A 113,550-nucleotide genomic window follows, 5' to 3' on the forward strand; every position below is an offset into this window, starting at 1 on the left:
CGCGATCCTGTCCTTCGGCGTGCGCGAGAGCCGGCACGGTTCACTTGGCCCCGTCCATGTCATTTCGGCCTATGTGGTCATCGTCGCGCCCCTGATCTGGTGGACGGCGCGCCATCACCGGGTTGCCACGCACCGCAGGCTGGTGGGCGGCATGGTGACGGGCGCCCTGCTCATCGCCGGTTTCTTCACCTTCCCTTTCGGACGCATGCTCGGCGCCTGGCTGTTCGGCTAACATCATGACCCTGACGCCTCAGACCGCCCCGGCCCGCGCGCCGCACAAGCTCGCGCTCGGCCTGTTCGTGCTGATATGGTTCTCGATCAGCTGGTTCGGCTCGTCGGAGTATAATCCCAACAACTCGACGCGCCTGTTCACCGCGGTTTCCCTTGTCGAACGGGGCGACGCGACGATCGACGAGTTCCGCACGCTGACGATCGACAAGGCCGAATTCGGCAAGCACACCTATCTCGACAAGGCGCCGGGCATGACGATCATGGCGATGCCGGCGGTGTGGATCGCCGATACGCTGACCGGCACCACCGTCGCGCCCTATGCCAAGACGATCGAGAGCGACGGGCTGTGGCGCTATATGCGGTTGCGGCAGCGGATCGCGGTGGCGATGACGGTCGCTGTCCTCACCGCCTTCGCCGCGGTGCTGCTGTTCGATCTCGCGACCGGCATCACCGGCAGCCCGCGCGCCGGTTTCGTCACCGCGCTCGCCTATGCGATGGCAACCCCGGTATGGGGCTGGTCGACCACGCTGTTCGGCCATGCGCCGGTCGGCGCGCTGCTGCTGATCGCGACCTGGGCGATCTGGCGCGGCACATCGGGCGAGCGCGAGGTCGGGCGATGGCGCTACCCGCTGCTGGCCGGGGCAGCGCTCGGCTGGGCGCTGGTCGTCGAATTTCCCGTGGTCATCCCCGCCTTGCCGATCGTCGTCTGGGTGGTCTGGCGGACACGCGACCTGGCCTGGCCGGTCCGCGCACGGCTGTTCGGGCTGGCCGCCGCGGCGGGGCTGGTCATGCTGGTGCCGCTGCTGATCTACAACAGCATCGCCTTCGGCACGCCGTTCAAGGTCGGCTATCAGGGCGTGGTCGGTTTCAACGGCATGCAGCAGGGGTTCTTCGGGCTTACCTATCCCAAGATCGAGGTGCTGGCGCAGATCATCTTCGGCACCGAACGGGGACTGATCTGGGTCGCGCCGGTGCTGGTGCTCGCGCCGTTCGGGCTGGCGCGGCTGATCCGGTCGCCGGCGACGCGCGACCTGGGCTGGCTCTGCACCGCGATCACCATTGCCGTGCTCCTCTACAATGCAGCCTATGTCTATTGGGATGGCGGGCATGCGACCGGCCCGCGCCATTCGGTGCCGATGATCGGCTTCCTGTGCCTGGGGCTGGCGCCGCTGTGGCAGGGCTGGCGCGCGACCGGGCGGGGCTGGATCGCCGGGCTGATCGGGTCGGGCATGGTCATCAATCTCGCCATCGCCTCGGCCGAGATCGCGGCCCCGCACGGCTACCGCTTTCCGCTGGTCGATCCGGTCATGCGGAAATTCCTGCGCGGCGATATCCACACGATCGCCGGCGACTATTGGGGCTGGTCGCAGGGGCTTGGTCTGGTCCCGTGGCTCGCGGTCGCCGGGCCGCTGCTGTGGTGGCTGATCCGCGAGGCGGCCTTGTCGGGCGCCGAACACAGGGATATCAAGACCACTCTCGCGTGACTGGCGAAGCGTGGAGCACCACGGGGAAGCGCGGGACATCGACGCCGCTCGCCTGGGCAGATCCTCGACCTTAAGGAACGTCCTTATGCCCGGGCTGTCGTCGATCCGCATTGCCTTCCTGCTCTTTCCCGACGTCACCCAGCTCGACCTGACCGGGCCCGCGCAGGTCCTGTCGCGGCTGGGGAACGCCACCATCGATCTCGTCGCGCGGGATGTCGCGCCGGTGGCGACCGACGCCGGCTTCGCGCTGCTGCCCACCGCGACCTTCGCCGATGCGCCGCCGCCCGATATCCTCTGCATCCCCGGCGGCTTCGGCGTGAACGACGCGATGGAGGATCCGGCGACGCTTGCCTGGGTCGGGCGGGCGGCGGCGGGCGCGACCTGGGTGACGAGCGTCTGCACCGGGGCGCTGCTGCTCGGCGCGGCCGGGCTGCTCAGGGGGTATCGCGCCACGACTCACTGGGCGTCGCACCATCATCTTGCCGCGTTCGGTGCGATTCCGGTCAGGGAGCGCGTGGTGTTCGACCGCAACCGTGTCACTGGCGGCGGGGTGACCGCCGGGATCGATTTCGGCCTCGCGCTCACGGCCGCGATCCGCGGGGAAGCGCATGCCCGGCTGGTCCAGCTGGGTCTCGAATATGATCCCCACCCGCCGTTCGATTCGGGATCGCCCGAACATGCCGACGACGCGACAATCGCACGCTACCAGGCGCTCGCCGCGAAATCCGCACCGGGTCGTGAGTCACGGACGCGGGCGGCGGCTGAGCGGATGATGTCCGGCGGCGACGGCGTGGCAGCGCCGCCGCGAGCATAGCGCCCTTGTTCTTCCCCGGCGGAGGCCGGGGTCCAGCTAGCGAAGATTGGTGAGAGGGCGCTGCGCTTCATTACCAGGGACATTCCAACTGGACCCCGGCCTTCGCCGGGGAAGAACCAAGTCTATAAGACGCCGCCGCCGCCTCACCGCGGATTCAACGGGAACACTACATAACCCCGGAAATGCGGGGTCGCCTCAAGTACGACGGGCATCCGCCATTCCCCGCCCTGAAGCAGCCCGATTCGGAACGGAATCTTCATCCGGTCGAGCCGTGCGAGATAGCCGGCATAGCCCGGGTTGACGCATTGGCCCTGATAGAGTTGCAGCGCCGCTTCGGCCCGGCGCTCGGCCTGAGTGGTGGGCTTGGGGTAGCCGTATTCGTCGAACGCGTTGATCTGTGCCCGGTTCACCTTGACCCGGCCGGCCGTGGGATCGCCGCGCCGGTCGAGAGGGATGCGACGGGAGAGCGTTCAGGGCGTCGCCATGTTCGCCCGTTCGCTGGCGAGGCGCGTATTCAGCGCGGTCTCATATTTGGCCGCGTAGGCGCGGCAGGCGCCGGGATCGACGAACGGGTTGGGCGTCTCGTGCCCGCGGAATTTCGCCAGTTTGACGTCGCCGCCCGACGCGTCCGGATGGGACGTGACGAGGATATCGCAGGGAAGCGCGGCAACCACCCCGAAGGTCTTGCGGAACGCGGCCACCCCTGTCGCGTGTTTCGGGTCCGAAAAGGCCCAGTCTTTGGTCGATACGGGGTTGAGGCTCGCGCCGAACACCATGTTCCGGCAGACGCGGCCGGCGCAGGAACGCCAGGTCCAGCTCATGCTGCCGGCTGTATGCCCCGGTGTGGCGCGCGCGGTGATGACCGTGTCGCCGAGCCGAAGCTTCTCGCCGTCATCCAGCGTGCGCACGCCGGCGACTGGCGGGTAACTTTCGAGCTGTCCGAATTGCGGGTCGTCGGCCACACTATGCCCGAGGCGGAGTATCTGTGCGCCCGCCCGGCTGGCGACGACGCGCGCGCCGCTATCGCGCGCCAGCGCGGCGATGCCGCCGGCATGGTCATAATGCGGCTCGGTGCTGAGGATGAACTTCACGTCCTTCACGCTGAAGCCGAGCTGGCGGATATGCGCCTCGATATCCTCGACCGCCTGCGGCACCGCGCCGTCGATCAGGATCAGCCCGGCGCTGGTGCGGATCAGCCCGACATTCAGCCCGCCGAACCCGACCAGATAGAAATTGCCGTGCACCTGCACCGGTGCCTGCGGCGTCAGCCAGCGCGCGGCATAATTGGGTGCGATCGGCCGGGTCAGCGGATCGTCCACCGGTGCCGCCGCCATCGCCGCCACCGAGGCCATCGCCGCGCCGATCACGCTGCCGAACATCATCCACTTCATCGACGCTCTCCCGATTGCTCGCGCGACGATGTCGCGGCGGCGTCAGCACGACAAAACATCTTATCTCGACGGAGACCCCAATTGGATTTGGGGCTCATGCCTGTTTGCGTGGCTGCCGGTGCGTGGGTCAGCGCGAACATAGGCTATGCGCGGTCAAGTTAAGGCGCGAATCGCGCGCACGATGCGCTTTTCAAAAATCTTGGCGGCGTAGGCAAAACGCCGCTGGCTTGCTAAGCGGCGGGTTCACATGGCAGTTTTGGGTGAATGTTGATGGCGAGTGATTCCAGTCTGAACAGTGGTTTCGCGGCATCTTCCCCGTACGCGCAACCTCGTACGATCCAGTCCCTAGACGAGTGCTATTTCTATCATACGATGGACGTTCCGGGTCACGGTACGATCAAAGGCGAATGGGACCTCAGAGGTTCGGTGGATGACTACCTTGGCAACTTCGATTTCAAGGGAAAGCGTGTCCTTGATGTCGGAGCCGCTTCCGGCATTTTAAGTTTTCATATCGAAAAACAGGGAGCAGAGGTCGTATCGTTTGACTTGTCGGAGAATTTTGATTGGGACATTGTCCCATTTGCTGAAAATAACAACGAGATAGCGCGAAGTGAGCGCCGCAGTCACTTGCGCAAAATAAATAATGGATACTGGCTTTGCCATCAAGCCTTTCAATCCAAGGCGCAGATGGTCAATGGCGTGGTCTATGATATTCCCCGCTCCATTGGCGCCGTCGACGTGGCCGTGTTTGGCAGTATTTTGCTACATCTCCGTGATCCATTTCTTGCCTTGGAGAATGCAGCGGCGCTTGCAAAAGAAGCCATCATTGTTTCGGACATCTCGCCCTATAGAAAATTCACCAGCAAGTTTAAAAGAAATCCCCGATTTATGCCACGCAGCATAAGTCCTGACGGAATAACTGACGGATGGTTCAGGCTTCCTCCACTGCTGGTCCAAGAATATCTTGGTATTCTAGGATTTAAGAAATCAACTATTGTGTGGAATAATTTCAAATATGGTGAACGCATTCGCCCGATTTACACGATCATAGCGCGAAGGTAGTTTGATGTATCCGTTTCGGATGCGCCTTATCTGTGATTGGTCGACTCCTTTGTTTAAGTGCCGCCGGAAAAGCTCTTGCGTCCGCAATCGTGGTGTCGGTCGACGTCGCCGCCGCGACTAGCTGCCCGTGCCTGTCAAGCGATCCCAATTCCCATGTGCGAGGCCTGTTCGTGCAACGTCGTCGAGCTGAACCTCTTCAAGGAAGCGTCGCGGCGCGCCGCCTTCCCGGTATTGGTAGGGAAAGTCGGTTGAGAACAGCAGGCGCTCGGGACCGACGATATCGAGGCAGCGAAGGAGATATGCTTCGCTCCACATGCCGCTGCCGGTCACGTATAGATTGTCGCGAGCGTAATCGGCCAGAGGGCGCCGAAGCTCAAGCGCGCGTTCGAAGACCGCCGATACGCGCTCCAGGTAAAACAGCACCACCTCGCCCCAATGGCCGAGGATGATTTGCAGATCAGGCAGTTCGTCGAACACGCCCGTCGCGGCCAAACGGATCCATTGCAGCCCCGCCTCATAGTGCCAGCCGAGGCCAAAGGCTGCGAGCGCAAGATCGGCCTTCTCGCTCACCCCGGAGTAATTGGCCTCGCGCACCGCGGCTAACGGGATCTGCGGATGGATGAAGAGCGGAACGCCGAGCTCTGCCGCCTTCGCCAGCATGGGGCGCATGTCAGGATGATCGAGATGGCGCTGGCGCGTCCGGCCGCAAAGCAGCGCGCCCTTCAGGCCCAGCTCTCGAACGGCGCGTTCCAACTCGCGCGGGGCTGCGTCGGCATCAGGGGTAGGCAGGGCGGCGAAACCCTGGAAGCGGTCGGGACGGCGTGCGCAGGTCTCCGCGATCAGGTCGTTCACTCGGTGCGCCATCTCCACAGCAGGTCCGGCTGCGAGATTGTGGAGACCGGGCGTGGTGAGCGAAAGCACCTGCACGTCCACGCCCTGCTCATCCATCAGCGCCAGGCGGCCTTCGCCCAGATCGGCGAGGCGGGTTCCGTTCTCACCACCATCGGCAATGGCAGATACCGGATCGTGCGGGGGCGGCGCCGCGCTCCACGCGTCGCGTACGGCATGAGGGAGGATATGCTCTTCGATCGCGATCAGGCGCATCTGCTATCTCACATGGGGCGGTAACCGGTAGGGCCAACCAGCCGTCGGCCAAAAAGGTCCGCTTTCAGGGGCATCACGTAACACGATGTTGGGTCGGCAACTGGGCGACAACGGCTAGTCCGGTGCTGATGGCCGGTTGAATCCCGCCGAACGGCTCGAGGCGGGTGGGATACTGGCTACGGCGAGATCTCCCAGATGACCATGTCCGCTGCGTAGCCGAGAAACGACCATCCGGTCGTTACGGCGAGAACCCACCAATAGAGACTTAGGCTGCCGTACTTTGCAACGACGGCCTTCCACCGAAACACGAGCGAACCCAGGCTGTAAAGCAGCCCAATCATGGCTCCAATCTGCGTGAACATAGGATCGCCCCCGTTTGCTCTACCTACTTGTTCTTCAATGTTGTGCCATCGGAAACGTGCGCAATCGCGAACTGGCAACCATATCGGGAGCGACCGATCTTGCGGCGAAAACGGTCGTCGTCGGTCAACCGATTCACGCGTTGACGTCATCACCCCAGTTTTGATGGCCAATGTCGATTCATTTTGCCGACCGGTGGCCGCATCATCGCGGGAAGGGCTATTGGCGGCAGCCGCGCCGCGTGCCCTGGCAGCTCAAGGCAAGATATCGAAATGATCTCGCACTACGATTCTCATAATTCGGCGAATAATATGTGTGTAGCGCCGAAGAAGCGTGTCCTCGTCATCGCAGCGCCACATCCTTCGACTCAAGTACCAAGCGCCGCACACGCCGAAAAACTGGCAACCCAAATGCAAGCGGATTCGAAAAATCGGGGTGGGCGTTGGGTGGCAAAAATCTGCGAAGACTTGCTGGGTGGCGGACCATCGGAGCCTTCGGTACTGGAAAACCCTTCTCCGATACTTGTCCGCTCAACCCCCGGCCTAGTCCTTCGGCTTCGCTTTCAGCCCACGTACCCGGTGCCAGATATAGAAGCCGGCCAGCCCGACCAGCACCACGCCGATCAGCGCGTCGGCGCTGTGGAACGCCGCCTTCATGCGCGGGTCGCTGTTCCATTTGTCGCCCAGCACCATGCCGACCCAGGCAAGGCCGAAGCACCAGGGCCAGGAGCCGATGAAGGTGTAGATGTGGAACGGCACCAGCTTCATCCGCGCGACGCCGGCGGGAAAGGCGATGAAGGAACGGATGACGGGCAGCAGGCGGCCGATCAGTACCGCCTGGTTACCCCAGCGATCGAAGAAGCGGTCGGCCATGTCGAGTTCGCCCGGGCCGATCAGCACATATTTGCCCCAGCGCTCGGCCAGCGGGCGTCCGCCGCGCTTGCCGACCTCATAGGCGAAGATCGATCCGATATTGCAGCCGATCGCCCCGGCGGTCGCCGCCAGATACAGGTCGAACCGTCCGACCGAGACGAGATAGCCGGCGAACGGCATGATGATCTCGGACGGCAGCGGGATGCAGGCCGATTCGATCGCCATCAGCAGGACGATGCCGAGATATCCCCCCTTGGAGATGACGGCGATGGTGAAGGTCGCGAGTATCGCGATGATTTTCTCGATCATCGCCGTCCCTTGCCGCGAACCGGGTGTCCGCCGCCAGTGGAAAATCTGTCGGGGCGCGTTGGAGGATGCTAGGATGCCCGCTCATCCCGACAGGGGCCGCCGATGACCGATGACGACAAGCGTGCCGCCGCCCTCGCCGCGGTGGAGGAAGTCCGGCCGGGCATGCTGGTCGGGCTCGGCACTGGCTCCACCGCTGCATTCGCGATCGGGCGGCTGGGGGAGCTGGTACGCGGCGGGCTCGATATCCGCGCGGTCGCCACGTCTCTGCGCAGTGAATCGATGGCGCGGATGGCGGGCATCACGCTGCTTGATTTCGCCGGTGTCGAGTCGGTCGATCTGACCATCGACGGTGCCGACGAGATCGACGGCCGGCTGTTCGCGATCAAGGGCGCGGGCGGCGCGATGCTCCGCGAGAAGATCGTTGCCGCCGCCTCGCGCCGGATGATCGTGATCGCCGATGCGTCGAAGCGGGTGGAGCGGATCGGTCGGGCAAAGCTGCCGGTCGAGGTGCTGCCCTTCGCGCGTGCGTTCGTCGCGACTCGGCTGGCGGGACTCGGCGCGAAGACGGCGGTGCGGGCCGAGCGGTCCGATCAGGGCAATATCATCATCGACTGTCTTTTCCCTGAAATACCCGATCCTTCCGCGCTGGCCGCCGCACTTTCGGGGCTTCCCGGCGTGCTTGGACACGGCCTTTTCCTTGACGAGGTGGATTGCGCCTATATCGGCGGGGGCGGCCGCGTGATCCGGCTCGAAAAATAAGGCAACCACCAGCGACGGCCAGCGTTCGACTGTCCGATAGAAAGCGAGTTTTTCCCATGTCCGATGCCGCCACGGCCAGCGTACCCGTCAAGGGCCTTCACGAGGACGGCTCGCCCGAGCGCCTGGCGATCGACACGATCCGCACGCTCTCCATGGATGCGGTGCAGAAGGCGAATTCGGGCCATCCCGGCACGCCGATGGCGCTCGCACCGGTCGGCCACACGCTCTGGTCGCAATTCCTGCGTACCGATCCGGACAAGCCCGACTGGCCCAATCGCGACCGTTTCGTGCTGTCCGTCGGCCACGCCTCGATGCTGCTCTATTCGCTGCTGCACCTGGCCGGCGTGAAGGAGATCGACCGCGACGGAAAGCCGACCGGCAATCTCGCGGTCAGCCTGAACGACATCGAGAATTTCCGCCAGCTCGGCTCCAAGACGCCGGGCCATCCCGAATATCGCCACACGACGGGCGTCGAGACGACGACCGGCCCGCTCGGTGCCGGCTGCGGCAATTCGGTCGGCATGGCGATCGCCGAGCGCTGGCTCGCCGCGCGCTACAACAAACCCGGCTTCGACCTGTTCGACCATGACGTCTATACGCTGTGCGGCGATGGCGACATGATGGAGGGCGTCTCGGCCGAGGCAGCCTCGCTTGCCGGCCACCTCAAGCTCTCCAACCTCTGCTGGATCTACGACAGCAACCATATCAGCATCGAGGGCGACACGAATCTCGCGTTCGACGAGGATGTCGGCATGCGCTTCCAGGCCTATGGCTGGAACGTCATCCATGTCGACGACGCCAATGATTGCGGCGCGCTGGCCGATGCCTTCGCCGCGTTCAAGGCGACGACCGATCGCCCCACCTTCATCGTCGTCCATTCGATCATCGGCTGGGGCAGCCCCCGCGCCGGCAGCGAGAAGGCGCATGGCGAGCCGCTCGGCGCGGAGAATATCAAGGCGACCAAGCTTGCCTATGGCTGGCCCGAGGACGCCCAGTTCCTGGTGCCGGACGGCGTGGCCGAAACGTTCGAAAAGTCGATCGCCGATCGCGGCCGGCCGCTGCGCGAGGCATGGGAGGCGATGTTCGCCGAGTATCGCAAGGACAATGGCGACCTCGCGGCTGAACTCGACCTGCTGCTCAAGGGCGACCTGCCCGAGGGCTGGGACGCCGATGTTCCCGTCTTCGAGGCGGACGAGAAGGGCATCGCCTCGCGCGATGCGGGCGGGAAGGTGCTCAACGCCATCGCCAACCGCGTGCCGTTCCTGATCGGCGGGTCGGCCGATCTCGCGCCCTCGACCAAGACCGACGTGAAGGGCAAGGCATCGTTCGAGGCCGACAATTATGGCGGCTCCAACTTCCATTTCGGCGTGCGCGAGCACGGTATGGGCGCGGTGGTCAACGGCATGGCGCTGTCGCACCTGCGGTCCTACGGCTCGACCTTCATGGTCTTCGCCGACTATATGCGCCCGCCGATCCGTCTCGCCGCGATCATGGAACTGCCGGCGATCTTCGTCTTCACGCATGATTCGATCGGCGTGGGCGAGGACGGCCCGACCCACCAGCCGATCGAGCATCTGGCGACCTTGCGGGCGATCCCCGGGCTCGACACGATCCGTCCCGGCGATGCGAACGAGACCGCCTGGGCCTGGCGCGCCGCGCTTGAGGACAAGAATCGTCCCACGAGCCTTGTCCTGTCGCGCCAGGCACTTCCGACACTCGACCGTAGCAAATATGCACCGGCCGAAGGGCTGATGAAGGGCGCCTATGTCCTGGCGGGCGACGAGAATCCGGAGCTGATCCTGATCGCCACCGGCAGCGAGGTCTCGCTCGCGGTCAAGGCGCATGAGGCACTGACGGCGCAGGGCGTGCGCTCGCGCGTGGTCTCGATGCCGAGCTGGTATCGCTACGAGCTGCAGGACGCCGCGTACAAGGAAAGCGTGCTGCCCAGGGGCGTCACGGCGCGCGTCGCGATCGAGATGGGCGGCGAGATCGGCTGGGATCGTTATGTCGGGCTTGAGGGCCGGACGGTGACCATGTCGACCTTCGGTGCCTCGGCCCCGATCGCGAAGCTGCAGGATAAATTCGGGTTCACCGTCGACAATGTCGTCAAGGTCGCCCGCGAAGTGCTCGGAAAGGATTGATCATGGGTCGTCTCAACGATCTCGCCGCTTTGGGCCAGGCTGTCTGGCTCGATTTCGTCGACCGCAAGTTCCTCGCCGAAGGGGGCCTTCAGAAGCTGGTCGACGAGGACGGGCTGACCGGCGTCACCTCCAACCCGTCGATCTTCGAAAAGGCGATGGGTCATGGCACCGCCTATGATTCGGCGCTGGCCGAGTTCGACCGCGCGCACCCCGGCGCGCCGGCGATGGAGCGTTACGAGCATCTCGCCATCCAGGACATCCAGGCCGCCGCCGATACGCTGCGCCCGGTCTATGACCGGCTCGGCGGCAAGGACGGCTATGTCAGCCTCGAGGTCTCGCCCTATCTCGCCAACGACACCGACGGCACCATCGCCGAGGCGAAGAAGCTGTGGGCGGCGGTCGACCGGCCCGACCTGATGATCAAGATCCCCGGCACGCCAGCCGGCGTTCCCGCCATCGCCGCGACCATCGCGGCCGGGATCAACGTCAACGTCACGCTGCTCTTCTCGATCGAGGCCTATAAGGCAGTCGCCCTGGCCTATGTCGAGGGGCTCGAGCAGCGCGCCGCGAAGGGCGAGGCGGTCGACAGGATCGCCAGCGTCGCCAGCTTCTTCGTCAGCCGGATAGATACGAAGATCGACGACGCGATCGACGCGCGGGTCAAGGACGGCGACGCAGAAGCCGACGCGCTCAAGGCAGTGCGCGGCAAGGTCGCCATCGCCAACGCGAAACTGGCCTATGCCTGGTATGAGGAATTCATCGCCTCGGATCGCTGGCAGGCGCTCGCCGCGAAGGGCGCGATGCCGCAGCGGCTGCTCTGGGCATCGACCGGCACCAAGAACCCCGACTATCCCGACACGCTCTATCTCGACACGCTGATCGGGCCCGACACGGTGAACACCGTGCCGCCCAAGACGCTCGATGCGTTCCGCGACCATGGCACCGCCGCTGAGACGCTGACCCGCGATGTCGACGGCGCGCGCCATACGCTCGCCGAGGCGGAACGGCTTGGCCTCGACCTGACCGGCGTGACGGATATTCTTGTCGAGGAAGGGGTCCATAGCTTCGCTCAGGCGTTCGATACCCTGCTGGGCGCGATCGCCGCGAAGCACCCCGAAACGGCGAACTGAACGACGACGACTCTCACCCCCATCCGGAGACTGCCATGCGTATCGGACTGATTGGCCTTGGCCGGATGGGCGGCAATATCGCCCGGCGCCTGATGCGCGCCGGGCATGAAACGGTCGCCTATGACCGCGATCCCAAGGCAATCGCGGAACTGGTCGCTGACGGCGCGGTCGGGGCTGACTCGCTTGAGGATATGCACGCCAGGCTCGCCAGCCCGGCGATCTTCTGGGTGATGCTCCCCGCCGGCGCGCCGACCGAAGATACCATCTCGACGATCGCCGGCTTCGCGAAGCCGGGCGACATCGTCATCGATGGCGGCAACAGTTTCTACAAGGACGACATTCGCCGGGCGAAGGCACTGGCCGAAAAGCAGATCCGCTATGTCGATGTCGGCACCTCGGGCGGCGTCTGGGGGCTTGAGCGGGGCTATTGCATGATGGTCGGCGGGGAGAAGGAAGCAGTCGACCTGCTCGACCCGATTCTCGCCGCGCTTGCGCCGGGCCTCGGCACCATCCCGCGCACGCCCAATCGCGGCGACAAGAGCGAGGACCCGCGCGCGGAGCAGGGCTATATCCATGCAGGCCCTCCCGGCTCGGGCCATTTCGTGAAGATGGTGCACAACGGCATCGAGTATGGCCTGATGCAGGCCTATGCCGAGGGCTTCGATATCCTCGCCGGCAAGTCGTCGGACAAGCTGCCCGAGGACGAGCGTTTCGACCTGAACCTGACTGACATCGCCGAGGTATGGCGGCGCGGCAGCGTGATCTCGTCCTGGCTGCTCGACCTGTCGGCGTCGGCCCTGGCGGATGACCAGCAGCTCGCCAAATATTCGGGCAAGGTCGCCGATTCGGGCGAGGGCCATTGGACGATCGAGGCGGCGATGGAGGAGGCGGTGCCGGTCAACGTGCTCTCCGCCGCCCTGTTCGCGCGCTATCGCAGCCGGGTCGACCATACGTTCGGGGACAAGCTGCTGTCGGCGATGCGCTTCGGTTTTGGCGGCCATGTCGAGATGCCTCAGTAAATGGGCAATGGCACGAAGGAGGCGATCGGGCTCGTCGTCTCCGATCTCGACGGCACGCTGGTCGACAAGAAGAAGCAGCTTACGCCGGGTACCATCGCGGCAGTGGGCCGGCTGCGCGAGGCCGGGATCGGCTTCACCATCATCAGCGCCCGGCCGCGATCGGGCATGATGCCGATCGCCGATGCGCTGGCGATCGACGATGTCATGGGCGCGTTCAACGGCGGGACGATCTTCCGCCGCGACGGGACAGTGGTCGAGCAGCACCGGATCGATCCGGCGGTGGTGCGCGGCGTGTTCGAGCTGGTCGGCGATGCCGCGGTCGACACCTGGGTGTTCGCCGACGACCTCTGGTACGCCAGCACCGACCAGGGGCATCATGTCGATTCCGAACGCGTCTCCTCCAACCAGGCGCCGGTGATCGTGTCCGACTTCACGGCGCTCTACGACCGTGCCGACAAGCTTACCTTCGTCAGCGACGATCCGGCGTTGCTCGGTGCGCTGACCGGGCGCGCTGCCGCCGCGTTCGGGGCACGGGCGACGGTGGTGCAGTCGCAGACCTATTATCTCGACGTGACCGCGCTTGCCGCCAACAAGGGCGACGGCGTCGCGTTGCTGGCGGAGGCGATGGGCACGCCGCTGGCACGGACCGCCGTGATCGGCGATCAGGGAAACGACGTGGCGATGTTCGTGCGGGCAGGCCTGTCGATCGCGATGGGGCAGGGGCCGGCCGAGGTGCGGGCAAAGGCCGATTTCACCACCGGCGCGAACGACGCTGATGGTGTCGCGCAGGCAATCGACGGGATCATCCTGCCCCGCGTCTGATTCAATCGACCGGGTCGTCCGCGTAATGGCGAGCGATGATGGCACAGGCGAAGAGCTGGAGCTGATGGAACAGCATCAGCGGCAGGATGACCAGGCCGACCTGCGCCGGCGGGAACAGCACGCCCGCCATCGGCACGCCGGAGACGAGGCTTTTCTTCGATCCGCAGAACAGCAGCACGATCGCGTCCTCGCGGCTGAGGCCCATCAGCCTGCCCAGGCCCCAGGTCGCGAGCAGCACCAGCGCCAGCAGCACCGTGCAGGCAGCGAGGATCAGCGCCAGTTCTTCCGCCGACAGCCGGTGCCAGATGCCGTCGACCACCGCCGCGCCGAACGCGGTATAGACGACCAGCAGGATCGATCCGCGATCGACCAGCGTCAGCAGCTTCTTCTGGCGCGCGACGAAGCCGCCGATCCATGGCCGCAGCAGATGGCCGGCGACGAACGGCAGCAGGAGCTGGACGACGATCGATTCGACCGAGGCGAGCGATACGCCCGCGCTGCCGCCCGATCTGATCAGGATCGCGGCCAGCGCCGGGGTCAGTACGATGCCGATCAGGTTGGAGAAGGATGCGCTGCATACCGCCGCCGCGACATTGCCCCGCGCGATCGCGGTGAAGGCGATCGAGGACTGGACGGTCGACGGCAACAGGGTCAGGAACAGCATGCCCATCGCGACGGGCGGCGCGAGGAAGGGCAGCGCCGCGACGCCGAGCCCAAGCACCGGGAACAGGATATAGGTGACGGCGAACACGGCGAGATGGAGGCGCCAGTTGTTCATGCCGGCGACGATCGCCTCGCGCGACAGCTTTGCCCCGTGGAGGAAAAACAGCAGGACGATCGCGATGTCGGCCGCGATGTCGAACAACGGCACCGCCGGTCCACGGGGCGGCAGCAGCGAGGCAAGCACCACCGTGCCGATCAGGGTCAGGATGAACGGCTCGAAGAGGACGAGGAAGCGCTTGAGCATGCCGCCACTTCGCGCGATCGGTTGCGCGCCGCAATGGCTTAAGCCGCCTGAAACCAATCTTGGCGCTCATTCTGCCCGGCTGGCAGTAGCGTGGCGGCGCGGAGCCGTTCATGATGCGGCGATGAAGTGCTTCAGAATACGGGCTTCCCATGCAGCATGAAGTGAGGAGCCTGCGCGGCATGGTCACCGCGCCGCATCATCTGGCGGCGCAGGCCGGGCTTGGGGTGCTGCAGGACGGGGGCAATGCAATCGAAGCGACGGTCGCGGTCGCTGCGTGCCTCGCGGTGGTCTATCCGCACATGACCGGGATCGGCGGCGACGGCTTCTGGCTGATCGCCGAGCCTGACGGGCGGACTCATGCGATCGACGCGTGCGGCGCGGCGGCGGCGACCGCCAGCCTCGCGCTCTACCGGGGGCACAAGGTAATCCCCTGGCGCGGACCGCTCGCGGCGAACACCGTGGCGGGCACGATCTCCGGCTGGGCGGCGGCGCTTCAGTCGAGCGGCGGCACGCTGCCGCTGGGGCGGTTGCTGCGCGACGCCATCCACCATGCCGAATCCGGCGTCGCGGTGACGCGGGGCTGGGCGGAACTCGCAACGCTGAGGCGGCGCGAGTTGCTCGACCAGCCCGGCGCCTGGGCGGAGACCTTCGAGCCCGCCGGGCGGCCGCTGGTCGAGGGCGAGGTGCTGCGCCAGCCCCGGCTGGCAGCGACGCTGGCGCTGCTCGCGCGCGATGGATTGCAGAGCTTCTACGAAGGCGCGCTTGCCCGCTCGATCGCCGCCGATCTCGCCCGGCTCGGCAGCCCGCTCAGCACGATCGACTTCGCGGCCCACCGCGCGACCCGGCCGGTGCCGCTCAGCGTCGGCATCGAGGGCACGCGCCTGTTCAACACCGCGCCGCCGACCCAGGGCCTCGCCTCGCTGCTGATCCTCGCCCTGTTCGACCGGGTCCATGCCCCCGAGGCCGAAGGGTTCGACTATGTCCATGGCCTGGTCGAGGCGACCAAGCAGGCGTTCCTGTTCCGCGACCGGCATGTCGGCGATCCCGACGATATGACCTTCGACCCGCAAGCCCTGCTCGACGATCCGCGCGAGCTTGACGAGATGGCGATGCGGATCGACCTCGATCGGGCGCTGCCCTGGCCGCAGCCTGCCTCGGCGGGCGACACCTGCTGGTTCGGCGCGGCCGATGCCGAGGGGCGTGTGGTGAGTTCGATCCAGAGTAGCTATTTCGAATTCGGCTCGGGCCTTGTCCTGCCCCAGACCGGCATCATTTGGCAGAACCGGGGCAGCAGCTTCCGCCTCGCCGAGGATGGCTGGAACGCGCTCCGGCCGGGACGCAAGCCTTTCCACACGCTCAACCCGGCGCTGGCCCGCTTCGATGACGGGCGCGTGATGGCCTATGGCACGATGGGCGGCGAGGGGCAGCCCCAGACCCAGGCAGCGATCTTCACCCGTTATGCCCGGTACGGCATCGGCCTGCAGGAGGCGATCAGCCGCCCGCGCTGGCTGCTCGGGCGGACCTGGGGCGAAAACAGCACCACACTGAAGATCGAGGATCGTTTCGCGCTCGATCTCTATGAGGATCTCCGCGCGGCCGGGCATCAGGTCGAGCTGATGCCGGCCTTCACCGCGACCATGGGCCATGCCGGTGCGATCGTTCGCCATGCCGACGGCTTGCTCGAAGGTGCTACCGATCCGCGCAGTGACGGCCAGGTGGCTGCGTGGTGACCGGACCGCACGCCTTCCGCGCCGAACTGCTGAGCGTCCCCGAGGACCCGGCACAGGGTGGCACGGTCCGCCACCATGCCGACGGGCTGATGGTGGTCGAACAGGGTGTGGTCGTCGCCTTTGGCGACCATGCCGACCTCGCCCCGCGTTTTCCGGGCGTGGCCGTCGAGCGCCTCCCGGGACTGGTGGTCCCCGGCTTCGTCGACACGCATATCCATTATCCGCAGACCGACCGGATCGCGGCCTATGGCGGGCAGTTGCTCGAATGGCTCGAACGGCACATCTTTCCGGCGGAGGCGGCCTTTGCGGATCGCGGCCATGCCGACGCGGTGGCGGGTTTCTTCCTCGACGAGCTCCTGAGGAACGGCACCACCAGCGCACTGGTCTTCGCCACCGTCCACGCCATATCGGTCGACGCTCTGTTCGAAGCGGCGCTGGTGCGGAACATGCGGATCGTGTCGGGCAAGGTGCTGATGGATCTCGGGCCGGAGTCGCTGCGCGATTCGGTCGAGAGCGGCCGCACCGAAAGCGAGGCGCTGATCGCACGGTGGCGCGGGCGCGGACGGCTCGGTTACGCGGTGACCCCGCGCTTCGCGCTCACCTCGTCGGATGAACAGCTTGCCGGCGCGGGCGATCTGGTCGCCGCGCATCCGGACGTGCTGATGCACACCCATCTCGCGGAGAATATGGGCGAGATCGCCGCGGTTGCCGATCGCTTCCCGACGGCGCTCGACTATCTCGACGTCTATGACCGCTTCGGCCTGGTTGGCCCGCGATCGGTCTTCGCGCACTGCGTTCACATGGAGGATCGAGCCCTGGCGCGGATGGGTTTGGCAGGGTCGAGCATCGCCTTCTGCCCGACCAGCAACCTGTTCCTCGGCTCGGGCCTGTTCGACCTGGCTCGCGCCGATGCGCACGGCGTGACGGTCGGCATCGGCACTGATGTCGGCGCCGGCACCAGCTTCTCGCTGCTCGCGACGCTGGGCGAGGCGTACAAGGTCGGGCAGATGCGCGGGACCGGCCTCGATCCTTTCCGTGCGCTCCATCTCGCGACGGCTGGTGGCGCGCGGGCGCTCGGGCTCGGCGGCCGGATCGGCGGCTTGTTGCCGGGGCAGGAGGCCGATTTCGTCCTGCTCGATCCCGCTGCCACGCCCCTGCTGGCGCGGCGCACCGCCGGGGCGGATCTTAGGGAGAAACTGTTCGCGCTGCAGATATTGGGCGACGACCGGGCGATCGCCCGCACCTATGTCGCCGGGCACTGCGCCTGGAGGCGGCCCGCCTGACTATTGGCCCCTGACTATTTTCTCGGGTCGAGCAATCCCTCGAACAGCCGCACGACCTTGCCGGTCCGGTTCTTCTCGAAATCGCGCGGATGGACGAACTGGTCGGCGAACCAGGGATAAAGCGCCGGGTCGAACGCCGCCTTCAGCCAGTCGACCGTCGTGCGCACCGCCGGCGAGTGCCGCGCCTCGGCATGGAAATAATACCACAGGTCGAACCTGAGCGGCAGCGGCACGTCGAGCGGGATGACGTGTTTCGACACCGCCCGGGCATAGGTCGGCAAGGCGGCGATGCCGGCGCCGTTCACCACCGCCCAATAGACCGACAGCGCCGAATTCGACCGGATCGGCATGAAGCCGTCCGGCCAGTCCGAGCCCACGAGGAATTTGACCAGGCTTGAATTATAGCCGGGCCCGCTCTGCTCGATGAACTTGTGCTCGCGGAACTGGTCGAGCGACGTCATCGCCCCGTGTTTACGGATATAGGCCTCGGAAGCGAACAGCATGTAGTGGACCGTCGCCAACTTGGCCCGGACCACGTCGCGATGGTGAGGCTCACTGAAGGCGACGCCGACATCGACCAAGTCGCTACGGTCGCGCGCCGAATCATAGTCGAGCTGAAGCGATATCGTCAGGTTCGACAGCGACGGCGACAGGTCGTTGAGGCGCGGCGTCAGCCACAAGCTGCCCAGCCCCTCGGTGCAGCCGATGGTCAGCTCGCCGGGATTGATCAGGACATTCGCCTCGCCGTCGCCATCCGCTTCGGCCGACAGGGCTGCGCCGGCCATCTCGCGCGCGGCGCGCGCCATCATCAGCCCTATATCGGTAGGGACGACCCCGCTTCTCGACCGCCCGAGCAGCTTGGTGCCGATGCGATCCTCGAGCCGCTCGATCCGGCGACGCAGCGTATTGAGGGACAGGCGTGAACTGTCAGCGGCGGCGCGAAAACTATGATGTTCGGTGACGAGAAGCAGCGCGCGAAGATCGTCCCAATCCAGATCCCGAACGAGCGTGCGCACATGGGTGGCGTTCCACCGGGGAACACCATGGTCTGGATTTTGGATCGCGGCCGGATGCTTGCTCGCCATTACACTCCTGTCGGGGCTTAACCTAACAGTCGGAGCGAGAAAATGCGAGCGGAGCTACAAACACCACATCGCGACAGCTTTGGCCGCCTGCGCTTCTCCGAAAAGGTCGAGCATACGCTGGCGCGCGCCAGCAGTCCGCCCGTTTCGCGGATTGCGACAGACGCGGAAATCGTCTCGGTTCTGGACGAGGCTTCGCGCCTCTTCCCGGTCGCGAGCCTGTCGGCCGTGCAGCGCATGCGCGAACGGAATGCCGGCGTCGTCCGGATGATCGAAGGTCTTGGGGCCCGGAACGACTCGGCCATGCTGGCGTATCTGCCACTGTCGGCTGAAGGTGCGAAGCTGCTGATCGAGGGCCGCTTCGACGGCAAAAACCCAAAGGCGGAATGGATCGTCGCTGAGGATGAGATCCCGACGGCGATCTATATCTGGATGGCATGGACGCCGGGAACGCTCGCACGGTCGCTGCCAGCGATGGCGCAGATCTTCTCGTCGCTGACGCCGGACGGTTGCCCGCTCTTCTCGCGCGCATCGACCGAGCATTCGATGCGGATCCACACCACGATGGGCTTCCAGCAGGCTGCGCAGATCTATCCCGGCGCGCCCGAATGGCTGCTGGTCGTCCTGCCCGAAGGCGAGATGGTGCCCGTGCGCAAGGAAATGACGGTCCGCCCGCCCGCCCCCAAGATCGAGGTGCGCCCGGTGCGCTCGTTCGAGGACATGGCGATGATCTTCGCCGTGCGATCTTCGACCTATATCAGCGAGCAGTTCTGCCTCTATTCGGAGGAGTTCGACGGCAATGATTTCTGCGCGACTCACCTGATCGGCTTCATCGACGGCGACCCGGCCGGCTGCATCCGGATGCGCTATTTCGGGGATTTCGTGAAGGTCGAGCGCCTTGCGGTACGGCGCGAATATCGCCGCAGTCGGCTGGCGTTCAAGCTGGTGCGGGAGGCGCTGGCGCTGGCCCGGGTGAAGGGCTTCAAGCGGTTCTACGGCCATGCCCGGCTCGATCTGGTGCCGTTCTGGGCGATGTTCGGCTTCCGGGAGATGGCCGAGCGCCCCTTGTTCAAATTCGCCGATGTCGAATATCGCGAGATGGAGCTCGACGGCGAGGCGAGCGAGAATCCGATCGGCATCGGCGACGATCCGATGGTGACGATCCGGCCGGAGGGTGCCTGGAACGTGCCCGGCCCGCTCGAACTGTCCAACCTGCGGCCAAGCCGGGCTGCCTTTTTCAGCGACATGAAGACGGTCAGCCGGGCGGCCCACTAGGTCGGATCGACGTCCCCGTCATCGATACGATTGCAGTGAAGAGGAGGTTCGCGCAGAGGGCGCAGAGAATGCGGGGTTCATCGCAAACCAGCCGAGCCGCTGGTCGAACCCTCTCGGCGTCCTCAGGGTCCCTGCGCGAAATCATCCTGTGCTGCCGACGGGCCGGTCCTGAATGTGGATCGGCCTGGCGGGCATAGCCGACCCGGGCGGGTACTGTCCGGTCGTTCACCGTTGAGAGACGCCGTTCACCGACGCGATCTTGGCGGCCGGGCGGAACTCGGCTTTGGAGGGCGCCTCATCCTTTTGGGGGCTCCATGTATCCGATCATCCGCGTTACCATTACGACACTGCCCTGGCTTCTTGTCGGGCTTGCGTCACCGGCCTTTCCCCAGGCACGAATCCCGGCAACCGCGCAATCCGCGATCGATCTCGATGCCGCCTTCCGGGCAATCGCGCCGGAAGGGCCGGGATGCGCGGCGGGCGTGTCGGTCGCTGGCGTTTCCAGCTCGATCAAGGGCTATGGCCAGGCCGATCTGGAGCATCGCGACCCGATCACCGCTGAGAGCATTTTCGAAACCGGTTCGCTGGCCAAGCAGTTCACCGCTGCCGCGATGCTGCTCCTGGTACAGGATGGCAGGCTGGCGCTGGACGACGATATCAGGCGCTATCTGCCCGAAATGCCTGATTATGGGACGCCGATCACGATCAGGCACCTGCTCAATCACACCAGCGGCCTGCGCGAGCAATGGAGCCTGCTCGCTTTGACGGGCAATCCTCCCGGAACCCAGGTACACAACCAGGCGACGATCCTCGATCTCGCCTCGCGCCAGAAGGGCCTGAACTTCAGGCCGGGCGCCGAATTCCTCTATACCAACACCAACTATGCCCTCGCCGCGATCATCGTCGAACGGGTCAGCGGCAAGAGCCTGCAGCAGTTCACCGACCAGCGCCTGTTCCGGCCGCTGGGCATGGACAGGACCCGGTGGCGGGAGGATTTCCGCACGGTCGTTCCCGGGCGCGCGACTGCCTATGCGCCGGCCGGCGAGGGTTTCATCGCCAACATGCCTTTCACTAACGTCTATGGAAATGGTGGTCTGCTCACCACGATCGGCGATCTGCTGCGCTGGAATGCGTTCCTGGACAAACCGTCGGCCTTGCCTGGCGGACAGGGCCTTGTCGCGGCCCTGCAAACCCCGGGGAGCCTGAGTGACGGCACGACACTCGACTATGCCCTAGGCCTCGAAATCAACCATGCGCACGGGCAGCGGCTGGTGTCGCACAGCGGTTCGACGGGAGGATACAAGGCGTGGCTGGGTCGCTATCCCGACCAGCGGATCTCAGTCGCGATCCTGTGCAACAATGGCGGCATCGATCCGGTCGCCGTCGGGGAAAAGCTCGCTGAGCAGGCCCTGCGCGCGACGGGGAATTCAAGGGACGTTGCCGTCGCGACGGCACCGTCGCCGGTCTCCGCTGTGCCGGCGGCATCTTCTTCTCCCGATCTGACACCGTATCGGGGCCTGTTCCGGAACCCGGTCACGGGCGAACTGGTCCAGACCGAGGTGGCGAAGGGTCGGCTGATGCTGAGGCAAGGGGCAACCGATGCGCTCGTGGCGCTTGGCGGCGGGCGTTTCCGGCGCACCGATGGCACTGTCCTGTCGTTCGTCCGGTCCGGTCCCGGGCCGGTCGAACTGATCGCCGGCACAGGCTCGGGGACTCAACGCTTCGTCGCGGTGCCGCCCGCGCAAAGCGGCGGCGCAGCGCTCGCCGAGTTCGTCGGAGACTATTACAGCGCCGAACTCGACACCCGGATCGCCGTGGTCAGGCAGGGCGACACGCTGGTGATGCGCCAGCGCTTCGGGATCGAATGGCCATTGTCGCCGAGCTTCGCCGACGGTTTCACCACTCGCCTGCGAGGCACCACCACCCTGGTCTTCGGCAGGGCGGCCGATGGACGGGTCAATGGTTTCGGCGCCTGGGCGAACGGCGCGCGCAACATATCGTTCGTGAAACAGTGATTCGCCGGCCCTGGCAGAGACGGGGGAGAGGCATGGTCTCGGCATGCCCCTATCCCGGCGGGCGACTCCGTTGCTGATGGCTTGCCGCAAATCGGATGGGGGAATCCGGATTCGCTGTATCGTTTCCACATTTTATCTCGAACTCCCCGAAGCCGACGGTCAGCCCGCTGGTTCCGACGGTGGGGCAGTTCACCGATGCGGGGGTGATGATCCAGGGTGAATAGATGGCCTGGACCTTCTCGCTGACGTTCGGGCCGACGATGGCTGCCTCATGCGGATCGGCTGGTTCGAACCGCCAGAGTATCTCGCGGGAGATGAGCGGGTTGGGCACCATGACGGTCATCAGGTCGCGGCCGACCGTTGCCGTCTCGGCCGCCCGCTGTCGGATGGTGTCCATCGCGGCCAGCCGAAGGGCCTCGATGTCGCGACGGCCGGTCGCTTCCGCATGGTCCGCGACGGCCCTGGCGGTCCGCGCGACCGGCCAGCCATCGCCGACCTGCGCAAAAAGGGTTCCTTGTTGACGGGTACGGGGCGGGCGCATCCAGCCGTTGATCGTGGGGGCGCCGCCTTTCCAGTCGATGTCGATGCAAAAGGGAATGCTGCGCCGCCGCCTGATCCGATATCCCGCGACCTGTAGCGTCAGCCCGTATTTTCCCAGGTTCCGGGGAAGGCCGGCCAGCGCGTTCCTCAGTCTCCAGATGATGGTGCGCAGCTTCACCCGGCCAAGGCCGCGTCCGCCAAAGGCGAATGTGCCGAGCGGCGGCGCATCGGCCGGCTGCGGGGCCAGGGTGTTCGCGATCCATTGGTCCGTCGGCTGCTTCCCGATGAACGCAATGCCGGTAAAGCCGATCGTGCCGACGGCGTCGGCCGCCAGAAAGATGATGGTCTTGTTCTCCAGCGGGCTGTGGACGACTGGCGAAACCCCCGAACCGGCCAGGGTTACCCTGCGATCACTGGCATGGACTGAGGCGTGCGGCGTGCTGATCGATAGAATCAACGTCATTGTCCGGAATCGCGCCCTTCGCAGTCGGTACGATAGCGGGTCGGTCGACTCGAATGCGTGCCCCTAGGCTCCATATAGTGCCCAGACGCTCGCCAGATCCTGCACCACATGCCCCAGGGACTTGTACGCCGTGATCTCCTCCGCCGATCGTCGCCCCTCGACCCGCCCGGCCAGCACCTCGCCGATTTCGGCGACGATATGCTCGTCGCCGATCAGGCCGGCCGCCTTCGCCTTCAGGAACTCCGCCCCCTGCGCCAGCACGCCTTCGCGGCTGTCGACGATGAAGCGGGATCGCACGACCAGGTCATGGTCGACCTCGACTGGCCCGGCATAGCTCGAGCCGACCAGGTTGAGGTGAGTGCCCGGCCGCACCCAGGCGCCATGCAGGATCGGCTCGATCGCGCCGGAGACGGTGCAGACGATATCGGCTTCGGCCACCGCCGCGCGCACCTCGTCAACCGCCGAAATTTCGATCCCCGTCTCCGTGGCCATCGACTGCGCGACATCCGCCGCCCGGCCCGCAGACCGGCCCCATACCAGCACGCGCTCGATCGGGCGCACCGTGGCGATCGCGCGGATATGAGTCGCCGCCTGTTCGCCGGTGCCCAGAATGGCGAGCGTCCGCGCGTCGGCACGGGCCAGCGCGTCGGTCGCCACCGCGCTCGCCGCCGCCGTGCGGATCGCGGTGACCTCGCCGGCATGTGCGATGCACACCGGCTCGCCCGAGTCCGGATCGAAGATGACGATCACGCCCTGGTGCGACTGGCGGCCCTTCGCCGCATTGCCCGCGAACACGCTGATCAGCTTGGCGCCGAACGGCCCGTCCCCGGCCAGCGCGCCGGGCATGATGCCGAACAGCCGCCCTTCGGCCAGCGGGATGATCGATCGCAGCAATTGTCGCGTCTCGCCGGTCGAGAAGGCGATCATCGCCTCGCGTACGATCGGGATGCAGACGGGATAGGTGAGGCGTTCGCGCACTTCCGCGCGGTCGATCAGGCGCATGCTTGGTGTTCCGGTGTCTTCGATGATGTCCGCATCCTGTCCGGCGGCGGTGCCGCGGGCAACCGGAGGCTGCGCCGTATCCGGGGCGATCGATGGAGCGAGGCGGCGCATGCCACCCGAATACGCGGCCTTCATCGTCGGGAAGACATTGCCCTACAGGAAGAAAACCCCCTCGATCACCGTCAGGCATGTCCCGCCCAGGATCACCCGGTCGCCATCCAGCCGGCAGGTCAGCCGGCCGCCGCGCGGGCTCGCCTGGAAGGCGGTGAAGCTCTCCCGGCCAAGCCGCTTTGCCCAATAGGGTGCCGACACCGCATGGGCGGAACCGGTCACCGGATCCTCGTCGATCCCGGCGCCCGGCGCGAACGCCCGGCTGACGATATCGGTCGAGTCGCCCGGCGCGGTAACGATGGTCAATATGTTGCCCTTGGCGGCGAGCGCGCGGAAATCGGGGGCCAGCGCGCGGACCAGCGCCTCGTTCTCCAGCACGATCAAGGCGTAGTGTCCGGGGTGCCACAAGGTCTCGACCACGCCCTGTGCGCCCAGAGCAGCGACGATCTCGGGCAGTTTCAGCGGAGAGGGTGCCCAGGCCGGCAGCGAGAGCTCATAGCCGTCGCCCGCGCGCCTCACCTCAAGCACGCCTGCCCTGCGGGTGCGGAAGCGCACAGCGTCGATCGAGGGATCGCCCGACAGCACGAAATGCCCGCTTGCCAGCGTCGCATGGCCGCACAGCGCCGCCTCGGTCGCGGGCGTGAACCAGCGCAGCTCGAATTCAGCTTCCCCGCTCGCGTCTGGCAGGAGGAAGGCGGTCTCGGCCAGGTTGTTCTCGGCGGCGATCGCCTGCAGCACCGCGTCGCCGGGCCATGCGGCCAGCGGCATCACCGCGGCGGGATTGCCCGTGAAGGGCGCGCTGGCGAACGCGTCGATTTGCGCGAACGGAATCCTCAAAGGCGCTTGCCGAACCAGTGCGGAGTCACATCCGCCTCGATCAGCGGGTTGTCGGTGTCGATATGCCCCTCCGGGTCGAGATGGATCAGCACTTCGACCTTGGGGAATTGCTTGCGGATCTTCGCCTCGACCGCGTCCATCACGACATGCGCATCGGCCACCGTCATCTGCGGCGCGACATACATGTGGAACTGCGCGAAATCATGGCTGCCCGACCGGCGGGTGCGGAAATCATGGATGCCGCGAAGCTCCGGATGCTGCGCTGCCGCCTCGATGAAGCGCTTGCGCTCCTCCTCCGGCCATTCCTTGTCCATCAGTTGGTCGATCGCGTTGCTCGACGCGCGAAACGCCCCGAAGGCGAGCCACGCGGCGATGACGATGCCGAACAGCGGGTCGGCATTGCTCCAGCCGACATATTGGTCGAGCACCAAAGCGAGGATCACCGACCCGTTCAGCAGCACGTCGGACTGGTAATGCATATTGTCCGCCATGATCGCGACCGATCCGGTGCGGCGGATGACGCTGCGCTGATAAACCAGCAGCACCAGCGTCGCGAGGATCGCGACGATCGATACGCCAATGCCGAAGTCAGCATCCCGCGTCGGGTTGCTCTCGCCGAACGCCAGGATCGCCCGCCACGCTATGGCGGCTGCCGACGCGGTGATCAGCATGACCTGGAACAGGGCCGCCAGCGCTTCCGCCTTGCCATGGCCGAAACGATGGTCGTGATCGGCCGGCGTCGCGGCGAGGCGGACGCCGTAGAGCGTGACCAGCGAGGCGAGCAGGTCTAGCCCGGTATCGGCCAGCGAGCCGAGCATCGCGACCGATCCGGTATGCCACGCGGCGTATCCCTTCAGCGCTAGCAGGAACAGCGCCATCGCCACGCTGGCGATGGCGGCGCGCACGGCATAGGGAATGGCGCGGCGCTGGTCCTCGGTCACGGGTATAGCAGCCCTTCGCTCCAGCCGTCTCCGGCGTGGACGAACAGGCGGCGCTCGTGAAGCCGGTGCGCGCAGTCCTGCCAGAATTCGATCCGGTCCGGGGTCAGCCGGTATCCGCCCCAATGCGGCGGCCGTGGCACGTCGCGGCCTGCGAAGCGTGCCTCGACCTCCGCGAACCGCGCCTCGAACGTGTCGCGTGCATCAAGTGGCCGCGACTGGTCGGACGCCCAGGCGCCAAGTTGCGAGTCCCGGCTGCGGCTCGCGAAATAGGCATCGGATTCGGCGTCGGTGGCGAAGGCCAGGCTGCCCTCGATCCGGATCTGCCGCCGAAGCGACTTCCAGTGGAACAGCAGGGCCGCGTGCGGATTGGCCGTCATCTCGCCGGCCTTGCGGCTCTCGCGGTTGGTGTAGAAGACGAAGCCGTCGGGCCCATGGCCCTTGAGCAGGACCATTCGTACGGAGGGGCGCCCGTCGCCGTCCGCCGTGGCCAGCGCCATCGCGTTCGAATCGTTCGGCTCGGTCTCGCGCGCCTCGGCGTACCAGGCATCGAACAGCTTGAAAGGGTCTTCCACCATGGCCTGAGCTTTACGGCCGGCTCGATCCACTGTCGAGGAACGGAACGACGCCGCGTCTCCGATTCTGGGGGCCGGCCGGCACGGGGGCGATGCGCAGCGGAACGAGTCCGCTGCTCATCGATTGAATCGGTTTCGCAACGAAGGAACCGGCACATGGCCGCACGCGCCTATTGGCAGGGACAGATCAGGCTGGCGCTCGTCTCGATCCCAGTCGAGATCTACACCGCGACCAAATCCGGCGCGCAGATCAGCTTCAAGCAGATCCACGAACCGACCGGCAAGCCGATCCATTACGAGAAGGTGGTGACCGGCGTCGGCCCGGTCGACACCGACGAGATCATGAAGGGCTTCGAATATGAGAAGGGCGAGTTCGTCCTGCTCGAACAGGACGAGATCGACGCGGTGAAGCTCGAGTCGAAGAAGACGCTCGAGCTCACCCAGTTCGTCGATGCCGCCGAGATCGACGTGCTCTATTACGAAAAACCCTATTTCGTCGTGCCGGCCGACGAACTCGCCGAGGAGGCGTTCATCGTACTGCGCGAGGCGCTTCGGCGGACGAAGAAGGTCGGGCTCGGCCAGCTTGCCATGCGCGGCCGCGAATATGTGGTGAGCCTCAAGCCGTGCGGCCGCGGCATGGTGCTCGAGACGCTGCGCTATGCCGACGAGGTCAACAAGGCGCAGGGCTATTTCCGCGATATCCCGGATGCGAAGCCCGACGAGGACCTGATGGAACTTGCCCAGGCGCTGATCGAGAAGAAGACCGGGGCTTTCCATCCGCAGGACTTCCACGATCGCTATGTCGACGCGCTGAAGGAACTGGTCGAGCGCAAGCGCAGGGCGAAGGGCCGCAAGATCATCGAGGATACGAGCGACGAGCCGGCCGGCCGGTCGGGATCGAACGTCGTCGACCTGATGGCGGCGCTCAAGAAATCGATGGAGAAGCCGGGCGCCGCGCCCGCGAAGGACACCGCCAGGGCAAAGAAGCCGGCTGCCGGAAAGGCACCCGCGGCCCCGGCGAAGAAACCGGCGGCGAAAAAGCGTGCCTGATCGCGACCCCCTCGCTCGCTACAACGCGAAGCGCGATTTCGCGAAGACCGCTGAACCGGCGGGCACGCTCGCGCCCGGCCATGGCAACAGCTTCATGGTGCAGAAGCATGATGCGTCGCGCCTGCACTGGGATTTCCGGCTCGAAATCGACGGTGTCCTGAAAAGCTGGGCTGTGACCCGCGGCCCGAGCCTCGACCCGAACGAGAAGCGCCTGGCGGTCCGTACCGAGGATCACCCGCTCTCCTACGCGACGTTCGAGGGCACGATCCCCAAAGGCCAATATGGCGGCGGCACGGTGATGCTGTGGGATCGCGGCACCTGGTCCCCGATCAAGGGCAAGAGCGCGAAGGATCTGGACAAGGGCCATCTGCACTTCGTGCTCGATGGCGAGCGGATGAAGGGCGAATGGTTGCTGATCCGCCTGAAACCGCGCGGCAAGGAGAAGGGCGAGAACTGGCTGCTGCGCAAGATCGACGATGCGGAGGCTGGTGGTACGGACACGCTGGTCGAGACTGCGCTGACCAGCGTCGCGACCGGTCGCACGATGATCGAGATTGCCGAAGGAAAAATCCTCCCCGGAACGGGGATGGGGGCCAGCGTCGCTGGTGGAGGGGTACCTGCCACGCGCACTACGCCCGCCGCAGCCCCCCTGCACCGTCTTCGGCGATCTCCCTCCCCTTCCCGGGGAGAATTGCCTGAACTCCGCGATTTCCAGCTCGCTACCCTGGTCGACAGTGTTCCCACCTGCAGCCGTTGGCTGCACGAGGTTAAATATGACGGCTACCGCGTGTTCATCGCTGTCGCCGGCACCAACGTAAAAATCTACAGCCGTTCGGGTCTCGATTGGACGGACAAATTCCCGGGCATCGCCGAGGCGGCGGCTACCCTGACGCCGGGCAGCGCGCTGATCGACGGCGAGGTCGTCGCCTTCCGCGACGGCAAGCCCAGCTTCTCGGCCCTGCAGGACGCGATCGCCATTGGCGGCGACATGACCCTGTTCGCCTTCGACCTGCTCGAACTCGACGGAGAGGACATCGCCGGCCTGCCCAATATCCAGCGCAAGGAACGGTTGCGGCCGCTGGTCGAGGGCGCCGATGCGCGGTTGCAGTTCGCCGAGCATATCATTGGCTCCGGCGAGCCTTTGTTCGAGACGATGTGCCGCGAAGGCTATGAGGGGGTGGTCTCGAAGCTCGCCGACGCGACCTATCGCGGGCAGCGCTCCAGGAACTGGCTCAAGGTCAAATGCACCAGGCGGCAGGAATTCGTGATCGTCGGCTGGACGCCGTCGGACAAGGCGCGCGGTTTTCGTTCGCTGCTGCTTGGGCTGAACGGGCCCGACGGTTTCACCTATGCCGGCAAGGTCGGCACCGGTTTCGATACCGGCATGATGATGGATATCAGGGCGAAACTCGCCCGGATCGAGCGCAAGACACCCACGGTCGAGGCCCCGCGCGCTGCGGTGCGCGGCGCGCATTGGGTGACGCCGAAGCTGGTCGCCGAGATCGCCTATACCGAAACCACGCCCGACGGCGTGCTGCGCCATCCGAGCTTCCTGGGATTGCGCGAGGACAAGACGGCAAAGGATGTCGTCGCCGAAAAGCCGGTCCCGATCGATCGCGCGCCGGTTGCCGAGGTACACGTGAAGGTCAGCAGCCGCGACCGGCTGATCTTCCCCGATTCGGACGTCACCAAGGGCGATCTTGCCGACTATTATGCGCTCATGGCGCCGGCCGTGCTTCCTTGGGCGGCCAACCGTCCGATCAGCCTGGTCCGCTGCCCGCAGGGCCGGGCGAAGCGCTGCTTCTTCCAGAAGCATGACGCCGGCACCTTCGGCGATCATGTCCATCAGGTGCCGATCCGGGAGAAGGACGGGTCGACCGAGAATTATCTCTATGTCGATGACGTCGATGGCCTGGTGGCGTGCGTGCAGATGGGCACGATCGAATTCCATGGCTGGGGATCGTCGGTGGCGACGCTCGAGCAGCCCGATCGCATGGTGTTCGATCTCGATCCCGACGAGGATCTTGGCTTCGACATCGTCAGGAAGGCGGCTGAGGATATCAGCAACCATCTCGCCGAGATCGGGCTCACCAGCTTCCCGATGCTGTCGGGGGGCAAGGGCGTGCATGTCGTGGTGCCGCTGACGCCCCGGGCCGAATGGCCGGCGGTGAAGGACTTCGCCGAACGCTTCGCCCGCGCGCTCGCTGCGGCCGAGCCTGACCGCTATATCGCGACCATGGCCAAGGCGAAGCGCAAGGGGCTGATCTTCATCGACTATCTGCGCAACCAGCGCGGCTCGACCGCCGTGCTGCCCTATGTCGCGCGGGCGCGATCCGGCGCACCGGTCGCGGCGCCGGTGAGCTGGACGGAGCTTCGCGATATCGACAATGCCCATCGCTGGGGCGTGCGCGACGGGGCCGAACTGCTCGAACGCGCCAGTTCGCGGGCGCTGGCCGGATGGGGATTCGCCGACCAGATCCTGCCCGACCTGTGATCTTTGTTGCACGCGCGAAGGGATTGTGGTCGAGTCGACGGGTTCGTAGGGGAACGCCCTCATCACCATGGCCACGCTCGCAGCCCCTTCTTTGCTCGATCCCAGCATCCATGCCGCGCGCTGGATTGCGGACTATTGCGCGCGGGAGAAACAGGGCGACGTGCTGTGCGCCGGCCATGCCGATCCGGCCTGGACCGCGATGTTCGAGGAACTGGCCGCCGTCGCCGGCGACGACCTTGCCCATGCCCGCGACCGGGTACAGCGCCACGCGGCCGATATCGGCACGGGTTTCCGCATCATCGGCGAAAGCGAGGAGCGCGCCTGGCCGCTGTCCCCCGTCCCGCTGTTGATCGAGGCCGACGAATGGGCCGGGATCGAGGCTGGCGTCGCTCAGCGCGCCGAATTGCTCGAGACGATCCTCGCCGATCTCTATGGCGATGCGAAACTGGTCGAGCGTGGCCTGATCCCCGCCACCCTGGTCGCGGGCAGTCCTTTCTTCCTCCGGCCGCTGGCGGGGCTGGTGCCGCCCGGCGGGCACCACCTCCATTTCATCGCGGTCGACCTGGGGCGTGGACCGACCGGCGAATGGCGCGTGCTGGCCGATCATCTGCGCGCGCCGGCCGGGGCCGGCTATGCGCTGGAGAACCGGCTGGCGATCTCGCGTACCCTGGGTGGGTTGCAGGGGCGGCTCAACGTCAAGCGGCATGCGCCGTTCTTCGCCGCCTATCGCGACGGGCTCGCCGCCGCGTGCCGCCGTGCCGATCCGCGCATCGGGCTGCTGACGCCCGGCCGCTACAATCCCAGCTATCCCGAACAGGCGCATCTCGCGCGCTATCTCGGGTTGCTGCTGGTCGAGGGTGCCGATCTCGCCGCGCTCGAGGACAAGCTCTATGTCCGCACGATCGGCGGGCTGAAGCGGGTCGATGCGATCTGGAACCGGCTCGATCCGCGCCTGCTCGATCCGCTCGCCTTCGATTCGCATTCCGGCATCGGCGTGCCCGGTCTGATCGACGCGATGGCGGCGGGCAATGTCGTCATCTCCAACGTGCCGGGCGCCGGCGTGCTCGAATCGCCCGCCTTCGCTGCCTTCCTGCCGATGCTCGCCACCCGCCTGACCGGCAACGACCTGCTGCTGCCCAACATCGCCACCTGGTGGTGTGGGCAGGACCAGGAGCGTGCTCGGGTGATCGAGGATCTCGACAAGCTGCTGATCGGTCCCGCCTTCGGTGTCCAGCCGCTTGGCCTCGACGGCGCGGCCCCGCGCCCCGGCGCCGAGATCACCGGTGCGGCGCGCGCGGTGCTGCTCGACGACATGGTCCGCCGGCCGCAGGACTATGTCGGGCAGGAGATCGTGCGGCTGTCGACCATGCCGGTCGTCACCGACGATGGCCTCGCGGCGCGGCCCTTCACGCTTCGCGTCTTCGCGGCGCGCGGTGCGGACGGCGGATGGGCGATCATGCCGGGCGGTTTCGCGCGGATCGGCGAGCACAAGGATCCCCGCGCCTCGGTGATGGGCGAGGGAAATTGGTCGGCCGATGTCGCCATTCACGGGGCCGAACCGGTCGCCCCGGTCTCGCTGCTGCCGCCGAGCGATTCGATCCATGTCCGCCGCAACCCGGGCACCCTGCCGAGCCGGGTGGCCGACAATTTCTTCTGGCTTGGCCGCTATCTCGAACGCGGCGAGGCGCTGCTCGGCATCATCCGCGTGATGCTGGGCAATTCCATCGATGCGGATGCCGGCGCCGCGCTGGGGCCGGATACGGTCGGGCGGCTGGTCGGCATGGCGGTCAATATCGGCGCCGCGCCGCATCCGGCGAGCCTGCGCCGTGCCGATCTTGCCTCCTTCGCGCGTACCGCGATGGAATCGGGGGAGGGCGGCTGGCACAGCGTCCGCGCGATCAACCGGCTCGCGCGCGGCATCGGGCGCGGCTCGCGCGACCGGCTCGCGGCCGATATGGTCAAGCTGCTCGACGCGCCGTTCCCGACCAAGGGCGGCATGCTCGACAAGGCCGGGTCGCTCCAGCGCCGCTATGCCGCGCTGTCCGGCCTTTCGGCCGAGCATATGGGGCGGACGGCCGCATGGCGTTTCCACGATCTCGGCCGCCGGCTCGAACGCGCGCTGACCGTGACGCGTGCCGTGCGGGTGTTCGGCATGGCCAACGGGACAGTCGACGACCTGTCGACCTTGCTCGACCTGGCCGACAGCCAAATCAGCTATCGCCAGCGCTATCTGACCGGTATCGCGCGGGTGCCGGTGGTCGATCTGGTCGCGCTCGATCCGGGCAATCCGCGCTCGCTCGCCTTCCAGGTCGATCGCATCTGCGAGCATATGCGCGCGCTGCCCGTGCTCGGCGACGACGGGATGGACGAACCGCAACAGGCGGTGGCGACCCTGCTTGTGTCGATCGTCTCGACCGCGACCGCCGCGACGCTCGACGAAAACGTGCTGGGCGATCTTGAGCGGCGTCTCTTCTCGCTGTCGGACGCGGTTGCGCGGCGCTACTTCCTCCAGGGCGCCGAGCCGCTGCGCGCCGGCGGGCTGACCCTGGCGTGATCTACGATATCCGCCACATAACGCGCTTCGACTATGGCGCCTCGGTCAAGTTCGCGCGGTGCAACCTGCGACTGAAGCCGATCCACTGGTCGGGCCAGGCATTGCGCGACTATCGCCTGACGATCAGCCCCTCGGGCCGCACCGCGCCGGCGCGCGCCGAGGCCGGGCTCGCCAATGTCATGCGGCTGGTGGTCGAGGAACCGGTCCGCCATCTGGTGATCGAAAGCATGTCGCGGATCCTGGTCGACCGGCCGGTGCCGATACCGTCGGACAGTGACCCGACTCTGGCGGAGGTGGCGATCGCCGCGCGGGCGAGTCGCGACGCCTCGCCCGCCGGACCCGCCAATTATCTCTTTCCCTCGCCGCTGATCCCGCTCGACCGCGATATCGCCGAATGGTGTGCGCAGGATCTCCAGCCTGATCGCCCGTCGCTCGAGGCGGCGATCGCGCTTGCCCGGCGCATCCAGAACGACTTCGCCTTCGATCCGGAGGCGACGCTGGTCGATACCGTGCCGCACGAGGCGTTCCGGAAGCGCGGCGGCGTCTGCCAGGATTTCGCGCAGATCATGATCACCGGGCTGCGCGCCGCCGGGCTGCCCGCCGCCTATGCCTCGGGCTATATCCGCACGATCCCGCCGCCCGGCCAGCCGCGCCTGGTCGGCGCCGACGCCACTCATGCCTGGGTGCTGCTGTGGTGCGGGCCCGGTCTCGGCTGGGTCGGGGTCGATCCGACCAACGGCATCTGGATGGCGGGCGACCATATCATCATGGCGATCGGCCGGGACTATGGCGAGATCGCGCCGATCGACGGGGTGGTGCTGGGGTCGGGCGCGCAGAAGATGGCCGTGTCGGTCGATGTCGCGCCGGTGCTTGAGGCGGTTGCCTGACGACCGGGGGGTTTGCGCTTCCGACCGCGATCCCCCAAATAGGCACCAGAATAGAAACAGAGGGCAAAAGTGGCCGATCCATATGCTACGCTGGGCGTGCAGCGCACCGCCAGCGAGGCCGACATCAAGAAGGCGTATCGGAAGCTCGCAAAGGAGCTTCATCCCGATCGCAACAAGGACAACAAGCAGGCGACCGAGCGGTTCAGCCAGGTCACCAATGCGTATGACCTGCTGACGGACAAGGACAAGCGCGCCAGGTTCGATCGCGGCGAGATCGACGGCGACGGCAACCCCGCATCGCCGTTCGGCTTCGGCGGCGGCGGGCAGGGCGGCTTCCGACCCGGCCCGGGCGGCGGCGGGTCGTCGTTCGAGGCGGACGGGCCCGATATCAGCGACATCTTCGAGGGCATGTTCGGCGGGCGGGGCGGCGGCGGCTTCGCCAGCGGTTTCGGCGGTTTCGGGCGCAAGCCCCAGCCCAAGGGCGCCAATGTCGCCTACAAGCTCAACGTTTCCTTCACTGATGCAGCGACGCTCAGCCCGCAGCGCATCACGCTGGCCGACGGCAAGACGATCGACCTCAAGCTGCCTGCCGGCCTTGAAAGCGGCGCGCAGATGCGCCTCGCCGGCAAGGGCCAGCCCGGGCCGGGCGGTGCCGGCGACGGGATGGTTACGATCACCGTCCAGCCGCACCGCTTCTTCGCGCGCGAGGGTGACGATGTCAGGCTCGACCTGCCGGTCACGTTGTCCGAGGCAGTGCTTGGCGCATCGGTGCGCGTGCCGACGGTAGAGGGCGCGGTGATGCTGACCATCCCGGCCGGCTCGACCTCGGGCAAGGTGCTCCGCCTGCGCGGGCGCGGCTTCCACAAGAAGGGTGGCGCGCGGGGCGACCAGCTCGTCACCCTGATGATCGACGTGCCGGCCGACGACGCCGCGCTGACCGAGTTCGTCCAGGGATGGAAGGACCGGGACAAGGGCAACCCGCGCGGGCATATGGGCGTTTAATCGCCCGATGCAGGAAGTTTCGCCCCAATCGCCCGAGGAGCGCCGCAAAAGGCCGGGTGAGGGGCAGACAAAGCTGAACCGGCGCATGGCGTTCGTACGGCCGGGCAGCTACGCGCGCGAGGTGCTGAAGCGCGTCGTGGTCGGTGTCTATACCGACGGTTTCGTCCATGCCGGCAACCTTGCCTATCTCTCGCTGCTGACGCTGTTTCCCTTCTTCATCGTCGCGGCGGCGGTCGCGCGACTGTTCGGCCAGACCGGCGAGGGCTTGCACGCGGTCGAGGCGTTCCTGCGCACCGTGCCGCCGGGCGTCGCGCAGGTGCTTCAGACGCCGATCACCGACGTGCTGACCGCGCGCTCGGGCTCGCTCCTCTGGTTCGGTGCGATCGTCGGCCTGTGGACCACGGCAAGCTTCATCGAGACGATTCGCGACATCCTGCGCCGCGCTTATGGGGTGAAGTCGATCCGACCCTTCTGGCAATATCGCCTCTGGTCGATCGGGCTGATCCTGACCGCGATGATCCTGATCCTCGTTGCCTTCAGCTTCCAGATCATGCTGCTCGCGGTCGAGCAGTTCATCGTGCGCGTGCTGCCCTTCGCGGCGGACGCGGCGACGGTCGTGTCGTTCAGCCGGCTCGCGCCGGGCCTTGCGTTGTTCGCGGCGCTCTACATGGTGTTCTATTCGCTCACCCCGCGGCAGTATCGCGAGAGCAAATGTCCCAAATGGCCCGGCGCGCTGTTCACTGCGGCCTGGTGGCTGCTGGTGACGGCGTTGCTTCCCGTCATTCTTGGCAGGCTAGGGAGCTACGACCTGACCTATGGCAGTCTGGCCGGCGTGATGATCGCGCTGATCTTCTTCTTCTTCGTCGGGCTCGGGCTGGTCGTTGGCGCCGAATTGAACGCAGCACTGGCGGAATCCGATGATGAGGGAGTAGAGGACCTCAGCGGCAGCAACAAAGAGGAGGCGGCAGCAGCGTGACGGGATTGATGCAGGGCAAGCGCGGATTGATCATGGGTCTGGCCAATGATCGGTCGCTCGCCTGGGGAATCGCCAAGAAGCTCAGCGAAGCAGGCGCTGAGCTCGCGTTTTCGTATCAGGGTGAAGCGCTCGAGAAGCGCGTCAGGCCGCTCGCCGAGCAGCTCGGCTCGACGCGTCTGATCGATTGCGACGTCTCCGACATGACAGCGCTCGACAATGCCTTTGCCGATCTGGCGAAGGACTGGCCGACGATCGACTTCGTCGTCCATGCGATCGGCTTTTCGGACAAGAACGAGCTGCGCGGCCGCTTTATGGACACCAGCCTCGACAATTTCCTGACGACCATGAACATCTCGGTCTACAGCTTCGTCGCGGTGGCGCAGCGGGCGGCGGCGATGATGACGAATGGCGGATCGCTGCTGACGCTCAGCTATTATGGCGCGGAAAAGGTGATCCCGCATTATAACGTCATGGGCGTGGCCAAGGCAGCGCTCGAGACCAGCGTGCAGTATCTCGCGGTCGATCTCGGGCGCGACAATATCCGGGTGAACGCGATCTCGGCCGGGCCGATCAAGACGCTCGCCGCCTCGGGCATCGGCGATTTCCGCCTGATCCTGAAGTGGAACGAGCTGAACTCGCCGTTGAAGCGCAACGTGACGATCGAGGATGTCGGCGGCGCCGGCCTCTATCTGCTCAGCGACCTGGCGAGCGGCGTGACGGGCGAGGTGCACCATGTCGATGCCGGCTATCACGCGATCGGCATGAAGGCGGAAGACGCGCCGGATATTGCATTGGTATAATTTTTCTTCCCTCTCCCAGCGGGAGAGGGAAGGGACCCGCCGCGTAGCGGTGGGAGGGTGAGGGCGACAAGCCATGATCGAACGAGTTGGGTTGAGAGGTTTACCCTCACCCTCCCACCGCTACGCGGCGGGTCCCTCCCTCTCCCCTTCAGGGAGAGGGTAAGTGAGTCTCAACAGTTTCGGTCATGTCTTCCGGTTCACTACCTGGGGAGAATCGCACGGCCCCGCCATCGGCGCGGTGGTCGACGGGTGTCCGCCGGGGCTGGCCCTGGCCGAGGGCGATATCCAGCCCTTCCTCGACAAGCGCCGCCCCGGCACCTCGCGCTTCACCACGCAGCGGCAGGAGCCGGACCAGGTCCGCATCCTCTCCGGCGTGTTCGAGGGCAGGACGACCGGCACGCCGATCAGCCTGATGATCGACAATGTCGACCAGCGCTCCAAGGACTATTCGGAGGTCGCGCTGGCCTATCGCCCGGGCCATGCCGATTATGCCTATGACGCCAAATACGGCTTTCGCGACTATCGCGGCGGTGGGCGCTCCTCGGCGCGCGAGACCGCGTCACGGGTCGCGGCGGGCGCGGTGGCGCGGCTGGTGATCCCCGAGGTGCGGATTCGCGCCTGGGTCGAGGCGATCGGCGGCGACCGGGTCGATCCGACCAAGTTCGATCCCGACCAGATCGACGCGAATCCCTTTTTCTGCCCCGATGCCGACGCGGCAATGCGCTGGGAGGCATTGGTCGACGGCGCGCGCAAGGCCGGCTCGTCGCTCGGCGCGGTGATTGCCTGCGAGGCGACCGGCGTGCCGGCCGGCTGGGGAGCCCCGCTCTATGCCAAGCTCGACGCCGAGCTCGCCTCGGCCTGCATGAGCATCAATGCGGTGAAGGGCGTCGAGATCGGCGACGGGTTCGACGCAGCGGCGCTGCGCGGCGAGGACAATGCCGATGCGATGCGTCCCGGCGCGGACGGGCCTGAATTCCTCGCCAACCATGCCGGCGGCATCGCGGGCGGCATCGCGACCGGTCAGCCGGTTCGAGTCCGTGTCGCGTTCAAGCCGACCAGTTCGATCCTGACGCCGGTGGAGACGATCACGCGCACCGGCGAGGCGACCGAGATCATGACCAGGGGGCGCCACGATCCCTGTGTCGGCATTCGCGGCGTGCCGGTGGTCGAGGCGATGGTCGCGCTCGTGCTGGCCGACCAGAAGCTGCTCCACCGGGCCCAGACCGGGCGCTGATCGGGAGTCGATTTCTCGACCCGACTACACCGTCATGCCGGACTTGTTCCGGCATCCGCTGTTCCGCAAATTCACCGGCGCTTTGGTCGGCGGCACGGTGGACCCCGGAACAAGTCCGGGGTGACGGGCAAACCCGCTGACCGATAGTCCGCGCCTTCGACTCAATCAGCGAAGGGATCGCGGACCAGGATGGTGTCCTCGCGCTCGGGGCTGGTCGACACCAGCGCCACCGGGCAGCGGATCAGCTCCTCGATGCGGCGGATATATTTGATCGCCTGCGCGGGCAGGTCAGCCCAGCTCCGTGCGCCGGCGGTCGATTCCTGCCAGCCCGGCATCGTCTCATAGACCGGCTCGACCGCAGCCTGATCGGCGGCATGCGAGGGGAAATAGTCGAGCGTCTCGCCGCGCAGCCTGTAGCCGGTACAGATCTTCACCTCGTCGAACCCGTCGAGCACGTCGATCTTGGTCAGCGCGATGCCGGTGATCCCGCCGACCGCGGCGGATTGCCGCACCAGCACCGAATCGAACCAGCCGCAGCGGCGCTTGCGCCCGGTCACGGTGCCGAACTCATGCCCGCGTTCGCCCAGCCGTTCGCCGGTTTCGTTCTCGAGCTCGGTCGGGAAAGGGCCTGAGCCGACACGCGTCGTATAGGCCTTGGCGATGCCGAGCACGAAGCCGACCGCGCTCGGGCCAAGCCCCGATCCGCCCGCCGCCGTGCCGGCGATCGTGTTGGACGAGGTGACGAAGGGATAGGTGCCGTGGTCGACATCGAGCAGCACGCCCTGCGCGCCCTCGAACAGGATGCGCCGTCCGCGGGCGCGCGCTTCATTCAGGTCGCGCCAGGCTGGCCTGGCGAAGGACAGCACGAAATCGGCGATCGCGCGCAGTTCCTCGACCAGCGCGGCGCGGTCGATCGGCGGCTCGCCGAAGCCCGCGCGCAGCGCATCGTGATGCGCGGTCAGACGGTCGAGCTGCGAATCGAGCGCGTCGAGATGGGCGAGGTCGCACACCCGGATCGCGCGGCGCCCGACCTTGTCCTCATAGGCCGGGCCGATGCCGCGCCGAGTCGTGCCGATCTTGCCCGCGCCGCTTGCGTCCTCGCGCAAAGAATCGAGATCGCGGTGGAACGGCAGGATCAGCGCGCAATTGTCGGCGATCATCAGCGTCTCGGGGCTGATCGACACGCCTTGGCCCGCGAGTTTCTCTACTTCGGCCTTGAGCGCCCAGGGATCGAGCACGACGCCGTTGCCGATCACCGACGGCGTGCCGCGCACGATGCCCGAGGGCAGCAGCGACAGCTTGTAGACCTTCTCGCCGACGACCAGCGTATGGCCGGCATTGTGCCCGCCCTGGAACCGCACGACCATGTCGGCGCGCTCGGCGAGCCAGTCGACGATCTTGCCCTTGCCCTCATCGCCCCATTGGGCGCCGATAACCGCAACGTTTGCCAAAACTCTTCCTTATCTTCCGTTCGTCCTGAGTAGGGGCTGAGCGAAGTCGAAGACCCGTATCGAAGGACAGTTGGAGCATGCGACGCTTGTCCTTCGATCCGCCATGTCGACAAGCTCAATGGCACTCAGGACGAACGGGTGGGTGTTAGAGCGGCCGGGCCGTCCCCTCCACCAAAATATGCGTGCAGAGCTGCGCTTCGGGCGTATCGCCCGCCTCGAGCGCCGCGACGGTGACCCAGCCCTGCGCGCGCATCGCGACGGCGTGGGCCGGGTCGGTATCCATTGGCACGAACAGGCGCCGGCGATCCACATCGGCCAGGCCGGCCGCGACGATCGCGTCGACATAGAGCGAGAAGCCGGTCGCGGCTTCCTCGCTGCCATCCTCATGGACGATGGTGTAGCTGCCGCCCCGGCCGATTTCGCCACGCACGCCGTCGGCGAAAATCGAGAAGCCGAGCCAGGTCTGATATTCGAAGCCGTGGCGCTCGGTCGGATCGAGCGTCAGCGCGGTGCGCCCTTTCAGGCCCGACGCGATCTGCCACAGCCCGTCGAGCCGCGAGCGCAGGGCGCCGCCGACATCGAAGGCGCACAGCCGGTCATGTGCCGCGTCGAACGGGCCGGCTGACTCGATCAGCGGGAGATAGGCGGGGGCGATTTCCGCCACGCCGCCGGCATCCTTGGCGTCGAGCCGGTCGCGGAGCGGCTCGATCAAGGCAGGATCGAGGGGCAGCGGGCCTGCGGCAAGGATCGAGACCAGGTCCGGCAACGTGAAATCGATCGAAACGCCACGCACCCCGGCAGCCTCCAGCGCCTCGACCGCGACTCCGACGATCTCCTTCGCCGCGGCGACCGTATCAAGTCCGATCAGCTCGCAGCCGATCTGGCGCAGTTCGCGTTCGGGGCTGAGCTGCGACGCGCGGAGCTTCAGCACCGGGCCGGCATAGGACAGGCGCACGGGGCGCGGATGGTGCCCCATGCGGGTGGCGGCGATCCGGCCGATCTGCGCGGTCATGTCGGGCCGGATGGCGAGCGTCGCCTGCGACACGGGATCGACGAAGCGCACCGCATCCTGCGCGCGCGCCGCCTTCAGCCGGCCGGCCAGCCCCGCCTCGAATTCGGCGAGCGCCGGGTCGGCGCGCTCATATCCATGCGCATAGGCGGCCCCGAGCACCGCCGCCTCAAGACGTGCGGCGGCATCGCCGAACGGCGGTAGCCGGTCGCGGAAACCTTCGGGGAGTAGGCTGCTCACTTCTCCCTCTCCCCGCTTGCGGGGAGAGGGCCGGGGAGAGGGGCAGTATGAAGCGCAGCGAGAATGGCTGAAAGCACAGCCTCCTCGTTTCCCATCACTTCTGCGTTCGCGAATCGGATCACTCGATAGCCTTGTTGTTCCAGCCACGCAGTCCGCCGCGTGTCGTGCTCCCCGTCGTCTCCATGCGTGTCCCCGTCAACCTCTACGATCAGCTTGTGCGATCGCGCGACGAAGTAGGCAATATAGGATCCTATGACCACCTGCCGGGTAAACTTGATGTCGTTCAAGCGCTTGGCGCGGAGATGGTATCAGAGACGCGTTTCGGACGCGTCTGCTCGCTGCGCATTTGTTTTGCGCGGTTCCGCATCGCCTCACTTGTTCACGTCACAGCCCCTCTCCCCGGAGGGGAGAGGGCTTAAGTGGCTCAGAATGACAACCCCATCACGGTCTTCACGCCGGCCAGCGCGCGGACCTTGGCGATGAGTTCCTGCGTCACCGCCTCGTCGACCGAGAGCAGCAGCACGGCCTCGCCGCCGGCCGAACGGCGGCCGAGATGGAAGGTGCCGATGTTCACGCCTTCCTCGCCGAGCAGCGAGCCGAGCCGGCCGATGAAGCCGGGCGCGTCCTCGTTGACCACGTACAGCATGTGCCCGACCAGATCGGCCTCGACCTTGATGCCGAACAGCTCGACCAGGCGCGGGGCGGCGTCGCCGAACAGCGTGCCCGCGACCGAGCGGTCGCCGGCATCCGTCTTCACCGTCACGCGGAGCAGCGTGTGATAATCGCCCTCGCGGTCATGGCGCACCTCGCGTACGTCGATGCCGCGTTCCTTAGCCAGATAGGGGGCGTTGACCATGTTCACCGTGTCGGTGTGGACGCGCATCAGCCCCGCGAGCACCGCGCTGGTGATCGGCTTCTGGTTAAGCGACGCGGCCGCGCCCTCGACCTCGATCGCGATGCCGGAAAGGGCACCGTGCGCGAGCTGGCCGATCAGGCTGCCGAGTTTCTCCGCCAGCGCCATGTACGGCTTCAGCTTCGGCGCTTCCTCGGCTGACAGGCTCGGCACGTTGAGCGCGTTGGTCACCCCGCCGGAGACGAGATAATCGGCCATCTGCTCGGCGACCTGGATCGCGACGTTGACCTGCGCTTCCGAGGTGGAGGCGCCGAGATGCGGGGTCGAGACGAAGTTGGGCGTGCCGAACAGTGGCGAATCCTTCGCCGGCTCCTCGACGAACACATCGAGCGCCGCGCCCGCGATATGACCTGAATCGAGCCCGGCCTTCAGCGCCGCCTCGTCGATCAGCCCGCCGCGCGCGCAGTTGATGATGCGCACGCCCTTCTTGGTCTTCGCCAGATTCTCGGCCGACAGGATGTTGCGCGTCTGGTCGGTCAGCGGCGTGTGCAGCGTGATGAAGTCGGCGCGGGCCAGCAGGTCCTCAAGCGTGGCCTTCTCAACGCCCATTTCGACCGCGCGCTCGGGGGTGAGGAACGGATCGAACGCGACCACCTTCATCTTGAGGCCGCGGGCGCGGTCGGCGACGATCGATCCGATATTGCCGGCGCCGATCAGGCCGAGCGTCTTGCTGGTCAGCTCGACGCCCATGAAGCGATTCTTCTCCCACTTGCCGGCCTGGGTCGAGGCGTCGGCCTCGGGCAGCTGGCGGGCGAGCGCGAACATCAGCGCGATGGCATGTTCGGCGGTGGTGATCGAATTGCCGAACGGGGTGTTCATGACGACCACGCCCTGTGCGGAAGCAGCGGGGATATCAACATTGTCGACGCCGATGCCGGCGCGGCCGACCACCTTCAGGTTGGTGGCGTGCGCCAGGATGTCCCTGGTCACCTTGGTCGAGCTGCGGATGGCGAGGCCGTCATACTGGCCGATGATCGCCTTCAGCTCGTCGGGGGTCTTGCCGGTGATCTCGTCGACCTCGACGCCGCGCTCGCGGAAGATCTGGGCGGCCTTGGGATCCATCTTATCGGAAATGAGGACTTTGGGCATGGTGATGCCTTTCATGATCGTGGGATGTTGTGCTCCCGCGAAGGCGGGAGCACAGACTGGGTTCCCGCCTTCGCGGGAACCCAAGGATGTCAGGCGGCGGCGGTGACCGAGGCGTAGGCCCAGTCGAGCCAGGGACCGAGCGCCTCGATATCGGCGGTGTCGACGGTCGCGCCGCACCAGATGCGGAGGCCCGCCGGGGCATCGCGATAGCCCGCGATGTCATAGGCGGCGTGCTCGGCTTCGAGCAGGCCCGCGAGCTTCTTGATCAGCGCTTCGTCGGCGCCCTCGACCGTCAGGCACACGCTGGTCTTCGACCGCGAGGCCTCGTCGAGCGCGAGATGTCCGAGCCAGGGGCGGTCGGCGACGATCCGGTCGAGCGCCGCCGCATTGGCGTCGCTGCGCGCGATCAGGGCCTTCAGTCCGCCAAGATCCTTCGCCCATTCGAGCGCGAAGATGGCATCCTCGACGGCGAGCATCGACGGGGTGTTGATCGTCTCGCCCTTGAACACGCCCTCGGTGAGCTTGCCCTTCGAAACAAGGCGGAACACCTTGGGCAACGGCCATGTCGGCGTGTAGCTTTCCAGCCGCTCGACCGCGCGCGGGCCGAGGATCAGGACGCCGTGGCCGCCTTCGCCGCCAAGCACCTTCTGCCAGGAGAAGGTGGCGACATCGATCTTGTCCCAGGGCAGGTCATAGGCGAACACCGCGCTGGTCGAATCGGCGAAACTCAGGCCCTCGCGATCGTCCGGGATCCAGTCGCCATTCGGCACGCGCACGCCGGAGGTGGTGCCGTTCCAGGTGAACAGCACGTCGTTCGACCAGTCGACCTGGTTCAGGTCGGGAAGCTGGCCATAATCGGCGCGAAGGATGGTCGGATCGAGCCCGAGTTGCTTGACGGCGTCGGTGACCCAACCCTCACCGAAGCTCTCCCAGGCAAGTGCCGTCACCGGCTTCGCGCCAAGCATGGTCCACATCGCCATCTCGAACGCGCCGGTGTCGGAGCCGGGGACGATGCCGATGCGATGGGTGTCTGGCAGCTGCAGCATCTCGCGCATCAGGTCGATCGCGTATTGCAGGCGCGTCTTGCCGAGCTTCGAGCGGTGCGACCGGCCGAGCACGTGAGTCTGGAGCTTTTCGGGGGTCCAGCCCGGCGGCTTGGCGCAGGGACCGGACGAAAAATAAGGACGCGTCGGCTTCGTCGCCGGAGGCGCAGGTAACTCAGTCATATAGTCTCTCCTTACAGAGAGCACGCGCGGCGTTGGGACCGCGTGGCCCGTCGACGGCCCTAGCGATCTGCGCCGTCGCGTCAATGTGATTTCTGCTGCGACGCGGCGAAAAAGGGCGACGTGCTTTGCCGCGACACATATCGGCATCGTCCTGCCGTATCCCGGCACGGGTCACATTGCCTTCGGCAGCCGGGGCGATAAGCGTCGTCGCGGCGATGCTGGGGTTGTTGATATGGTGCTTCCGATATTCCGCCGACTCCTCCGGGATCGCGACACGGCCCGTAGCGCCGGTTGCCCCGCCCGGCCGCGGTTCGTCGTCGCGACAATGGCGCTGACCCTGCTGCTCGCGGCGTGCGGGCGTGGTGATGATCGTCCGCCGCCCCGGCCGGTCGGGGCGAAGCCGGTGACGCTCAACCTGCCCACCTCACGCGATACCCAGGCCTGTTTCGCCGATCTGTCGCGCGAGCAGGTGCGCTACAGCCCGCTGCCCGACCGCGACTATGGCGGCGGGTGCCAGGTGACCGGATCGGTCCAGCTCATCGACATCGGTGTGCCGGTGACCAATCTGAAGGGCATGCGCTGCGGGCTGGCCAGGACGTTCGTCGCCTGGACGCGCCACGCGGTCGCGCCGGCTGCGCGCCAGATTCTCGGCAGCGATCTCGTCAGGGTCGAAAGCTTCGGTACCTATGCCTGCCGCAACGTGATCGGCTCGGCGACGGCGGGCAACCGGCTGTCGGGGCACGCCATCGCCAACGCCGTCGACATCTCCGGCTTCGTGCTGGCGGACGGCAGGCGGATCACCGTGCTCGATGGCTGGCGATCGGGCGATGCCGATGTGCGCGAATTCCTGCAGACGATCCATGCTTCTGCCTGCAAGCGCTTCGGCACGGTGCTGAGCCCGGACTATAATGCGGCGCACGCCAACCACCTGCATCTTGAGGACGATCACGCGCGTTTCTGCCGCTGAGCGCCTTCGAGCCGGCCGAACCGTGGCCGGACGGCAAAAAGGCGACAGCCGGGGCAGCCTTCATATTGACGGGTTTTTCCGCTAGAGGCTGGTCCAATGACAGAGACACACGTACCGTCGCGGGTCTTCCCGCGCGCCCGCCAGGATGCCGAGACCGCCAATGCAGGGCTCAGCACTCCCCAGACCGAAAACCCGGCCTATCGCCTCGCCTTCCAGGACATGGATTTCCTGTTGCGCGAGGATCTTCGCCCGGTCCGATTCCAGCTGGAATTGCTGAAGCCGCAATTGCTGCTCGACGAGGCGAATATCGCCTCGACCTTCGTGATGTACGGCTCGGCGCGCATTCCGGAGCCGGCCAAGGCGCAGGCGCTGCTCGAGCTCGCCCAGGGCGAGGAGGCGATCCGTATCGCCAAAAGCCTGGTTGCCAAGTCGAAATATTACGATGTGGCCTATGAACTGGCCCAGCTTGCCAGCGCCTTCCCGCGCGACGAGGCTGGCAAGCGGCACTTCGTGGTATGCTCGGGCGGTGGCCCCTCGATCATGGAGGCGGCCAATCGCGGCGCGGCAGAGGCGGGTTACGAGACGATCGGCCTCAACATCGTCCTGCCGCACGAGCAGGCGCCGAACCCCTATGTCACGCCCTCGCTCAGCTTCCAGTTTCATTATTTCGCGCTGCGGAAGATGCACTTCCTGCTCCACGCGCGCGCGCTCGCTGCTTTCCCGGGCGGCTTCGGCACGTTCGACGAGCTGTTCGAGCTGCTGACGCTGATCCAGACCGGCAAGATCAAGCCGATCCCCGTACTGCTGTTCGGCCGCGATTTCTGGAACCGGGTGGTCAATTTCGAGGCGCTGGTCGAGGAAGGCGTCGTCTCCGCACGCGACCTCAATATCTTCACCTTCGTCGAGACGGCTGAAGAAGCCTGGCAGGTCGTGCAGGATTTCTATCGCGACGATCCGGACCGGCTCGCCGAGTGACATGAAAAAAGGGCCGCGCCGGAAGGCGCGGCCCTTTTTTGTGCCCGGACCCGGCGTTCGCCGGGGCTTGCGATTACTTCTTCTTTTCTGCCTGTGCCGCGGCGGCCGGATCGACCGACGGCGCACCGGCTGCGGGTGCCGCGCCTTCCGACGCATTCGCTGCCGGTGCGGCCGCGTTGGCCGCGCCCTCGGCTGCTGCCGGGGCCGCGCCCGCGGCGGGTGCTGCCGGAAGCGGCAGGTTCGAACCCTGCTGATTCAGATAGGCGATCACGTTGGCGCGATCCTGGGGATTGCCCAAGCCGGCAAAGGTCATCTTCGTGCCGCTGGCAAAGGCGCGCGGGCTGGTCAACCAGTGGTTCATCGCGTCGAAGTCCCACTTGCCGCCCTTCGCCTTGAGCGCATCGGAGAAGGCGAAGCCGCCCTTGCCCTCGGCGATGCCCTCGCCAAGCGTGGCGTAGAGATTCGGGCCGATGCCGTTCGGGCCGCCCTGGTTGATCGTGTGGCAGGCAGCGCACTTCTTGAACACGTCGGCGCCCTTGGCGGGATCGGCCGTCGCCATCAGCGTCGCGATCGGCACGTCGGCCGCACCGCCGCCAGCGCCCTCTTCAGCGACACCCTCGATCGGATATCCCATCTTCTCGGAATGATGGGGCTGGAACACCATTCCGCCCACGATCGAAAGCCCCAGCGCCACGCCGCATGCGCCGAGCACCCAGCCCGCGATCGTGTTCGTCCGATTGTCCATTGCCCAGTTGCCCCTGTCGGAAAGTCGGCTCCCTTTAGATTCGGTGGAGCGCCACCGCAAGCCACGCTTGTGCGGGAACAAACGCCCCGGTAAGCGCGCCGCTCCATGGAAAATTTCGCAGCCCCAGCACGACCGATCGTCGCACGCATGATCGAGGAAGCCGCCGCCCACCCGGAACGCGCCGTCGCCTTCCAGGGCGCGCCCGGCGCCAATTCGCATATCGCGGCGCTCCAGGCTTTCCCCGATTGCCTGCCCTTGCCCTGTTTCGACTTCGCCGACGCGATCGACGCGGTACGGGAAGGGCGTGCCGATTGCGCGATCATCCCGATCGAGAATTCGCTGCACGGCCGTGTCGCCGACATGCATTTCCTGCTGCCCGAATCAGGGCTGGTGATCACCGGCGAGCATTTCCTGCCGATCCATTATGCGCTGATGGGATCGGGCCCGATCGAGGGCGTGCGCGAGGCGACGAGCCATCCCCAGGCACTCGGCCAGTGCCGCCACTGGCTGCGCGAGCGCAATATCCTGCCGGTCGCCTATCCCGACACGGCGGGCGCTGCCGCGCTGGTCGCCGAGATCGGCGATCCGAAGGTCGCCGCCCTGGCCCCGCCGATGGCAGCGCCGATCTACGGGCTGGATATCCTGTGCGACGGCATCGCCGATGCCGACCACAATACCACGCGTTTCCTGGTGCTGGCGCGCGCCGGCCTTTCGCCGGTCGGCGACGGTCCGTTCATGACGACGCTGATCTTCGAGGTGAAGAACGTGCCCGCAGCGCTGTACAAGGCGATGGGCGGCTTCGCGACCAACGGCGTCAACATGACGAAGCTGGAAAGCTATCAGCGCGGCGGCACCTTCGCCGCGACCGAATTCTACGCCGATGTCGAGGGCAAGCCCGGCGACCCCCGTCTCGACAACGCGATCGCCGAACTCGGCTTCCATTCGAAATGGGTACGCGTGCTGGGGACCTACCGCCAGGCCCGTACGCGGGGCTAGGCTTCGTCCGGCTTATTGCCGGCGATAATGTGTCGGAGACGGGAAGTGACCGATTCCCGTCGGCCCGCTTTGCCCGCACGATCGTTGTCGGAAACGTTCGGGACCAAGCGAGCCCCGGATCTGCTAGATCAGGCGTAGGGCGTGCCCGCCAGCGCGGCCGAGGTGCCGGCGATTCCCCGGTCGATCAGCCCGAGGAAGCTGCGCCGTGCTTCGCTCTCGTCCCGGGTGCGATCGAATATCTTCTGCGCTTCCGTAAAGGCCATGCTCCAGGTTGATGCGATAAGACCGGCGGCGAGGTGGGCATGCGGGTCGTCCGTTGGCGAGCCAACGGTTTCAGCAAGAACCGCCGCCAGCGCGTTGGTGAAGTCGTCCCGCATTTGTCGCGCCCGCGCTTTCAGCGCTTCGCTCGCCAGCACGGTTTCGACGAACCTGTACGCTCCCTCGAACAGCGGGATGAGCGAATCTTCCTGCTCGATGAGGCGATGCGCGAGAAACCCCAAGGCATCGATCGGTGTGACGCCGGTGTCCCGCATCCGCACGGCCGTGAAAGCGACATCCTGTATCTCCTGCTCCCGGTCGAAGAACATATCCTCCTTGCGCGGGAAGTGATTGAAGACGGTCATCCGTCCGACGTCGGCGGCCTCGGCGATCTCATCGACCGTCACCCGGTCGAAGCCTCGCTCGAGAAACAGGCGGGTCGCCGTATCCGATATGCTCTGGCGGGTGGCCATCCTCTTGCGGGTCCGTCGGTCGGGCGTCGTGTCCATCAAGCCTTATTGAATCCTATACTCAGTATATAAATACTGCGTCTATCGATGATGCACCAGCGCACCAAGGACCTTATGACTGAGCAACCATATCCCGTCGAGCAACCCGTCCACCGGGCTGGCGCCGCGGTGCTGGTGAGCGGAGCAAGCTTTGCCGGCCTCGCCACCGCCTATTGGATGAACAGGCTCGGGTACCGGGTGACTGTCGTGGAGGTCGCGAGCGGCCTTCGCAAAGGCGGAACGCCCGTCGACATCGAAGGCGAGACGATCGACATGCTCACCCGCATGGGGATGATCGATGCGGTCCGCGCCAAGGCGCTTCCCCCGCGCGGGCTCGAGTTCAAGGACGCCGGCGACGCCACGGTTGGGACATTTGACGGCTATCCCGACGCGGCTGCTGCCGTGGACGAGCGATACGAGATCCACCGCGACGATCTGCTGGCGATTCTGTTTGCTTCAGTCGAGGGCGCGATCGAAATCCTGTTCGAACAATCGATCGCTCAGCTTGAGGAGATGCCGGACGGCGTGGCGGTGACGTTCCGTGACGGGTCGCGAGCCGACTATGCGCTGGTGTTCGGGTGCGATGGCATGCGGTCGAACACCAGGCGACTGGCCTTTGGCCCGGGCGAGGATTTCTCCTATTTCATGGGAGGCTATTTCTACATCAAGGTCGTGCCGACCACGGATTTGCTGCCCGCCAACCTGACGCAGATCTTCAGCGTGCCCGGCCGGACGGCGATGTTGAACGGTTATGAGGACCAGACCGACATTGCCTTCGCCTTCCGTGCCGATGGCGAGGTCGACTATGGCCATCGCGATCGGGCGCAGCAGCGTCGGATGATTCATGATCATTTCGACGGCCTCGGCTGGAAGGTCCCAGCCATGCTCGAGCATGTGGACGCCGATGACGACTTCTATTTCGACAAGGTGAACCAGATCAGGATGCCGGCATGGTCGAACGGTCGGGTCGCGCTGGTGGGGGATGCGGGATATTGCGTATCGCCGGTCGCCGGCATGGGTGGCTCGATGGCGATCATCGGTGCCGGGCGGGTAGCGGATGCCCTGCAGCGCCATGGCGTCGATCACGCCACCGCCTTCCGGGAGTATCACGACAAGCTGCGCCCGTTCGTCGAGGCGGTACAGGAGAAAGCTGCCAGCGACGGCATGGCGTTGCTGTTCCCATCCAGCGACGCCGAGCTTGCGGAGCGCGATCACCAGTTGCGCGAGGGCACGCTAGCCTTGTAGGCCGCTCGACGCTCAAATGGGCCTGTCCCGATCAACGGTCTTTTCTGCGGGACGGTTCTTTCTCCGACGCGCGGGCTCGCTCGTCGCCCCTACCGCCATGCCCGTTTTGAATGGCATGGGCCGGTCTGCGGCCGCGTGGCTCAAAGCCCGGAGAGGAGCCGGGCGCCGAGAGCGGATCGACATTCAGCTTATTGGCACGGTTACAGCCAAGAGGAGGATTCGCGCGGAGGGCGCAGAGACCGCGGAGTTCATTTCCGGACTGAGCATCGTTCGCCGGTAAACCGCCTGTTTTTGGACATGCTCGTCATCGCAAACTGCCGGAGCCGCTGGCCCAACCTTCTTGGCGTCCTCTGCGTCTCCGCGCGAACCATCTTGCACCGCCGACGGGCTGGTTCTGAATGTCTATCCGACCTGAGAGTTCGCCCATTCCGTCAGGAGGGTGAAGGCGATGGCATAGGGCGGGGGCGGGAGGAATTGGCCCGGCTCGCCGCGCAGCACGGCGCGCACCTCCTCGCGCGACACCCAGATCGCGTCCTCAAGCTCATGCTTGTCGATCGTCAGCGTGTCGTCTTTCGCCATGCCGATACAGGCGATCATCAGCGAGGACGGGAAGGGCCAGGGCTGGCTTGCGATGTAGCGGACATCGGTGACTTCGACGCCCGCCTCTTCCTTGATCTCGCGCGCGACCGCTTCCTCGATCGATTCGCCAAGCTCCAGAAACCCAGCCAGCGCCGAATAGCGTCCCGGCGGCCAGGCCGGCTGGCGGCCCAGCAGTGCGCGGCCGTCATGTTCGGCGATCATGATCACCACCGGTTCGACGCGCGGGAAATGCTCGGCATGGCACCGGGGGCATTTCCTGCCCCAGCCGGCGCGATTGATTTCGCTCCCCGCACCGCAATTGGCGCAGAAACGGTGCCGCGTATGCCAGTCGAGCAGGCTGCGCGCGCCGGCATAGGTCGCCGCCTCGCCCGGCGCGAAGCGGTCGAGCAGGCCGAACATCCGCATGGGCCGGCCTTCCGGCGGCTGCATCCCGGGCGTGAGCGCGGCGAAGCAGGGCTTGCCGTTGTCGAGCCCAAGCAACAACAGGTCCGATCCCTCCGGCGCGTCGGCGAGGGTGGTCCAGACGAGCCTGCCCTCGCCATCCAGCTCGGGTTCGAAATTGTCCAGCACGAGCAGTCGGGCGCGCCAGTCGCCCATCGCCGCAGCGAGCGCTTCCGGGTCCTGGCGAAGCGGATCGGCCCGGTCGAGCATGCCGCCGGTGAAGCCTGGTGCAATCATAAGGGGGAACTCACTTGTAGTGGGCGATATCGCTCATCAGCGCGGCCACGGTTTCTTCGCGGATCGGCCATTTGTCGCCCGGGAAATAATTGACCATGATCGCCCCGCGCCTGCGCCGCGCGGGATCGACCCAAGCGGCCGTCCCCGCCGCACCGCCCCAGCCATAGGTGCCCTTGGACGGTCCGCCCGGCTTGTCTTCGAGAAAGACCGATCCACCGGCGCCGAAGCCGGTCTTGGGGCCGGGACCGGCGCCGACCTGCGTCTGGGTGTAGGTGACGCCCGGCGGCAGGAGGTTGGACATCATCAGCGCGGCTGTCTCCGGCTTCATCACGCGGACGCCGTCGAGCGTCCCGCCATCCTGCAACGCATGGAGGAACCGGTCATAGTCGCGCGCGGACATCACCAGCCCGGCGCCGCCATAGGGAAAGCTGGGGGGCGACAGCCAGACCGAGCTCGCGGCGGGGTCGATCGGCGTGCGGGCCTTCTCGTCGATGGTCGACACATCGACCGGCCGCCCCGCGGCGAGCTGGACCGTTGCCTCGCGCTGGAAGGCATAGTTGGTGGCGAACTGCCCGATCTCGCTGCGCGGCACCGTCCAGTAGCTCGACGTCATCTTGAGCGGGTCGAAGATCCGTTTCTGCACGAATGTGTCGAAGGGCATGCCGCTTGCCACCTCGATCACCCGGCCCATCACGTCGAGGCCGATCGAATAGCTCCATTTCGTCCCCGGGTCGGCGATCAGCGGCGCTTCGGCGACCCGGTTGGCGAATGCCTCGAGCGTCGGCGGCCTGGTCATGCGCGCCAGAATCTCAAGCTGAGCGTTGATGGCGCCGGGGGTGAGCCCGAGCCGGTTATATTCGGCGAGCAGCGGCCCCTTGGTGACGATGCTGTAACCGAGCCCGGCTGTATGGGTCAGCAGGTTGCGGACCGTGATCGGCCGTGCCGCCGCCCGCGTTTCAAGCGAATCCGGGTTGATCTGGACTCGCATGTTCTTGAAGGCGGGGATGAAATCGCTGATCGGCTGGTCGAGCTTGATCTTGCCTTCCTCGACCAGGATCATCGCTGCCATGCCGGTGACCGGCTTGGTCATCGAATAGACGCGCCACAGGCTGTCCGGTCCCGCCGCGGCAGCGGTCGGCTCGTCGGCGATGCGTCCCGCGCTGACGAATATTGTGGGCAGATCGCCACTGCCGAATGCGCCGACGATGCCGGGCATCTTGTTGGTCGCGACATAGGAATCGAACAATGCCTGAGTGGCGGGCAGGGCTGGCCGGCTGGCCGGAGCGGCGAGCTGAGCCTGCGGTGCCGTTCCATAGGCAAGCGCGCCGCCGGCCAGCAATGCAATGAGTGCGCTTCCCGATGCCAATGCCCGAAATCTCATTCCGCTCTCCTGATCGCAGCCGCCGCCTTGGCGAAGACCGTCGGCAGCCCCGCCGACTCGATATCGGCTGCCGGCCACCATTCGCCGGCATTCGAATGCGCCTCGGCCCGCCCGACCGCAAGCGCGAGTTCGAGCCGGAAATGCGTGAAGACATGGACGACCGTCTCGTCGAGCATCGTCCAGTCGGCGGCCAGCGGCTGTTCGTCGAGGCCGGGCGGGGCCGCGACCCATGGCCCGGTCGGCAGCGCGCGCATCCCGCCGAGCAGGCCCTTTGGTGGTCGCCGGACCAGCAGCACCCGACCCTCCCGCTCGGCCCAGAAGATCGTGCCGTAGCGCTGCGGCTTGGCTGCCTTGGCCTTCTTGTCCGGAAAGCGTTCCGGATCGCCCGACGCGAAGGCGCGGCATGCGGTGGCGAGCGGGCAGAGCAGGCAGCTCGGATTGCGCGGCGTGCAGATCGCTGAGCCGAGATCCATCATCGCCTGGGCGAAATCGCCGGCACGGGCGTCGGGGGTGACCGATTCGGTCGCGGCGCGGATGGCGGGCATCGCCGCCGGAAGCGGCTCGGGAATCGCGAACAGCCGGGCGACGACTCGCGCGACATTGGCGTCCACCACCACCGCGCGTTCCCCGAAGGCGATCGCAGCGATCGCGGCGGCGGTATAGGCGCCGACGCCGGGCAGGCGGCGCAAGCCTTCCTCGGTCCCGGGAAAGCGCCCGCCATCGGCGGTGACGGCCCGTGCGCAGGCGATCAGGTTCCGCGCCCGGGCATAATAGCCGAGCCCGGCCCAGGCGGCCATCAGATCGGCGTCGCTTGCCCGTGCGAGCGACTCGACATCGGGCCAGCGCGCGACGAATTCCTCGAAGCGCGGCCGTACCGTCGCGACCGTCGTCTGCTGAAGCATGATCTCCGACAGCCATACCCGATACGGCTCGGCCCGCGGTGCGCCGGGCGGGCTGCGCCACGGCAGATCGCGGGCATGGCGGTCATACCAGTCGAGCAGCGAGCCGGCGATGTCGGAAGGGAGCTTGGCGGGCACGGCATCGCTATGGCATGGACGTGACAATGAGCAAGCGTGGCGTACCCGCTCCCAGGCCGGAGCCCAAGGCGGAAAAACCGCGCGGCGGCCGCGCGCGCGCCGTTTCGGAGCTCCTGCCCGATATCGGCCGCGCCGCTTTTCGCAAATTCGGTTTCGTGCAGAGTGCGATCGTCAGCCGCTGGCCCGAGATCGTCGGCACTCGCTATGCCGGGGTATCTGCGCCCGAATCGATCAAGTTTCCGCAGGGCGAGCGCACCGGCGGCACGCTCAACCTGGTGGTGCGCGGCGCCCATGCGACGATGATGCAGCATATCGCGCCTGAGATCGTCGAGCGGGTCAACCGCTTCTTCGGCTATGGCGCCATCGCCCGGGTGAACATCCGCCAGGGGGACGTCGCGCCGCCGCGCCCGCGCGCAGCGCCGCCTTCGCTCCGACCGGTGCCGGTCGAGCTCGGCGCAAGCCTGCGCACCATCGCAGACCCTGAATTGAAGGCGGTGCTCGAGGCGCTGGCGGCGGGCGTCGCGGCGACGCGCGGCCCGCCGGTGATCGGGCAGGCGGAAGAATGAACGGAAGGATCGATGGGGGAATGATGCGCTATCTATTGCCTGCCCTGCTTGCGCTCGTCGGGTTCGGCTCGATCGCCACGGCCCAGGGCCACGACTGGAGCACGACCGTGAGCAAGGCGCCGAACGGCAGCTATGTCATCGGCAATCCCAGGGCGAAGGTGAAGCTGGTCGAATATATCAGCTACACCTGCCCGCATTGCGGCCACTTCCTGTCGGAATCGCGGGACGTGCTGCGCGGGCAGATGGTGCGTTCCGGCTCGACCAGCGTCGAACTGCGCAATGCTATCCGCGACAAGCTCGATCTCACGGCCGCCCTGCTCGCGCGGTGCACCGGCCCGAAGGGGTTTTTCGCCACCACCGATGCGATCTTCGCGGTCCAGGAGGACTGGGTGACGCGCGGTGGCCGCTTCGAATCGGTCAATGGCGCGCGAATCGCTGCCTATCCCCAGCCGGCGCAGCTTCGCGCCATGGCCGACGGATCGGGCCTGAGCGACATCATGCGCGGCCGGGGAATGAACGATGCGGCGATCGAGGCCTGCCTTAACGATCCAGCCGAACTGGCGGTGGTGGTGAAGAATGCCGATGGCGCCTGGGCGAAGATCAAGGGTACGCCGGCATTCGAGCTCAATGGCAAGACGATCGAGACCACTGAATGGGCCGTGCTGGAAAAGAGCCTCCGCGCGGCCGGTGCCAAGTGATTCAAGCAATTTCAACACGGAGAGACCAATGAGATTCAGCATCGCCTATGCCGCTCTGCCGGCCCTGATCCTCGCTGGCTGCGGCTCGGGCGGCACCGGCGGCAACAGCACCGTGCCTGCGGCCGCTCCGGCCGCGACCGTCGCGGCGCCCGCGGGTAAGAGCTGGGTCGACACCGTCTCCAAGACGCCCGAGGGCGGCTATCGCATGGGCAATCCTAATGCGGCGGTGAAGCTGATCGAATATGGCTCGCGCACCTGCCCGCATTGCGCTGCCTTCGATGCGGAGGGTTTCCCCGCGCTGAAGAGCGGCCCGATCGCCTCGGGCAAGCTCTCCTATGAATTCCGCGACTATCCGATCCACGCCGAGGCCGATATCGGCCCGATGCTGCTCGGCCACTGCGTCGAGCCGGCGCAATTCTTCCCGATGCTCGAGCAGATGATGCTCTCGCAGCAACAGCTGATCGGCAAGACGGAGAAGATTCCCGAGTCGGACCAGGCCCGGCTGCAGAACGCGCCGCCGGCCCAGATCGTGACCTATCTCGCGCAATTCTACGGCTATATCGATTTCGTGAAGCAGCGCGGCGTGCCCGACGCCAAGGCACGTCAGTGCCTCGCCGACCCGAAGATGCTTGAGGAGATCGCGAAGAACACCGACGCGGCGAACCAGCAATTCAAGATCCAGGGCACGCCGACCTTTATCGTCAATGGCGATGTGGTGCCGAATGTGGCCGACTGGAAATCGCTCCAGCCCGCGCTAAAGACAGCGGGCGCGCTGTAACGGCGGGGCGGGGCAGGGGGTAACCGCCGGGTGCAGATCAAACGGCTCAGGCTCACGGGCTTCAAGAGCTTCGTCGACCCGGCGGATCTGCGCATCGAACCGGGGCTGACCGGCATCGTCGGCCCCAATGGCTGCGGCAAGTCCAACCTTCTGGAGGCGCTGCGCTGGACGATGGGCGAAACCTCGGCCCGGTCGCTGCGTGGCGCCGGCATGGACGACGTCATCTTCGCCGGCACCTCGACTCGCCCTGCGCGCGATTTCGCCGAGGTCTCGATCCTGACCGAGATCACCGGGGAGGAGACCGAGGTCGTCCGCCGGATCGAGCGCGGGGCCGGCTCGGCCTACCGGATCGACGGACGCGACGTGCGCGCCAAGGATGTCGCCCTGCTGTTCGCCGATGCGGCGACCGGCGCGCACAGTCCGGCCCTGGTCAGCCAGGGCCGGATCAGCGCGGTGATCGCCGCCAAGCCGGCCGAGCGCCGCGCGATGCTCGAGGAAGCGGCGGGGATCGCCGGCCTTCATGTCCGCCGCAAGGATGCCGAGCAGAAGCTCCGCGCGACCGAGGCGAACCTGACCCGCCTCGACGAGGTGATCGCCGACCAGGACGCGCGCGCCGCCGCGCTGAAGCGTCAGGCGCGTCAGGCCGAGCGCTATCGCCTGTTGTCAGACCAGATCCGGGTGGCGGAGGCGCGCATGATCTTCGCCCGCTGGCGCGAGGCGTCGACCGCCGCCGACACCGCGAAGGCCGAGGCGGCGGCGGCCGAGACCCGCGTCGCCGAGGCTGCCGAGGCGCAGCGCGGCGCCGCAGCCTATCAGAACGAAGCGACTGAAAAGCTGGCTTCCGCCCGCGCCGCAGCGCAGGCAGCGCGGGACCGGGCCAGCGAGGCCGGGCATCGGCTTGCGACACTCCGTACCGAGCTTGCCGCGACCGAACGGCGTTTGTCCGATCTCGCCGATAGCCGCGCGCGCCTGACCGAGGATCGGGTGCGCGAGGGCTCGCTCGCCAGCGACGCGGCAGAGGCGATCGCCCGGTTTGCCGATGAGGCGAAGGAGCTTGAGGGGCGCATCGCCGGCGCCGCGGTGCGGTCGCCGCAGCTCGATGCCGCGCTTGCCGAGGCCGAGCGCGCTGCGCGGGATGCGGAGGTCGCCCTGGCCCAGGCGCTCGCGGCCCAGGCAAGCGAGGCGGCCGATGCGCGCGTGGCCGAGGCGGCGCTGGCTGCCGCGCGCACCCGCGCCGACCGAAGCGAGCGCGATCTGGCGCGGGTGACGGCGGAGGCGAAAGCCCTTGGCGATCCGGCGCCGCTTGTCGCGGAGAAGAACAAGGCGGCCGAGGCGCGCGCGCAGGCGCTGCGCCATGCCGAATCGGCGCGTACCGGGCTCGCCCGTGCCGACGCGAGCGAGCGTGAGGCGATCGGATCGCGCGACCGGGCGCAGTCGGCGCGGGCCGGCGCTCACGCCGAATTGAGTGCGCTTGACAGCGAGGCGGCGGCTCTGGCCAAGGCGACGCGGCGCGATGGCAAGGATCGCCTGCTCGACCAGCTTCGCGCCGATCCGGGGTATGAACGCGCGCTGGCGGCCGCGCTGGGAGACGATCTCGAAGCAGGGCTCGATGCCACTGCCGAGCGTTTCTGGGCCGGCGCCGCGCCCGCGCCGGGCGATCCTTCCGGTCCGACGGGCACGGTCGCGCTGGCGGCGCATGTCACGGCGCCGGCGGCGCTTGCGCGTCGGTTGGCGCAGATCTTCGTTGCCGACAGCGATGCTGGCCAGCCCCTCGCCGTCGGCCAGCGTCTGGTCACCACCGCTGGCCTGCTTCGCCGCTGGGACGGCTATGTCGCGAAATCGGGCGGCGCGGAGGCGGCTGCACGGCTCGAACGGATGAACCGGTTGCGCGCGATCGAGGCGGCGCGGCCGGCGGCGGTTCGCGCGGTTGATGCGTGCGATGCCGAGCTTACGCGGATCGACGAAGCGATCGCCGAGGCGCGCCGCGCCGCGGTCGATGCCCGCCGCCTGCTCGAAGGTGCCGAGACCAATGCGCGTGACTCGGCACGCGCCGAGGATCGCGCCGCTGCCCAGATCGAGCGGATCGAGGCGCAGCGCGCCGATCTCGATACCCGTCGGCATCGTATCGTTGCCGAGCATGAGGAGGCGCAGGGCGAGGTCGCGCGCGCGGTCGAGGTCAAGGCAGCGCTCCCTGACGGCAGCGCCACGCGCGAACGGGTTGCGGTGCTGTCGTCCGAGGCTGAGGCCAGGCGTATCACCGTCGCCACCGCCCGCGCCGAGCGGACAGCGCTCGATCGCGCGATCGGGCAGGATCGGGAGCGGCTCGCCGCTGGTACCGCCGAGAGCAAGGGCTGGAAGAACCGCGCGGGCGAGGCGGCGCGGCGAATCGCCGAGATGGACAAGCGCGAGGCCGATCTGGCGCAGGAAGCGGCTGACCTTGCCGGGAAGCCGGCCGTGCTCGCCGCCGAGATCGCGGCGCTAGAGGCCGCCCATGGCACCGCCCGCGCCGAGGCGGAGACAGCGATGGTGGCCGAGCGCGAGGCCGAGGTCGCGCTGCGCCTGACGGAGGAAGCTGCCCGGGCGGCGAGCGAGACCCTGGCCGAAGCGCGCGAGGCACGAGCGGGCGCCGCGGCGCGTGCGGAGAATCAGGAGACTCGTCGGCTCGAGATGAACCGTTTGTCGGGCGAGCGCTTCCAGTGCCCCTCGGTCCTGCTGCCTGAGCGGGTCGGTTTCGAGGCCGACAAGGTTGGTCCGCCGCAGGAGGAATCCACGACGCACGACAAGTTGCTGGTCGATCGCGAGCGTATCGGACCGGTCAATCTCGTCGCCGAGACCGAACTGGCCGAACTCGAAGCGGCGAGCGTCGGTAACGCTACTGAGCGGGAGGAACTGGGTCTCGCGGTCAACCGGCTGCGCGGGTCGATCGGCACGCTGAACCGCGAGGGGCGCCAGCGCCTGCTCGCCGCGTTCGAGGCGGTCGACGGGCATTTCCGCCGGCTGTTCACGACCCTGTTCAACGGCGGCCAGGCGCATCTCGAACTGATCGATTCGGACGATCCGCTTGAGGCGGGGCTTGAGATCATGGCGCAGCCGCCGGGCAAGAAGCTCCAGTCGCTAACCCTGTTGTCGGGCGGAGAGCAGGCGCTGACCGCCGTCGCGCTGATCTTCGGCCTGTTCCTCACCAATCCGGCGCCGATCTGCGTGCTCGACGAAGTCGACGCGCCGCTCGACGACGCCAATATCGAGCGTTTCTGCGACCTGCTCGACGCGATGACGCGGGAAACCGCGACCCGCTATCTCATCGTCACCCACAATGCGGTGACGATGAGCCGGATGCACCGGCTGTTCGGCGTGACGATGATTGAGCAGGGCGTGAGCCGCCTGGTCTCGGTCGATCTCGGCGGTGCGGAAAACCTGCTGGCGGCGGCGTGACACAAAATCCTCCCCCTCCCCGAAACTAAGCGCTTCACACATCGCAAGGCTCTCTTTCTCCCTCTCCCCCTGTGGGAGAGGGAAGGGCCCCATCGCTCTCGCGATGGGAAGGGTGAGGGGGACACTCGTTGACCAGTGTCCCGAACCTCACTCTCCCTCATCCGACCTCGCTGCGCTCGGCCACCAGTTTTGCCGATCGTCGGGTAAAACATGCCCCCGGCATGTTTTAGAAATGCCCGGGGGCATTTCGACCCGTCGCTTGGCAAAACTCCCATAGGGGGAGAAGGATTTAAGGCACTCACGCGAGATGTGTGTATCTCCTGACAGTTGCGCGAGGGAGGAATTGTGAGGCCATTGGGTTTGCGTGTATCTCAAACCCATGGCCGAGATCATCAACCTCCGTATCGCCCGCAAGGCCCGGGCCCGTGCGACGAAGGATGCGGCGGCCTCGGCCAATCGCGTTCAGTTCGGCCGCTCCGGCCAGGACAAGCGGGCGGCCCGGGACGAGCAGGCGCGGCTCGACCGCACGCTCGACGGCGCCCGGCGCGACCCCGATCCCAAGCTTGACTAACCCCAAGCGCGCGCCTAGTGCGCCACCCGCCCCAATGTCGGGGTGCAGGAAGGCTGACATGTTCGCCACGGCAATCATATTCGGGCTTGAGCCCGCCGCCGTCCGGACCTCGCCGAAGCGCTAGTCGCGCCCGGCCGGGTCGTCGGACCCGGCATGTTCAATCCCAAAAACCATAGAGTCCGCAACCCGACGCCATAGCTGCGTCCGCGCGCGGCAAGACGGATGAGACAATGGGCACGACGGTGACGTCGCGGCGACTGGCAACGATGCTGCGCGCGACTTTGACGAAGGATGGGCGCGCCGGCCAGGCGCTGCTCGAATGGGTGGAAGAGAACAGGGCGGTCTTCTGGCCGGGGCCGAAGGGCCGCGCGAAGACGGGGGCGCCCAGGGGAGAGGCGCGCAAGATCAGCTGGGCGAAGCTGGCGACGATGCTCGCCGACATGGCGGAGGACCCGCTGCCGGCCGAGCTGGCCGGGGCGGCGGAGAACATCGCCACGGTGCTGAGCCTGGGCGATCAGGACCGGGCGGTGCTTGAGGCGGGGCTCGCTGTGTCCTTCCATCCCCGGATCGCGCGGCTGCGCTGGGCGCTCGAGATGGCGCATGAGGATCTCGCGCGGGTCGCGGGCATGCTGGCGGGCGCCGACGCGGTCCATGCCGGCACGGTGGCGCGCACCAGCATGGCGGTGCAGCTCGGCTTGTTCGAGGTCGACATGGCGCATGGCGGCGGGGTGTCGTTCGATGCGAGCTGGTGGTTCGAAAGCCTGCTCGCCCGCGGGGGGCACGATCCCGAACGGCTGATCGAGGCACTGGCCGGCAAAAGGCAGCGGGCGGCGCTGGCGCTCGCCGATTTCCCGGCGATGCGGGGTGACGTCGATTTCGTCGCGCGGCTGCTCGCCGGGGCGGTAGAGTCGCGCGCCTGCGGCATCAACGTGCTGCTCCACGGGCCGCCTGGCGTCGGCAAGACCGAGCTTGCCCGTGCGCTCGCCGCGCATGTCGGCGCTGCATTGTACGCGGTCGGCGAGGCCGACAGCGACGGCACCGAGCCGCGCCGGCACGAGCGCGTGGCTGCGTTGCTCCGTGCGCAGCGGGCGCTCCAGCGCGACGATCGCGCGCTGCTGCTGTTCGACGAGCTCGAGGATTTGATAGGCGACGCGAACAAGGTCGATGGCGGCAAGCGCTTCGCCAACCGCGCCGGGTCGAAGATCTTCGTCAACCGCATGCTGGAGACGAACGGCGTGCCGGTCATCTGGACGAGCAATGCGATCGACAATGTCGATTCGGCCTATCTTCGCCGGATGAGCTTCGTGCTGAAGCTCGATCATCCGCGCGGGCGCGAGCGCGACCGGGTGCTGGCGCGCATGGCCTCGATGGAGGACAGCGCGATCGGCGACGACCTGTCGGCGCTCGCGCGGCAGGCGCCGGAAACGCCCAGCGTCGCGCGCGTCGCCCTGCGCGCCGCGCGGATCGCCGGTGCCGCTTCCGGCGACGACGAGCGTGTGGCGCGGGCACTGGTCGGGTCGCTCCGGGGGCAGGCGGTCACCGTGGCGGACGCGCCGGCGCGCATCGACCTGTCGCTGTTCGAATGCGACACGCCCATTGCGGGACTGGTCGAGCGGTTGACCCGCCCGGGCGCGCCGCTCGCCTTCTCGGTGCTGCTGGCGGGCCCGCCGGGCACCGGCAAGACGCAACTCGCGGGCGAGGTGGCTGAACGGCTCGGCCGGCCGCTCGCGACGCGGCGCGCGTCCGACCTTCTGTCGAAATGGATCGGCGAGACCGAGGCGAACATCGCGGCAGCGTTTCGCGATGCCGCGGCGGAGGGCAGCGTGCTGTTCTTCGACGAGGCTGATTCGCTGCTGTTCGACCGGCAGACCGCGCGGACAAGCTGGGAGGTGACTCAGGTGAACGAGCTGCTGACCTGGCTCGACCGTCACCCGTTGCCGGTGTTCGCCGCGACCAACGACCAGCGGCGGCTCGATCCGGCGGCGCTCCGGCGCTTCACCTTCAAGCTGGCGCTGAATCCGCTGTCGGCCGAGTCGGCGGCGCATGCGTTCGAGCGCTTCTTCGGCTGCGCGGCGCCCGCCGGTCTCGCCCGGCTCGGCGCGCTGACACCCGGCGACTTCGCGGTCGTCGCGCGGCAGGTGAAGGTGGCCGGGCCGTTCTCCACCGGGGATCTGCTCGCCCGGCTCGAGGCTGAACTGGCGGCGAAGCCGGGCGGCATGGCGACGATCGGCTTCTGATGGAGCCGGTCGTCTGGAGTCGTTTTCAGCGTCGCTGAATCGGTGCCAGCCCGCTCCCCCACCCGGCCACCCATGGAATACTGCCGTTGGGTGGCCGGGTGGGGGAGCGGGCTGGCACCGCCACCGTTTCAGCATCGCTGAAACAGACTCTATGCCCTGGTTTCCGGCGGCAGCGGCCAGAGCGCGTCGACCGGGCGTTCCAGCACGCGCGCGGCGACGGGATGGAATGTCGCGGGCGCCAGCCTGCCCCCGGCCGCCGCGTCGGCGAGCCATTGCTCGATCGATCCGCCGGTCTGGACCCAGCGGTCCTGCCGGAGCATCCCGTAGAGACCGGCCGCCAGGACGTGCATGCCGTCGTCCGATTTGCGCCAGCGGTCGGCCGGGTTGCGCGCGACGCCAAGTGCCTCGCTGATCAGCTGGTCGAGCGCCTGGGCAAGGTCTTCGTTTAGCATGCCTTCCAGCGTGGTGTAGCCCCAGCGCGGATCATGCTCGCGCACGATCTTCACGATCAGCGGGTCGCGGGCGAAGATCGCAAGCGCGGCGGTGGCCGCCGGACCGTCCATCTTCACGGGTGGGTGGAGCATTTCGTGCGCGGCGATTCGCACCGTGGTGGCGGTATCGTATTCAGCCGACTGGAGGAACATCTGCCCCTGCACCTTGATGCCGTGCGGCTTGCAGAAATGCAGCAGGACGATCTGGATCTCGGGATCGAAGGTCCGTCCGGTGAGCTTTTCCTGAAGCGAGATCACGTCGAAACCCTTCAGGGCGCGGGCCATGTCGGCGATCCGCGTGTCAAGATCGGCGCCGATGCGGTCGGCGCGGAATGCCGCGAAGCCCGCGTCGTGCATCGCGCTGAAGATCGAGTCGAGCCGCGGCGCGGCGGCGTCGAACCACGCCCAGTTCCCGGCGTCCCAATAGGGGCTTGCCTTGTAGCTCGGCAGGATCAGATCGGTGCGCGATCGCAGCGCGGTCAGCAGCGTCCCGATCGTCGCGTCATTGCCGTTGGCGGAGAACAGCACTGAAAGGGTCGGGCCGAGCAAGCCGAAACCTTCCTTGCCCGCTGCAGCCCATAATTTGGGAATGTCGTTTCGTACCGCGTCGGGCAGCTTCGGCGCGAAGGCGGCGACATCCTGTCCGTAGATATCGGTGTAGAGTTTCGTGCCCGACAGCGGCCCGAGAAAGGCGATGGCGTCGAGTCCTTCGGACGAGCGCACCTTCCATTGCGTTCGGTTGACCCTGCCCTGGCCGAACGCGGGCGGGGTAATGGTGGAGACGAGAAGCGCGGTCAGCGCGCTGGCGATGAAGGATCGGCGATGCATGCCCCGTGACTAGCGGCGCAGGCGCGCCGCCTCTTGTACGGACTTGATCTTCAGGCGGTTCGGCGTGCTTCCGGTAAGCGAGACGATGGCATGGGTCAGGTGCGACTGGTCGGCGAAGCCTGTCTCGGCGGCGAGCGCGGCGATCGATCCGTGCCAGCCGGGCAGCAATCGTGCGGCGCGCAGCGTGCGTTGTTCGAGGCGATAGCGTTTCGGGCTCGTCCCATAGGCGCGGCGGAATCCCCGGCTGAGCGTTTCGGGCGCGATGCCCATGCTGTCGGCCCAGTCGGCGAGATGGCGGTCGGGCCCGGTCGCAAGCGCCGCCGCGAGCAGGTCCGGCCAGTCGGACAGGCGCGCGGAGGAAGGCCTGAACAGGGCGTGCAGCAATTCGGCGGCGGCGCGCGGGTCTCGTTCGGCAAGCTGGGCGACCGCATCGGGATCGTCGACCAGGCCCAGCGTCGCCTCGGTCCCGGTTGCCGGCAGCGGCAGGTTGAGCACGGTGGCGCCGGCGTTGGAGAATGCGTCCTGATGCGATTCATGCGCCCCGTGGATCACCGCATGACCAGCCTCGACCTGCATCCGTCCCCGGTCCCCTGCCTCGATATAACCCCCGGCGAGCACCAGCGCGACATAGCCCCCGGCATGGCGATGCCGTGCCATGCGCTCCAGCGCGCCATGATGGGAAACACCGGTCATCGAATCGCACGGGTCCTTCGCTCGTCCGGTGACACCCTAGCAGCGGGCTCGATCACGAGAAATCCGTGATCCGGCGGGCGTGGTTCACGACGCACGAGCGACTCGATTGAACTTTGTCGCCGCTGCATCATTATTTCCCGTAATGAAGCATCAGAATGGAATCAGGGCCGCCCTGCGTATGGCGACGGCGGAGCACCACCAGCGGGTCGACGCGATCTTCTCGACGATGAACCTGGCCGAGGAGCGGGACTATGGCCGCTTCCTTCGCGCGCAGGCTGCCGCCCATATCCCGGTGGAGCGGGCGCTCGATGGCGGCGGTGTGGCGTCGGTCCTGGCCGACTGGCCGGAGCGGCGGCGCGTGCATCTTCTGCTCGACGATCTCGCGGCAATGGGGCTGGCTGAACCCGCTGCTGAAGAAAGGCCCGAATTCGTCGGCGAAGCCGCGATCCTCGGCGCGGTGTACGTGCTCGAAGGCTCCCGTCTGGGCGGTGCGTTGCTGAAAAGGTCGGTGTCGCCGTCTTTGCCCGCCACCTTTCTCGGCGCGGGCAATTCGCTCGCGTGGCGACGGCTGCTCGACCTGCTGGCCGTGCGTCTCCGCAGCGACGGGGAAATCCAGATCGCGATCAAGGCAGCCTGCGAGGTGTTCATGCTATTCGAGCGCAGTGGGCGACGCTGTCTGGGGATGAACTGATCTTGGCGGACGGTATCGGGCGTGTCGATCTCACCAATTGTGATCGTGAGCCAATCCATATCCTGGGCTCGATCCAGCCGATCGGGTTCCTGCTCGCGCTGACCGCTGACTGGATCGTCGCGCGGGCGTCAGCGAACACGGCCGACTTCATCGGTCGCACACCCCAGGAGGTGATCGGCCAGCCGCTGCGTGATCTCTTCCCGGCCAGGACCGTCCACGAACTGCGCAACCGTACCGCAATGCTGCGCGGCCCGGATGCGGTCGAACGGCTGTTCGATTGTCCTGTCGTGGAGGGCGCACCGACCTTCGACATCGCGGTTCATTTCTCCGGCAGCCAGATCGTGATCGAGGCCGAACCGGCCTCGGGCGAGCATGGCGATGCCACCGGGATGGTCCGCTCGATGATCAGCCGGCTCGACCAGGCTCCGGATTCGATGAGCTTCTTCCGTGAAGGGGCCCGCCAGGTCCGCGCGCTGATCGGCTTCGACCGGGTCATGGTCTATCGTTTCGCGCCCGACGATTCGGGCGAGGTGGTCGCGGAGGCATGCAAGCCCGGCATCGGCAAGTTCCTTGGCCTGCGGTATCCGGCGAGCGACATCCCGGTCCAGGCGCGCGCGCTGTACAAGCGCAACCTGTTGCGCGTCATCACTGACGTCAATGCCGTGCCGGTCCCGATCGTGCCGGCGCTCGACGAAGTCGGGAAGCCGCTCGACCTGTCGCTGTCGGTGCTGCGTTCGGTGTCGCCGATCCATATCGAATATCTTCGGAACATGGGCGTGGGCGCGTCCATGTCGATCTCGATCATCGTCGACGGCCGCCTCTGGGGACTTTTCGCCTGCCATCATTATTCCGCCCACTGCCCCAGTTTCGAGCGCCGCTCGGTCAGCGAGCTGTTTGCCCAGATGTTCTCGATGCGCCTCGAAAGCCGCGAGCGGCAGGAGACGGTCGAGTTCGAGCGGCGCGCGCGCGACATCTCGGATCAACTGCTCGGCGCGGTTGCCTCGGACGAGACGCTGCTCAAGGATCCGGACTGGCTCGGCGACATCCTGACTAACGCGATTCCGGCTGACGGCGTCGGCGTCTGGATTTCCGGCAATTACGCCTTTTCCGGCACCACCCCGCCGGCCGAGGCGTTCCGCAAGATCATTCGCGCCCTGAACGGCACCGCCGCCGGCAAGGTTTTCGCGACCGATCGCATCGCCTCGATCATGCCGGGCGCCGAGGCATTCGCATCGGCCGCGGCGGGCATGCTCGCGATCCCGATCTCGCGCGCGCCGCGCGACTATGTCGTCCTGTTCCGGTCCGAGCTGATCCGGTCGGTGCGCTGGGCCGGCGATCCGCACAAGCCGGTCGACTATGGACCGAACGGCCCGCGGCTCACCCCGCGTGAAAGCTTCGCCGAATGGAAGGAACTGGTCGAGGGCCGCTCGCAACCCTTCACCGGGTCGGAACTTCGTGTCGCCGAGACCCTGCGCGCGACCCTGATCGAGGTCGTGCTGCGGCTCGCCGACGAGGCATCGGCCGAGCGCCAGCAGGCGGGTGCACGGCAGGAATTGCTGATCGCAGAGCTCAATCACCGCGTGCGCAACATATTGGGGGTCATTCGCGGGCTGATCCGCCAGTCGCAGCCGACCGACGACGCGGTGAAGGATTTCGTCCGCGTGGTCGATGGGCGAATCCACGCACTTGCCCGTGCGCACAACCAGATCACCGACGATCATTGGGGCCCGGCCCCGATGCAGGCGCTGATCGATGCCGAGGCCGCCGCCTTTGTCGACGAACGCGAACGGGTGATCTCGCAGGGCGATCCGGTCCTGCTCAATCCCCAGGCCTATTCGACCATGGCGCTGGTGGTGCACGAACTCGTCACCAACTCGACCAAATATGGCAGCCTGTCGGTGCGGGGCGGCGAGGTGCGGATCACCTGGCATCGCAACGAGACGGGCGATCTCGTGCTCCTGTGGAGCGAGTCCGGTGGACCACCGGTCCAGCCGCCCGCCCGCAAGGGCTTCGGCACGACGATCATCGACCGGTCGGTACCTTACGACCTCGGCGGCGCGGCTGGCATCGAATACAAGCCAGGCGGTGTCGAGGCCCGTTTTCGTATTCCGGCGCGCCACGTATCGGAACCCAAGACCTTTGCCGGCCCTGCGATTCGTTTCCCGCGTCCGGCCATCGGCCATCCGCAGCAGCCGCCGCATCGGGTGCTCGAGGGGCAGGATCTGTTGCTGGTCGAGGACAGCCTGATCATCGCGCTCGATGCCGAGGATATCGCCGGCCGGCTCGGCGCTGGCAGCGTATCGACCGCCGCGACGGTGGAGGCAGCGCTCGACAGCATCGATGCGGCCCGCCCGACTGTCGCCATGCTCGACATCAACCTGGGGGACCGTACCAGCTTCGCCATCGCCGACAGGCTGATGGGCCTCGGCGTGCCTTTCCTGTTCGCGACGGGCTATGGCGAGCAGGCCCAGCTTCCCGAGGACCATCGTGGCCGCACCGTGGTGCAGAAGCCCTATACCCTGGAAAATGTCGCCCGCGCGATGGACGAACTGCTTGGCATGCACCGGGGCGTGGACGATCGCGCAGGCTAAACGACACCCCATTGGAAATCAGCTATTTACGACCCGGCTTTGTGAACATATGAAGAACACATGGCACAGCTCGACGTACAGCAGAAACTCGAGATCCTGGCAGATGCAGCGAAATATGATGCGTCCTGCGCCTCGTCGGGCAGCGTCAGGCGCAACTCGCGCGACGGCAAGGGGCTGGGCTCGACCGATGGCGGCATGGGTATCTGCCATGCCTATGCGCCGGACGGCCGCTGCATCAGCCTGCTCAAGATATTGCTGACGAACAGTTGCATCTTCGACTGCCATTATTGCATCAACCGCAAGAGCTCGAACGTCCGCCGCGCCCGGTTCACCGCGCAGGAGGTGGTGAAGCTGACGCTCGCCTTCTACCGCCGCAACTATATCGAGGGGTTGTTCCTCTCCTCGGGTATCATCCGTTCCTCCAACTATACGATGGAGCAGATCGTTGAGGTCGCGCGCTCCTTGCGCGAGGATCATCAATTTCGCGGCTATATTCACCTGAAGAGCATCCCCGATGCCGATCCGGAGCTCATCCACCAGGCCGGCCTCCACGCGGATCGTCTCTCGATCAATGTCGAGCTGCCTACTTCCGCGGGCCTGAAGCGCCTCGCGCCCGAAAAGTCGGAAGGCCGGATCGAAGGCGCGATGAAGAGCATGAAGGCCGCGATCCTCGATACCGGAGACGCGGTGAAACGGTACAAATCGGCTCCCAGATTCGCCCCCGCCGGCCAGTCGACCCAGATGATCGTCGGTGCCGATTCAGCGACCGATGGCGACATCGTGCGCAGGGCCTCGGCTCTTTACGGTCGCTTCGGCCTGCGCCGTGTCTATTACTCGGCCTTCAGCCCGATTCCGGACGCAAGCGCGGTACTGCCCCTGCAACGCCCGCCGCTGATGCGCGAGCACAGGCTCTATCAGTCCGACTGGCTGATGCGTTTCTATGATTATGCGCCGGTTGAGGTGGTCGCCGCGGCGGATGACGCCACTGGCATGCTCCCGCTCGACATCGATCCGAAGCTTGCCTGGGCGCTCAAGTTCCGCGATCGCTTTCCCGTGGACGTCAACCGGTCGCCACGCGAAATGCTCCTTCGCGTGCCGGGGCTTGGCCTGAAGGCGGTCGATGCGATCCTTGCCGCGCGGCGCTGGCGCCGGTTGCACCTCGCCGATGTGGGGCGCCTGACGGCTTCGATCGCGAAGGTTCGGCCCTTCCTGATCGCCGAGGACTGGCGCCCCGTCGCGCTCGCCGATCGCGCCGACCTCCGCCCGCTGGCCGCGCCGAAGCGCGAGCAGCTCGAACTGTTTCGCTAGCGGATGCCCTCGATGCGCGACGTGATCGCTGCCTCCAGTGTCTTGCCGGTACCGGCGGTCTCCGGAATGTCGAACAGGCCGAGCAGGTGCAGCAGCCGGTCTTCGGCAGCCGTCCCGCCGCCGCGCCGGTTGCTCGGATGCGCCCCCTGCACCGCGCCCGAATCGACGAAGCGGCTGCCCCAGTTGTCGGCCAGGGCGAGGACCTGCTCGATCATCGACGAAGGGTCGCTCGCGACGAGGGAAGGGAAGGGCAATTTAGTCGCCGGGCTCACCCGCGCCTTGGCCGCGATCGCCGCTTGGCCGAAGCCGATGCTCAGCGGCGAGAGGAACACGGCACCGCGAATATGCTCGAGATAACTGCGCGGCGAGAGCTGCGCCCACCACGCCACCGCCAGGCATGCCACGCCCTGGGCAAGCAGGACGACTGGCTCGCGCGACCTGGTCATCGCCGTGTCGAGCTGCTGGGCCCAGCGGCCGCTATGGAATTTCGTAAGGTCCAGCTCGACCCTTTGCAGGGGCAGGGCAATGGCTGGATCGCCGCGCGCCACGATCAGGACAGGAAGCGGACGGTCGGCAGACGAATCGAGGTCCATGACAGCTCTCCCGTGAACGGGCGTAGCCGTGGCCGCCTTTTGAGCGTGCCGACTCGACTGCGCACCCGGCCACGAAGCTATTCCTACTCATCGACTAGGCAATGGGCTTTGCGCCAGAATGAAATCGGGTCGAGCCGAGCCGCGTGGAGTCCGATGGCGAACGATGCGGAGGGCGAGTCGCAAGAGAAACAAAGGCCGTTCTGGCTGGTTCGGCGGGCGAATCGCGGGAGTGAGCCTATAGCGGCCGAGACCCGAATCCCGACTGGTCTCGATACAGTCTTCGCCGAGGGAACTGGAGCGCGCCGAAGCCACCCGGCAGGCGGCGAGGGCGCGTGAGCGCGCGGGTCGTCCGCCTGGCTGCGCAGGACGATCTCGATGGCTGGCGCAATGCCGCGCGCGCGCTGATGGCCGTGGGCGCGGCCCCGGGGGACGTGGTGTGGCAGGTCGGCGATGGGGCGACCGACCTGTTCGCGCGGGAGGACGCATCGCCCCCGGCTCCGTCGCCCCTGCCATCGTCGGATTTCGCCGTTCCTCGTGCCTTTCTCGGCCTCGTTCGCCACGCGATCCTGCACCGCGACCCCGAACGCTTCGCGCTGCTCTACAGGATGCTCGCCCGTCTGCGTGCCGAGCCGAAGCTGATGGATGACGCCGCCGATCCGCTGGTTCGCCGGGTCGAGAAGCTGGCGACGGAGGTCCGCCGCGACATCCACAAGATGCGGGCCTTCCTGCGCTTTCGCGAGGTCGATGACGGGGCGGGGCCGCGCTTCGTTGCCTGGTTCGAGCCAGACCATCATATCGTGCGTGCCAATGCCGGTTTCTTCCTCGACCGCTTCGCCAGCATGCGCTGGTCGATCCTCACGCCGGCGCTTTCGCTGCATTGGGACGGCACCACGCTCAGCGAAGGACCCGGCGCGGCGAAGGGTGATGCTCCTTCGGGCGACCCCATCGAGGATGTTTGGAAGACCTATTATGCCTCGATCTTCAATCCGGCGCGGATGAAGGTGGGGGCGATGTTGAAGGAGATGCCGCGCAAATATTGGAAAAACATGCCCGAAACCGCGTTGGTGCCCGGATTGATCGCAAGCGCGCAGGCGCGGGAGAGCGGCATGATCGCAACGGCACGGGAACGGGTTGGCGGCAACAGCCGGGCGGCGTGGGAAGCCCTGCGTGACGAGGCGGCGGGCTGCACGCGCTGTCACCTCCACAAGCATGCGACCCGGACGGTGTTCGGCGAAGGGCCGGTCGATGCGGCGCTGATGTTCGTCGGCGAACAGCCGGGCGACCAGGAGGATTTGGCGGGCAAGCCGTTCGTCGGTCCGGCGGGTCAGGTGTTCGACCGGGCGATCGCGGCCGCAGGGATCGACCGCCCGGATGTCTACGTCACCAACGCGGTGAAGCATTTCAAGTTCGAAAAGCGCGGCAAGCGCCGCATCCACCAGAAGCCCGACGCGGGAGAGATAACCGCCTGTCGCTGGTGGATCGAGCAGGAGTTGCTGCTGCTGAAGCCGAAGGTGACGGTGGCGCTTGGCGCAACGGCGGCGCGTGCGTTGTTCGGCAAGGTCATGACCATCGGCAAGGAACGCGGCCGGCCGCATATCCTGCCGGGCGGTGGCGAGGCTTGGATCACGGTGCACCCGAGCTTCCTGCTGCGCCTGCCGGACCGGGATGCGGCCGAATTGGAGTTCGGGCGATTCGTGGAGGATCTGAAGGCGGTAAGGCGGCAGTTGAAATAATCGGCACCAAGGCGCGCCGAAATGTGGTCGGGGTCGAGGCGCGCTTGCAGGCCGGCATGGGCCGCATTTCGGTATGGCTTGAAGTGGGGAGCTTCTGTTGCTCGGTGCCCCCCGGACCGCCGGTGTCCGCTTCTGTTGCCCGGTGCGGCCCGGACCGCGCTTTCGTCCTTAGTAAACTAGACCGTTAGGTCCGGTTTACGCGGCAATCGCGAGTGCTTCGTTGTCGTTAGCACTTGTGGTTTTGAGCCTTTTGCAGGTTACTCAGCCCGGGCAAAAACAGCGCTTTTCAATACACGTCGATCCTGGTTCGACCCCGTCATGACCGGTCCCGAAGGGCAGGTTGTGGTGGAGTCGCCGGGTACTGCCCCCGGGTCCGCTGCATCTATTGCACGCCGCAATTTATCACCATAGCCGACGGCGAACCGGCGGCAGGGCCAATATAGGCGCTGTAAACATAATGAAAAGCCCGCCTTTCACTCGCCACAATATGAGTCCATATCGGGCATGCTATGTTGACTCAGCGTTCCCGTTACGCGCTTCGCGCGATGATATTTCTGGCTGAGGCGCCTGCGGGCGGCCCCCCCATCCCGATGAACCGGATCGCTGCCGAGGCGAATGTCCCGCGCAAGTTCCTGGAACTCATCCTGGCTGACCTGCGCGAGGCGGGCTTTCTTCACAGCCATCGCGGCAAGATGGGCGGCTATTGCCTGTCGCGCCCGACTCACCTGATCTCGCTCGGCGAGATCATCCGGGTGATCGAGGGGCCGTTGGCGCTGGTACCCTGCGTCAGCCGAACCGCCTATCGCCCCTGCCGCGATTGCAAGGACGAGGCGACCTGCGCCATCCGCCATGCGATGATGCGGGTGCGCGACGAGACGGCGCGAATCCTCGACGGCACCAGCCTGGCCGATGCCCGCGCCGAGGATCTGGCGGCGGCGTAGTCTTCCTTCTCCCGCCGGGAGAAGGATTCAGTATCCGAGCGACCTACATCGAATCGTCACCCCGGACGGGTTCCGGGGTCCACGGTGCCGCGTACCAGCAAGTTTCGACTCTTGCGGCCCGGTGGATGCCGGAACAAGTCCGGCATGACGGATTTGTTCGATCGGCGTCGGCCTTGATCGAAAGCCAGGCTCACCGCTTCCGCAGTTCGTCCCGGATTTCGCGCAGCAGCGAGACATCGGCCGGTTCGGCCGCGGGCTCTGCTGCCGGCCGGGCGATCAGCTTGTTGGCGGCGCGCACGATCAGGAAGATGATGAAGGCGAGGATCAGGAAATTGACCGCCTGGGTGATGAACGCGCCATAGCCGAACACCGAAACGCCAGCCTTCTTCAGCGCGGCATAGTCAGTCGATCCGGCCAGCGCCGGCGGCACCTTGCCCAGCACGACGAAATAGCTGGAAAAGTCCAGTCCGCCGAAGATCCGGCCGATCACCGGCATCAGAAGGTCGTCGGTCATCGAGGTGACGATCTTGCCGAAGGCGGCGCCGATGATCACCGCGACCGCGAGATCCAGCACATTGCCCCGGGCGATGAATGTCTTGAACTCCTTGAACATGCAAAGCCTCCATCCGATTTTACTTCCGCGTCCCTACGCTAGTCGCGTATCACGGGCACGCAAGGGTTGGAGGGATCGTTCATGAAATACCGTGCCGTCTTCGCGCTGATGTCCGCCGTCGCGCTCTCCGCCTGTGGACTCAACAGCGTCCCCACCGCGGAGGAGAATGCCAAGGCGCGCTGGGCCGATGTGCAGAACAATTATCAGCGCCGCGCCGATCTCATCCCCAACCTCGTCGCCACGGTGAAGGCCGCGGGCGCACAGGAAAAGGACATCCTGGTCCAGGTGACCCAGGCGCGCGCCTCGGCATCGCAGGTGAAGGTTTCGGGCGACGATCTGACCGATCCGACCAAGGTGGCCGCCTATGAGCGCGCGCAGGCCGGCGTGACCCTGAACCTCCAGCGTCTGCAGGAGGCCTATCCCGAGCTCAAGAGCCAGGGCAATTACACCACGCTGATGAGCCAGCTCGAAGGCACCGAGAACCGGATCACGATCGCACGCAAGGATTATAACGACGCGGTGCAGGCCTATAATACCCGCATCCGCACCTTCCCCGACGCGATCGGCGCCAAGGTATTCTACGGCGCGAAGCCGATGACCCCGTTCGCGGCGACGACGCCCGGCGCGGAAGCGGCGCCGGCGGCCAATTTCGGCAACACCAACTGATCAGACCGTTCGCCTTGTTGCTGGTCCTGGCCGGGAGCGGAACCGCCGCCCCGGTCAAGCCGGCCGCGCCGGCGGGATATGATTTTCCCGCCCTGACGGATCGCGTCGTCGATGCGGCGAAGCTGTTGCCGTCACCCGTGCGATCGTCGATGTCGACCAGATTGGCGGCGCTCGAGAAGGATGCCGGCCATCAATTCGTGGTCGTCACCGTGCCGAGCCTCACCGGGCACACGATCGAGAATTATGGCGTTACCCTGCTGCGGATCTGGGGGATCGGTCGCAAGGACATCAACGACGGCGTGTTGCTGATCGTGGCGCCCCGGGAGCGAAAGGTGCGCATCGAGGTCGGCTACGGACTGGAAGGTGCGCTTCGTGACGAAGAAGCGAAGGCCGTTATCGATACAGCGATCCTGCCCGCATTTCGCAAGGGCGATTATCCCGGCGGCATCGCCGCCGGCGTCGATGGCGTGATGCGGGAAATCACGCCTGCAAAAAGGCTTGCCGCATGAATTTCCTCCGCATGATCCTCCTGGCGACGCTGATGCTCGCCGGTGTCCCGGCCGCCGGCCAGACCCTGCCCAAGCTCACCGGCCGGGTGGTCGACGCGGCGAACCTGCTGTCGCCGGAACAGCAGGCGCAACTGACCCAATTGTCGGACGACATCGAAAAGGCATCGTCGCGGCAGCTCGTCGTTGCCACCATCCCCGATCTCCAGGACTATCCGATCGAGGAATATGGCAACAAGCTGATCCGCGACTGGGCGATCGGACAGAAGGGGGCCAATAACGGCATCATCCTCATCGTTGCCCCGAAGGAGCGCAAGGTCAGGATCGAGGTCGGCTACGGGCTCGAACCGATCATGACCGATGCGCTGTCGAGCGTGATCATCAACGACACGATCCTGCCGCGCTTCAAGGCGGGCGACATGGCCGGCGGCATCGTCGCCGGCGCTGATGCGATCGGCCAGCAGATGAAGCTGCCGCTGGAAGCCGCCGAGGCGCGCGCGCTGCAGCAGACCAGCAAGCCCGTCGCGCGCCCGCAGTCGAGGAACAATGGCGGCGGCATCCCCTTTGTCGTGGTGTTCTGGATCGTCGTGGTCGCCTTCGTCGTCCTGTCCCGGTTCCGTCGCGGCACCAGCGGCCAGCGCTATCGCGGCGGCATCGCGCCGGTGGTCCTGTGGGGGCCCGGGCTAGGCGGCGGGTCCGGCGGCGGCTGGAGCAGCGGCTGGGGTGGTGACAGTGGCGGCGGCGGTTCCGACTGGGGCGGTGGTGGTGGCTTTTCCGGCGGCGGTGGGTCCGGCGGCGGCGGCGGCGCATCGGGGAGCTGGTGATGGCGCGTACCGCTCATCTCAATGCCGAGGGTCGCGAGCTGGTCGCCACTGCGGTCACGCGCGCCGAGCAGGGCACTGACGGCGAGATCGTGACGATCGTCAGCCAGCGTTCGGACCAGTATCATGATGCGGCGCTTCACTACGCCTTTGCCGCGGCGCTCGCGGTGATCGCGCTGGCGGCGATGAGCCCGGCCACGTTCGAAGCGAAGTTCGGCTGGTTCTCGAACGGCTGGGGCGAAGCGTCTTCCCGCACGATCCTTTTCTCCGTGCTGATCGCCGAGACGATCATCTTCCTGATCGTGCGCTACACGCTCGCCTGGGCGCCGCTGCGCATGGCGCTCACCCCGCGCGGCACGCGGTCGCGGCGGGTGCGGCGGCGCGCGATCCAGTATTTCAAGGTCGGGGCTGAGCGCCGGACCGAAGCGCGGGTCGGCATCCTGCTCTATCTCTCGCTGGACGAGCGAATTGCCGAGATCGTCGCCGACGAGGCAATCCACAAGGCAGTGCCGGCCGAGCGCTGGGGCGAGGCGATGACCGCGCTGGTCGACGAGGTCCGCGCCGGCCGCCCGGCCGAAGGGATGGCCGCCGCGGTGACTCGGATCGGCGCGATCCTGTCGGAGCATTTCCCCAAGACCGAAAACGACCGCAACGAACTTCCGGACAGGCTGATCCAACTATGAATTCACCCGCCGACACGGTCTGGGAAGGCAAGTACATCCTCGTGAAGAAACAGGGCACCTGGGAATATGTTTCCCGGGCGCGCAACATCCAGGCGGCGGTGATCCTGGCGATCGACAAGGGCGAGGTGATCCTGGTCGAGCAATATCGCGTGCCGCTGGGCAAGCGGTGCCTCGAACTGCCTGCCGGCCTGGTCGGCGACGAGGAGGAGGGCGAGGCCCCCGAGGCCTCGGCCGCGCGCGAGCTGGAGGAGGAGACGGGCTATCGCCCGGCAGCGATCGAGACGATCGGCTATTTCCAGTCGTCGCCCGGCATGGTGTCGGAAGGGTTCACGCTGGTCCGCGCGACGGGCCTGACCCGGGTGAGCGATGGCGGCGGGCATGGCGACGAGGACATCACCGTCCACCGCGTGCCGCTTGACGGGATCGCCGACTTCGTCGCGGCCAGGCGCGCCGAGGGCGTCGCGATCGACGTCAGGATGCTGCTGTTGCTGAGCCAGTCGATCCTGAGCTGACACTGGTCCGGTTCGAGCCGGGACAGCCCCTGCTCACTCCGGCTTGTGCGCCGCCTCGAAGCTGAGCCGGTCCCAATAGCCCCGTTGCAGCGCGATCTGGCCATCGATCACGTGGAAGAAGCCGCATCCGCGAAGCCCCCTGGGATCGCGCCATTCGAGGATTGCCCATTCGCCATCCTCGAACAGATTCTCGGGGATACACTCCATCTGCGCGGCGGCGAATTCATGCTCGAACATCGCACGAATCGCCTCGCGGCCGTGCACCGGTTCGAGCGCGACCTGGTGGTTGGTCGCGTCAGGCCGGTAGAGCGCGGCAAGCGCATCGACATCGGCATTGTTGAACGCGGCGATCCAGCGCCGCACCACCAGCTTAGCGCTCATCTGAAATTATCGGCATAGGCCTGAAGCTTGAGCTTGCGCTCCGGCGCCGCGATGATGGTGAAGGCCAGGCCCTCGCGCTCGGCATAGGCGATCGCCGCTTCCTGCGTCGGGAAGCCAAGCCGCACCTGCTCGCGCGTGTCGCCGGAGCCTGCCCAGCCGGTCAGCGGGTCGGGGCGCTTCGCCTCGGCGGGCTCGAATTCGAGCAGCCATGCGTCGGTGCGCGCGCGGCCTGATTGCATCGCGTTCTTGGGGCGCTGGAAGATGCGGGCGGTGGCCATGACTTCAGATCCGTTCGTGTCGAGTAGGCGTCGAGCCTGCCGAGACCCTGTATCGAGACACATTTGCCCCCCGATATGCGCGCTCGGCAAGCGCGATCGCTACTCGGGGCGGACGGAGAAAGGAAGGGGTCAGCGTGGTTGCGCGCGGCGCGCATCCGCATTTTTCGTCCGTGTGGTCGGCACAGCGGCGGCCGGATCGTCAGGCCAGGGGTGGCGGGGATATCGCCCGCGCATTTCCTTAGCGACCGCTACCCAGCTTCCCGCCCAGAATCCCGGAAGGTCGCGGGTCGTCTGGATCGGCCGTCCGGCGGGCGAGGTGAGACTCAGCACCAGCGGCACGCGCCCACCCGCGATGGCGGGATGGGTGGCGAGCCCGAACAATTGCTGGGGGCGGAGCTCGACGCGCGGGCCCCCTTCGGCGGCATAGTCGATCGGGTGGCTTGTCCCGGCGGGAGAATGGAAATGAGTCGGCGCCTGCGTGTCGAGCGTTCTGAGGGTGTCCCAGCCGATCACGGCGCGCAGCGATTCGGCCAGCGCGCCGGTGTCGAGCGCGTCGAGCCGCCGTTTGCCGGCGAGCAGCGGGGTGAGCCATTCGTCGGCACGGGCGAGCAGATGCGCTTCGTCGATCTCATCCACCGAACCGCCGGCCTCGTGGACGAAGGCGATTCGGTCGAGCAGCGCGCGGGCGGCGTCGCTCCAGGGCAGCAGGGAGAAACCGCCGGCCTGAACGCCTGCCAGCAGGGCGGCGGCGATCTCCTCCGGATTCGCGTTGGAGTCGGGCCCGCTCGACAGCCGGATAGCGCCGAGTCGCCGTTCGCGCAGCGCCTCTACCCCGCCGGTCGCCGGATCGAATTTGACGCTGCGTCGCGTCTCGATCCGGTCGCCGAAGAGGGATTCGACAGTGGCCAGATCGATCGGCGCGGCGGACAGGATACGCGCGCCGGAGGCCATACCCTGCGTTTCGGCGACCGCGAGCCATTCGTTCCGGGCGAGCGAAGAAGCGGGATCGAGCTTGAACCCGCGACCTCCGGCCGACGCCCAGCTCTCGCCGCTTGAGTCGCGCCGCTTGGCGATCCGGTCGGGGAAAGCGAGTGCGATGGCGATGGCCACCCCTTCTTGCCCTCTCCCCTCTGAGGAGAGGGCGGGCGAGCGAAGCGAAGTCGGGAGAGGGGCAGTGGGGCGCCGTTCGTCGGACACACTGCCCCTCTCCCCTGGGGGGAGAGGGCGAAGAAGGCTTGCCCATCTCTTTGCCAGCTTTCGCCCGCCTTCGGCCCTCGGCCCGCGCTCAGTCCGCCAGCGCCGCACCCGGCTCTCCAAGTCGACATCGTTCCCGCCAAGCCCGCGCTCGCCGAGCAGCACCGCCACCTCGGCCGCCGTCCCGGCCAGCCCGATCTCGCCCGCGCGCACCAGCATGTGCCCGAGCCGAGGCGGCAACGGCAGCCGCGCGATCGCCTTGCCGTGCGGGGTCGGTCGGCCGTCGGCATCGATCGCCTCCAGCACGCTCAGCCGATTGCGGGCCTCGTCGATCGCGGCGGCCGGCGGTGGATCGAGCCAGGCGAGTGCGCGCGGATCGGCCACGCCCCATAGGGCGCAGTCAAGCGTCAGCGCTGACAGATCGGCCTCCAATATCTCCGGCGGATCGAAGCGCGGCAGCCCGGCGGTCGCCGCTTCCTCCCACAGCCGGTACGCAACGCCCGGCATCTGCCGCGCGGCGCGGCCGGCGCGCTGGGTCACGGCGGCCTGGCTCGCCCGCTCGGTGACGAGCCGGGTCATCCCTGCCGCCCGGTCGTAGCGCGGCCGCCGCGCCAGCCCCGAATCGACCACCACCGAAATCCCGTCGAGCGTCAGGCTGGTCTCGGCGATCGAGGTGGCGAGCACGATCTTGCGCCGGCCCTGCGGATCGGGCGTGATCGCCGCGCGCTGGGCGCCGGGATCGAGGCTACCGTGCAGCCGGTGCAGGACGATGGTGTCGCCAAGGCCATCGATCCGTTCGGCGGTCCGCTCGATCTCGGCCACGCCGGGCAGGAAGGCGAGCACGCCCCCCGTTTCCTCGCGCAACGCAAGCCTGATCGCCCCCGCGACCGAATCCTCTATCCGCGCCTCCGCCGCGCGGCCGATATGGCGCAGGGTGAGCGGATGGCTCCGACCTTCGCTCTCGATCACCGGCGCACCGGCCATCAGGGTGGAGAAACGTGCGCCGTCCAGCGTTGCCGACATCGCCACGATGCGCAGGTCCGGGCGCAGTGCCCCTTGCGCATCGAGTGCCAGTGCTAGTCCGAAATCGCTGTCTAGGCTGCGCTCATGCACCTCGTCGAACAGCACCGCCGAGACGCCGGCCAGTTCGGGATCGGCCTGGATTCGGTTGACGAAGATACCCTCGGTCACGACCGTGACTCGAGTCTCGGCCGATCGCTTCGAATCCATCCGCGTGGCGTAGCCGAAGGTCCTGCCGACCGGCTCGCCCGCCAGCGCCGCCATTCGCTCGCCCGCCGCCCGCGCGGCGAGCCGCCGTGGCGACAGCAGCAGGATCTCGCCGTCGCACCAAGCCTCGCCTAGCAGGGCAGGCGCCACCGCCGTCGTCTTGCCCGCGCCCGGCGGCGCGACCAGCACGGCGTTCGACCCCGCCCGCAACGCGGCGAGCAGGTCCGGCAGCACGGCATGGATCGGGAGGGGAGTCAGCGGAATTCCTGCGTCACGACGATCTTGCCGATGATCGCCGCGTTGAAGGCGGGCAGGTCCTCGGCGGGGATCCAATATTCCAGATGCGCGCGACCGCCAGCTTCCTGAACGGCATGGCCGTCGAGATAGTCCTTCCGCACCTCGAAGCGGGTGACGTAGCCCGAGCCGCTCGCTTTCACGTTCCAGTCGCGTGCGATCTTCACGGCATAATCCTCGGTCAGCACCGGATAGAAGATCGGCTGCTCGGGCAGGCGCGGCGGAAAGGCCCGGAAGCCCGCCTGCTCGATCAGCGCAAGTTCCGTCGGCCCGACAGGGCGCCAAAGAGTGATGGTCTCGATCTCGGCTGTCATTTGGCGATTCTAGGCGGATCCATAAGGTAATGGCCACAAGGCGAGGGTGTTCGCCCATGTCCTAGCATATCCCGGGCAAGCGATGGTACGCCTGCGCCAGCTAACGGAGAATCGCGTGGCCGGACATACTCATCATCACGGCCATTCGCATGGTCATGGGCATTCCCACGGTCACGGCCATTCCCATGCGCCGGCGTCAGGGCATGACCGCGCCTTCGCGATCGGGATCGCGCTCAACCTGGGTTTTGTCGCCGCCGAGGCGGGGTTCGGCTTCATCGCGCATTCGGTCGCGCTGCTGGCGGATGCCGGGCACAATCTGTCCGACGTGCTTGGGCTGGCGGTGGCCTGGGGCGCCGTCGCGCTTGGCCGGCGTGCGGCGTCGAAGCGCTTCACTTATGGCCTGAAGGGGACGACAATCCTCGCGGCGCTCACCAATGCGCTGCTGCTGCTCGTCGCGCTCGGCGCGATCGTGCTGGCGGCGGCGCAGCGCATGGCCGTGCCGGCGCCGGTGGAGGGCGAAACCGTCTCGATCGTCGCCGCGATCGGCATCGTCGTGAACGTCGCCACCGCCCTGCTGTTCCTGCGCGGGCGGGACAAGGACATCAACATCCGCGGCGCCTTTCTCCACATGGTCGCCGACGCGGCGGTCTCGGCGGGCGTGGTGGTCGCCGGGCTCGCGATCCTGTGGACTGGCGAATATTGGATCGACCCGATCGTCAGCATCGCCATCGCCGCACTGATCTTCTGGCAGACCTGGGGCCTGCTGCGCGAATCGGTCGAGATGTCGCTCGGCGCGGTGCCGCGCCAGATCGATTACGACAAGGTGCGCATGGCGCTGCGCACATTGCCCGGCGTCGCGCGTGTCCACCATGTCCATATCTGGCCGATGAGCACGACCGAGACGGTGCTGACCGCGCATCTGGTGATGCCCGAGGGGCATCCCGGCGACGATTTCCTGGGCGAAGCGCAGACGATGCTGAAACAGCGTTTCGATATCGGCCATGCCACGCTTCAGGTGGAGATCATCGGCAGCGAAGGCGATCAGCTACCCTGCGCCCCGGCGTTGGAAACGCACCAGCACTAGGGCGAATCGACATCAGACCAGTCCGTCGGCGGCGCAATATGGTTCGCGCTCAGGCGCTGAGGGCGCTGAGAAGGTCCGGCCAGCGGCTCGGGCGGGTTGCAACGACGAACATTTTCACAAGCAGGCGGCTTACCGGCGCAGGATGATCAAGTCCGGCAATGAACTCCGCGTTCTCTGCGCCCTCTACGCGAACCCGCCTCTGCAACGGTGCCAACGAGGTGAACGTCGATCCGACCTGGCTGGTGATCCACCTCCCCGGTTCGCCCGGCGGGAGCGGGAGGCACCCAGGCGGGCCGCTCGCGGGTAGGTTCGAAGAAATGCACGCGAAGGCGCGAAGGCGCAAAGATGTCTTGTCCGACGCTGATCGTGTGACAGTAATCTCTGGGAACTAAGCTTCGCGTCTTCGCGTGAATTCATGTGCGGCTGTCACGGCGCCGGGGATTTCGAGGACGGGCACACCCGTCCGCCGATTTCAGTAAGCCCGCGCCACCGCGAACTCGACCGCCTCGACCATCGAGTCCTTGGCCTGGCTCGGCGCGAAGCCGCCGATCGCGTCGATCGCGCGCTGGCCGTAATGCCGCGCCCGGGCCAGCGTGTCGTCCACCGCCCGGGTCGAACGGATCAGCGAGATGGCGTGGGCGAAATCCTCGTCGCTTGAGCGATGGCCCTCGATCGCGGCTTTCCAGAAGACCCGGTCTTCAGCGCTGCCGCGCGCATGCGCGAGGATGACGGGGAGCGTCGCCTTGCCCTCGCGGAAATCGTCGCCCGCGTCCTTGCCCATCGTGCCCGCGTCCGAGACATAGTCGATCGCGTCGTCGACCAGCTGGAAGGCGATGCCGAGATTGCGGCCATAGGCGTCGAGCGCCATTTCCTCGGCCTCGGGGCGTTCGGCGACGACGGCGGCGATGCGGCAGGCGGCGGCGAACAGCGCGGCCGTCTTCGCGCCGATGATGTCGAGATAGCGTTCCTCGCCGATATCGATCCGGCGCGCGGCGGTAAGCTGGTTGACCTCGCCCTCGGCGATGATCGCGCTGGCGCCCGACAGGATCTTGAGCACCTTCAGGCTGCCGTCCTCGACCATCAGCTCGAACGAGCGGCTGAACAGGAAATCGCCGACCAGCACGCTCGCCGGGTTGCCCCAGATGAGGTTGGCGGTGCGCTTGCCCCGGCGCAGGTCCGACCCGTCGACAACATCGTCATGGAGCAGGGTGGCGGTATGGATGAACTCGACCGCGGCGGCCAGCCGATGGTGCCGCGCGCCGGTATAACCGAGCAGCCGCGCGCTCGCGAGCGTCAGCATCGGGCGCATCCGCTTGCCGCCACCGGCGATGAGATGGCCGGCGAGTTCCGGGATCAGCGGGATATCGGACTGCATCCGCGACAGGATCACCGCGTTGACGAGATTGAGGTCCCCGGCGACCAGTTGCACCATTGGTTCGAGCGACGGCTGGCGCTGGGTGTCGAGGCGATGGATCGTTGCGCTCATGTCCCGTGCGATGTGGCCGCACGCTTCGCTAAAGGCAAGCCTTAGCGCGCCTGAAACGCTGCCTTTCGGGGTTGCGCGTGGCGCGCCGCATCCGCAAAAGGCGCAGCGAACTGGTGGGGACGGCAAGGTGACCGACGAAACGCTCAGCGGCTATCGCCAGAGCATCGACAATATCGACGCGGCGCTCGTTTTCCTGCTGGCCGAGCGCTTCAAGGTGACCCAGGCGGTCGGCCGCTACAAGGCGACGGCCGGGCTGCCCCCGGCCGATCCCGGCCGCGAGGATGCGCAGATCGTGCGGCTGCGCGGGCTGGCCAAACAGGCCGATCTCGATCCGGATTTTTCCGAGAAATTCCTGCGCTTCATCATCGACGAGGTGATCCGCCACCATGAGCGAGTCCGCGACGGGGAATAGCGGACGGTTTCCGGCACGCGGTTTTCGCGACTGATCCGGCGTCGGGGCGCAATGGCCAGCGGTCGGTGAGACCGTTATCGTCCGGGCAGGCGAGGACTCCAATGCTCGATCGCAGCATCGCCACCTTGTCCGATCGCCAGGCCGGGAAGATCGCGGCGGGATCGCCGGCCGAATATTGAACCGAATCGGCATCGTCCTTTCTCGACGGATTCGCCCAGGACGCGCACAATCGAACCGATAGCGGGGTGCAGTTCAAAAAGGGGTGGAATCATGACAGGTTTCCGGACGATCGGGCGCGTTCGCGCCTGTCTATTCGCCACGATCAGCCTCACGGCCTTCGTCGCCGCACCGCTCGCGGCGCAGACGGCGGAGCGCGCGCTGGGCAATCCGCGCGTGCTGGCGCCCGAGACGCCGGGCCTGCCCGCCGCGGAGAAGCTGGTGATGGCGGCGGTGCCGACGCCCGGCGCGGCGCCGCACGAAAGCATCCTCGATCTCGACGTGGTCTATACCGACGGCCAGATCTTCAATCCGGCGACCGGGGTCTATGACAAGGTCAATCTGCGCAGCTACAACGGCACCGATGTCGATCCGACCACGCCCTATGTGTCGCCGACGATCGAGGTTAAGCCGGGCGACACGATACGGGTCAATCTCAACAACAAGCTGCCGGGCGATCCGAGCTGCGCGCCGATGACCGGCCATGCGGCGATGGATCACAACCCGGACAAGCCGCATTGCTTCAACGGCACCAATCTCCACACCCATGGCCTGTGGGTGAATCCGTCGGGCAATGGCGACAATGTGCTGCTGTCGATCAACCCCGGCGTCAGCTTCCAGTATGAATATAACATCCCGGGCGATCATCCGTCAGGCACCTTCTGGTACCATACCCATCGCCACGGTTCGACCGCGCTCCAGGTATCGAGCGGCATGGCCGGCGCGCTGATCGTGCGCGGCAACCGCCTGCCGAGCACGGCGGCGCATGGCGACATCGATACGCTGGTGAAGGACATGACGGAGCGCGTGCTGGTGATGCAGCAGATCCAATATGCCTGCCGCGAGCCCGGCAAGGACGGCAAGCCTGGACCGATCAAGGTCAACAAGGACGGCACTTACCGGTGCGATCCCGGCGATGTCGGCAAGATCGACGATTACGACCTGTTCGCGCCGGGCCAATGGGGCAAGTCGGGTCGCTACACCACGCTGAACGGCGTGGTCCTGCCGACCTTCCACACGAAGCAGGGCGATGTCGAGCGCTGGCGGATGATCCATGCCGGGGTGCGCGACACGATCAGCATGACGCTGGTGAAGATGAAACCCAACGCCCGGATCGGCGCGAAGCTGACCGAGGCGGCCGAAGAGAAATTCATCAGGCAGAGCTGCACCGGCGAGGCGATCCCCTACAACCTGATCGCGGCGGACGGGCTCACCATGGGCGCGGCGCAGGCGACCAGGGTCGCGACCTTCCAGCCAGGCTATCGCTTCGACGCGCTCGTCGTTTTCCCCGAGGCAGGCCGCTATTGCCTGATCGACACGTCCTCGCCGGGGGCAGGATCAGTCAATGGCGATACGCCCGGCCCGCGGCTGATGGGAACGGTGACGGTCGACCCCGGCACGTCGGTGCCCGATATCACGACCTATCTGACCAACGCGCTGGTCGCGCGCGCGGACCAGGCGATGCCGCCCGTGGTGAAGCCGGCGATCATCGCCGATCTCAAGAACGGGCTGAAATTCACCCAGTTCACGCCGCATCCCGATATCGCGCCGAGCGAGGTGACGGGCACGCAGGAACTGACCTTCTTCATCGACACCACCACCGACGACACCAAGTTCGAGGTCGGCAACACGCTGAAGACCGCCGATACGCGGCCATATGATCCGAACCGGATCGATCGCCAGCTCATCCTGGGCGGGGTCGACGAATGGACCATGCAGTCGCACTATGTCGGCCATCCGTTCCACATCCACGTCAATCCGTTCCAGATCGTCTCGATCACCGATCCGAGCGGCAAGGATGTCAGCGCGCCGGGGGCGATCGACAATGCGGATGGCACGGTCGACCCGCAATATGCCGGGCTGAAGGGCGTGTGGAAGGACACGCTGTGGATCAAGAGCCTCGCGCCGAAGGTGCCGGGCGCCTATTACACGGTGAAGGTGCGGACCCGATACCAGCGCTATATCGGCGAGTTCGTGCTCCACTGCCACATCCTCGACCATGAGGATAACGGCATGATGCAGAATGTCGCGGTGGTGCTGGCGCAGGGCGACACCAGCCTAAGGGCGGCCGAGGGTGCCAAGCCGATGGCCATGGACGACATGAAGCATCCCTGAGCTTCGGGCCGTCATGCCGGGCTTGTTCCGGCATCCGCCCCGTGGCTGGGCGCGGGTGACAAAAGTCCGGCTGGATTCGGCATATTTGTCGGGGTTCCACGAAGGGAAACCGTCGGAATCCGCATGCTTCCTGTTGGAGACTTTTGTCATGCCTGTCCGGGGGTGTTTTCCGGCAGGCATGATATAAAGACATAAAGAATTCTTTATATGAGTCTTGACGAAACACGTGTGATGGCTATCCTTGGTCATGTCGAGGTTCTTCGTCCGGGATTCTCCGGTCGGAGCTAAGACGGGAAGCCGGTGTGATTCCGGCGCTGCCCCCGCAACTGTGAGCGGTGAGCGGCGATCCATTTCGTGTCACTGGTCCAGGCAAGGGACCGGGAAGGCGGGATCGTCGCATCGACCCGCGAGCCAGGAGACCTGCCTCGTCAGATAACGTCCTCCGGCGGGGTGCCCGGTCAGGCCGCGTGCAACACCGCGCCCGGGCTTGCCAGAGGGGCGTCGGCCCGTTGCCGTGCGTCCGGCCATCACCTTGCCCAACGCAAGGCAAGACGATGACCATTTCCGTGGCTACCCTCGGTTTCCCCCGCATCGGCCCGCGCCGCGAGCTGAAGTTCGCCCTTGAAAGCTTCTGGTCCGGCAAGTCGGACGCCGATGCGCTGTCGCTCGCGGCTCAGGGCCTGCGCGCCGCCGCCTGGGCGCGGCAAAAGGCGCTTGGCGCCGATATCATCCCAAGCGGCGACTTCTCGCTCTACGATCATGTGCTGGACACTTCGGCGATGCTCGGCGCGGTGCCGGCGCGCTATGGCTGGGACGGCGGCAAGGTCCGCCTCGACACTTATTTCGCGATGGCGCGCGGCGCTCAGGGGGGCCGCGGCGCTCAGGACGCGAAGGGCCATGAGGGCTGCGCGCACGGGTTGGACAGCACCGCGCAGGAAATGACCAAATGGTTCGACACCAACTATCATTACATGGTGCCTGAACTGGTCGCGGGGCAGGAATTCGCCCTGTCGTCGGGCAAGGCGGTCGATGAATTCCTCGAGGCGAAGGCGCTCGGCTATCACACGCGGCCGGTGCTGCTCGGCCCGGTGACCTGGCTGACGCTGGCCAAGGGCAAGGATGTCGCTCCGCTGTCGCTGCTCGATTCGGTTCTGCCGGTTTACGAGGAAGTGCTGGCACAACTCGCCCGGGCGGGCGCCGACTGGGTGCAGATCGACGAGCCCTGCCTGGTGCTCGATCTCGACGACGACCAGCGCGAGGCGCTGAAGCTGGCGTACCGGCGGCTGTCGGTGAATGGGCCGAAGGTGATGCTGGCGACCTATTTCGGCGCGCTCGGCGACAATGTCGAACTGGCGACCGACCTGCCGGTGCATGGCCTGCACATCGACCTGGTCCGTGCGCCGGAGCAGCTTGACGCGGTGTGGCGGCGCGCCCGGCCTGACCTGCTGCTATCGCTCGGCGTGATCGATGGCCGCAATGTCTGGCGGGCCGATCTCGATGCGCTGATCGATCGCATCGCGCCGGTCGCGGCGGAACGCGACCTGGTCCTCGCGCCGTCCTGCTCGCTGCTGCATGTTCCGGTCGATCTCGCGATCGAGGCGGCGCTCGATCCGGAGGTCGGGCAATGGCTTGCCTTCGCGGTGCAGAAGATCGGCGAACTGGCGGTGCTGGCCCAGGCGCTGGATCAGGGCGCCGGCTCGGTCGCCGAACCGCTGGCGGCGGCGCGCGCGGCGGTGGCAGCGCGCAGGACCTCGCCGCTGATCCACAATCCCGCTGTCGCGGCGCGGCTGGCGGCGGTCGATGCCGGCATGACTCACCGTGCCTCGCCCTTCGCCGATCGCCGCGCGGCGCAACAGGCGCGGCTCGGCCTGCCGAGCTTTCCGACCACGACGATCGGCTCCTTCCCGCAGACGCCCGAGGTACGCAAGGCGCGCGCGGCCCACATCAAGGGCGAGATCGACGACCTGGCCTATGAACAGTTCCTGCGCGTCGAGACCGCCGCGACGGTTGAGTGGCAGGAGAAGATCGGCCTCGACGTGCTGGTTCATGGCGAGTTCGAGCGCAACGACATGGTGCAATATTTCGGCGAGCAGCTCTCCGGTTTCGCCTTCACCCGCAGCGCCTGGGTGCAGAGCTATGGCTCGCGCTGCGTTCGGCCGCCGATCCTCTATGGCGATGTCGCACGGCCGAAACCGATGACGGTGGATTGGTGGCGCTATGCCCAGTCGCTGACGGGCAGGCCGATGAAGGGCATGCTGACCGGCCCGGTCACGATCCTGAACTGGTCGTTCGTGCGCGACGACCAACCCCGGAGCGCGAGCTGCCGCGAGATCGCGCTGGCGATCCGCGACGAGGTGATCGACCTCGAGGCGGCCGGTGCCGCGGTGATCCAGATCGACGAGGCGGCTCTTCGCGAGGGCCTGCCGCTGCGCCGCGCCGACTGGCAGGCCTATCTCGACTGGGCGGTCGACTGCTTCAGGCTCACGTCATCGGGCGTGCGCGACGACACCCAGATCCACACCCATATGTGCTATTCGGAATTCAACGACATCCTGCCCTCGATCGGCGCGATGGACGCCGACGTCATCTCGATCGAGACCGCCCGGTCGCAGATGGAATTGCTCGATGCCTTTGCCGATTATGCCTATCCCAACGAGATCGGGCCGGGCGTGTACGACATCCATGCGCCGCGCATTCCGGCGGAGGCGGAGATGACCGAGCTGTTGACGCTCGCGGGCAAGCGCCTGCCGGCGGAACAGCTCTGGGTGAACCCCGATTGCGGGCTTAAGACGCGCAAATGGGAAGAGGTGCGGCCGGCGCTGATCGCGATGGTCGCCGCGGCGCAGCGCATGCGCGTGCGGGGCGCCTATGACGCAGCCTGAGGCGATGCCTGACGAGCAGCCCGCCGTCCGTGTGACGGCGGTGCCGGCCGACGCCAATGTCTATGGCGATATCTTCGGCGGCTGGCTGATGAGCCAGATGGACCTCGCCGCCTCCTCGGTCGCCTCGCGTCACGCGGGCGGCCGGGCGGTGACGATCGCGGTGGAGGGCATGGCCTTCCACCGCCCGGTCTTTGTCGGCGACGAGGTGTCGGTGTTCGCCCGGCTGATCAAGGTCGGGCGCACCTCGATGCGGGTCAAGGTCGAGGCCTGGGCACGCGACCGGCATTCGGAGGAAGCGAACAAGGTGACCGAGGCTGAGTTCGCGTTCGTCGCGGTCGGGCAGGACCGGCGGCCGAGGCCGGTGCGGGGGTTGGAGTCGGTCTGATCTTCTCTTCCCCGGCGAAGGCCGGGGCCCAGTCGGGAAGGTGGTGGTAACGAAGCGCGGGGCTCACCATTTTCGTCCCCCAACTGGGCCCCGGCCTTCATAAGCGTCGGCCGAGATCGTCGTGCTCATTGCCTGACAGCGGCTCAGTCGGGCAGTCCTGAGTCATAGATATCAAACTCAAGCGACAGCCCGCGAGCGCCTAAGTCCAGCATCGATTTTGCGGACAGGCTCAGGCCTTCATTGCTCTCTTTCATGAAAAGGCCGCAGAAAACGTCCGCCTTGAACCGCGTGACCAAATCTTCCCATACGGCCAAGTCATCGCTCAATCCTTCGAGAATTTGGGCAATGTGACTATCGAAGTCCCTCGGCTGACGGTCGTTGGTTTTCAGACGCCATGACCCGGTGCGTGCAACTTTTTCTGCCCCCAATTCCGTAACCCAAGTTCCTCCCTTCCTCATTCCGACAGAAGGAGGACGACCAAGGCATGCAGTGATTTCGTCGGGATCGAGTTCATCACCGAAAAACCTGAGGCACATTGTCGTTTCGTATATGGCAGCCATGCCTATGCTATACCGGTCAGCGTGTCGGTGATCTACCTCAAGTCTGTCCGGCCTTCGCCGGGGAAGCGGAGGCCAACGAAAAAGGGGCCCGGTTTCCCGGGCCCCTCTTCTTTGTCCCTGAGGACGCGGATCGCTTAGTCGCGATCGCCGGTCAGGAAGGCAGGCGCGAACTCGGGCGCGGGGCCGTCGTCCTTGTTGCCCGAACGCTCGCCGCGAGGCGCGCGATCACCGCCGCCATCGCGACGGGGGCCACGGCCGCCGTCACCGTCGCGGCGCGGACCGCGGTCGCCACGACCGCCGCCATCGCCACGCGGGCCACGGCCGCCATCACCATCACGGCGCGGGCCGCGCGGACCACGATCGCCACGGTCACCGCCTTCGCGGGGCTCGCGGGCGGGACGGGTGTCCTCCAGCTCGGCACCGGTCTCCTGGTCGACGACGCGCATCGACAGGCGAACCTTGCCGCGCGGATCGATCTCGAGGACCTTGACCTTGACTTCCTGGCCTTCGCTCAGGACGTCAGCCACCTTCTCGACGCGCTCGTTCTTGATCTCGGAGACGTGGACGAGGCCGTCCTTGCCGCCCATGAAGTTCACGAACGCACCGAAATCGACCAGGTTGACGACCTTGCCGTCATAGATCTTGCCGACTTCAGCTTCCTCGACCAGGCCCTTGATCCACTTGATCGCCGCCTCGATCTGCGCCGCGTCGGAGGAGCTGACCTTGATCACGCCCTCGTCGTCGATGTCGACCTTGGCGCCGGTGGTGGCGACGATCTCGCGGATCACCTTGCCGCCGGTGCCGATGACTTCACGGATCTTCGACTTGTCGATCGTGATCGTCTCGATGCGCGGTGCGTGCGCCGAGAGCTCCTCACGGGTGTGGTCGAGCGCCCTGGCCATCTCGCCCAGGATGTGCGCCCGGCCTTCCTTGGCCTGGTTCAGCGCGACGCGCATGATCTCTTCGGTGATGCCGGCGATCTTGATGTCCATCTGCATCGTCGTGATGCCCTCGGACGTGCCAGCCACCTTGAAATCCATGTCGCCGAGGTGATCCTCGTCGCCCAGGATGTCGGACAGGACGGCGAAGTCCTTGCCCTCGAGGATCAGGCCCATCGCGATGCCGGATACCGGGCGCTTCAGCGGCACGCCGGCGTCCATCATCGACAGCGAGCCGCCGCACACCGTCGCCATCGACGAGGAGCCGTTCGACTCGGTGATGTCGGAGAGGACGCGGATCGTGTACGGGAATTCCTCCTTCGACGGCAGCACCGGGTGCAGCGCGCGCCAGGCGAGCTTGCCATGGCCGACTTCGCGACGGCCCGGCGCACCGAAGCGGCCGACTTCGCCGACCGAATAGGGCGGGAAGTTATAGTGAAGCATGAAATGCTCGTAGGACAGGCCGGTCAGGCCGTCGATCATCTGCTCCGCGTCGCGCGTGCCGAGCGTGGTGGTGCAGATCGACTGGGTCTCGCCGCGCGTGAACAGCGCCGAGCCGTGCGTGCGTGGCAGGAAGTGGACCATCGCCTCGATCGGACGGATCTGGGTGGTGGTGCGGCCGTCGATGCGCTTGCCGTCCTTGAGGATGGCGCCGCGAACGATCTCGGCCTCGAGCTTCTTCATCAGCTTGCCGGCGGCCATCTGGTCCTGCGGGGTCGCTTCGGCGAATGCCGTCTTGCCCTTGGCGCGCGCCGCGTTCAGCAGGTCCGAACGCTTCGACTTGTCAGTCACCTTGTAGGCGGCGGCGATATCCTTGCCGATCAGCTTCTTCAGCTTGTCCTTGGCGGCCGACAGGTCGGCCTGCTCGGCCATTTCCCAAGGCTCCTTGGCGGCCTGCTCGGCGAGATCGATGATCGCGCCGACGGCCTCGCGGCATGCCTTGTGGGCAAACTGCACCGCGCCGAGCATCACGTCTTCCGACAGTTCCCTGGCTTCGGATTCGACCATCATCACGGCACCGCCGGTGGCGGCGACGACGAGATCGAGATCGCCTTCCTTGGTCTGCTCGAGCGTCGGGTTCAGGATATACTCGCCATCGACATAACCGACGCGCGCTGCGCCGATCGGGCCCATGAAGGGCACGCCGGAGATGGTGAGGGCGGCGGAGGCGGCGACCATCGCGAGGATGTCCGGCTCGTTCTCGCCGTCATAGCTCAGCACCTGGGCGATGACGTTGATCTCGTTGTAGAAGCCTTCCGGGAACAGCGGGCGGATCGGGCGGTCGATCAGGCGGCTGGTCAGCGTCTCCTTTTCGGTGGCGCCGCGCTCACGCTTGAAGAAGCCGCCGGGGATGCGGCCCGAAGCCGAGAATTTTTCCTGGTAGTGGACGGTGAGCGGGAAGAAATCCTGCCCTTCCTTGACGGAGCGTGCGGCGGTGACCGCGCACAACACCACGGTTTCGCCAAGCGTCGCAATGACGGCGCCATTGGCCTGGCGGGCAACGCGGCCCGTTTCCAGCGTGAGGGTCTTGCCGCCCCACTGGATGCTTACGGTTTTCGTATCGAACATTTTATTTCCTTCAACTCCGGCCGCCAGATGCGGGCCGGGGCCTATGTGCGGGCTAGGCCGGCCCGCGCGGTTTGGAGCGAGTTGTCGCTCCGGAGACGATCCGCCGAATTGCTTCTCGTCCTTGTATCCCCGTGACCGGGGTCCAGTCTCGATCGAGCTGGCGGCCCCGCTTGCGCGGGGTTATTTTGCTGGTTCCGGCTTGCGCCGGAATATGAAAACGGCGCCCGAGGGCGCCGGTTTCTTACTTGCGAAGACCGAGCTTCGCGATGAGATCGGTATAACGCTGGCCGTCCTTGTGACGGAGATAGTCGAGCAGCGACCGGCGCTTGTTGACCATCATCAGCAGCCCGCGGCGCGAATGATTGTCCTTCTTGTGGCCCTTGAAGTGCTCGGTCAGGTTGCGGATGCGCTCGGTGAGGATCGCGACCTGGACTTCGGGGGAACCCGTATCGCCTTCGGCGCGGGCATGATCCTTGACGAGCGCTTCCTTGCGCTCCTGAGTGATCGACATCGGCTTCCTTTCGAATCAGAGGTTGAAACCGCGAACGACACGGACCTCGCGGTCCTGAACTTCCACCAAGGCGACCGGAACATCGTCCGATATCGCGAAGTGGAGGCCATCGTCTGCGGCGATCCCGATCAACACCCGCCCCTGTCGGAGCAGCCCTGCCTGATCGGGAGTGAGGGATAGAGCCGGGATGTCGTCCAGCCCCGCCCTCAGGGGCAGGAGTTTCTCTTCAAGGGCGCGCCCATGGCCGAGTTCGTCCAGTTTGTCCAGCGATATCGCGTCCGCCAGGGCGAACGGGCCGGCCTTCACCCGGCGCAGCATGGTGACATGGCCGACGGTCCCAAGCGCCAGCGCAATGTCGCGCGCGAGGCTGCGGATATAGGTGCCCTTCGAGACATGGGCGGTGAGGGTGATCTCTTCAACTACGCCGTCATGCCGGACTTGTTCCGGCATCCATTCATCCACGAGCGCTGGCGCTTGGGGCGTGATGGACCCCGGAACAAGTCCGGGGTGACGTTGGGAAAGGGCGTGAATCGTTACCGAACGGCTCGCCAGCACCACCTCTTCGCCAGCGCGCGCCAGATCATAAGCGCGCTGTCCGTCGACCTTGAGCGCCGAATAGGCAGGCGGGACCTGCTCGATCGGGCCGGTGAAGCGCGGCAGCACCGCTTCGATATCGGCAAGGGTCGGCCGCACATCCGACCGCGCGATCTCCACGCCCTCCAGGTCGAGCGTATCCGTCTGCACCCCGAAGCTGATGGTGAAATCATACACCTTGTCGCTGTCGAGCATGCGCCCGGCGAGCTTGGTCGCCTCGCCGATCGCGATCGGGAGCACGCCGGTGGCGAGCGGGTCGAGCGTGCCGCCATGCCCCACCTTGAGCTTGCCGTACCCGCCCGTCCGGAGCGCGCGCTTGACCGCCGAGACGCCCTGGGTGGAGCCGAGACCGAGCGGCTTGTCGAGGATGATCCAGCCGTGCATCGTTCAGGTCGCGAGGCCGGCCGAGCCGAGCAGCAGGTCGATCAGCGCGTTGGCGGGCGGGCCGATCACACGCGCCACCACATTCGCGTTCGGCGCGATCATCGGCAGGACCACCAGCAGGAAGAGCAGCAGCAGGAAGCCATAGCGGCCGATCCGCGCATAGCGCGCGGCGAGCGGGCGCGGCAGCAGACCCTGCACGACATGGCCGCCGTCGAACGGCGGGATCGGCAGCAGGTTGAAGATCGCCAGGAAGATGTTGATCATCACGAAGTTGATCAGATTGTCGAACAGGAAGGCGGTCGCGCCCGTCGGCGTGCCACCCGTCCAGAAGGCGACGAAGACGGCGAGGGTGATCGTGCCGAGAAGGGCGAGCGCGAGGTTCATCGCCGGGCCGGCCAGCGCGACGAGCATCATGTGCACCCGTGGATTGCGCAGCCGGCTGGCGACGACGGGCACCGGCTTCGCCCAGCCGAACACCGGAAGATGGGCGATGGCGAGCGACAGCGGCAACAGGATGGTGCCGACCGGATCGACATGGGTGACCGGATTGACCGACAGGCGCCCGAGCCGCTTCGCGGTCGGATCGCCGAAAGCGTAGGCGACCCAGCCATGCGCGATCTCATGCAGCACGATGGCGATGGTCAGCGGGATGATCCACACTGCGGCCGAATAAACGATGGAGGCGATGTTCATCGTCCGCATCTAGCGATGGGGCCGCGGCTTCGCCAGCGCGGGGGCGGCGTTTCTCCGGAAATTCGCTCTCTCGCGAATTTTCAAACGGACTCTCAGCGCTTCGGTTTCTTCGCCCTTTTCGGCGGCGGTCCGCTCGTCACCAGCTGGTCGATCTGGCATTCCTGCCCGTCGACCAGCAGCGATCCGAAGCGGTCGAGCGACTCCGTCCCGCGCGTCTTCACGCCGATGCGGTTGGCGAAGGTCAGGCCGATACAGGGACCCAGGATGGTCGCATGATACCATTTGCGGCTATTGTCCTGCAGATAGACGGCCCGGTCGCCATCGGCCTGGAAGTCGTAGATCCCGCCGAGCCGAACGAACGGGATCGTGGCTGGCTTGCCGGGTGTCGCCGTGGGGGCGGCAGGAAGCGTCTGGGCGGTCGCAGCAGCGGCGTAAAACGCGGCCAGGGGCAAAACGAGCAGGATAGGGTTGCGCATCGCGGCGTTCCTCGACTCGGCCGCCCGAAACGGCCGGGCGGACAACCGCTCCGATACTACAGCCCGGCTGTACGCTCCATGAAGTGCCGCCGGCACATCGCGACATAGCGGTCGTTGCCGCCGATCTCGGTCTGGGCGCCCTCGCGGATCGGATTGCCCTGAGCGTCCACCCGCATGTTCATCGTCGCCTTCCGCCCGCAGGCGCAGACCGATTTGATCTCGATCAGCGAATCAGCGATCGCCAGCAGCCGCGCCGATCCCTCGAACAACTGGCCCTGGAAATCGGTGCGCAGGCCATAAGCGAGCACCGGCACGTTGTGGAAATCGGCAAGCGAAGCAAGCTGGTCGACCTGTGCCGCGGTCAGGAACTGCGCTTCATCGACCAGCACGCACGCCGGCGGCTCCTCGCCGTCGCGCACCACGATCGCGGCGAGATCGGTATCGCGCTCGAACGCGACGGCATCGGCGCCAAGCCCGATCCGCGAGGTGACGGTCCCCGCGGCGAAGCGGTCGTCGATCGCCGCGGTGAACAACAGGGTTCGCATGCCGCGCTCGCGATAGTTGAAGTCGGCCTGGAGCAGCGTGGTCGATTTCCCCGCATTCATCGAGGCATAGTAGAAATAGAGCTTGGCCATCAGGCGAGTGTCTCGATTGATATGGGGGAGGACGCGCCCGTCTTCGTCGCGATGCCGTGATCGAAGGTGGTGAAGCGTGTGGCGCCGGCGGCAGAGGCGATATGCATCATGTCGGCAAAATCCGCGCCCGCTTCCAGCCGGTCGATCGCCCAGACGGCGTGGTCCGGAACGCTGATCGCATGCGGCAGGTCGATTACCATGCGCAGGCCCTGCACCAGCATCGCGCGGGTCCAGCCATAGCGCGAACGAAGCACCCATGCCGTTTCGACCAGCACCGTCGCGGTGACGATGAAATCCTCGTCGACGATCGACTCCGCGACGCGTGCCTGCCCGGCATGGTCGCCGGTCATCAGCCTCAGCAGAATATTGGTGTCGACGGCGCGAATCAGGAATCGCCCTGATTCATATCGACGTTCCCGGCCGCGAACATGGCATCGACCGCCGTGTTCATTTCCGCGATCGTCACGGGCGGGCCTTCATGCTGATAGAGCGCCCGGATCTCGGCCACGATCTGCCCGGTCGTCCTGCCGCTCTTTCGCGCCAGAGGACGTAACAGGATGCCGCCATCCGTCCTGACCACGTCGAAGGCCTGGCCCGGTTTGTAACCGAGAGCATCGCGGACATCTTTCGGGATGACGACCTGGCCCTTCGCCGAGAGAGATGTCCGTGCGGGCATCGCGGTAAGATGCGTCTTACCGGGACTCATGTCAATCGATGTGGAACGGCTGCATGCCTCCTGGTAAACGGGCGATCGCAACGAAAGGCGGCCTATGCGCGGCGGTATCTGGGTTCTCAACATCTTCGCTGCCATCTGGTTCATGGTGGGCGCGGTCGGTTCCGGGTTGCCATTGCCGGTGCTGGCTGTCGCGGCGGTCATTTCGGGGGCGCTGATCGGCTGGGGCCTTCGCACGACCGGCGCCGAACCATCGCGCAACCCGAATGTCGGCCGGCTGGTCGGTATCTGGAGCGCGGTCGAAGGCGTGGCGATCTTCGTCGCGGCCAATGTCTGCATGAATATCGGGGCACAGGATGCGGTCGCGCCAGTGATCGCGATCGTCGTCGGGCTGCATTTCCTGCCGCTCGCGCGCGGTATCCCGTTGCCGCTCTACTATGCGACCGGCGCTGCGCTGGTCGTGCTCGGCCTCGCCGCGTTGCTGTTGCCGGGGGCGGAGCGCGTGGGCGTCACCGGTCTCGGCGCCGCGGCGATCCTGTGGGCCAGCTGTGTCCTGTTGATCCGGCAGGCACAGGCGTGGCGCGCTGGCTGATCAGCCCTCGTCGTCCTGCTCCAGGTCGCGCGCGACATGCGGATCGCGCAGCAGCCTGTCGATATGGCTGCCCTCGTCGAAGCTCTCGTCGGCGATGAACTTCAGCTTGGCGGCGTAGCGCGTGTTCACCCGCGCGGCGACCTCCCGCTGAAGATAGGCGGTGTTGGTGCGCAGCGCCTTCAGCACCGCTTCCTCGTCCTTGCCGAGCAGCGGCTTGATGAAGACGGTGGCGTGGCGCAGGTCCGGGGACATGCGCACCTCGGTAACGGTGACGACATGCTTCGCCAGCGTCTCGTCATGCACGTCGCCGCGCGCGAGAATCTCGGCGAGCGTGTGGCGCACCTGCTCGCCGACGCGGAGGATGCGAACTGAGCGGGTCTCGGGGGTTTCTGCGGGTCTCATCGGTTCACCATACATTCGGGGGGGAGCGTCAGCCCGACCATGTTGAAGTCGCGATAGGTGATCGTGACCGGCTCGCCACCCCAGAGCGGTTTCCATTCAGTCTCGCGCTTCGTCGGCACCGCGGAAAGATGGCTGATCGTCAGCGCGCGCGGGCCGGTCCAGCGCAATATGACGCAATCGCGCATATGGCTTCGATACACTGCCGAACGGGTGAAGAGCCAGCCCGACTGAAGAAAGACATAGGTGTCCTTCCTGTCGAGCACCGGCGCATCATATTCGGCGGTCGCGATATACTGGCCGTCGCGCGATGCCGCCCGCTGCCACTCGATCGTCGGTTCGCCGCAGCCGGCCAGCACCAGGCCAAGGCCCAGTGCCGCGCCGGTCCGCAACCGAATCATCCTACAGCGTCCGTTCGCGCAACTCGACTTCATAGGTTTCGAGGAAGTCGCCCGGCTTGATGTCGGTGTGGCTGGCGAAGGTCACGCCGCACTCGAGCCCGGCGCGAACCTCGGCCACATCGTCCTTGAAGCGCCGCAGCGACGCGATTTCGCCATTGTAGATGATGACGTCGTCGCGCGTGATGCGGGCCTTCAATGCCTTGCGGATATAGCCATCGACCACCAGCAGGCCGGCGGCGCGGCCATGCTTGCCGGCCGAGAAGACCTCGCGGATTTCGGCACGGCCGACGACCGTCTCGAACGCCTCGGGGCCAAGCTCGCCCGCCATGCCGGCGCGGATCTCGTCGATCAGGTCGTAGATCACGTCATAATATTTGAGCGCGACCTTCTGCCGCTCGGCGATCTCGCGTGCCTTGGCGTTGGCGCGGACGTTGAAGCCGATGATCGGCGCGCCCGACGCGCCCGCCAGGGTGACGTCGCTCTCGGTGATGCCGCCGACGCCCGAATGCAGCACGCGGGCCTTGATGTCGTCGGTCGAGATCTTGTTGATCGAATTGACGATCGCCTCGACCGAGCCCTGCGTATCGGCCTTGACGACGAGCGGATATTCGATCGCCTGCTTGTCCTTGAGCGCCGAGAACATGCTCTCGAGGCTGGCCGGAGCCGATGTGGTGCGCTTGCTGGTGATCACGCTCTGGCGATATTCAGCGACCTCGCGGGCACGAGCCTCGTTCTCGACCACCGACAGCGGATCGCCCGCGCGCGGTACGCCCGACAGGCCAAGCACCTCGACCGGCATCGACGGACCGGCTTCCTTGATCTGCTGGCCCTTGTCGTTGGTCATCGCGCGGACCTTGCCGCTCTCGGCACCGACGACGAACACGTCGCCGACCTTCAGGGTGCCGCGATTGACCAGGATCGTCGCCACGGGGCCACGCCCCTTGTCGAGCTTCGCCTCGATCACGGTGCCTTCCGCGGCGCGATCCGGGTTGGCGCGGAGCTCGAGCAGTTCGGCCTGGAGCTGGATCTTCTCGATCAGTTCGTCGAGCCCGGTCTTCTTGAGCGCGGATACCTCGACGTCCTGGACGTCGCCCGACATCTCCTCGACGACGACTTCATACTGAAGCAGCGCCTCGCGGACCTTTTGCGGATTGGCCTCGGGCTTGTCGACCTTGTTGATCGCCACGATCATCGGCACGCCGGCCGCCTTGGTGTGGCTGATCGCCTCGATCGTCTGGGGCTTCAGGCCGTCATCGGCCGCCACGACCAGCACCACGATATCCGTGACGTTGGCGCCGCGCGCGCGCATTTCGGTGAAGGCCTCATGGCCGGGCGTGTCGAGGAAGGTGATCTTCGACTTGTCCTTCAGCGTGACCTGATAGGCGCCGATATGCTGGGTGATGCCGCCAGCCTCGCCCTTAACCACGTCGGTGCCGCGAAGGGCATCGAGCAGCGAGGTCTTGCCGTGGTCGACATGGCCCATGATCGTCACGACCGGCGGGCGCGGCTGCAGCGTCTCCTCGGCATCGGCATCGGTCTCGATCGCGAGATCGATGTCCGAATCGCTGACGCGGGTGATGTTGTGGCCGAACTCGGTCACCAGCAGCTCGGCGGTGTCCTGGTCGATCGTCGCGTTGATCGTGACGGGCATGCCCATCTTGAACAGCGCCTTGACCAGGTCGGCGCCCTTTTCCGCCATGCGGTTGGCGAGTTCCTGGACGGTGATCGCCTCGGGCACGACGACGTCGCGGATCTGCTTGGCCTGCGCCTCGCGCGGGCCGCCCATCCGGCGATGCTCCTTCTCGCGGGCGCGCTTCAGCGCCGCGAGGCTGCGGGCACGGGCACCGTCACCCTCGCCCAGGGCGCGGTTGACGGTCAGCTTGCCGGCGGTGCGGCGGTCGTCGCCCTTGCGGTCGCGCTGCTGCGGACGGTTGGGGCTGTCGTTGACGGGCGCGCCCGGGCCGGGGCGCTTGGGTGCGGCCGAGCCCGACGGCGCCGGAGCCGGTGTGGCGGCTGCTGCCGGAGCGGGCGGCGGGGGCGGCGGACGCGGGCGCTCGGGGCGGGCGACCGGTGTGAAGAGGCGCGGCGCCGGCATGCGCGGATCAAGCGTCACGCTGATCGGTGTTGGCGGCGGCGGCGGCGGCGGTGCCGGCGGCGCAACCGGCGTCGGGGCGGGGGCTGCGACCGGCGCGGGTGCCGCCGTGGCGACGGGTGCCGGTTCGGCACTGACAGGTGCCGGAGCAGATACCGGAGCCGCTGCGGGGGCGGGCTCCGGGGCCGGCACGGGATCGGGGGCGGCGGCCGAATCCGGGGCGTCGCCGGCACGGCGATTCTCCTCGGCCCGGCGGCGCTCTTCCTCGACTGCCTCAAGGCGCTCGCGCTCTTCGCGGCGGCGCGTTTCCTCGAGCGCGTTCATGCGCGATTCGTCGGCCTCGCGCAGCAGCTTGGCCTGAAGCTCCTGGCGCGACAGCAGGGAATTGGCGGGCGAGACGGGCGCGGGGCGCGGCGGCTCAGGCGCGCGCACCGGGGCAGCGGCGGCGGGCTCGGGGACCTGCACTTCTTCGACCGCGGGGGCCTCGGCCTCACCGGGGCGGCCCAGGATGCGCTTGCGCTTCACTTCCACGACCACCGTGTTCGAGCGGCCATGGCTGAAGCTCTGCTTCACCTTGCCGGTCTCGACCGTGCGCTTCACCGACAGCGGTGCGCGCATGCCCAGTTTCGGCTTTTCGTTGTCGATATCGCTCACTCAAATTCCTCGTAGGTCAATCTTCGGCCGTATCGGGCGTGCCACTGCCCGTCGGTTCGGTTTCAAACGGCGTTGCGCCCTGCGATATCGTTTCGCAAGGCGCTGTACTTGGGTCAGGGCCGATAAAATGCAGCCAGCGATGGAGCGCTTCGCCCACCCGCTTCGCCGCATCGGGATCAGTCAGGCCTATGTGTACCACATTCTGGCGGCCTAGTGCCACGGCCAATATGGTGCGCGATACCGGCAGCGCCAAGCCCCTCAGGCCGCTGCCTTCCTCGTCGTTGCCGACGCGCCAGGCCTGGTCGAGCTTGCGGTTGCCGTCCTCGCCCGCATCGGCGGCGTGAAGCAGCAGGCGCAGCTTGCCGGAACGGGCGGCGGTCTCGATCCGGTCCGAACCGATCAGCAGCCCGCCTGAACGGGATTCGAGGCCGAGCCGGTCGAGCGCGGCGCGTTCCAGCGCCGCTTCGACCAGCGCGGGCAGGTCGTCCGGAATCAGCACCGGCCCGGTCTTGAACGCACGGGCGAGCGCGCCCTTGAGCCTGCCCTTGGCCATCGCGGTTTCCAGCTCGGCACGCGTCACGCCGACCCACGCGCCGCGGCCGGGGGCCTTGGCGCGGACATCGGGCAGGACATGGCCGTCGGGCGACAGCGCGAGGCGCACAAGCGCCTGACGCGGCGCGCGCTCGCCGAGCAGGATGCAGCGGCGGATCGGGTCTGCGGCGGTCATTGGGCGAGCTCTTTCGCCACAATCGCCATGCCGGGCTTGTTCCGGGGTGACGGAACGAGTCGAGCATGCGCGCGCGTCCCTGACCCGAAACCGGGTCCAGGACGACGAAGCGATGTCTGAAGCCCTAGCGCCTCATTGTGAGGGAACCGCATGTGCGTCCTCCCTCTTCGGTGCGTCGCGGTCAGCGATCAGCTGCCCGCCCGCGCCGTAATTCTCCGTGGCGACTTCCTCGATCACGATCTGCACCGCAGCCGGGTTCTTGCCGAGGCGCTCGACCAGCGAACGGGTCACGTCGGCGACGATCCCCGCCTTCTGGTCGTGCGTCGCGATGCCCGCGATCCGGATGCTGACGAATGGCATCTGAGCTTATGCTTCCTCGTCCGTGGTCTCGGCGTCGGCGGCGGGTGCCTCCTCGTCCTCGAACCAGTGGGCACGCGCTGCCATGATGATCTCGTTGCCCTGCTCCTCGCTCAGGCCGTATTCGCCAAGCACGCCGCCCTTGTCCTCGGGGCGCTTGGGGGCGTCCTCGTTGCGGCGGCGCGGTTCCTGGCGCTTCTTCTGCACCAGCTCGTCGGTCGCGAGATCGGCCAGGTCGTCAAGCGTCTTGATGCCCGCCTTGCCGAGCGTGACCAGCATCGCCTCGGTGATGTACGGCATCGCGGCGAGATCGTCGGACACGCCCAGATCGCGGCGCAGCGTGCGGTTGGCTTCCTCGCGGCGCTCGAGCGCCTCGGTCGCGCGGCTCTGCAACTCGGCGGCGAGATCCTCGTCGAAGCCCTCGATCGAGGCGATTTCGTCGGCCTCGACATAGGCGACTTCTTCAAGCGCGCCGAAGCCCTCGGCGACCAGAAGCTGGGCCAGCGTCTCGTCGACGTCGAGCTCGGTCTGGAACATCTCGGTGCGCTCCAGGAATTCCTTCTGGCGCTTCTCGGACGCGTCGGCCTCGGTCAGGATGTCGATCGCCTTGCCGGTGAGCTGGCTGGCGAGGCGGACATTCTGGCCGCGGCGGCCGATGGCGAGCGACAGCTGATCGTCGGGGACGACCACCTCGATGCGGTCCTCTTCCTCGTCGATCACGACGCGCGACACCGATGCCGGTTGAAGCGCGTTGACGACGAAGGTCGCGGTGTCGGGCGACCAGGGGATGATGTCGATCTTCTCGCCCTGCATTTCCTGCACGACAGCCTGGACCCGGCTGCCCTTCATGCCGACGCACGCGCCGACCGGATCGATCGAGCTGTCATGCGAGATGACGCCGATCTTGGCGCGGCTGCCCGGGTCGCGGGCGGCTGCCTTGATCTCGATGATGCCGTCGTAGATTTCCGGCACTTCCTGCGCGAACAGCTTCTTCATGAAATCGGGGTGCGCGCGGCTGAGGAAGATCTGCGGGCCGCGATTTTCGCGGCGCACGTTCAGGATTAGCGCGCGGATTCGGTCGTTGACGCGCACGATCTCGCGCGGGATCTGCGCGTCGCGGCGGATGACGCCTTCGGCGCGGCCCAAGTCGACCACGACATGGCCGAACTCGACGCGCTTCACCACGCCGGTGATGATCTCGCCCATGCGGTCCTTGAATTCTTCGAACTGGCGCTCGCGCTCGGCATCGCGGACCTTCTGGAAGATCACCTGCTTGGCGGCCTGCGCCGCGATGCGGCCGAACTCGATCGGGGGCAGCGGATCGACGATATAATCGCCGACGACCGCGCCCGCCTGGAGCTTCTGCGCTTCCTTCAGGTTCACCTGCTTGAAATAATCGTCGACCGCCTCGACCACTTCGACGACGCGCCACAGGCGCAGGTCGCCGGAGTTCGGATCGAGCTTGGCGCGAATGTCGTTCTCGGCACCGTAGCGGGCACGGGCGGCGCGCTGGATCGCGTCCTCCATCGCCTCGATCACGATGCCCTTGTCGATCATCTTCTCGGCGGCGACGGCATTCGCGATCGCGATCAGCTCTGCCTTGTTGGCGGAAACGGCGGTGGCCATCAGTCTTGCCCTTCGTTCATGATATCGTCCGGGTTGCGTTCGGCGCCTTCCGGCGCCTCTTCTTCGAATTCTTCTTCCTCGACGCCTTCGGTCGAGAGCGGCCGGGTGGAGGCGATCAGCGCGTCGGTCAGCAGCAGCTTCGCGTTCGCGACCTGGTCGAAGCCGATCGTCATCGGCTCGTGCTTGTTGACGTCGATGGTGATGCGCCCGTCCTCGACACCCTTCAAGATGCCGGTGAGCTGTTTGCGGCCATCGACGGGCGCGGCGAGATGGACGCGCGCCTCATGCCCTGCCCAGTCCTGGAAATCCTTGAGCCGGGTCAGCGGACGGTCGATGCCCGGCGAGCTGACCTCGAGGCGATAGGCCTCCTCGATCGGATCCTTCTCGTCGAACAGGTCGGAGATGCGGCGCGACAGTTCGGCGCAATCGTCGATGGTGAGCTGGCGGGTATCGGGTCGCTCGGCCATCACCTGCAAGGTCAGGTCGTCACGATTGCCGAACATCTTCACGCGCACGAGGTCGAAGCCCAGGGCGTTCGCCTCGGGCTCGATCAGGTGGGTAAGCTTCGCGATGTCCGTCATCAGATTTGAAACATGCCTTTTCGTCGCCGGGACCGTGTGGCCTCGACCTCTTCACCCATAACGATGTAGAGAATATGAGGGCGATATACGGCGGGTTGGCCCGCGCGGCAAGGCCCCATGGTCAGGCGCGGGCAAATGGGAGGTCGCCTGCCTTGATCCTGCGAGTCGATCCTATAGGTTCCGCCTAACTCCGCGCCCCCGGGGATTTAGGCGAATCGCCCCACGCGACGGATTCATTCGAACGAGAGGCTGCCGGCATGACCCGATTCTCTTCCTACGCCCTGTTGCCGCTGTGCACGATCGTCGCTGCCGCCTGCTCCGCCTCGACCGCCCCGGCACAGGACGCGGCCAGCACCGTGGCCAAGCCCTTTACCGAAACAGTGATGGCTGATTTCGATTCGCCCTGGGCGATGACCTTCCTGCCCGATGGCCGGCTGCTGGTGACCGAAAAGGCCGGCAAGATTCAGATCGCCTCCGCCGACATGAAAACGATCGGGACGTTGGCGACGATCCCCGGCGTCGACAGCGCGGGGCAGGGCGGGCTGATGGACGTTGTGCTGTCGCCGGGCTTCACGAAGGATCGCCTCGTCTATTTCAGCTTCTCGGAACAGCGCGAGGGCGGCAAGGCAGTGGCGCTGGCGCGCGGACGGTTCGACGAGACGGGCGCGGCGCCTTCGCTGGCCGATATCTCGGTGATCTTCCGCGCCAGCCCCGCGGTCGAGGGCAATGGGCATTATTCGGGCCGGATCGCCTTCTCGCCCGACGGCCGGCATCTGTTCTTCACCAATGGCGAGCGCCAGAAATTCGACCCGGCGCAGGACCTGACGATGACGCTCGGCAAGGTGCTTCGCCTTACGCCGGACGGGAAGCCGGCACCGGGCAACCCCTTTGCCGGGCAGACCGGCGCACGGCCGGAAATCTGGTCCTATGGGCATCGGAACCTGCTTGGCATCGCGTTCGACGCGCAGGGCAATCTGTGGGAGCAGGAGATGGGGCCGAAGGGCGGCGACGAGATCAACCTGATCCTGCCCGGCCGGAACTATGGCTATCCCAAGGTCTCGAACGGCAGCCATTATGACGACCGGGACATTCCCGATCATGCGCCCGGCGACGGGTTCGAGGCGCCCAAGGTGTGGTGGAACCCGTCAATCTCGCCGGGCGGGCTGATGATCTACTCGGGCGACATGTTCCCGGCGTGGAAGGGCGACGCGTTCGTCGGCGGGCTTTCCAGCGAGTCGCTGCTGCGCATCGACCTGGACGGGACCAGCGCGAAGAAGGGCGATCAATGGCCGATGGGCGCGCGCATCCGCGAGGCGGAGCAGGGGCCCGACGGCGCGATCTGGCTGATCGAGGACGGTCAGCGTGGCGCGAACGGCCGGCTGATCAAGCTTACGCCGGCCAAGGCCTGACGCTACACTGCGGGGGTTCCCGTCGAAACCTCCCCATGAAAGACCCGTTCGGCATGACCAGATTCCTTTTTCGCGCGCTGCCCCTGTTTGTCCTGGCCGGCGCTGCTTCCGCCGGCGTCGCGCAGGATGCCGCCCACACGGTCGCGTTCAAGGTGCCGGGCGGCCTGCCCTTCGCGGTGAGCGACCAGGGCAGCTTCGACACGCCCTTCGCGCTGGCCTTCCTGCCCGATGGTCGAATCCTCGTCACGGAGAAGCCGGGCAAGCTTAAGCTGCGCGCGACCAATGGGGCTGTGAAGGACGTGGCCGGTGTGCCCAGAGTGGCGCCGGGCGGGCAGGGCGGCCTGCTCGACGTCGCGCTCGCGCCCGATTTCGCGAAGAGTCACACAATCTATCTGTCCTATTCGGAGCCGCGCCCGAACGGCCGGAGCCTCGCGCTCGCCCGCGCGACGCTGAAGGACGGCGCCGCGCCGAGCCTTCAGGGCCTTCGGGTGATCTTCCGTGCCGGGTCGGACGGGACGGGCGAGCAGTTCGGCGGCAACATCGCCTTCTCGCCCGATCGCACCTTGCTCTATCTCTCGTCGGGCGAGCGCCAGCGTTTCACTCCGGCCCAGGACCCGGACCAGGCGCTCGGCAAGGTCCTGCGCCTGACGCTCGACGGCAAGCCCGCGCCGGGCAATCCTCAATATGCGGCGGGCGGGGTGCGGGCCGAGACTTGGTCGCTCGGCCACCGCAATCCCTATGGCCTTGCCTTCGACAAGGGCGGTCGGCTCTGGGAAATCGAGATGGGGCCGAAGGGCGGCGACGAGGTCAACCTCATCCTGCCCGGCAGGAATTATGGCTGGCCCAAGGTGTCGAACGGCGACAATTACGATGGCACGCCGATCCCCCGCCATGCCCCGGGCGACGGGTTCGAAGCCCCCAAGGTCTGGTGGAATCCCTCGATCTCGCCGGGCGGGCTGATCATCTATTCGGGCAGGCTGTTCCCGGCCTGGCAGGGCTCGGCCTTCATCGCCGCGCTGTCCGGCCAGGCGCTGATCAGGGTCACGCTGAACGGCGACAACGCGGCCAAGGCCGACCAGTGGAACATGGGCATGCGCATCCGCGACGTGGCCCAGGCGCCGGACGGTGCGATCTGGCTGCTGCAGGATGGCCCGGGCGGGCATCTGATGCGGCTGACGCCTCGGTGAGCCGTCGCAGGCGGGGCTGAGTTTTAAATTCCCCGTTCGTGTCGAATAGGGGGCGAGCCTCTCGAGAATCCGTATCGAGACACATGTGTCCCTCGATATGCCCTCTCGACAAGCTCGATGGCTACTCGGGACGAACGGTTGGGGAGAAGACCCGTTCCACCCTATCCGCGCAGCCTCTTCAGGTGCGCGTCGGCCTCCGCGACGCCCGGATTCCCTGGCGCTCCGGGCATCCCGGCAAGTTCCCCGTATCGCGCCCGCGCCTGGATCCAGAAGATCCAGGCCGTGTCGCTGTCGTTGATCGCTTCGGCCTGCAGCGCCGCGCTGCGCAGCGCATCGGCGATATCGAGCGGCGCGGCATCGGGTATTTCGCGATAGAGGCCCAGCATCTCGGTGATCGCCGTGCCGGCTTCGTCGGCGCGGCCCGCCTCGACCAGCATGTCGGCGAGGTGGCGCACGGCATGGGCAAGCGCCGCGATATCCCCCAGATCGCGCAGCAGCGCCACCGCGCGGCGCTGGCGGGTCATCGCCTCGTAAAGGTCGCCGGTATCCCGCAGGCGTTGCGCGTCGCGGGCATAGGTCTCCGCCTGTGCCCGCGCGTCGCTCATCGCCGGGCGATCAGATAGTTCAGGCGCGCCGCCGCGATCGGCTTGCCGCGGTCATCCTGCCAGGCGGTCGCCTCGACATTGGCGACTCGCGTGCCGAGCCGGGTGACCACCCCCTGCGCCCGGGTCGGCTTGTCGCGCCCGCCGCGCATGAAATCGACCGTGACGTTGATCGGCTTGATCCGGCCGCCGCCCTCCTCGGCCAGCGCCTGGCGGACGGCGACGATCGCCGCCATTTCCATCAGCCCGCTGATCGCGCCGCCGTGAAGGAAACCCGGCCGGCCGAGCACGCCTTTCTCGAACGGCATGATCAGCACGCTCTCATCATCGGGATCGACGCTCAGCCCGAGCAGGTCGGCATAAGGCGGCAGCGTCACAGATAGCCCTCCGGCGCCATGAAGGTGCCCGTGACATGGGCGAGCGGATCGGCCGGGTCGCCGTCATGCGCCTGGCCGCGCACGAACGCGATCGAGCGGGTGATGCGATAGCATTCGCCGCGCCCGATCACCGTCTTTCCCGGCGTCGCCGGCCGGAGATAGTCGACGCGCAGGTCGAGCGTCGCGTGCGGCCTGAAGGCGTTGAGCTTCAGCCACACCGCCATGCTCGTCGCCATGTCCATCATCGACAGGATCGGGCCGGAGGCGATCACGCCGGTTTCGGATTCGCCGATCTGGTCCTTGCTGTAGGGAAGGGCCAGCTCGACCCAGTCGAGGCCGTGAGCGTGATAGCCGAGGCCAAGCAGGCCGCCATGGCCGCCGGCGCCGTTGCGCAGGAAGCGTTCGGGATCGAAACGAAAGGCGTCAGTCGTCATCATCCCGCGCTCCCTATCGCAGCGCAGCGTGATCCGCAAAGCCGCCGGATGATCATCGGATTGGGCATCCGACTGGGGCATCCGATTGGGCGATTGCAGGGCCGCCCGGTGCCGTATAGCTTCGGTTGCAAAGAACAACGAATAGGAGGGGCGGGTGCACCCGAGCATCCATGGCGCGGAGACGCCCGACAAGCCGGCGCTGATCGTCGCAGAGACAGGCGAGACGGTGAGCTTTGCCGAGCTCGACCGGCGCTCCAACCGTGCGGCGCGACTGTTCCGCTCGGCCGGGCTGGCGATCGGCGACACGATTGCCATGTTCCTGGAGAATGTGCCCGAATTCTACGATGTCGCCTGGGGTGCGCAGCGCAGCGGCCTTTTCTATGTCTGCATCTCGACCAAGCTGACCGCGCCCGAGGTGGCCTATATCGTGCGCGACAGCGGGGCGAAGCTGGTCGTGGCGTCGGCCGGGCTGGAGGTTGCCTCGGCGCTCGCAGGAGACCTGGCTGATATCGCGCGCTACACGATCGGCGGCACTGTGCCGGGCTGGTCAGCCTGGGAAGAGGCGGTGGCGGGCATGCCTGATACCCCGATCGGCGACGAGCGCGCTGGAATCGACATGCTCTATTCCTCCGGCACCACCGGCCGGCCCAAGGGCGTGCGTGTCGCGCTGCCCGAGGACCCCGATATCGCTGCACCGAATGTGCTGATGATGCTCGCGCGCGGGCTCTACGGGCTCGGGCCGGATACCATCTATCTCAGCCCCGCGCCGCTCTATCACGCAGCACCGCTTCGCTGGTCGATGACGGTGCTCCGGCTCGGCGGCACGGTCGTGATGATGCAGCATTTCTCGCCGCTGGCCGCGCTGGCGGCGATCGAGACCTATGGCGCGACGGCGAGCCAGTGGGTGCCGACTCATTTCGTGCGCATGCTCAAGCTGGACGAGAGGGAGCGAAGCCGTTTCGACCTGTCGACGCTGAAGGTCGCGATCCACGCCGCCGCGCCCTGCCCGATCCCGGTCAAGGAAGCGATGATCGCCTGGTGGGGCCCGGTGTTGTACGAATATTATGCGGGATCGGAAGGCAATGGGCTGACCACGATCACTTCGGAACAATGGCTGGCGCACAAGGGGTCGGTCGGCACGGCGGCCTATGGCGTGCTGCACATCTGCGACGAGGCGGGCCAGGAGCTCGGCCCGGACGAGGAGGGGCTGGTCTATTTCGAGGGCGGCGGCCAGTTCGAATATCACAACGATCCCGCCAAGACGGCCGAGGCGCGCAATGCGAAAGGCTGGACGACGCTTGGCGATATCGGGCGGATCGATGCCGAGGGCTATCTCTACCTGACCGATCGCAAGAGCTTCATGATCATTTCGGGCGGGGTGAACATCTACCCGCAGGAGATCGAGAACCGGCTGATCACGCATCGGCGCGTGGCCGATGTCGCGGTAATCGGCGGGCCCTGCCCTGAAATGGGCGAGCGGGTCGTCGCGGTGGTGCAGCCGGTCGACATGGCGGAAGCCGGCCCCGCGCTGGCGGAGGAACTGACCGCCTGGTGCCGCGTGGAGCTGTCAGGGGTGAAGACGCCCCGCCAGATCGATTTCACCGAGGAACTGCCCCGGCATGCGACGGGCAAGCTCTACAAGCGTTTGCTGCGCGACCGCTATTGGGGCGTGGGTGGGGGGCGGATCGTGTGATCGGTGCCGAGGAATCGATACCAGAACCCCGTTCGTCGTGAGTAGCCATTGAGCCTGTCGAAATGGCATATCGAAGGACAGGCCCTACGCGGAACTTGTCCTTCGATACGGGCCTTCGACAAGCTCAGTCCCTACTCAGGACGAACGGCATTCATCTCGAAGGAATGACTCACATGAACGACCGCGTCTCCATCACCGTCACCGACCATGTCGCGGATGTCCGCCTGACGCGCGCCGACAAGATGAACGCGATCGATCCGGCGATGTTCAAGGGCATCGCCGCGGCGATCGACCAGCTGGGCGGGATGGCCAATGTCCGCGCCGTGATTCTCTCTGGCGAGGGGCGCGGCTTCTGCGCCGGGCTCGATATGCAGAGCATGGCGGGCGGCGGGTCTGGTATCGACCTGGGCAGCCGGCGTCCCGACGGCGCCAATCTGGTTCAGCAGGTTTCCTGGGGCTGGCGCATGCTGCCGATGCCGGTGATCGCGGCGGTGCACGGCGTGGCGCTGGGTGGCGGGTTCCAGATCATGTCGGGCGCCGATATCCGCATCGCAGCGCCGGGCACGCGCCTGTCGATCCGCGAGGGGCATTGGGGCCTCGTGCCCGACATGGGCGGCATCGCGCTGTGGCGGACGCTGGTGCGTGACGACCTGCTGCGCGAGCTGACCTATACCGCGCGGGAATTCACTGCGGAGGAAGCGCTGGGATATGGCTTCGTCACGCGCCTTGCCGACGATCCGCATGAAGCGGCCATGGCGCTGGCGCGGGAGATCGCCGGGCGCAGCCCGCACGCCGTGCGCGGGTCGAAGCGGCTGTTCAACCTCGCCGCCGATGCCGATCCCAGGGCGATTCTCGAGGCCGAGACGGTCGAGCAGCTGCGGGTGATCCGCCAGCCCAACCAGGTCGAGGCGGTGATGGCCAATATGGAGAAGCGCACGCCCCGGTTCAAAGACTAGGGATACAAAGACCGGGGCGGGCCGACCTCATCGGTGCGATTGCAGCAAGAGAGATGGTTCGCGCGGAGGCGCAGAGCACGCGGAGAAGATCCGGCCAGCGGCAACGGGCGGTTTGCGGCGACAAACACGTCCATGAACCGACGACTTGCCGGCACATGATGATCAAGTCGGAAAACGAACTCCGCGTGCTCTGCGCCTCTGCGCGAATCCTCCTCTGCACCCATGCCAATGACGTGAATGCCGATCCGGCCTAGAGATTGGGCAAAGGCGGGGATCGTTCGATCCGATATTGCTCGAGCCCGGCGCGCAGCTCGTCGGGTAACCGGATCGTGCCGGACGCGCCGCTCATCACGATCGCCGCGTCGCAGGTCGCGATCGCGAAACCCTGCTGGAACGCGGTGGAGAGGATCTGCCAGCTTCGGGTGCCGATCTCGCCGATGCCGGTGGCGATCTCGACATCGGCCGGGAAGCTACCCTCGGCCAGATAGTTGATCTCGATCCGCGCGACGAGCCAGCGATGCCCTTTCCACCCGCTCAGCCCCATCGCCTGGTTGAAGCGCACCCGCCCGCTCTCGAACAGGGCCGCCATCGCGACATTGTTGATATGGCCGAGCGGATCGAGGTCCTGGAAACGGGTCTGGATCAGTTCGCTGTGCGGATAGGCCGTTGGGCTCAGCCGGGATGGATCGGGTCGGGCCATTGCGCTCCTAGTCCCCCTCCCGCTTGCGGAAGGGGGAGAGAGGGGGAGAGAGCGAAGATCAGCGCGGCGCCATCCGGATCGCGCCGTCAAGGCGAACATCCTCGCCGTTGAAATAGCTGTTCTCGATCATCGCCAGCGCAAGCTGGGCATATTCGGGCGCGTTGCCGAGGCGCTTGGGGAAAGGCACTGACGCCGCGAGATTGTCCTTCACCTGTTGCGGGGCGCCCTGCATCAGCGGGGTGTTGAAGATGCCCGGCAGGATGGTGTTGACGCGAATGCCTTCGCCCATCAGGTCGCGCGCGATCGGCAGGGTCATGCCGACCACGCCGCCCTTCGACGCCGAATAGGCGGCCTGGCCGATCTGGCCGTCCTCGGCCGCGACGCTCGCGGTCATCACGATCGCGCCGCGCTCGCCATCCTCGCCCGGCGCCAGCGTCAGCATGCCAGCCGCCGATTTCGCCACGCAGCGGAAGGTGCCGACCAGGTTGATCTGGATGAGCCAGTTGAACGCATCGAGCGAGAAATGCTTGATCGATCCGTCCTCCTTCGACCGGCTCGCCGTCTTCATCGCATTGCCCGTGCCGGCGCAGCAGACCAGGATGCTCTCCTGCCCGTTCGTCGCGCGCGCCTTGGCGAAGCCGGCGTCGACGCTCTCGTCGGAGGTGACGTTCACTTCGCAGAACACGCCGCCGATCTCGGCCGCGACTTTCTCGCCCTTGTCCGCCTGGAGGTCGAAGATCGCGACCTTCACGCCTTTCGCGGCAAGTGCCCTGGCGGTCGCCTCGCCGAGGCCGGAGGAACCACCGGTAACGACGGCGGCGATGTTGGTGTCGAGTTTCATCGTCTTCCTTTCAAAACTGCCGTTCGTCCCGAGTAGCCGCTGAGCCTGTCGAAGCGGCGTATCGAAGGACAGGTGCTTCGATACGGGCCTTCGACACGCTCAGTCCCTGCTCAGCACGAACGGATGGAATGTTGTCCTCAAACCCGCTCGACGATGGTGACGTTGGCGATGCCGCCGCCCTCGCACATCGTCTGCAATCCGTAGCGGGCGCCCCGCGCGTGCAGCGCGTGCACCAGCGTCGCCATCAGCTTGGTGCCCGACGCGCCGAGCGGATGGCCGAGCGCGATCGCGCCGCCATTGACATTGAGCTTCGCCGGGTCGCCGCCGACATGCTTCAGCCAGGCGAGCGGCACCGGCGCGAAGGCCTCGTTGACCTCGTACAGGTCGATATCCTCGATCTTCATGCCCGCGCGCTTCAGCGCCCTGTCGGTCGCGAACAGCGGCTCCTCGAGCATGATAACCGGGTCGCCGCCGGTGACGGTGAGATTGTGGATGCGCGCGAGCGGGGTCAGGCCATGCTCCTTCAGCGCGCGCTCGCTTACGACCAGCACGGCGCTGGCGCCGTCGCAGATCTGGCTGGCATTGGCGGCCGAGATCACGCCGCCTTCCTGAAGCAGCTTGACTGAATGGATGCCCTCGAAGGTCGCGTCGAAGCGGATGCCCTCGTCGACCAGATGGCATGCCTCGCCCTCGGGCGTTTCGATCTCGAGGCCGACGATCTCGCCCTTGAAGTCGCCCCGCTCGGTCGCGGCCGCGGCGCGGCGATGGCTCTCCAGCGCATAGCGGTCGAGCGCGTCGCGGTCGAAACCGTATTTTTCGGCGATCATCTGCGCGCCGAGGAACTGGCTGAACTGGACGCCCGGATAGCGCGCTTCCTGCCGCGGCGACTTCGCCTTGCCGAGACCAGCCTGGGCGAACAGCATGCCGGTCGACCCCATCGGCACGCGCGTCATGCTCTCGACGCCGCTTGCGATCACCACGTCCTGCGTGCCGGAGAGCACCGCCTGCGCCGCGAACTGGATCGCCTGTTGCGAGCTGCCGCATTGCCGGTCGATCGAGACCGCGGGGACGCTTTCGGGCAGCTTCGACGCAAGCACCGCACCGCGGCCGACCTGGAAGCCCTGCTCGCCGCCCTGGCTGACGCAGCCCATGATGACATCCTCGATCGCGTCCGGATCGATGCCGGACCGGTCGACGATCGCGTCGAGCACGGCGCCGCCCATATCGGCCGGGTGCCATCCGGCCAGCCGCCCGCCGCGCTTGCCACCGGCGGTACGCACCGCCTCAACGATATAGGCCTCGGCCATGCTTCGCTCTCCATCAGGTTCGTATTTGCAACCCACTCTTGCCCAATCCCGGCGGGTCGGCAAGGGTGAGTCGGCATACCCGATCGTCGAAAGATGGAGCTACAGGATGAATGTGACGGATGCCGTAGCGGCACGCCGATCTGTACGTGGATTTCAGGAAAGGCCAGTCGATCCGGCGATGCTGAAGACGATCGTGACACGGGCCGCGCGGGCGGCGACCGGCGGCAATCTCCAGCCCTGGCATGTCGACCTGGTGACGGGCGAGTCGCTCGCCGCGCTGAAGGCGGCGATGATGGCGACGCTGATGGCGGGCGAGACCGAAGAGCCGGCCTATGCGATCTATCCGCCGGAGCTGACCGCGCCCTATCGAGACCGGCGCTTCGCGATCGGCGAGGCGATGTACGCGCAGATCGGCATCCCGCGTGAGGACAAGGCGGCGCGGCGATTGTGGTTCGCGCGCAATTTCCAGTTCTTCGGCGCGCCGGCGGCCTTGTTCTGCACGGTCGACCGGCAGATGGGCCCGCCGCAATGGGCCGATCTCGGCATGTATCTGCAGAATGTGATGCTGCTTGCGGTGGAGGCCGGCCTCGCGACCTGCGCGCAGGAATGCTGGGCGCTCTATCCGGAGACGATCACCGGTTTTCTGGAAACCCCGGCGGAGCGGATGCTCTTCTGCGGCATGGCGATCGGCTATGAGGATGAAGCGGAACCGGCGAACCGGTTGCGGAGCGCAAGGGCACCGGAAGAGGAGTGGCTGAAGGTACATATGTAATCCTCCGTGCGGGGGAGGACTAAGGATGTCCGTGCGCCCGACGCTTCCCTTCCACCCAACTCTGCAATTGACGCTGCAGTGCAGCATCGCCACCTGTCGCCGATGCTCGATCCTGCCGCGCCCGCCTTCCTCGCCGAACCCGCCGTCCCCCGACAGCGCGTCGGCCTGACTCATTTCGCGCTGGCGGTCGGCGGCTTCGCGATCGGCACGACGGAATTCGCGACGATGAGCCTGGTGCCCGATTTTGCGCGGGATCTCGGGATCGACGTGCCGATGGCGGGGCATGTCATCAGTGCCTATGCGCTGGGCGTGGTGGTGGGGGCGCCGGTCATCGCGGTGCTCGCCGCCCGCCTCTCGCGCCGCACGCTGCTGATCCTGCTGATGACGCTTTATGCCCTTGCCAATGGGCTGACCGCCCTCTCGCCGACCTATGGCTGGATGATGGCGTTCCGCTTCGTCAGCGGCCTTCCGCATGGCGCCTATTTCGGGATCGCCACGCTGGTCGCCGCATCGCTGGTGCCGCCGGGCAAGCGGACCCAGGCGATGGCGCGGGTGCTGCTTGGGCTGACGGTGGCGACGATCGCCGGGGTGCCGCTGGCCAACTGGCTCGGGCAGACGGTCGGCTGGCGCTGGAGCTTCGCGATCGTCGCGGTGCTGGCCGTGCTGACGGCGACCCTGGTCGCGGTCTTCGCGCCGCGCGACCGGCCCGATTCAGCGCGCAGCCCCCTGGGCGAGCTCGACGCCCTCAAGCGCCCGCAGGTCTGGCTGACCTTGGGGATCGGCGCGATCGGGTTCGGTGGCCTGTTCGCCGTCTATACCTATCTCGCCTCGACCCTGACCGAGGTGACCGGCGTCTCGCCGCACCTGATCCCCGTCGCGCTGATGGTGTTCGGCGTCGGCATGACCGCCGGCAACCTGATCGTTCCACGCTTCGCCGATCGCGCGCTGATGCCGACCGCGGCCGGCCTGCTGCTGTGGAGCCTCGCCGCGCTGGCGCTCTATCCGTTCGCCGCCGGGAATTTCTGGACGATGCTGGTCGCTGTCGGCGCGATCGGCGTCGGCGGTTCGCTCGGGTCGATCTTGCAGAGCAGGCTGATGGACGTATCGGGCGATGCGCAGGCGCTTGCCGCTGCCCTGAACCATGCCGCGTTCAATATCGCCAACGCGCTGGGCCCATGGCTCGGCGGAATCGCCATTGCCGCGGGGCTTGGCTGGACGTCGACTGGGTGGGTCGGGTGTGGCCTGGCGCTTGGCGGCCTGGCGTTCCTGGCGGTGTCGGTCGCCCTGGAGCGCCGAACCGCATGATCCTCCCCGGCACGGGGAGGATCAGCGTGGGGCATCGTTTCGGCAAAGGGTGGTGGCGACGTCCATGATGATCTCACACCATCGGGACGCCGCCGACAGGTTCAGCCAGCGGCAGGCGACCGGCGGCCGCCGCCCGAATGCTGGCGGCCCGAACCGCCGGGGCGACCGCCACCGCCGCCGGGGCGGCCATAACCACCTGGGCGACCCTGGCCACCGGGGCGACCATTGCCGGCCGGACGGCCATTGCCTTCGGCACGCGCGCCCTGCGGACGGGCCTGCCCCTCGGGGCGGGCGCCGGTCGGACGCGCTGCGTGAGTCGCGCGGGGCGGGGCGCGGTGGCGGCCCGAATCGTCGCGGCGGCGATCGTCGTCCGAACCGGCGGGCCGGTTCGCCTTGATCTTCGCCGCCTCGGCGGTGAAGCCCTCGGGCAGCGGCATCGGGGTCGGCTTAACGCGCGTCAGCTTCTCGATGTCGCGCAGATAGGACCGCTCGTCATCCGCCACGAAGCTGATCGCCACGCCCGACGCGCCGGCGCGCGCGGTGCGGCCGATGCGGTGGACATATTGCTCGGGCACGTTGGGCAGCTCGAAGTTGAAGACATGGCTCACGCCCGACACGTCGATGCCGCGCGCGGCGATGTCGGTCGCGATCAG

General features: G+C 66.7%; 106 protein-coding genes, 1 other RNA gene and 2 riboswitches (2 of these 109 only partly in view). Of the genes, 53 read left to right on the forward strand and 54 right to left on the reverse strand.

Annotated features, from left to right (window positions below; all coding sequences use genetic code 11):
- From NDN01_RS23135 to NDN01_RS23145, 3 genes are all read left to right on the forward strand, one after another.
- Positions 1–232: the 3' end of a DUF2306 domain-containing protein gene (locus NDN01_RS23135; protein ID WP_272624475.1), read on the forward strand. Its footprint begins 278 nt before the window's first position; the window shows 232 of its 510 coding nt (coding positions 279–510); the start codon falls outside the window, past its left edge; the stop codon is at positions 230–232.
- Positions 233–236: 4 nt separating this feature from the next.
- Positions 237–1,715 (forward strand): ArnT family glycosyltransferase, encoded by a 1,479-nt coding sequence (locus tag NDN01_RS23140; RefSeq protein ID WP_272624476.1) that lies wholly within the window; start codon positions 237–239, stop codon positions 1,713–1,715.
- A riboswitch (ZMP/ZTP riboswitch) is annotated at positions 1,702–1,780 on the forward strand. It overlaps the preceding gene by 14 nt.
- Before the next feature lie 20 nt (positions 1,781–1,800).
- Positions 1,801–2,529, forward strand: a complete 729-nt coding sequence (locus NDN01_RS23145) for a DJ-1/PfpI family protein (protein ID WP_272624477.1) — start codon at positions 1,801–1,803, stop codon at positions 2,527–2,529.
- A 143-nt stretch (positions 2,530–2,672) separates the two neighbouring features.
- On the opposite strand, the gene NDN01_RS23150 is transcribed toward NDN01_RS23145, so the two are convergent.
- Positions 2,673–2,939: a hypothetical protein gene (locus tag NDN01_RS23150; RefSeq protein WP_272624479.1), complete on the reverse strand. Its 267-nt coding sequence runs from the start codon at positions 2,937–2,939 to the stop codon at positions 2,673–2,675.
- Positions 2,940–2,999: 60 nt separating this feature from the next.
- Positions 3,000–3,920 carry a subclass B3 metallo-beta-lactamase gene (gene bla, locus NDN01_RS23155; RefSeq protein WP_272624480.1) on the reverse strand — a complete coding sequence of 307 codons (921 nt, stop codon included), beginning with the start codon at positions 3,918–3,920 and terminating at the stop codon, positions 3,000–3,002.
- 372 nt (positions 3,921–4,292) lie between these two features.
- On the opposite strand from bla, the gene NDN01_RS23160 reads away from it, so the two are divergent.
- Positions 4,293–4,982 carry a class I SAM-dependent methyltransferase gene (locus tag NDN01_RS23160; RefSeq protein WP_272624482.1) on the forward strand — a complete coding sequence of 230 codons (690 nt, stop codon included), beginning with the start codon at positions 4,293–4,295 and terminating at the stop codon, positions 4,980–4,982.
- Between the two features lie 117 nt (positions 4,983–5,099).
- Here NDN01_RS23160 and NDN01_RS23165 read toward each other — a convergent pair whose 3' ends face one another.
- Together NDN01_RS23165 and NDN01_RS23170 are read right to left on the reverse strand one after the other, a co-directional pair.
- The gene (locus NDN01_RS23165) at positions 5,100–6,086 is read right to left on the reverse strand and encodes an amidohydrolase family protein (RefSeq protein WP_272624484.1); all 987 of its coding nucleotides are present in this window, start codon (positions 6,084–6,086) and stop codon (positions 5,100–5,102) included.
- A gap of 902 nt (positions 6,087–6,988) precedes the next feature.
- Positions 6,989–7,627 carry a DedA family protein gene (locus tag NDN01_RS23170; protein WP_272624485.1) on the reverse strand — a complete coding sequence of 213 codons (639 nt, stop codon included), beginning with the start codon at positions 7,625–7,627 and terminating at the stop codon, positions 6,989–6,991.
- A gap of 102 nt (positions 7,628–7,729) precedes the next feature.
- On the opposite strand from NDN01_RS23170, the gene rpiA reads away from it, so the two are divergent.
- Genes rpiA through NDN01_RS23195 form a run of 5 tightly spaced genes read left to right on the forward strand, consistent with a single transcriptional unit; the run spans position 7,730 to position 13,498 of the window.
- Positions 7,730–8,386, forward strand: a complete 657-nt coding sequence (gene rpiA, locus NDN01_RS23175) for a ribose-5-phosphate isomerase RpiA (RefSeq protein WP_272624487.1) — start codon at positions 7,730–7,732, stop codon at positions 8,384–8,386.
- Positions 8,387–8,442: 56 nt separating this feature from the next.
- The gene (tkt, locus tag NDN01_RS23180; RefSeq protein WP_272624488.1) at positions 8,443–10,527 is read left to right on the forward strand and encodes a transketolase; all 2,085 of its coding nucleotides are present in this window, start codon (positions 8,443–8,445) and stop codon (positions 10,525–10,527) included.
- Positions 10,528–10,529: 2 nt separating this feature from the next.
- The gene (gene tal, locus NDN01_RS23185; protein ID WP_272624490.1) at positions 10,530–11,657 is read left to right on the forward strand and encodes a transaldolase; all 1,128 of its coding nucleotides are present in this window, start codon (positions 10,530–10,532) and stop codon (positions 11,655–11,657) included.
- A gap of 35 nt (positions 11,658–11,692) precedes the next feature.
- Positions 11,693–12,676 (forward strand): phosphogluconate dehydrogenase (NAD(+)-dependent, decarboxylating), encoded by a 984-nt coding sequence (gnd, locus tag NDN01_RS23190; RefSeq protein WP_272624492.1) that lies wholly within the window; start codon positions 11,693–11,695, stop codon positions 12,674–12,676.
- Positions 12,677–13,498 carry a Cof-type HAD-IIB family hydrolase gene (locus NDN01_RS23195; RefSeq protein WP_272624494.1) on the forward strand — a complete coding sequence of 274 codons (822 nt, stop codon included), beginning with the start codon at positions 12,677–12,679 and terminating at the stop codon, positions 13,496–13,498.
- 1 nt (position 13,499) lies between these two features.
- Here the strand turns inward: NDN01_RS23195 and NDN01_RS23200 are convergent, their stop codons facing one another.
- Positions 13,500–14,465 carry a bile acid:sodium symporter family protein gene (locus NDN01_RS23200; RefSeq protein ID WP_272624495.1) on the reverse strand — a complete coding sequence of 322 codons (966 nt, stop codon included), beginning with the start codon at positions 14,463–14,465 and terminating at the stop codon, positions 13,500–13,502.
- 149 nt (positions 14,466–14,614) lie between these two features.
- Here NDN01_RS23200 and NDN01_RS23205 point away from each other — a divergent pair, with 149 nt between their 5' ends.
- Entirely contained in the window at positions 14,615–16,195 is a 1,581-nt protein-coding gene (locus NDN01_RS23205) for a gamma-glutamyltransferase family protein (protein WP_272624496.1), read from the forward strand.
- A complete protein-coding gene (gene guaD, locus NDN01_RS23210) occupies positions 16,192–17,478 on the forward strand; it encodes a guanine deaminase (protein ID WP_272624498.1) in 1,287 nt (428 codons plus the stop codon). The genes NDN01_RS23205 and guaD overlap by 4 nt, the downstream gene beginning before the upstream one ends.
- Before the next feature lie 14 nt (positions 17,479–17,492).
- Here the strand turns inward: guaD and NDN01_RS23215 are convergent, their stop codons facing one another.
- Entirely contained in the window at positions 17,493–18,563 is a 1,071-nt protein-coding gene (locus NDN01_RS23215) for a LysR family transcriptional regulator (RefSeq protein ID WP_272624500.1), read from the reverse strand.
- 42 nt (positions 18,564–18,605) lie between these two features.
- Here NDN01_RS23215 and NDN01_RS23220 point away from each other — a divergent pair, with 42 nt between their 5' ends.
- The gene (locus tag NDN01_RS23220; protein WP_272624503.1) at positions 18,606–19,835 is read left to right on the forward strand and encodes a GNAT family N-acetyltransferase; all 1,230 of its coding nucleotides are present in this window, start codon (positions 18,606–18,608) and stop codon (positions 19,833–19,835) included.
- Positions 19,836–20,149: 314 nt separating this feature from the next.
- The gene (locus NDN01_RS23225) at positions 20,150–21,850 is read left to right on the forward strand and encodes a serine hydrolase domain-containing protein (RefSeq protein WP_272624505.1); all 1,701 of its coding nucleotides are present in this window, start codon (positions 20,150–20,152) and stop codon (positions 21,848–21,850) included.
- 49 nt (positions 21,851–21,899) lie between these two features.
- On the opposite strand, the gene NDN01_RS23230 is transcribed toward NDN01_RS23225, so the two are convergent.
- The 5 genes from NDN01_RS23230 to pdxH form a co-directional block, all read right to left on the reverse strand.
- Positions 21,900–22,853: a hypothetical protein gene (locus tag NDN01_RS23230; protein ID WP_272624507.1), complete on the reverse strand. Its 954-nt coding sequence runs from the start codon at positions 22,851–22,853 to the stop codon at positions 21,900–21,902.
- 63 nt (positions 22,854–22,916) lie between these two features.
- Positions 22,917–23,990 carry an ornithine cyclodeaminase family protein gene (locus NDN01_RS23235; RefSeq protein WP_336298325.1) on the reverse strand — a complete coding sequence of 358 codons (1,074 nt, stop codon included), beginning with the start codon at positions 23,988–23,990 and terminating at the stop codon, positions 22,917–22,919.
- A gap of 18 nt (positions 23,991–24,008) precedes the next feature.
- Positions 24,009–24,803, reverse strand: coding sequence for a PhzF family phenazine biosynthesis protein (locus NDN01_RS23240; protein WP_272624509.1), 795 nt, complete (start codon positions 24,801–24,803; stop codon positions 24,009–24,011).
- Positions 24,800–25,744 carry a cation diffusion facilitator family transporter gene (locus NDN01_RS23245; protein ID WP_272624511.1) on the reverse strand — a complete coding sequence of 315 codons (945 nt, stop codon included), beginning with the start codon at positions 25,742–25,744 and terminating at the stop codon, positions 24,800–24,802. The genes NDN01_RS23240 and NDN01_RS23245 overlap by 4 nt, the downstream gene beginning before the upstream one ends.
- Positions 25,741–26,319: a pyridoxamine 5'-phosphate oxidase gene (gene pdxH / locus NDN01_RS23250; RefSeq protein WP_272624513.1), complete on the reverse strand. Its 579-nt coding sequence runs from the start codon at positions 26,317–26,319 to the stop codon at positions 25,741–25,743. The genes NDN01_RS23245 and pdxH overlap by 4 nt, the downstream gene beginning before the upstream one ends.
- Before the next feature lie 153 nt (positions 26,320–26,472).
- On the opposite strand from pdxH, the gene ku reads away from it, so the two are divergent.
- The 8 genes from ku (at position 26,473) to aroC (ending at position 37,313) form a co-directional block, all read left to right on the forward strand.
- Positions 26,473–27,366, forward strand: a complete 894-nt coding sequence (ku, locus tag NDN01_RS23255) for a non-homologous end joining protein Ku (RefSeq protein ID WP_272624515.1) — start codon at positions 26,473–26,475, stop codon at positions 27,364–27,366.
- Entirely contained in the window at positions 27,359–29,860 is a 2,502-nt protein-coding gene (gene ligD / locus NDN01_RS23260) for a DNA ligase D (RefSeq protein ID WP_272624517.1), read from the forward strand. Before ku ends, ligD begins: the two co-directional genes overlap by 8 nt.
- Positions 29,861–29,927: 67 nt before the next feature.
- A complete protein-coding gene (locus NDN01_RS23265) occupies positions 29,928–32,414 on the forward strand; it encodes a circularly permuted type 2 ATP-grasp protein (RefSeq protein ID WP_272624519.1) in 2,487 nt (828 codons plus the stop codon).
- Positions 32,411–33,301 (forward strand): transglutaminase family protein, encoded by an 891-nt coding sequence (locus tag NDN01_RS23270; RefSeq protein ID WP_272624521.1) that lies wholly within the window; start codon positions 32,411–32,413, stop codon positions 33,299–33,301. Before NDN01_RS23265 ends, NDN01_RS23270 begins: the two co-directional genes overlap by 4 nt.
- 69 nt (positions 33,302–33,370) lie before the next feature.
- Complete coding sequence (locus NDN01_RS23275) at positions 33,371–34,303, forward strand: DnaJ C-terminal domain-containing protein (protein ID WP_272624522.1); 933 nt, start codon at positions 33,371–33,373, stop codon at positions 34,301–34,303.
- Between the two features lie 7 nt (positions 34,304–34,310).
- Positions 34,311–35,279, forward strand: coding sequence for a YihY/virulence factor BrkB family protein (locus tag NDN01_RS23280; protein WP_272624523.1), 969 nt, complete (start codon positions 34,311–34,313; stop codon positions 35,277–35,279).
- Complete coding sequence (gene fabI / locus NDN01_RS23285) at positions 35,276–36,079, forward strand: enoyl-ACP reductase FabI (RefSeq protein WP_272624525.1); 804 nt, start codon at positions 35,276–35,278, stop codon at positions 36,077–36,079. The genes NDN01_RS23280 and fabI overlap by 4 nt, the downstream gene beginning before the upstream one ends.
- Positions 36,080–36,242: 163 nt before the next feature.
- Positions 36,243–37,313 carry a chorismate synthase gene (gene aroC / locus NDN01_RS23290; RefSeq protein ID WP_272624526.1) on the forward strand — a complete coding sequence of 357 codons (1,071 nt, stop codon included), beginning with the start codon at positions 36,243–36,245 and terminating at the stop codon, positions 37,311–37,313.
- Positions 37,314–37,474: 161 nt separating this feature from the next.
- Here aroC and NDN01_RS23295 read toward each other — a convergent pair whose 3' ends face one another.
- From NDN01_RS23295 to NDN01_RS23315, 5 genes are all read right to left on the reverse strand, one after another.
- Positions 37,475–38,764 (reverse strand): adenylosuccinate synthase, encoded by a 1,290-nt coding sequence (locus NDN01_RS23295; RefSeq protein ID WP_272624527.1) that lies wholly within the window; start codon positions 38,762–38,764, stop codon positions 37,475–37,477.
- Between the two features lie 145 nt (positions 38,765–38,909).
- Positions 38,910–40,013, reverse strand: a complete 1,104-nt coding sequence (locus NDN01_RS23300; RefSeq protein WP_272624529.1) for an ATP phosphoribosyltransferase regulatory subunit — start codon at positions 40,011–40,013, stop codon at positions 38,910–38,912.
- Positions 40,010–40,300 (reverse strand): endonuclease domain-containing protein, encoded by a 291-nt coding sequence (locus NDN01_RS23305; RefSeq protein WP_272624531.1) that lies wholly within the window; start codon positions 40,298–40,300, stop codon positions 40,010–40,012. Before NDN01_RS23305 ends, NDN01_RS23300 begins: the two co-directional genes overlap by 4 nt.
- A gap of 137 nt (positions 40,301–40,437) precedes the next feature.
- Complete coding sequence (gene serA / locus NDN01_RS23310) at positions 40,438–42,015, reverse strand: phosphoglycerate dehydrogenase (RefSeq protein WP_272628377.1); 1,578 nt, start codon at positions 42,013–42,015, stop codon at positions 40,438–40,440.
- A gap of 89 nt (positions 42,016–42,104) precedes the next feature.
- Positions 42,105–43,241, reverse strand: coding sequence for a phosphoserine transaminase (locus tag NDN01_RS23315; protein ID WP_272624533.1), 1,137 nt, complete (start codon positions 43,239–43,241; stop codon positions 42,105–42,107).
- Between the two features lie 325 nt (positions 43,242–43,566).
- Here NDN01_RS23315 and NDN01_RS23320 point away from each other — a divergent pair, with 325 nt between their 5' ends.
- A complete protein-coding gene (locus tag NDN01_RS23320) occupies positions 43,567–44,208 on the forward strand; it encodes an extensin family protein (RefSeq protein WP_272624534.1) in 642 nt (213 codons plus the stop codon).
- 96 nt (positions 44,209–44,304) lie between these two features.
- Positions 44,305–45,183: a TIGR00730 family Rossman fold protein gene (locus NDN01_RS23325; protein ID WP_272624535.1), complete on the forward strand. Its 879-nt coding sequence runs from the start codon at positions 44,305–44,307 to the stop codon at positions 45,181–45,183.
- A 73-nt stretch (positions 45,184–45,256) separates the two neighbouring features.
- Here the strand turns inward: NDN01_RS23325 and NDN01_RS23330 are convergent, their stop codons facing one another.
- Positions 45,257–45,928, reverse strand: coding sequence for a c-type cytochrome (locus NDN01_RS23330; protein WP_272624537.1), 672 nt, complete (start codon positions 45,926–45,928; stop codon positions 45,257–45,259).
- A 105-nt stretch (positions 45,929–46,033) separates the two neighbouring features.
- On the opposite strand from NDN01_RS23330, the gene NDN01_RS23335 reads away from it, so the two are divergent.
- Positions 46,034–46,924: a prephenate dehydratase gene (locus tag NDN01_RS23335; protein ID WP_272624539.1), complete on the forward strand. Its 891-nt coding sequence runs from the start codon at positions 46,034–46,036 to the stop codon at positions 46,922–46,924.
- Positions 46,925–47,052: 128 nt separating this feature from the next.
- On the opposite strand, the gene NDN01_RS23340 is transcribed toward NDN01_RS23335, so the two are convergent.
- On the reverse strand, positions 47,053–47,691 hold the full coding sequence (locus NDN01_RS23340; protein ID WP_272628379.1) for a TetR/AcrR family transcriptional regulator: 639 nt from the start codon (positions 47,689–47,691) through the stop codon (positions 47,053–47,055).
- Between the two features lie 75 nt (positions 47,692–47,766).
- Here NDN01_RS23340 and NDN01_RS23345 point away from each other — a divergent pair, with 75 nt between their 5' ends.
- Positions 47,767–48,936, forward strand: a complete 1,170-nt coding sequence (locus NDN01_RS23345) for an FAD-dependent monooxygenase (RefSeq protein ID WP_272624541.1) — start codon at positions 47,767–47,769, stop codon at positions 48,934–48,936.
- A 402-nt stretch (positions 48,937–49,338) separates the two neighbouring features.
- Here the strand turns inward: NDN01_RS23345 and nudC are convergent, their stop codons facing one another.
- The 3 genes from nudC to NDN01_RS23360 are packed head-to-tail and all read right to left on the reverse strand — an operon-like array spanning position 49,339 to position 52,632.
- Positions 49,339–50,214 carry an NAD(+) diphosphatase gene (gene nudC / locus NDN01_RS23350; protein WP_272624543.1) on the reverse strand — a complete coding sequence of 292 codons (876 nt, stop codon included), beginning with the start codon at positions 50,212–50,214 and terminating at the stop codon, positions 49,339–49,341.
- Positions 50,215–50,224: 10 nt separating this feature from the next.
- Positions 50,225–51,595 carry a serine hydrolase domain-containing protein gene (locus NDN01_RS23355; protein WP_272624545.1) on the reverse strand — a complete coding sequence of 457 codons (1,371 nt, stop codon included), beginning with the start codon at positions 51,593–51,595 and terminating at the stop codon, positions 50,225–50,227.
- On the reverse strand, positions 51,592–52,632 hold the full coding sequence (locus NDN01_RS23360) for an A/G-specific adenine glycosylase (protein ID WP_272624547.1): 1,041 nt from the start codon (positions 52,630–52,632) through the stop codon (positions 51,592–51,594). Before NDN01_RS23360 ends, NDN01_RS23355 begins: the two co-directional genes overlap by 4 nt.
- A gap of 14 nt (positions 52,633–52,646) precedes the next feature.
- On the opposite strand from NDN01_RS23360, the gene NDN01_RS23365 reads away from it, so the two are divergent.
- The 6 genes from NDN01_RS23365 to NDN01_RS23390 all read left to right on the forward strand — a co-directional run bounded on the left by NDN01_RS23365 (position 52,647) and on the right by NDN01_RS23390 (position 60,914).
- On the forward strand, positions 52,647–53,198 hold the full coding sequence (locus NDN01_RS23365) for a DUF721 domain-containing protein (RefSeq protein WP_443025164.1): 552 nt from the start codon (positions 52,647–52,649) through the stop codon (positions 53,196–53,198).
- 20 nt (positions 53,199–53,218) lie between these two features.
- The gene (locus NDN01_RS23370; RefSeq protein WP_272624551.1) at positions 53,219–53,896 is read left to right on the forward strand and encodes a DsbA family protein; all 678 of its coding nucleotides are present in this window, start codon (positions 53,219–53,221) and stop codon (positions 53,894–53,896) included.
- Between the two features lie 28 nt (positions 53,897–53,924).
- Positions 53,925–54,674, forward strand: coding sequence for a thioredoxin domain-containing protein (locus NDN01_RS23375; RefSeq protein WP_272624553.1), 750 nt, complete (start codon positions 53,925–53,927; stop codon positions 54,672–54,674).
- A gap of 30 nt (positions 54,675–54,704) precedes the next feature.
- The gene (gene smc, locus NDN01_RS23380) at positions 54,705–58,106 is read left to right on the forward strand and encodes a chromosome segregation protein SMC (RefSeq protein WP_272624555.1); all 3,402 of its coding nucleotides are present in this window, start codon (positions 54,705–54,707) and stop codon (positions 58,104–58,106) included.
- A gap of 364 nt (positions 58,107–58,470) precedes the next feature.
- Positions 58,471–58,677 carry a DUF4169 family protein gene (locus NDN01_RS23385; protein WP_336298326.1) on the forward strand — a complete coding sequence of 69 codons (207 nt, stop codon included), beginning with the start codon at positions 58,471–58,473 and terminating at the stop codon, positions 58,675–58,677.
- Positions 58,678–58,907: 230 nt separating this feature from the next.
- On the forward strand, positions 58,908–60,914 hold the full coding sequence (locus NDN01_RS23390) for an AAA family ATPase (RefSeq protein ID WP_272624557.1): 2,007 nt from the start codon (positions 58,908–58,910) through the stop codon (positions 60,912–60,914).
- 149 nt (positions 60,915–61,063) lie between these two features.
- On the opposite strand, the gene NDN01_RS23395 is transcribed toward NDN01_RS23390, so the two are convergent.
- Positions 61,064–62,233, reverse strand: a complete 1,170-nt coding sequence (locus tag NDN01_RS23395; RefSeq protein WP_272624559.1) for a hypothetical protein — start codon at positions 62,231–62,233, stop codon at positions 61,064–61,066.
- A gap of 9 nt (positions 62,234–62,242) precedes the next feature.
- Positions 62,243–62,926 carry a helix-turn-helix transcriptional regulator gene (locus NDN01_RS23400; protein ID WP_272624561.1) on the reverse strand — a complete coding sequence of 228 codons (684 nt, stop codon included), beginning with the start codon at positions 62,924–62,926 and terminating at the stop codon, positions 62,243–62,245.
- A gap of 178 nt (positions 62,927–63,104) precedes the next feature.
- On the opposite strand from NDN01_RS23400, the gene NDN01_RS23405 reads away from it, so the two are divergent.
- The 3 genes from NDN01_RS23405 to NDN01_RS23415 are packed head-to-tail and all read left to right on the forward strand — an operon-like array spanning position 63,105 to position 67,516.
- Entirely contained in the window at positions 63,105–63,617 is a 513-nt protein-coding gene (locus NDN01_RS23405; protein WP_272624563.1) for a biliverdin-producing heme oxygenase, read from the forward strand.
- 2 nt (positions 63,618–63,619) lie between these two features.
- Positions 63,620–66,208 carry an HWE histidine kinase domain-containing protein gene (locus NDN01_RS23410; protein WP_272624565.1) on the forward strand — a complete coding sequence of 863 codons (2,589 nt, stop codon included), beginning with the start codon at positions 63,620–63,622 and terminating at the stop codon, positions 66,206–66,208.
- A 60-nt stretch (positions 66,209–66,268) separates the two neighbouring features.
- A complete protein-coding gene (locus tag NDN01_RS23415; protein WP_272624566.1) occupies positions 66,269–67,516 on the forward strand; it encodes a putative DNA modification/repair radical SAM protein in 1,248 nt (415 codons plus the stop codon).
- Here NDN01_RS23415 and NDN01_RS23420 read toward each other — a convergent pair.
- The gene (locus tag NDN01_RS23420; protein ID WP_272624568.1) at positions 67,513–68,109 is read right to left on the reverse strand and encodes an alpha/beta hydrolase; all 597 of its coding nucleotides are present in this window, start codon (positions 68,107–68,109) and stop codon (positions 67,513–67,515) included. The genes NDN01_RS23415 and NDN01_RS23420 overlap by 4 nt on opposite strands.
- A gap of 404 nt (positions 68,110–68,513) precedes the next feature.
- On the opposite strand from NDN01_RS23420, the gene NDN01_RS23425 reads away from it, so the two are divergent.
- Complete coding sequence (locus NDN01_RS23425) at positions 68,514–69,842, forward strand: uracil-DNA glycosylase family protein (RefSeq protein WP_443025266.1); 1,329 nt, start codon at positions 68,514–68,516, stop codon at positions 69,840–69,842.
- 121 nt (positions 69,843–69,963) lie between these two features.
- Here the strand turns inward: NDN01_RS23425 and ssrA are convergent.
- Positions 69,964–70,310, reverse strand: a transfer-messenger RNA (tmRNA) gene (gene ssrA / locus NDN01_RS23430).
- A 41-nt stretch (positions 70,311–70,351) separates the two neighbouring features.
- On the opposite strand from ssrA, the gene NDN01_RS23435 reads away from it, so the two are divergent.
- Positions 70,352–70,783, forward strand: a complete 432-nt coding sequence (locus NDN01_RS23435) for an RrF2 family transcriptional regulator (RefSeq protein ID WP_272624572.1) — start codon at positions 70,352–70,354, stop codon at positions 70,781–70,783.
- Positions 70,784–70,973: 190 nt separating this feature from the next.
- Here NDN01_RS23435 and mscL read toward each other — a convergent pair whose 3' ends face one another.
- Entirely contained in the window at positions 70,974–71,396 is a 423-nt protein-coding gene (mscL, locus tag NDN01_RS23440) for a large conductance mechanosensitive channel protein MscL (protein ID WP_272624574.1), read from the reverse strand.
- 81 nt (positions 71,397–71,477) lie between these two features.
- Between mscL and NDN01_RS23445 the strand changes: the two genes are divergently transcribed.
- From NDN01_RS23445 to NDN01_RS23465, 5 genes are read left to right on the forward strand one after another with little or no spacing between them, the layout of a single operon-like run.
- Positions 71,478–72,062, forward strand: a complete 585-nt coding sequence (locus NDN01_RS23445) for a LemA family protein (protein WP_272624575.1) — start codon at positions 71,478–71,480, stop codon at positions 72,060–72,062.
- 14 nt (positions 72,063–72,076) lie between these two features.
- Positions 72,077–72,571: a TPM domain-containing protein gene (locus NDN01_RS23450; protein ID WP_272624577.1), complete on the forward strand. Its 495-nt coding sequence runs from the start codon at positions 72,077–72,079 to the stop codon at positions 72,569–72,571.
- On the forward strand, positions 72,568–73,392 hold the full coding sequence (locus NDN01_RS23455) for a TPM domain-containing protein (protein ID WP_272624579.1): 825 nt from the start codon (positions 72,568–72,570) through the stop codon (positions 73,390–73,392). Before NDN01_RS23450 ends, NDN01_RS23455 begins: the two co-directional genes overlap by 4 nt.
- On the forward strand, positions 73,392–74,072 hold the full coding sequence (locus NDN01_RS23460; RefSeq protein ID WP_272624580.1) for a TPM domain-containing protein: 681 nt from the start codon (positions 73,392–73,394) through the stop codon (positions 74,070–74,072). The genes NDN01_RS23455 and NDN01_RS23460 overlap by 1 nt, the downstream gene beginning before the upstream one ends.
- On the forward strand, positions 74,069–74,584 hold the full coding sequence (locus NDN01_RS23465; protein ID WP_272624581.1) for an NUDIX hydrolase: 516 nt from the start codon (positions 74,069–74,071) through the stop codon (positions 74,582–74,584). The genes NDN01_RS23460 and NDN01_RS23465 overlap by 4 nt, the downstream gene beginning before the upstream one ends.
- 33 nt (positions 74,585–74,617) lie before the next feature.
- On the opposite strand, the gene NDN01_RS23470 is transcribed toward NDN01_RS23465, so the two are convergent.
- From NDN01_RS23470 to NDN01_RS23485, 4 genes are all read right to left on the reverse strand, one after another.
- A complete protein-coding gene (locus tag NDN01_RS23470) occupies positions 74,618–74,965 on the reverse strand; it encodes a nuclear transport factor 2 family protein (protein WP_272624582.1) in 348 nt (115 codons plus the stop codon).
- Entirely contained in the window at positions 74,962–75,243 is a 282-nt protein-coding gene (locus NDN01_RS23475) for an ETC complex I subunit (RefSeq protein WP_272624583.1), read from the reverse strand. Before NDN01_RS23475 ends, NDN01_RS23470 begins: the two co-directional genes overlap by 4 nt.
- Positions 75,244–75,372: 129 nt before the next feature.
- Positions 75,373–77,922, reverse strand: a complete 2,550-nt coding sequence (hrpB, locus tag NDN01_RS23480) for an ATP-dependent helicase HrpB (protein ID WP_272628383.1) — start codon at positions 77,920–77,922, stop codon at positions 75,373–75,375.
- Positions 77,919–78,272, reverse strand: a complete 354-nt coding sequence (locus NDN01_RS23485) for a hypothetical protein (RefSeq protein WP_272624585.1) — start codon at positions 78,270–78,272, stop codon at positions 77,919–77,921. Before NDN01_RS23485 ends, hrpB begins: the two co-directional genes overlap by 4 nt.
- A 115-nt stretch (positions 78,273–78,387) precedes the next feature.
- On the opposite strand from NDN01_RS23485, the gene NDN01_RS23490 reads away from it, so the two are divergent.
- On the forward strand, positions 78,388–79,356 hold the full coding sequence (locus tag NDN01_RS23490; RefSeq protein WP_272624587.1) for a cation diffusion facilitator family transporter: 969 nt from the start codon (positions 78,388–78,390) through the stop codon (positions 79,354–79,356).
- Positions 79,357–79,828: 472 nt separating this feature from the next.
- Here the strand turns inward: NDN01_RS23490 and NDN01_RS23495 are convergent, their stop codons facing one another.
- A complete protein-coding gene (locus NDN01_RS23495; protein ID WP_272624589.1) occupies positions 79,829–80,842 on the reverse strand; it encodes a polyprenyl synthetase family protein in 1,014 nt (337 codons plus the stop codon).
- 127 nt (positions 80,843–80,969) lie between these two features.
- On the opposite strand from NDN01_RS23495, the gene NDN01_RS23500 reads away from it, so the two are divergent.
- The 4 genes from NDN01_RS23500 to NDN01_RS23515 all read left to right on the forward strand — a co-directional run bounded on the left by NDN01_RS23500 (position 80,970) and on the right by NDN01_RS23515 (position 86,852).
- Positions 80,970–81,254, forward strand: coding sequence for a chorismate mutase (locus NDN01_RS23500; protein WP_272628385.1), 285 nt, complete (start codon positions 80,970–80,972; stop codon positions 81,252–81,254).
- Between the two features lie 270 nt (positions 81,255–81,524).
- Positions 81,525–83,585, forward strand: coding sequence for a multicopper oxidase family protein (locus NDN01_RS23505; RefSeq protein ID WP_272624590.1), 2,061 nt, complete (start codon positions 81,525–81,527; stop codon positions 83,583–83,585).
- Positions 83,586–83,821: 236 nt separating this feature from the next.
- A riboswitch (cobalamin riboswitch) is annotated at positions 83,822–84,027 on the forward strand.
- A gap of 112 nt (positions 84,028–84,139) precedes the next feature.
- The gene (gene metE / locus NDN01_RS23510; RefSeq protein WP_272624592.1) at positions 84,140–86,467 is read left to right on the forward strand and encodes a 5-methyltetrahydropteroyltriglutamate--homocysteine S-methyltransferase; all 2,328 of its coding nucleotides are present in this window, start codon (positions 84,140–84,142) and stop codon (positions 86,465–86,467) included.
- Positions 86,454–86,852: an acyl-CoA thioesterase gene (locus tag NDN01_RS23515; protein ID WP_272624594.1), complete on the forward strand. Its 399-nt coding sequence runs from the start codon at positions 86,454–86,456 to the stop codon at positions 86,850–86,852. The genes metE and NDN01_RS23515 overlap by 14 nt, the downstream gene beginning before the upstream one ends.
- A 143-nt stretch (positions 86,853–86,995) precedes the next feature.
- On the opposite strand, the gene NDN01_RS23520 is transcribed toward NDN01_RS23515, so the two are convergent.
- The 9 genes from NDN01_RS23520 to NDN01_RS23560 form a co-directional block, all read right to left on the reverse strand.
- The gene (locus tag NDN01_RS23520) at positions 86,996–87,412 is read right to left on the reverse strand and encodes a DUF4279 domain-containing protein (protein WP_272624596.1); all 417 of its coding nucleotides are present in this window, start codon (positions 87,410–87,412) and stop codon (positions 86,996–86,998) included.
- Positions 87,413–87,546: 134 nt separating this feature from the next.
- A complete protein-coding gene (pnp, locus tag NDN01_RS23525) occupies positions 87,547–89,919 on the reverse strand; it encodes a polyribonucleotide nucleotidyltransferase (RefSeq protein ID WP_272624597.1) in 2,373 nt (790 codons plus the stop codon).
- 241 nt (positions 89,920–90,160) lie between these two features.
- Positions 90,161–90,430, reverse strand: coding sequence for a 30S ribosomal protein S15 (gene rpsO / locus NDN01_RS23530; RefSeq protein WP_272624599.1), 270 nt, complete (start codon positions 90,428–90,430; stop codon positions 90,161–90,163).
- Positions 90,431–90,445: 15 nt separating this feature from the next.
- Positions 90,446–91,408 (reverse strand): tRNA pseudouridine(55) synthase TruB, encoded by a 963-nt coding sequence (truB, locus tag NDN01_RS23535; RefSeq protein WP_272624601.1) that lies wholly within the window; start codon positions 91,406–91,408, stop codon positions 90,446–90,448.
- Between the two features lie 3 nt (positions 91,409–91,411).
- Complete coding sequence (locus NDN01_RS23540) at positions 91,412–92,101, reverse strand: site-2 protease family protein (RefSeq protein WP_272624603.1); 690 nt, start codon at positions 92,099–92,101, stop codon at positions 91,412–91,414.
- Positions 92,102–92,193: 92 nt separating this feature from the next.
- Positions 92,194–92,577, reverse strand: a complete 384-nt coding sequence (locus NDN01_RS23545) for a DUF6491 family protein (protein ID WP_272624605.1) — start codon at positions 92,575–92,577, stop codon at positions 92,194–92,196.
- Positions 92,578–92,633: 56 nt separating this feature from the next.
- Positions 92,634–93,212 carry a thymidine kinase gene (locus NDN01_RS23550; protein WP_272624606.1) on the reverse strand — a complete coding sequence of 193 codons (579 nt, stop codon included), beginning with the start codon at positions 93,210–93,212 and terminating at the stop codon, positions 92,634–92,636.
- The gene (locus tag NDN01_RS23555; protein WP_443025165.1) at positions 93,212–93,562 is read right to left on the reverse strand and encodes a type II toxin-antitoxin system VapC family toxin; all 351 of its coding nucleotides are present in this window, start codon (positions 93,560–93,562) and stop codon (positions 93,212–93,214) included. Before NDN01_RS23555 ends, NDN01_RS23550 begins: the two co-directional genes overlap by 1 nt.
- 35 nt (positions 93,563–93,597) lie before the next feature.
- Complete coding sequence (locus NDN01_RS23560; RefSeq protein ID WP_272624608.1) at positions 93,598–93,918, reverse strand: AbrB/MazE/SpoVT family DNA-binding domain-containing protein; 321 nt, start codon at positions 93,916–93,918, stop codon at positions 93,598–93,600.
- 64 nt (positions 93,919–93,982) lie between these two features.
- On the opposite strand from NDN01_RS23560, the gene NDN01_RS23565 reads away from it, so the two are divergent.
- On the forward strand, positions 93,983–94,477 hold the full coding sequence (locus NDN01_RS23565) for a hypothetical protein (RefSeq protein ID WP_272624609.1): 495 nt from the start codon (positions 93,983–93,985) through the stop codon (positions 94,475–94,477).
- Here NDN01_RS23565 and rbfA read toward each other — a convergent pair whose 3' ends face one another.
- The 7 genes from rbfA to rimP form a co-directional block, all read right to left on the reverse strand.
- Positions 94,478–94,879 (reverse strand): 30S ribosome-binding factor RbfA, encoded by a 402-nt coding sequence (rbfA, locus tag NDN01_RS23570; RefSeq protein ID WP_272624610.1) that lies wholly within the window; start codon positions 94,877–94,879, stop codon positions 94,478–94,480.
- Positions 94,876–95,277, reverse strand: a complete 402-nt coding sequence (locus NDN01_RS23575; RefSeq protein WP_272624611.1) for a hypothetical protein — start codon at positions 95,275–95,277, stop codon at positions 94,876–94,878. The genes rbfA and NDN01_RS23575 overlap by 4 nt, the downstream gene beginning before the upstream one ends.
- A gap of 1 nt (position 95,278) precedes the next feature.
- Entirely contained in the window at positions 95,279–98,023 is a 2,745-nt protein-coding gene (gene infB / locus NDN01_RS23580; RefSeq protein WP_272624612.1) for a translation initiation factor IF-2, read from the reverse strand.
- A 16-nt stretch (positions 98,024–98,039) separates the two neighbouring features.
- Positions 98,040–98,750, reverse strand: a complete 711-nt coding sequence (locus NDN01_RS23585; RefSeq protein ID WP_272624613.1) for a DUF448 domain-containing protein — start codon at positions 98,748–98,750, stop codon at positions 98,040–98,042.
- 132 nt (positions 98,751–98,882) lie between these two features.
- A complete protein-coding gene (locus NDN01_RS23590) occupies positions 98,883–99,110 on the reverse strand; it encodes a tautomerase family protein (RefSeq protein ID WP_272624614.1) in 228 nt (75 codons plus the stop codon).
- A gap of 6 nt (positions 99,111–99,116) precedes the next feature.
- A complete protein-coding gene (nusA, locus tag NDN01_RS23595; RefSeq protein ID WP_272624616.1) occupies positions 99,117–100,733 on the reverse strand; it encodes a transcription termination factor NusA in 1,617 nt (538 codons plus the stop codon).
- A complete protein-coding gene (rimP, locus tag NDN01_RS23600) occupies positions 100,733–101,314 on the reverse strand; it encodes a ribosome maturation protein RimP (protein WP_272624618.1) in 582 nt (193 codons plus the stop codon). Before rimP ends, nusA begins: the two co-directional genes overlap by 1 nt.
- A gap of 257 nt (positions 101,315–101,571) precedes the next feature.
- Between rimP and NDN01_RS23605 the strand changes: the two genes are divergently transcribed.
- Both NDN01_RS23605 and NDN01_RS23610 read left to right on the forward strand, forming a co-directional pair.
- A complete protein-coding gene (locus NDN01_RS23605) occupies positions 101,572–102,723 on the forward strand; it encodes a PQQ-dependent sugar dehydrogenase (protein ID WP_272624619.1) in 1,152 nt (383 codons plus the stop codon).
- A gap of 53 nt (positions 102,724–102,776) precedes the next feature.
- Positions 102,777–103,910 carry a PQQ-dependent sugar dehydrogenase gene (locus NDN01_RS23610; protein ID WP_272624620.1) on the forward strand — a complete coding sequence of 378 codons (1,134 nt, stop codon included), beginning with the start codon at positions 102,777–102,779 and terminating at the stop codon, positions 103,908–103,910.
- A gap of 161 nt (positions 103,911–104,071) precedes the next feature.
- Here NDN01_RS23610 and NDN01_RS23615 read toward each other — a convergent pair whose 3' ends face one another.
- From NDN01_RS23615 to NDN01_RS23625, 3 genes are read right to left on the reverse strand one after another with little or no spacing between them, the layout of a single operon-like run.
- Positions 104,072–104,515: a hypothetical protein gene (locus NDN01_RS23615; RefSeq protein ID WP_272624621.1), complete on the reverse strand. Its 444-nt coding sequence runs from the start codon at positions 104,513–104,515 to the stop codon at positions 104,072–104,074.
- Positions 104,512–104,889 carry a PaaI family thioesterase gene (locus tag NDN01_RS23620; RefSeq protein ID WP_272624622.1) on the reverse strand — a complete coding sequence of 126 codons (378 nt, stop codon included), beginning with the start codon at positions 104,887–104,889 and terminating at the stop codon, positions 104,512–104,514. The genes NDN01_RS23615 and NDN01_RS23620 overlap by 4 nt, the downstream gene beginning before the upstream one ends.
- On the reverse strand, positions 104,886–105,326 hold the full coding sequence (locus NDN01_RS23625; protein WP_443025166.1) for a PaaI family thioesterase: 441 nt from the start codon (positions 105,324–105,326) through the stop codon (positions 104,886–104,888). Before NDN01_RS23625 ends, NDN01_RS23620 begins: the two co-directional genes overlap by 4 nt.
- 151 nt (positions 105,327–105,477) lie before the next feature.
- On the opposite strand from NDN01_RS23625, the gene NDN01_RS23630 reads away from it, so the two are divergent.
- Positions 105,478–107,016 (forward strand): acyl-CoA synthetase, encoded by a 1,539-nt coding sequence (locus tag NDN01_RS23630; protein ID WP_272624623.1) that lies wholly within the window; start codon positions 105,478–105,480, stop codon positions 107,014–107,016.
- Positions 107,017–107,189: 173 nt separating this feature from the next.
- The gene (locus NDN01_RS23635; protein WP_272624625.1) at positions 107,190–107,972 is read left to right on the forward strand and encodes a crotonase/enoyl-CoA hydratase family protein; all 783 of its coding nucleotides are present in this window, start codon (positions 107,190–107,192) and stop codon (positions 107,970–107,972) included.
- Between the two features lie 250 nt (positions 107,973–108,222).
- Here the strand turns inward: NDN01_RS23635 and NDN01_RS23640 are convergent, their stop codons facing one another.
- The 3 genes from NDN01_RS23640 to NDN01_RS23650 form a co-directional block, all read right to left on the reverse strand.
- Positions 108,223–108,672, reverse strand: coding sequence for an acyl-CoA thioesterase (locus NDN01_RS23640; protein ID WP_272624627.1), 450 nt, complete (start codon positions 108,670–108,672; stop codon positions 108,223–108,225).
- 58 nt (positions 108,673–108,730) lie between these two features.
- Positions 108,731–109,513 (reverse strand): SDR family NAD(P)-dependent oxidoreductase, encoded by a 783-nt coding sequence (locus NDN01_RS23645; protein WP_272624629.1) that lies wholly within the window; start codon positions 109,511–109,513, stop codon positions 108,731–108,733.
- Positions 109,514–109,650: 137 nt separating this feature from the next.
- Positions 109,651–110,820 (reverse strand): acetyl-CoA C-acetyltransferase, encoded by a 1,170-nt coding sequence (locus NDN01_RS23650; protein WP_272624630.1) that lies wholly within the window; start codon positions 110,818–110,820, stop codon positions 109,651–109,653.
- Between the two features lie 106 nt (positions 110,821–110,926).
- Here NDN01_RS23650 and NDN01_RS23655 point away from each other — a divergent pair, with 106 nt between their 5' ends.
- Together NDN01_RS23655 and NDN01_RS23660 are read left to right on the forward strand one after the other, a co-directional pair.
- Entirely contained in the window at positions 110,927–111,592 is a 666-nt protein-coding gene (locus NDN01_RS23655; protein ID WP_272624631.1) for a nitroreductase, read from the forward strand.
- Positions 111,593–111,694: 102 nt separating this feature from the next.
- Positions 111,695–112,897 (forward strand): MFS transporter, encoded by a 1,203-nt coding sequence (locus NDN01_RS23660; RefSeq protein ID WP_272628392.1) that lies wholly within the window; start codon positions 111,695–111,697, stop codon positions 112,895–112,897.
- Between the two features lie 101 nt (positions 112,898–112,998).
- Here NDN01_RS23660 and NDN01_RS23665 read toward each other — a convergent pair whose 3' ends face one another.
- A protein-coding gene (locus NDN01_RS23665) for a DEAD/DEAH box helicase (RefSeq protein WP_272624632.1) crosses the window boundary here: on the reverse strand, positions 112,999–113,550 show its 3' portion. 891 nt of this gene lie beyond the right edge of the window; only the last 552 of its 1,443 coding nucleotides appear in the window; its start codon lies off the right edge, out of view — the gene reads right to left on this strand; it ends in the stop codon at positions 112,999–113,001.

It is taken from the genome of Sphingomonas sp. QA11, assembly GCF_028473665.1.
In the GTDB taxonomy this organism is placed as follows: domain Bacteria; phylum Pseudomonadota; class Alphaproteobacteria; order Sphingomonadales; family Sphingomonadaceae; genus Sphingomonas; species Sphingomonas phytovorans.

Excerpts from the sequence above, each read along its gene's own strand:
- NDN01_RS23140 (WP_272624476.1), top strand. The coding sequence starts at position 237 with ATGACCCTGACGCCTCAGACCGCCCCGGCCCGCGCGCCGCACAAGCTC.
- NDN01_RS23145 (WP_272624477.1), top strand. The coding sequence starts at position 1,801 with ATGCCCGGGCTGTCGTCGATCCGCATTGCCTTCCTGCTCTTTCCCGAC.
- bla (WP_272624480.1), bottom strand. The coding sequence starts at position 3,920 with ATGAAGTGGATGATGTTCGGCAGCGTGATCGGCGCGGCGATGGCCTCG.
- NDN01_RS23160 (WP_272624482.1), top strand. The coding sequence starts at position 4,293 with ATGGACGTTCCGGGTCACGGTACGATCAAAGGCGAATGGGACCTCAGA.
- NDN01_RS23165 (WP_272624484.1), bottom strand. The coding sequence starts at position 6,086 with ATGCGCCTGATCGCGATCGAAGAGCATATCCTCCCTCATGCCGTACGC.
- NDN01_RS23170 (WP_272624485.1), bottom strand. The coding sequence starts at position 7,627 with ATGATCGAGAAAATCATCGCGATACTCGCGACCTTCACCATCGCCGTC.
- rpiA (WP_272624487.1), top strand. The coding sequence starts at position 7,730 with ATGACCGATGACGACAAGCGTGCCGCCGCCCTCGCCGCGGTGGAGGAA.
- tkt (WP_272624488.1), top strand. The coding sequence starts at position 8,443 with ATGTCCGATGCCGCCACGGCCAGCGTACCCGTCAAGGGCCTTCACGAG.
- tal (WP_272624490.1), top strand. The coding sequence starts at position 10,530 with ATGGGTCGTCTCAACGATCTCGCCGCTTTGGGCCAGGCTGTCTGGCTC.
- gnd (WP_272624492.1), top strand. The coding sequence starts at position 11,693 with ATGCGTATCGGACTGATTGGCCTTGGCCGGATGGGCGGCAATATCGCC.
- NDN01_RS23195 (WP_272624494.1), top strand. The coding sequence starts at position 12,677 with ATGGGCAATGGCACGAAGGAGGCGATCGGGCTCGTCGTCTCCGATCTC.
- NDN01_RS23200 (WP_272624495.1), bottom strand. The coding sequence starts at position 14,465 with ATGCTCAAGCGCTTCCTCGTCCTCTTCGAGCCGTTCATCCTGACCCTG.
- NDN01_RS23205 (WP_272624496.1), top strand. The coding sequence starts at position 14,615 with ATGCAGCATGAAGTGAGGAGCCTGCGCGGCATGGTCACCGCGCCGCAT.
- NDN01_RS23215 (WP_272624500.1), bottom strand. The coding sequence starts at position 18,563 with ATGGCGAGCAAGCATCCGGCCGCGATCCAAAATCCAGACCATGGTGTT.
- NDN01_RS23220 (WP_272624503.1), top strand. The coding sequence starts at position 18,606 with ATGCGAGCGGAGCTACAAACACCACATCGCGACAGCTTTGGCCGCCTG.
- NDN01_RS23225 (WP_272624505.1), top strand. The coding sequence starts at position 20,150 with ATGTATCCGATCATCCGCGTTACCATTACGACACTGCCCTGGCTTCTT.
- NDN01_RS23230 (WP_272624507.1), bottom strand. The coding sequence starts at position 22,853 with ATGACGTTGATTCTATCGATCAGCACGCCGCACGCCTCAGTCCATGCC.
- NDN01_RS23235 (WP_336298325.1), bottom strand. The coding sequence starts at position 23,990 with ATGAAGGCCGCGTATTCGGGTGGCATGCGCCGCCTCGCTCCATCGATC.
- pdxH (WP_272624513.1), bottom strand. The coding sequence starts at position 26,319 with ATGGTGGAAGACCCTTTCAAGCTGTTCGATGCCTGGTACGCCGAGGCG.
- ku (WP_272624515.1), top strand. The coding sequence starts at position 26,473 with ATGGCCGCACGCGCCTATTGGCAGGGACAGATCAGGCTGGCGCTCGTC.
- NDN01_RS23265 (WP_272624519.1), top strand. The coding sequence starts at position 29,928 with ATGGCCACGCTCGCAGCCCCTTCTTTGCTCGATCCCAGCATCCATGCC.
- NDN01_RS23280 (WP_272624523.1), top strand. The coding sequence starts at position 34,311 with ATGCAGGAAGTTTCGCCCCAATCGCCCGAGGAGCGCCGCAAAAGGCCG.
- serA (WP_272628377.1), bottom strand. The coding sequence starts at position 42,015 with ATGCCCAAAGTCCTCATTTCCGATAAGATGGATCCCAAGGCCGCCCAG.
- NDN01_RS23315 (WP_272624533.1), bottom strand. The coding sequence starts at position 43,241 with ATGACTGAGTTACCTGCGCCTCCGGCGACGAAGCCGACGCGTCCTTAT.
- NDN01_RS23320 (WP_272624534.1), top strand. The coding sequence starts at position 43,567 with ATGGCGCTGACCCTGCTGCTCGCGGCGTGCGGGCGTGGTGATGATCGT.
- NDN01_RS23325 (WP_272624535.1), top strand. The coding sequence starts at position 44,305 with ATGACAGAGACACACGTACCGTCGCGGGTCTTCCCGCGCGCCCGCCAG.
- NDN01_RS23330 (WP_272624537.1), bottom strand. The coding sequence starts at position 45,928 with ATGGACAATCGGACGAACACGATCGCGGGCTGGGTGCTCGGCGCATGC.
- NDN01_RS23335 (WP_272624539.1), top strand. The coding sequence starts at position 46,034 with ATGGAAAATTTCGCAGCCCCAGCACGACCGATCGTCGCACGCATGATC.
- NDN01_RS23340 (WP_272628379.1), bottom strand. The coding sequence starts at position 47,691 with ATGGACACGACGCCCGACCGACGGACCCGCAAGAGGATGGCCACCCGC.
- NDN01_RS23345 (WP_272624541.1), top strand. The coding sequence starts at position 47,767 with ATGACTGAGCAACCATATCCCGTCGAGCAACCCGTCCACCGGGCTGGC.
- nudC (WP_272624543.1), bottom strand. The coding sequence starts at position 50,214 with ATGATTGCACCAGGCTTCACCGGCGGCATGCTCGACCGGGCCGATCCG.
- NDN01_RS23355 (WP_272624545.1), bottom strand. The coding sequence starts at position 51,595 with ATGAGATTTCGGGCATTGGCATCGGGAAGCGCACTCATTGCATTGCTG.
- NDN01_RS23365 (WP_443025164.1), top strand. The coding sequence starts at position 52,647 with ATGGACGTGACAATGAGCAAGCGTGGCGTACCCGCTCCCAGGCCGGAG.
- NDN01_RS23370 (WP_272624551.1), top strand. The coding sequence starts at position 53,219 with ATGATGCGCTATCTATTGCCTGCCCTGCTTGCGCTCGTCGGGTTCGGC.
- NDN01_RS23375 (WP_272624553.1), top strand. The coding sequence starts at position 53,925 with ATGAGATTCAGCATCGCCTATGCCGCTCTGCCGGCCCTGATCCTCGCT.
- NDN01_RS23390 (WP_272624557.1), top strand. The coding sequence starts at position 58,908 with ATGGGCACGACGGTGACGTCGCGGCGACTGGCAACGATGCTGCGCGCG.
- NDN01_RS23395 (WP_272624559.1), bottom strand. The coding sequence starts at position 62,233 with ATGCATCGCCGATCCTTCATCGCCAGCGCGCTGACCGCGCTTCTCGTC.
- NDN01_RS23400 (WP_272624561.1), bottom strand. The coding sequence starts at position 62,926 with ATGACCGGTGTTTCCCATCATGGCGCGCTGGAGCGCATGGCACGGCAT.
- NDN01_RS23405 (WP_272624563.1), top strand. The coding sequence starts at position 63,105 with ATGGCGACGGCGGAGCACCACCAGCGGGTCGACGCGATCTTCTCGACG.
- NDN01_RS23415 (WP_272624566.1), top strand. The coding sequence starts at position 66,269 with ATGGCACAGCTCGACGTACAGCAGAAACTCGAGATCCTGGCAGATGCA.
- NDN01_RS23420 (WP_272624568.1), bottom strand. The coding sequence starts at position 68,109 with ATGGACCTCGATTCGTCTGCCGACCGTCCGCTTCCTGTCCTGATCGTG.
- NDN01_RS23425 (WP_443025266.1), top strand. The coding sequence starts at position 68,514 with ATGGCCGTGGGCGCGGCCCCGGGGGACGTGGTGTGGCAGGTCGGCGAT.
- NDN01_RS23435 (WP_272624572.1), top strand. The coding sequence starts at position 70,352 with ATGTTGACTCAGCGTTCCCGTTACGCGCTTCGCGCGATGATATTTCTG.
- mscL (WP_272624574.1), bottom strand. The coding sequence starts at position 71,396 with ATGTTCAAGGAGTTCAAGACATTCATCGCCCGGGGCAATGTGCTGGAT.
- NDN01_RS23445 (WP_272624575.1), top strand. The coding sequence starts at position 71,478 with ATGAAATACCGTGCCGTCTTCGCGCTGATGTCCGCCGTCGCGCTCTCC.
- NDN01_RS23455 (WP_272624579.1), top strand. The coding sequence starts at position 72,568 with ATGAATTTCCTCCGCATGATCCTCCTGGCGACGCTGATGCTCGCCGGT.
- NDN01_RS23460 (WP_272624580.1), top strand. The coding sequence starts at position 73,392 with ATGGCGCGTACCGCTCATCTCAATGCCGAGGGTCGCGAGCTGGTCGCC.
- NDN01_RS23465 (WP_272624581.1), top strand. The coding sequence starts at position 74,069 with ATGAATTCACCCGCCGACACGGTCTGGGAAGGCAAGTACATCCTCGTG.
- NDN01_RS23470 (WP_272624582.1), bottom strand. The coding sequence starts at position 74,965 with ATGAGCGCTAAGCTGGTGGTGCGGCGCTGGATCGCCGCGTTCAACAAT.
- NDN01_RS23475 (WP_272624583.1), bottom strand. The coding sequence starts at position 75,243 with ATGGCCACCGCCCGCATCTTCCAGCGCCCCAAGAACGCGATGCAATCA.
- NDN01_RS23485 (WP_272624585.1), bottom strand. The coding sequence starts at position 78,272 with ATGACAGCCGAGATCGAGACCATCACTCTTTGGCGCCCTGTCGGGCCG.
- NDN01_RS23495 (WP_272624589.1), bottom strand. The coding sequence starts at position 80,842 with ATGAGCGCAACGATCCATCGCCTCGACACCCAGCGCCAGCCGTCGCTC.
- NDN01_RS23505 (WP_272624590.1), top strand. The coding sequence starts at position 81,525 with ATGACAGGTTTCCGGACGATCGGGCGCGTTCGCGCCTGTCTATTCGCC.
- metE (WP_272624592.1), top strand. The coding sequence starts at position 84,140 with ATGACCATTTCCGTGGCTACCCTCGGTTTCCCCCGCATCGGCCCGCGC.
- NDN01_RS23515 (WP_272624594.1), top strand. The coding sequence starts at position 86,454 with ATGACGCAGCCTGAGGCGATGCCTGACGAGCAGCCCGCCGTCCGTGTG.
- NDN01_RS23520 (WP_272624596.1), bottom strand. The coding sequence starts at position 87,412 with ATGGCTGCCATATACGAAACGACAATGTGCCTCAGGTTTTTCGGTGAT.
- pnp (WP_272624597.1), bottom strand. The coding sequence starts at position 89,919 with ATGTTCGATACGAAAACCGTAAGCATCCAGTGGGGCGGCAAGACCCTC.
- rpsO (WP_272624599.1), bottom strand. The coding sequence starts at position 90,430 with ATGTCGATCACTCAGGAGCGCAAGGAAGCGCTCGTCAAGGATCATGCC.
- truB (WP_272624601.1), bottom strand. The coding sequence starts at position 91,408 with ATGCACGGCTGGATCATCCTCGACAAGCCGCTCGGTCTCGGCTCCACC.
- NDN01_RS23540 (WP_272624603.1), bottom strand. The coding sequence starts at position 92,101 with ATGAACATCGCCTCCATCGTTTATTCGGCCGCAGTGTGGATCATCCCG.
- NDN01_RS23545 (WP_272624605.1), bottom strand. The coding sequence starts at position 92,577 with ATGCGCAACCCTATCCTGCTCGTTTTGCCCCTGGCCGCGTTTTACGCC.
- NDN01_RS23550 (WP_272624606.1), bottom strand. The coding sequence starts at position 93,212 with ATGGCCAAGCTCTATTTCTACTATGCCTCGATGAATGCGGGGAAATCG.
- NDN01_RS23555 (WP_443025165.1), bottom strand. The coding sequence starts at position 93,562 with ATGACCGGCGACCATGCCGGGCAGGCACGCGTCGCGGAGTCGATCGTC.
- NDN01_RS23560 (WP_272624608.1), bottom strand. The coding sequence starts at position 93,918 with ATGAGTCCCGGTAAGACGCATCTTACCGCGATGCCCGCACGGACATCT.
- NDN01_RS23565 (WP_272624609.1), top strand. The coding sequence starts at position 93,983 with ATGCGCGGCGGTATCTGGGTTCTCAACATCTTCGCTGCCATCTGGTTC.
- rbfA (WP_272624610.1), bottom strand. The coding sequence starts at position 94,879 with ATGAGACCCGCAGAAACCCCCGAGACCCGCTCAGTTCGCATCCTCCGC.
- NDN01_RS23575 (WP_272624611.1), bottom strand. The coding sequence starts at position 95,277 with ATGATTCGGTTGCGGACCGGCGCGGCACTGGGCCTTGGCCTGGTGCTG.
- NDN01_RS23585 (WP_272624613.1), bottom strand. The coding sequence starts at position 98,750 with ATGACCGCCGCAGACCCGATCCGCCGCTGCATCCTGCTCGGCGAGCGC.
- NDN01_RS23590 (WP_272624614.1), bottom strand. The coding sequence starts at position 99,110 with ATGCCATTCGTCAGCATCCGGATCGCGGGCATCGCGACGCACGACCAG.
- nusA (WP_272624616.1), bottom strand. The coding sequence starts at position 100,733 with ATGGCCACCGCCGTTTCCGCCAACAAGGCAGAGCTGATCGCGATCGCG.
- rimP (WP_272624618.1), bottom strand. The coding sequence starts at position 101,314 with ATGACGGACATCGCGAAGCTTACCCACCTGATCGAGCCCGAGGCGAAC.
- NDN01_RS23605 (WP_272624619.1), top strand. The coding sequence starts at position 101,572 with ATGACCCGATTCTCTTCCTACGCCCTGTTGCCGCTGTGCACGATCGTC.
- NDN01_RS23610 (WP_272624620.1), top strand. The coding sequence starts at position 102,777 with ATGACCAGATTCCTTTTTCGCGCGCTGCCCCTGTTTGTCCTGGCCGGC.
- NDN01_RS23615 (WP_272624621.1), bottom strand. The coding sequence starts at position 104,515 with ATGAGCGACGCGCGGGCACAGGCGGAGACCTATGCCCGCGACGCGCAA.
- NDN01_RS23625 (WP_443025166.1), bottom strand. The coding sequence starts at position 105,326 with ATGATGACGACTGACGCCTTTCGTTTCGATCCCGAACGCTTCCTGCGC.
- NDN01_RS23635 (WP_272624625.1), top strand. The coding sequence starts at position 107,190 with ATGAACGACCGCGTCTCCATCACCGTCACCGACCATGTCGCGGATGTC.
- NDN01_RS23640 (WP_272624627.1), bottom strand. The coding sequence starts at position 108,672 with ATGGCCCGACCCGATCCATCCCGGCTGAGCCCAACGGCCTATCCGCAC.
- NDN01_RS23645 (WP_272624629.1), bottom strand. The coding sequence starts at position 109,513 with ATGAAACTCGACACCAACATCGCCGCCGTCGTTACCGGTGGTTCCTCC.
- NDN01_RS23650 (WP_272624630.1), bottom strand. The coding sequence starts at position 110,820 with ATGGCCGAGGCCTATATCGTTGAGGCGGTGCGTACCGCCGGTGGCAAG.
- NDN01_RS23655 (WP_272624631.1), top strand. The coding sequence starts at position 110,927 with ATGAATGTGACGGATGCCGTAGCGGCACGCCGATCTGTACGTGGATTT.
- NDN01_RS23660 (WP_272628392.1), top strand. The coding sequence starts at position 111,695 with ATGCTCGATCCTGCCGCGCCCGCCTTCCTCGCCGAACCCGCCGTCCCC.